Below are 115,343 nucleotides of genomic sequence, written 5' to 3'. Positions count from 1 at the left end.
CCGCACCGACCTGCCCGGCACCGAGGTCCGCGCGGAGGGCTCCGAGCCCGGCCCGGACGCCACCGTCAACCGCGCCTACGCGGGCCTCGGCGCCACCTTCGACCTGTACCTGAAGGCGTACGAGCGGAACTCCATCGACGGCGACGGCCTGCCGCTCAACGCGAGCGTCCACTACGACGTCGACTACGACAACGCCTTCTGGAACGGCGAGCAGATGGTGTTCGGCGACGGCGACGGGCAGATCTTCACCGACTTCACCAGCTCGGTCGACGTCATCGGCCACGAGCTCACGCACGGCGTCACCCAGTACACCGCCAACCTGGAGTACTACGGCCAGTCCGGCGCGCTCAACGAGTCGGTCTCCGACGTCTTCGGCTCGCTCATCAAGCAGTACTCCCTCGGCCAGACCGCCGACCAGGCGGACTGGCTGATCGGCGAGGGCCTGCTCGCGCCCGGCGTGCACGGGGTGGCGCTGCGCTCGATGAAGGCCCCGGGCACCGCGTACGACGACCCGCGCCTCGGCAAGGACCCGCAGCCGGCGACCATGCAGCACTACGTGCGCACCAGCCGGGACAACGGCGGCGTGCACATCAACTCGGGCATCCCCAACCACGCCTTCTACCTGCTCGCCACCGCCCTCGGCAGCAACGCCTGGGAGAAGGCCGGGCAGATCTGGTACGACGTCCTCACCGGCGGCGCACTCGCCACGGACGCCGACTTCGCGGACTTCGCGAAACTCACCGTGGCCGCCGCCAAGGCCCGCTACCAGGAGGGCGCGGAGACCAAGGCGGTGCTCGGCGCCTGGGCACAGGTGGGGGTGCCGACCGCCTGAATCCGTACTACACAGGGACCCATGCGTATTCAGGTGAGGCGTACGGGCGGGTTCGCGGGTATCGAGCGCCGGGCCGAGGTGGAGACCTCCGACAGGCCCGACGCCCAGGAGTGGCAGGCCCTGGCCGAGCAGGCGCTCGCGGCCGGCCGGGGCACGCCGCCGCCGGGAGTGCCGGACGGGTTCGCGTACGAGATCACGGTGGACGGCCGGACCGTGTACGCGGCCGATCCGACCCTGACGGACGGGCAACGCGAACTGATCTCACGGGTGTTGAAGGAGGGGGCGTGAGCAGGTCCGCCGACGGGTAGGTCCGGTCCGGGAGCCGCCGTTCGGTGCGGCCGGTTCACGCCAGGGCGTTGACTTATGTTACCGGGGGTAAGGATGATCCCCGCCATGGCGAACGAAGCGGCCGGTCCGCACCTCCCTCTCCCCCGTTTCCCTGACGGCTTCCTCTGGGGCGTGTCGACCTCGGCCCACCAGATCGAGGGCGCGGCCGACGAACGCGAGCAGTCCGTGTGGGACGTCTTCGAGGCGGAACCGGGCCGCGTCAAGGACGGCTCGACGGCGGCGGTGGCCTGCGACCACCTGCACCGGTACCCCGAGGACGTGGCACTGCTGGCCGGCCTCGGCGTGGACGCGTACCGCTTCTCGGTCTCCTGGCCGAGGGTGCGCGCGACGGGCGGACTCGACTTCTACGACCGGCTCGTCGACGCACTGTGCGCGGCGGGCGTACGGCCGGTCCCCACCCTCTTCCACTGGGACCTGCCGACCGCTCTCCAGGAGAAGGGCGGCTGGCTGGAACGGGACACCGCCGCCCGCTTCGCCGACCACGTCGCGACGGTCGCGGACCGGCTGGGCGACCGGGTGCACAAGTGGATCACCCTCAACGAACCCGCCGAACACACCCTGTTCGGCCACGCGCTCGGCGCCCACGCCCCCGGCGAGCAGCTCATGTTCGACGCCCTCCCGGCCGCCCACCACCAGCTCCTCGCCCACGGCCTGGCCGTGCGGGCGCTGCGCGCGGCCGGTGCGACCGACATCGGCATCGCCAACTCGCACGGCCCGACCTGGCCGGCCTCGCAGGAACAGCCGGACCTGGAGGCGGCCGCTTTCTACGACCTGCTCCTCAACCGCCTGTTCGCCGAGCCGGTCCTGCTCGGCGAGTACCCCGACGGCATGGGCGATCTGATGCCCGGCGACGTCGCGGCCGACCTGTTGGTGATCGCCGAACCGCTGGACTGGTACGGCGTCAACTACTACGCCCCCACGAAGGTGGGCGCCCCGCAGGGCACCGAGATCGAGTTCGGCGGTCTCACCCTGCCCGCCGAACTCCCCTTCTCCGTGCAGGACATCGAGGGCGTACCCGTGACGGACTTCGGCTGGCCGGTGGTCCCGGAGGGCCTCACCGAACTCCTCACCGGCTTCCGCGACCGCTACGGCGACCGGCTCCCGCCGGTCGTCATCACCGAGAACGGCTGCTCGTACGAGGGCCTCGACGACCAGGACCGCATCGCCTACCTGGACGGGCACATCCGCGCGCTGCACCGGGCCGTCGAGGCCGGGGTGGACGTGCGCGGCTACTTCGTCTGGTCGCTGCTCGACAACTTCGAGTGGGCGGAGGGGTACGAGCGCCGCTTCGGCCTGGTCCACGTCGACTACGCGACCCTGACGCGGACGCCGAAGGCGTCGTACGGCTGGTTCCGGGACGCGCTGCGGGCGCAGAGATGACGACGACCCGCGACCCGGCCGGGGAGCCCGCCGCCCTGGCGGAGCCGTCCGACCGGGTCGGCCGGGGCTGGACCTGGGCGCTGTGCCTCGCCAACGGGGCGATCTGGGTGGGCTGGTACGGCCCCCTGCAGATCCTGCTGGCCTCCCAGGCGAAGGACTTCGCGCCCGGCTCCGGGATGTCCAAGGAGACGATGCTGGCGTGGGTGACGGGCGCCGGCGCCGTGGTCTCCCTGCTGGCGAACCCCTTGTTCGGGGCGCTGTCGGACCGGACGACGTCCCGGTGGGGCCGTCGCACGCCGTGGATCGTCGCCGGTACGGCGGGCGGGGCGCTGTCCCTGCTGCTCCTCGCGGGCGCCGGCGGCATGGGGACGATGACGCTGGGCTGGTGCCTGGTCCAGCTGACGCTGAACGCGTCGTTCGCGGCGGTGACGGCCGCGGTGCCGGACCGGGTGCCGCGGCTCCAGCGGGGCTCGGTGGGCGGCTGGCTGGGGGCCGCGCAGATCCTCGGGGTGGTCGGCGGCACCGGTCTGGCGACGGCCGCCGGGGGCGTCGGGGCGGGCTATGCGGCGTGCGCGGTGTTCACGGCGGTGGGCGTCCTGCCGTACGTGCTGCGCCACCCGGATCTGCGGCTGCGGCCGGCGGACCGGCCGCCCTGGTCCTGGCGGGGCTTCCTCGCGGGGTTCTGGCTCAGTCCGCGCCGCCATCCGGACCTGGGGTGGGCGTGGCTGACCCGTTTCCTGATCAACCTGAGCAACGCGCTGGTGCTGCTGTACCTCCTGTACTACCTGCGGGACCGGCTCCATCACCACGACCCCGAACAGGGGGTGCTGGTCCTGACGGCGGTGAACGGGCTGACGCTGATGGCGACGGTGGTGGTCGGCGGGGTCTGGTCGGACCGGGTGGGGCGGCGCAAGCCGTTCGTGGTCTGGTCCGGGATGCTGATGGCGGCGGCGACCGCGCTGCTGGCGGTCTGGGAGACCTGGCCGGGCGCGATCGTCGCGGCGGCCCTGCTCGGCATCGGCTTCGGGGTGTTCACCTCGGTGGACTTCGCGCTGATGACGGACGTCCTGCCGAAGGCCCTGGACCGGGGCAAGGACCTCGGCGTCATCAACGTCGCCAACGCCCTGCCCCAGGTGGCGGCCCCCGTCCTCGCCGCACCGATCGTGACGTACCTGGGCGGCTACCGGATGCTGTACCTGGTGTCGGCGGCGATCGGCCTGGCGGGAGCGGGGCTGGTGGGGCGGATACGCGGGGTCGACTAGAGGGCGTGTTGCGAGTCCTAGAGGGCTCCGGCGTCCCGGGCGGTCCAGACGCTGGGATAGATCGGCCGGAAGCCGAGGTCCCGGCGGATCCGCTGGTTCGACATGATCCCGAACCAGGGGTCCGGGTCGGTGCGGCCGTACAGGCCGTCGGGCACCTCGACGCCGTTGAGCCGGTGCAGTTCCACGGTCGTGACCGGGGCGTCGTCGGCGATGTTGTACACCGGGCCGTTCACCGCGGGCGCGTACAGCAGCCGCAGCAGCCCCTGCGCGACATCCGCGTGGTGGGCCATCTGGAGCCGCTGCGCGGGGGCCCAGCGCGCGGCCCAGTGCATGACGTTCGCGAGGTGGGGATCGCCTTCGCCGTAGACGAAGGGCAGCCGTCCGACGCGTACCTCCATCTCCCCGCCGAGCGCCAGCAGTTCCCGCTCGGCGCTGATCTTGGACTCGGCGTAGGCGCCCCACATCTCACCGCCGGGCCGGCTCTCGTCGTCCTCGGTCAGCGGGCGGCCGCGCCCGGTCCCGTACACGTTCCCGGTGCTGACCTGCACGAACCGCCGTACCCCGGCGGCCAGGGCGGCCCGTCCGAGCGCCACGGCCGCGTCCCGGTTGACCGCCCAGGCCTCCTCGTCGGGAACGCCCCGGAAGGCGGCCGCCACGTTCACGACGGCATCGGCCCCGGCCACCGCCTTCCCCAGCGCCTCCGCGTCCCGCAGATCCCCGGCGACGACCTCGGCGCCCCGTCGCGCGAACGGCTCCCCGCGGGCCGCGTCCCGGACGAGCACCCGCACCTGCTCGCCCGGCTGCCGCTGTCCGAGCAACCGGGGCACGAGCCGCCGCCCGACCTGTCCGGTGGCGCCGGTGACGAGAGTGATCATGGCCTTCTCCTTCGTTCTGGGGTGCCACCACCCTGCGCCGCGCCGGCGACGACCGGGAGAGACCTCCCGATCAGGGGATCGACGGTCCCTGGATAAGCCGGACGCCCGGGGCCACCCTGGAGGGGTGAACCGCCCCGAACTCGCCGATTTCCTGCGCCGCGCCCGTACTCGCCTGGACCCCTCCGACGTGGGCCTCGCACCCGGTGCCCGGCGGCGCACTCCCGGGCTGCGCCGCGAGGAGGTGGCCTCGCTGGCCGGTATGTCGGCCGACTACTACGCCCGCCTCGAACAGTCCCGGGGCCCGCGGCCGTCCCGCCAGATGCTGACGGCACTGGCCCGCGCGCTGCGCCTGACCGAGGACGAACGGGACCACCTGTTCCACCTGGCCGGCGAGGAGCCCCCGCGCCGGACGGCGGCGAGCACCCACGTCGGCCCCGGCCTCCTCCTGGTCCTGGACCGGCTGCACGACACCCCGGCGCTGGTGGCGACGGACTGCGGCGAGGTCCTGGCCCAGAACGCGCTGTCGCGGGCGCTGAGCGGCGACGTCCTGGCCCGGCCGCCGCGCGAACGCAACCTGCTCCGCCGCTACTTCCTGGACCCGGCCGCCCGTGACCTCTTCCCGCCGGAGGACCGCCCGGCCCGAGCCCGCGAACACGTCGCGAACCTCCGCGCGGTGGCCGCGGCCCGCCCCACCGACCCGGCCCCCGCCGCCCTGGTCGCCGAACTCCGCTCCGGCAGCGAGGAGTTCGCCGGGCTCTGGGCCGCACACGAGGTGGCGGTACGCCGCTCGGCCACGAAACGCTTCCTGCACCCCACCGTCGGCCTCCTGGAACTGGACTGCGAGGTCCTCCTCAACGCCGACACCCACCAGCAACTCGTCATCCACACGGCCCGCCCGGGCACCGAGTCGCACGAACGCCTGCAACTGCTCCGGGTGCTGGGCCTCCAGGACATGACCCCGAGCGGCACCTGACCCGCCGGGTACCTTCGCCGGAGCACACAAGCGGCGACCACGTCACTGGACGCGCTGGGCGTTGAAGACCTGAATCGATATCCGAGGGTGCGGCACAAGTGAGCGGCGAGGAAATGTGGGAAGCAGCGAAGAGGCGATACCCGGTGGGGGCGCCGCGCGCGGGAAGGTGAAGGACCGTTTTCCGTTCGGGGTCTTCCTCGACCTGGACGACGCCCCGGGCGTCAACGGCTTCGTCGACCTGCTGTCGTACAACCCCGACGGCACCATCGACGACCCGGAGGCCCCGCCCGTGCCGCTCCCCGAGGTCGGGGAGACCGTGACGGGGACCGTCGCCATGCATGTGGACCGGGACCGGCAGATCCGCATCCGGGTCGGCGCCCCGTTCTGGGAGTCGTGAACGCCCGGACTCCGGACCTCCCGGTCGCGGCCGCCCTCAGAATCCCAGGCGGCGCAGCTGCTTGGGGTCGCGCTGCCAGTCCTTGGCGACCTTCACGTGGAGGTCGAGGAAGACCGGTGTGCCGAGCAGGGCCTCGATCTGCTTGCGGCTCTTGATGCCGACCTCCTTCAGGCGCTTGCCCTTGGGGCCGATGATGATGCCCTTCTGGCTGGGGCGCTCGATGAACAGGTTGGCGTGGATGTCCAGGAGGGGCTTGTCGGCGGGGCGGTCCTCGCGCGGCAGCATCTCCTCGACGACGACGGCGATGGAGTGCGGGAGTTCGTCGCGGACGCCTTCGAGGGCGGCCTCGCGGATCAGCTCCGCGATCATGACCTGTTCCGGTTCGTCGGTGAGGTCGCCCTCGGGGTAGAGGGCGGGACCCTCGGGCAGCAGCGGCACGAGCAGGTCGGCCAGCAGGCCCACCTGCTTGTCGCCGACCGCCGACACGGGGACGATCTCCGCCCACTCGAAGCCCAGTTCCTTGCCGAGCTGGTCGATCGCGATCAGCTGCTCGGCGAGGGTCTTGGAGTCGACGAGGTCGGTCTTGGTGACGACTGCGACCTTGGGGGTCTTCCGGATCCCCGCGAGTTCCTTCGCGATGAACCGGTCACCGGGACCGATCTTCTCGTTCGCCGGCAGGCAGAAGCCGATCACGTCGACCTCGGCCCAGGTGGTGCGGACCACGTCGTTCAGCCGCTCGCCGAGCAGGGTGCGCGGTTTGTGCAGGCCGGGGGTGTCGACCAGGATCAGCTGGGCGTCCTCCCGGTGCACGATCCCCCGTACCGTGTGCCGCGTGGTCTGCGGCTGGTTCGCGGTGATCGCCACCTTCTGCCCGACCAGAGCGTTCGTGAGGGTGGACTTGCCCGCGTTGGGGCGCCCGACGAAACAGGCGAAGCCCGCCCGGTGGACGGTCTCCGACGATTCCGACGGCTCGGTTGACTGGCTGCGAACGCTCATGCCCCCCATTCTCCCTGATCCACGACACCCCACCGCACCGGTGAGTTTTCGGTAACCCGGGCGCAACGAAACGTCACGGAAACACAGCCGTACGCGACCGGAAACGGAAACCGGTGACCCTCTGACGAGCCCCCACGACGTTGGAGACGCCCGTGTACCTCGCCGCCGCGCATGCCGACACCGGTGACACCGCCTGGCTGCTCGCCGCCACCGCCCTGGTGCTGCTGATGACCCCGGGCCTGGCCCTGTTCTACGGCGGCATGGTCCGCACCAAGAGCGTCCTCAACATGCTGATGATGAGCTTCGTGTCGATCGCGCTGGTCACGGTGGTGTGGCTGGCGGGCGGCTACGCGCTGGCCTTCGGGGACGACGCCTGGGCGGGTCTGGTCGGCGGCCTGGAGCACGCGGGCATGAGCGGTATCGGGCCGGCCAGCGTCCAGGGCAGCGTCCCCACCCTCCTCTTCGCCACCTTCCAGCTCACCTTCGCGATCGTCACGGCCGCGCTGGTCAGCGGCGCGGTCGCGGACCGGGCGAAGTTCGGGGCGTGGCTGGTGTTCGTGCCGGTGTGGACGGTGCTCGTATACGTTCCGGTCGCGCACTGGGTGTGGGGTCCGGGTGGCTGGATCCTGCACGACCTGGGCGCCCTGGACTTCGCCGGCGGGCTGCCCGTCGAGATCACCTCGGGCGCCTCCGGTCTCGCGCTCTGCCTGGTCCTCGGTCCGCGGCTCGGGTTCAAGAAGGACGCGATGCGCCCGCACAACCTGCCGATGGTGGTCCTGGGCGCCGGTCTGCTCTGGTTCGGCTGGTTCGGCTTCAACGCGGGCAGCGCGCTCGGCGCGAACGGTCTCGCCGCCGCCGTCTTCCTCAACACCATGGCGGCCGGCTGCACCGGCCTGCTGGGCTGGCTCTTCGTCGAGCAGAAGCGCGACGGCCACCCCACCACCCTGGGCGCCGCCTCCGGCGCGGTCGCGGGACTGGTCGCGATCACCCCGTCCTGCGGTTCGGTCTCCCTGCTCGGCGCGCTCGTCGTCGGCCTCGCCGCGGGCGTGGTCTGCTCGTACGCCGTCTCCTGGAAGTTCAAGCTGGACTACGACGACTCGCTCGACGTGGTCGGCGTGCACCTGGTCGGCGGGGTCATCGGCACCCTGCTCATCGGCCTGTTCGCCGAGAAGGCGATGACCGGCGGCACCGAGGGCCTCCTGTACGGCGGCGGGCTCGCCCAGCTCGGCAGGCAGGCGGTGGCGGTCGCGGCCGTCGCGGCGTACGCCTTCACCCTGACGTACGGCATCGGCAAGCTGCTCGACAGGGTGATGGGCTTCCGGGCCAGCGAGGAGCAGGAGCACACCGGCCTCGACCTTACGGTGCACGCCGAGACGGCTTACGATCACGGGGTCCTGGGCCATGGCGCCCCGGTCGCGCACTCCGTCCTCCCCGCCGCCCAGAAGGTCAAGACCCAGTCATGAAGCTCATCACCGCGATCGTCAAGCCCTACCGCCTCGACGCGGTGAAGACCGCGCTCCAGGAGCTCGGGGTGCACGGGCTGACCGTGACCGAGGCCAGCGGGTACGGCCGGCAGCGCGGCCACACCGAGGTGTACCGCGGCGCCGAGTACCGGGTTGACCTGGTGCCCAAGGTCCGTATCGAGGTGGTCGTGGAGGACGCCGACGCCGAGCCGGTCATCGAGGCGGTCGTCAGGGCCGCGCAGACGGGGAAGATCGGGGACGGGAAGGTGTGGGCGCTGCCGGTGGAGACCGTCGTACGGGTGCGGACGGGCGAACGCGGCCCCGACGCGCTCTGAGGTACCGGGCGGGCGACGGCAGGCCGCGGCCCCGGCGCAGCCGGGCGAACAGCGCGCCGCCCGCCACCCCGGCGACGAAGACCAGCGCCAGCACCAGCCACGGCAGGGCGAGGAACGAGGCGCTCGCCGACTCCCTGGTGCCGGTCGCGCTGGCCGTCAGCGTCACGTCGCCCCGGTCGAGCTGGGGTGCGTTCCGCCAGTGGGCGGTGAGCCGGACCTGTTCCCCCGGCAGCAGTTCGGAGGGGATGCCGGTGAGGGTGCGGCTGAGCAGCGTACGGCCGAACAGCCCCTGCGCACGCAGCCGGACCTTCGGGTTCAGGGTGACGTTGCCGGTGTTGTGCAGGGTGTAGGTGATGGTGGCGGTGCTGTCGCCGAGGCCGGGGACGAGCGGCTGGTGATGGCTGACGTGCACGTTCTCGACGGCGACGGCGGGCAGCGTCGGGCCGCTCACCCGCAGGTAGACCCGGGCGCCGACGGCCCGCCGCACGCCGAGCGCCAGGGTGCCCGCGCCGGGGTCGACGTGCTCGTCCAGGGCCACGATCGCTCCCGGATGGTCACCGGGTTCGGCACCCTGCGGCACCCGCAGCGTGAAGGGCACCGTCACCGTCCGGTGCGGGGGCACGGTGACCCGGGCCTTGGAGAGCTTCGCCCAGGCCCCCACCCCCCGCATCCGCTCGGTCGCCGTCCGGACGGCGAAGCCACCGTCGCGGGCGGTGTTGTAGGCGTCGGCCGCGTACAGCCGGAAGGTCAGCGGCCTGCCGGTCTTGTTGGCGACGGCGACCTTGTCGGTGAGGGTCTGCCCCGGATCGAGGGAGAGGTAGAAGTAGGGCCGCGCGGCGATCTTCGAGGCGACCGGGTAGACGGACCAGCTGCCGTTGTCGGCGGCGCGCGCGTCAGGCGCCGTGATCAGGGCGCCGAGGAGCAGGCTCAGGAGGAGGACATACGGCTGGGCGCGACGACGCATGGGTGCGGACCCCCGGTCGGAAGCGGTCGAGGACGGCTGTGCGCGGTCGGGTGGCGGCCGGCCGGGTGCGCGTCCGGCCACCACGGGGTGGAGTCGGCTCAGGTGAGCGTCAGGGTGAGGATCCCGGAGTACGACCCCGGGGGCGTGAACGCCGGTACGTCCAGGGAGAGTCCGGCGTCGACCGTGAACTGTCCGCCGGTGAGGGTGCCGTCCGGGGCCGACGCGAGGGTCGCTCCGGAACTGCCGACGGTGCCCGCCGAACCGGCCGCGCAGGTGCTGGGGCTGCCCGCCTTGGTCGCGCAGGCGGGCGTCCAGCTGAGCCTGCCCGCGTCGATCTTGGCGCCGGGACCGGTGAAGTCGGTGACCTTTCCGGTGAGCGACCAGCCGGCCGGCCCGCCGCGGAAGTCCTTGACGGTGACGGTCTGCAGCGCGCCCGTGGACGCTCCGCCCTGACCGAAGTCGACCGCCGACAGCGCGACGGAGTCCCCGGCCTGGGACATGGACAGCGTGCCCGCCTTGACGGTGGTGGTCAGTTTCTGGCTGCCGGGCGGCACGGGGGTGGTGTCCTTCACGACGTAGGCGGCCGGTCCGGCCCCCAGGGCGTCGCTCCACGCACTGCCCTCGTACGCCACGATCCCGGTCGTCGTCTTGTCGTTGACGACGAGGGGAGCGCTGAAGCCGCCGTCGCTGCCCGCGGTGGCGGTCGCCGTGTCCGCGGTCTGGCCGGCGCCGGACCGCCCGGCGAGCGTCACGGTGGCGCCCGGGGTGAAGTTCCGCCCGCTGACGGTCACGCTGTCACCGGGGTTCCCGGAGGCCGAACCAAGGGTGATGGCACGGTTGTTGACCGGGGTGGAGGAGGTCGCCGTGACCGTCTGGGACACCGGGGCGGGCGGGTTGGTGACCGTGCACGGGGTGTCCAGCTCCAGGATGTAGCTGGTGTGGATGTTGTAGTCGCCGGGCGAGAGCGTGATGGCACCCGGCGAGGTCACGGTGAACGTGCCGGTCATCGAGAACGACGGGAAGGTCCCGTAGCCGGGCACCGGGTCGTTCTTCTTCGGCCCGGTCACCGTCACGTCACCCGTCTGCGCGCCGCCCAGGGTCACCTTCCCGGTCGGGGTCATGATGTCGGCCGGCAGGGCGAGGGCGGTGGGGTTGTTGGCGGCGGGCGTGACCACGGTGTAGGTCACGGTGACCGTGTCGCCGACCTTCGGCGTGGTGTTGTCCACCGAGACGTTGGCGGTGGTGGTGCCGTCGATCGGCGGGAGGCCCGCGACGGCGGGCGGGATGCAGTGCGTGGCGAAGTCGACGTTCGTCCCGGCGGCACCGGCCGGGCAGGCCAGCGCGCCACCCGCCGTGACCGCGAGCGCGGTCGCCCCGAACAGTGAGATCCAGCGCCACCGTCGGGATCTTCGTGATCCTGGGGGTGAACCCATCTTTGCCCCCTCCTGAGGGTTGCGGGCGCAGCGGCTCCTCTGCGCCGACAGGGGGCCATTGATGTGGAGGGCGCGTGAGAAGTCAATGGAGATGCCGCAGAAAACTGACGGTTCATCAGCATCTGCGGCATCCGGAACGGACCCGTCACACGGTTCAGAAGACGAACGGGCCCGGGGACTGGGCGGCGCTGGACGTACAGGTGACGGTGATGCCGAAGATGACCATCTTCAGCGAGCCGCCGTGGAAGTCCAGGCTGTCACCGGGGGCCACGGTGCCCGGCAGCGGGCCGACGGTGACCGGGGAGCCGGCGGCCATGGCCGGGTTCACGGTGCCGCTGAAGACCCGGTTGGCGCCGGTGGAGTTGGACATCGTGAGCGTGGAGGCGATGGAGTTCGCCGACAGGGCGAGCGGGGTGGTGATCGCGCTGGAGGTGAGCGTGAGGGTGGCCGCGGTGCCGGTCTGGGTCGCGGTGAGGGTGGCCGTGCCGCCGCCGAAGAGGCCGCAGCTGGCGGTGACGGTCGCGGTGGTCGGGGTGACGGCGGCGGCCGAGGGCGCGAACGCCAGTGCCGTGGCGGCGAGTGCTCCCGCCGCGAGTGCCGCACCTGTGGTGATTCGCTTCATGGGGCAGTGCTCCCTTCCCGTTGCACGGTGCATGGGAATGCCATGTGGGGATGGTGACGCCCCCCGATTCGGGTGGATGCGGGCACACCGCGGGAGGTCCTGTCCGACGCCCCGTCCGGATCTGACGGTCCGTCGGAACGTACGGTCCCCATTGATGCCCCGGAGCCCGGGACCGACAAGGTTGAATTCCGGCCTACCTTTCCGCAGGGGTAGCTGAAGGGCGCCGTTGCGGAGGGGTGGTCGCGGTGATGGCGCGGCTGCGGGTGGGTGGGGGCTGGTCGCGCAGTTCCCCGCGCCCCTTACGGGGGCTGACTGGTCCCACCTCAAGGGGCGCTGGGGTCCCCCCGGCCGAAGGCTGGGGGAGGAACTGCGCGGGCGACCACGACGGCGCCGCACCCACCCCACACACCCTCACCCACCGGAGTCAACGAAGTCCCGCCCTTCCCCCGACGGAGTCAGCCGAGAGCTCGCTGCTCGGCGGACCGAGTCGGGTGGGCGGGTGGGCGGGTGGGCGGGTGGGACAAGGACTAGGCGGGGACAGTGAGCCGAACCTCCCCGTCGGCCCCCGCCAGCAGCACCGGCGTCCCCGGCCCCCCGAGATCCCGCACCGCGGCCAGGTCCTCCGCGTCGACCTCCTCGCCCCCGGAGACGACCGCCGCCGCCTCCAGCGACTCCGCCCCCGACGCCACCGCCATCGCCACCGCCGTCCGCAGCGCGCTCAGCTTCAGCGAGGGCAGCTCCACGGTCCCCGCCACATACGTACGGCCCGTGGTGTCCCGTACCGCCGCCCCCTCCGGCACCCCGTTGCGGGCGCGGGCCGAGCGGGCCAGGGTGACGATCTTGCGGTCCTCGGGGTCAAGCGCGTTGCTGTCGGTCATGCCCCGAGCATACGAACCCCACGCTTGACCCGGTCAACCCGGACCGCCCCGGACCGACCCGGTCTCACGGCCGGTCGAGACGCAGCCGTTCGGCCCTCGGCAGCCCGGCCACGACGAGGTCGTACGAGTCCTCGATCAGCTCTCTCACCAGCCGGTCGGGGAGCCCGCCGTCCACGGTCACGGTGTTCCAGTGCCGTTTGTTCATGTGGTAGCCCGGGGTGATCAGTCCCGCGTGGTCGGCGCGCAGCCGTACCGCGTCCTCGGGGTCGCACTTGAGGTTGACCTTGAGGGGTTTCGCGTCGATCCAGCTCAGCGCGAACATCTTGCCGAGCACCTTGAACACGGAGACGTCCGGGCTGAAGGGGAAGTCCTCCTCGGCCGCGTTGAAGGACAGGCAGTGGGCGCGCAGCTGGTCCGGGGTCACTCGGCCGCGTCCCCCTCCGGGTCGTCGGCGGCCGGCACCGGCTCCACCAGCACCGTCACGATCTTGTTCCGGCGGCCGGCGGCCGACTCGGCGGTCAGCGCCAGCTTGCGTCCGTCGGGGAGTTCGACCAGGGCGGAGGCACCGGCGATGGGCACCCGGCCGAGCGCCTTGGCGAGCAGCCCGCCGACGGTCTCCACGTCCTCGTCGTCGTACTCGTCGAGGCCGTACAGCTCACCGAGGTCGGTGATGTCGAGACGGGCGGTGACCCGGTAGCGGTCGTCGCCGAGGTCGGTGACGGGCGGGAGCTCACGGTCGTACTCGTCGGTGATCTCGCCGACGATCTCCTCCAGGATGTCCTCGATGGTGACGATCCCCGCCGTGCCGCCGTACTCGTCGATGACGACGGCGACGTGGTTGCGTTCCTTCTGCATCTCGCGCAGCAGGTCGCCGGCGTTCTTGGTGTCGGGCACGAAGAACGCGGGCCGCATGGCGGTGGAGACCAGGTCGGACTCGGCGTCCCGGCTGATGTGCGTCTTGCGGACCAGGTCCTTCAGGTACACCATCCCGACGATGTCGTCCTCGCTCTCCCCGGTGACCGGAATCCGCGAGAAGCCGGACCTGAGGGCGAGGGTGAGGGCCTGCCGGATGGTCTTGTACCGCTCGATGACGACGAGGTCGGTGCGCGGCACCATGACCTCCCGCACCAGGGTGTCGCCCAGTTCGAAGACCGAGTGCACCATCCGGCGCTCCTCGTCCTCGATCAGCGACTCCTTCTCGGCGAGATCGACCAGCGCCCGCAGTTCGGCCTCGGAGGCGAACGGGCCGCGCCGAAACCCCTTGCCGGGAGTGAGCGCGTTGCCGAGGAGGATGAGGAGATACGGGACCGGGCCCATGATCCTGGCCAGCGGCAGCAGCACGTACGCGGCGGCCGTGGCCGTGTTCAGCGGGTGCTGGCGGCCGATGGTGCGCGGCGAGACGCCGACGGCGACGTACGACACCAGGACCATCACGCCGATCGCGGCGAGCAGCGCCTGCCAGGTGGCGGGGATCTCCTGGAGGCAGGCGTAGGTGACCAGCGCCGCCGCCGCCATCTCGCAGGCCACCCGGACCAGCAGGGCCACGTTGAGGTAGCGGGTGGGGTCGGCGGCGACCTGGGCGAGCCTGGCGCTGCCGCGCCGCCCGGACTTCACCGCCTCCTCGGCGCGGAAGCTGGAGACGCGGGCGATGCCGGCCTCCGCGCAGGCGGCCAGCCACGCGACGACGACCAGCGCGATCGCGCCGAGGACGATCTGCGGACTCATACGGATACGACCCGGCCCCCGGTCAGGAGACGGTCGGCGCCGGGGACGGGCCGGTCAGGCCCTGCTCCGCGCGCCAGCCGTCCACGATGGCCGCCTGAAGACCGAACATCTCGGCCTTCTCGTCGGGCTCCTCGTGGTCGTAGCCCAGCAGGTGCAGCACCCCGTGGACGGTGAGCAGCTGGAGCTCCTCGTCCATGGAGTGCTGCGTGTCGGCCTCGGCCCCCTGCTTGGCGGCGACCTCCGGGCAGAGCACGATGTCGCCGAGCAGCCCCTGCGGCGGCTCGTCGTCGTCCTTCGACGGCGGCCGCAGCTCGTCCATCGGGAACGACATCACGTCGGTCGGACCCGGCAGGTCCATCCACTGGATGTGCAGCTGCTCCATGGCGTCGGCGTCCACGACGATCACCGAGAGCTCGGAGAGCGGGTGGATGCGCATCCGTGCGAGTGCGTAGCGGGCGATGTCGAGGATCGCCTGCTCGTCGACCTCGGTTCCGGACTCGTTGTTGACGTCGATCGACATGGCGCGGTGCTTGTCTACTTCCCCTTGTGCCCGGACTTCGAGCGGCCGCCCTGGTGCGCGCCGTTCTCCGTGCCGTGCTTGCTGTCGTACTTCTCGTACGCGTCGACGATACGGCCCACCAGCTTGTGCCGTACGACATCGTGGGACGTGAGGCGGGAGAAGTGGACGTCCTCCAGCCCCTCCAGGATGTCCTGCACCTGGCGCAGACCGGACTTGGTCCCGTTCGGCAGGTCGACCTGGGTGACGTCACCCGTGATCACGATCTTCGAGTCGAAGCCGAGCCGGGTGAGGAACATCTTCATCTGCTCGGGCGAGGTGTTCTGGGCCTCGTCGAGAATGATGAAGGCGTCGTTGAGGGTGTTGTGCGTCAGCAGGTAGTCCTGCGTGACGTAAAGCGAGTCCTCGGCCGCCACCTGGATGCAGACGGTCTCCTCCCGGCCTGCGGGTTCGATGGCGTCGATGAACCGCATCGGCCGTCCGCCGCCGCCTGCCGCCTGGTACTTGTCGCGCTTGCGGGCAAGACGGAAGGGTTCGATGCCTTCGGGAAGACGGATGTCCACGATGTGGGCGTCACGGCGGTGACAGACTTCGCGCCCGTTCGCCAGACCCGGCTTACGGCCCTCGGCGGACCTCCGGCGCGTGTACGCGATACCGCCCAGCGACTGCACGAGTGCGGTTACATCGTCACGGAGCATGATCGATGTCGTCGTGTACTGGATGCGGCAGGTCCGGTCCTTCTGCGTGACGGGACCGCCGTCCGAGTCCAGGAGTCCTTGAAGGACGGCCAGCCGTACCTCGGCGGAGTTGTACAAGTAGGCGTCCGGAACGAACTTGGTGTGCGAACGAGTACGCAGCAGGTCGAGCCCACGCAGGACCGTCACGACCGGATTCTCCAGCGTGACGACGCCCCCGGGCGACTTGATCCGGTTGAGCACGTAGTCGGGCCCGCCCTTGTGCCGGACCGCCACTCCCGGCAGCGCCGACTCCAGCGCCACGGCCAGCTCGGGGTCTTCGGTCGCGAAGGACGGCGTGGTGGAGCCGGTCAGGCAGCCGTCGCCGAGCAGCAGACCCAGCGCGTACGGGTCCATGGGGACCTCCTGCTCCGGGAAGCAGACCGGCGCCGTGAGCATCGGCAGCTCGTACCGGCGGGCGTGCCCCGCCCGAAGGCTGCCGATCATCTCCCGGGTCTCCAGGACCCGCCACCCCTTGTCGCGGCGCCTGTCCGACGCCGTGCGGACCGTCCACAGGTGCTCACCGCAGCACAGAGTCCAGGAGCCGTCCTGGGCGGTGACGCGGTAGACGTCCTTCTCGCCCTGTGGGTAGACCCCTAGAACCGGAGTCGGCTCACCGTTCGATCCGATGACGAGGTCACCGACCTGAAGGTCTCCGATGGGGCGCCAGCCGTCCGGTGTCAGGACGTTCGTGAAGAGCGGCTGTGCCCGGCCCCGCATGTACGCCAGTGGCGCGACCTCGATTGTCCCGGAAGCCATCAGCTTCGGGATCGAGTCCGGGTCGAGCATGTCGTGCAGCGCGTCGTACAGGGGGCGCAGGTACGGGTCGATCTTCTCGTAGAGCGTGCCCGGCAGGAAGCCGAGCCGCTCGCCCGCCTCGACCGCGGGCCGGGTCAGGATGATGCGGTTGACCTGCTTGGACTGCAGGGCCTGCACCGCCTTCGCCATGGCCAGGTACGTCTTGCCGGTACCGGCGGGGCCGATGCCGAAGACGATCGTGTGCTTGTCGATCGCGTCGACGTACCGCTTCTGGTTGAGGGTCTTGGGGCGGATGGTGCGGCCGCGCGAGGACAGGATGTTCTGGGTCAGAACCTGGGCCGGGGTCTCCTCCGCGCCCTCCCCGTTCTCACTCGCCCGCAGCATGGCGATCGAGCGTTCCACTGCGTCCTCCGTCATCGGCTGCCCGGTGCGGAGCACCAGCATCATCTCGTCGAACAGGCGCTGGACGAGGGCGACTTCGTGCGCCTCGCCGACCGCACTGATCTCATTGCCCCGGACGTGTATGTCGGCCGCCGGGAAGGCCTTCTCGATCACGCGCAGCAGGGAGTCGCCGGATCCCAGCACGGTGACCATCGGGTGCTGGGCGGGAACCTCGAACTGAGCTCGGGCCTGCTGCTGCGCGGAGGTGTGAGCTGTGGGTGTCTGAGTCATGGGCCGGCGCTTAAGGCCTGCGGTTCCTCCTCATCACGGCCGCGTAGCTGAGGGCGGCCTCGCGGTATCAAGCCTACGACGCGGGACGGACAACGCCGTAGGCCTTTTCACCGGGAAGGGCGCCCCCGTTGCCGCGGTGAGCCCTGCATGCGCTCCGGTGGGCCAGGGCAGAATCCGAACGGTCGTCCGTATGTCCTTACAGAGTCCTCCGGCATGCGCCGGTTGTTCTTCCGCGTCCTTCCGCATCCTTCCGCATCCTTCCGCGTCCTTCAGAAAGCAGGGAGCCGTGCAGCTGCGTCTGCCCACGTCGGTGTCCGAGGCCCGGGAGTGCCTGGCGGAGGGGGCGATACCGGTCGGCGGCGCGACCCTCGTGTGGGCCGCGTGGCTGCGGGACGGCTTCCCGGCCCTGGCGGTGTCCCTGCGGAAGGTGCCGGAGGCGACGGCGGTCGGGGACCGGGTGCTGGGCGGCGCGGTGCTGCTGGGCCAGGTGGACGACCGGGTGCCGGAGGTGCTGCGGCTGGCGGCGAAGGGCGTCGGCACGGGGGCGGTGCGCCGGGCGGCGACGGTGGGCGGGAACATCGCCGGGTCCAGTCTGCGGGACCTGCTGCCGGCGGCGATGGTGCTGGACGCGCGGGCCGACGTGCTCACCGCGGACGGGGTGGACGAGGTGGAGCTGGCGGAGGTGGTGGCGAAGTCGCCGGTGCTGCTGGCGCTGCGCTGGCGGGAGCCGGTGCGGGGCGCCTACGTCAAGGTCGCCGACCCGGCGGGGGGAGAGGTTCCGACGATTGTCGCCGCGGGGGTGGACACGGAGGGGGTGCTGCGGGTGGCGGTGCGCGAGGGATACGACGTGAGCGGGGGGAGTGCCGGGGCCGACGGAGACGGGGTGGAGGAACTGTTCGCCGGGGAGCTGTCGGGGGTGTCGGAGGGGGTCCGGGAACTGGTGCGGGAGCAGGTTTCCAGGGTGCGGGGGGAGTAGGCGGGGGCGGTGCGGTCGTCACTCGGCTGCGGGCCGGTGGGGGCCGCTCGCGCAGTTCCCCGCGCCCCTAGGGGCGCGCTGCCCAGCCGTGTCTCGATAGCCGCGGGCAGTCGTGCCGCTGGGGCGGCACGGGTGGGCTCTGGGGGTCCCCCCGGCCGAAGGCTGGGGGAGGCACCCTGCTCGCGCCGGTAGGCGAAACCCCGTCCCCAGCCCCCACTCCCCCGCACTTGCCGCCCCGCCCCACTCACCCGCACCCGCACCCCGCCCCGCTCACCCCGTCCCGCCGAACCCGATCGTCGGTACCGCTCTGCGCAGGGGCCAGGGCCTCACCTGGTCCTCGTCCGGCACCAGGCCCTCCAGGAACGCGTAGCGGCGCAGCGCCGCCGGGTCCTGGCCCGCCACCGACTGGACCTCCCGCCACCACGCCCCGATCTCCGACCAGCCCGGCGCCGACAGCGAGCCGCCGAACTCCTGGACGGACAGCGCCGCCGTGAGCCCCGCGAAGGCGAGGCGGTCCGCGAGCGGCCAGTTCGCGAGCGTGCCGGTGACGAACCCGGCGACGAAGACGTCGCCCGCGCCCGTCGGGTCGAGGGCCTCCACGGCGATCGCGGGGACCTCGGCGGACTCGCCGGTCCGCCCGTCGACCGCGTAGGCCCCCTCCCCGCCGAGGGTGACGACCGCGAGCGGCACGTGCTCGGCGAGGGCGTGCGCGGCGGCGCGCGGGCAGTCGGCGCCGGTGTACCGCCTGGCCTCCTCCGCGTTGGGCAGGAACGCCTCGCAGTACTCCAGGTCGGCGAGGTTCGCCAGATCCCAGGCCCCGGTGTCGTCCCAGCCGACGTCACCGAAGATCAGGGTGCCCTCGGCGGCGGCGCGGGCGATCCACGGGTTGCGTTTGCCGGGCGTGAGGGAGGCCACCGCGGCGCGCGCGTGCGCGGGGTGGCCGGGCGCGTTCTGCTGGCGGAACAGGGTGTCGGCGGGCGGTTCGTGCCCGTGCGAGACCATGGTCCGCTCCCCCTCGTACGCCATGGAGACGGTCACCGGCGAGTGCCAGCCGGGCACGGTGCGGGACGGGGAGAGGTCGATGCCCTCGCCCCGCGCGAGCGTGTCCCAGCAGTACTCGCCGTAGTGGTCGTCGCCGAAGGCCGCAGCGAGGGACGTCCTCAGGCCGAGGCGGGCGAGGGCGGTGGCCATGTTGGCGATGCCGCCGGGGCTGGAGCCCATGCCCCGCGCCCAGGACTCGGTGCCCCGGACGGGGGCGGAGTCGAGGCCGGTGAAGATGATGTCGAGGAAGACGGTGCCGGTGAGGTAGACGTCCCAGGGCGGATCGCCCGGCGCGCGCAGCCCGGCCAGCGGGTCGACCTGCGCGGCGCAGTGCGGTGTCGTTGCTCCCCTGTCGTCGTCGAGGTACTCCGGTTCCTCTCCGGCGAACGCGTTGGACGCGGTCACGGTGCGCTCCCTGACGTGGTGCGGATCCGGCCAGTGTGCACCATGGCACGGGAGCGGCGGCCGCTTGCGTCGTACGACCGCCCGGACGGGCACCGCGCGCGCCGCTACCAGCGGGGCACGGCCGGTGTCGTCCACCCGGGTTCGGCCACCCGCATCGCCGCCGCGTCGTCGCGGTCGCGGAGCGTCCCGTCGTCGTCGAGCCAGCGCCGGTGCAGCCGTCGTAGCTTCTCGTGGTCGAGTTCGACGCCCAGACCGGGCGCGTCGGGGACGGTGACCCGGCCGGCGTCGAAGGTGAGCCGTTCGGTGAGGACGTCCTCGGTCTGCCAGGGGTAGTGGGAGTCGCAGGCGTGGTGGAGGTCGGGGACGGTCGCGGCCACGTGGGTCATCGCGGCGAGGCTGATCCCGAGGTGGGTGTTGGAGTGCATGGAGACGCCGACGCCGAAGGTCCGGCAGACGGCGGCGAGGTGCTGGGTGTTGCGCAGCCCGCCCCAGTAGTGGTGGTCGGAGAGGACGACCTGGACGGCGCCCTTGATGAACGCCTCCTGGATCTCCCCGAAGGTGGTCACGCACATGTTGGTGGCGAGCGGGATGTCCGTGCCCGCGGCCACCTCGGCCATCGCCGGGGTGCCGAGCGCCGGGTCCTCCAGGTACTCGAGGACGTCCCCGAGTTCCTTCGCGACCTTCAGCGAGGTCTCCACCGACCAGGCGCCGTTGGGGTCGAGGCGCAGCGGGTGGCCGGGGAACGCCTCGGCGAGCGCCCGTACGGCCGCGATCTCCTCGTCGGGCGGGAAGACCCCGCCCTTGAGCTTGAAGGAGGTGAAGCCGTAGCGCTCGGTGAAGCTGCGGGCCTGTGCCACCACCCCGGCCGGGTCGAGCGCGGCGCCCCAGTCGTCGGTCTCGGCGGGCACCCCCTCGGGATGCGCGGCCCACTTGTAGAACAGGTACGCGCTGTACTCGACCGAATCGCGCACCTTGCCGCCGAGCAGCGCGTGCACGGGCAGTCCGAGCGCCTTGCCGAGGGCGTCCAGGCAGGCCACCTCGAAGCCGGAGACCACGGACAGCCGCAGTTTGTCGGCGGTCTGCACGCCCCGCAGCCCGCCGACGTCGACCTGCGCGGAGACCCGGGCCGTGTCCACGGCGACCTCGTCGGCGACGGTGAACAGCCCGTTCAGGTCGCCGACCTGCCGTCCCCGCAGCCGTTCGGCGAACGGCCGGGCCAGTTCGAGGTACTTGGTGTCGCCGTAGGTCTCGCCGACGCCGACCACCCCGTCGGCTGTCTCCACCTCCACGATCAGGCGGGGCGTGTACGGCTGGTGGACGCCCTGCGTGTTCAGCAGCGGTGGGTCGGCGACCAGGATCGGCGTCAGGCGGACGTCGGTGATCGTGAGGTTCACAGGGACGCTCCTACGAGGTCGAGTCCGGCGGCGAGCAGGGTCTTCAGGTCGGCGAGGTCCGCGGGCGAGGGGTCGGTGAGCGGGGCGCGCACCGGTCCCACGGGGCGGCCGCGCAGCCGGGCCGCCGCCTTGACGAGGGACACGGCGTACCCGGGGACGCGGTCGCGGAGTTCGACGAGCGGCACGTAGAAGTCGCGCAGCAGCTTGTCGACCGCGCCGTGGTCGGCGCCGCGCAGGGCGGCGAAGAACGCGTCGGCGATCTCCGGGGCGAAGGCGTGCACGGCGGAGGAGTAGGCGGGGACGCCGACGGTGGCGTAGGCGCGGGCCTGGATCTCGGCGGTGGCGGCGCCGTTGAAGAAGAGGAAGCCGTCGGGGGCGGCGAGGGTGAGCCGCTGGAGCCGGTCGAGGTCGCTGTGCCCGTCCTTGAGCCCGACGACGCCGGGGATCCGGGCGATCCGTGTCAACGAGGCGGCCGTGTAGGCGACCTGACCGCGCTGGTAGGCGATGAGCGGCAGCGAGGTGCGGGCCGCGAGCTGTTCCAGCTGCGCGACCAGTCCGTCCTGCGGGGCCGCGACGAGGTAGTGCGGCAGCACGAGCAGGGCGTCGGCGCCCGCCTCCTCGGCGACGCGCGCGAACCGGGCGGCCTGCGCCCAGCCGTACCCCACGCCCGCGACCACCGGCGCCCGCCCGCCGGCCTCCTCCACCGCCACGGCCACGACCTGCCGGTACTCGTCCTCGGCCAGCGAGAAGAACTCCCCGGTGCCGCAGGCCGGGAAGAGGGCCCCGGGCCCGGCGGCCAGCTGACCGGCGACGTACGTCCTGAACCCCTCGACGTCGAGTGACCCGTCGGGGTGGAAGGAGGTGAGCGGGAACGACAGCACCCCGCCCGCCATCCCGTCCCGCAGCCTGCGCACCACGCTCTCCGGCCGTCCGCCCATCGAACCCGTCTCCCCACCTGGATGTTATCTACGTATGAAGACAGAGACTAGATATGCGAACATCTCCTCGTCAACGGCACCCGCGGCCCCGCCCCGTACGATCTGCACATGTCCGAGACAGCAGGCGTCCGCGAGGTGAAGTCCGCGGCGCGCACGGTGGAGTTGCTGGAGCTGCTCGCGGCCCGCGCCGACCGCCCGGCCCGCCTCCAGGAACTCGCGGCCGAACTCGGCGTCCCGCGCAGCTCGATGTACGCCCTGTTGCAGACCCTGATCGCCCGCGGCTGGGTCCGCACCGACGCCACCGGCTCCCTCTACGGCATCGGCATCCGCACCCTGCTGACCGGAACCAGCTACCTGGACTCCGACCCGCGCGTCCGCCTCGTACGCCCCTTCCTCGACGAGGCGTCCGAGGCGCTCGGCGAGACGATCCACCTGGGCCGCCTGGACGGCGCGAACGTGGTCTACCTGGCGACCCGGGAGTCCCACGAATACCTGCGCACGATCAGCAGGGTGGGCCGCCGCCTCCCGGCCCACGCGGGCGCCCTGGGCAAGGCCCTCCTCGCGGAACGCCCCGACGGCGAGCTGCCCGAGGGCCCGTACGAGCCCTTGACCGCGAACACCCGAACGACCCGCGCCGGCCTCGCCGCCGACCTGGCCGGGGTCCGCGCCCGCGGCTGGTCGACCGACCGCGAGGAGGGCGTCCTCGGCATCACCGGCTTCGGCTTCGCCCTCCGCTACGACACCCCGGCCCAGGACGCCATCAGCTGCTCGGTACCGGTGGCCCGCCTGACACCGGAACACGAGGCCCGCATCGTCGAGGTGATGCGGGAGACCCGCACCAGAATCGAATCGGCCACACCGGGCGGCACAGTCGACTGGCGCTAGCACAAAGCGCCCCCGTCAGGGGCGCGAGGAACTGCGCGAGCAACCACCACCGGGCCGCACCCGCCAACGCACCGCTCCCCCACGGCGCGCGGCGCTGCTACCCCCTGCCCCGCCCCCGAAACCGAACATGACCCACATCACACCCCCCGCGCTTCTTCGATCCCCCGGCGCTTGATACAAATTGCCCGCGCGTTCCTGTCCCTCGACGGCCTGCGCCCAACCCCCGTCCTGAACCGCTCCTTTCGCATGCCTGGGAACGCCCGTGTCCGCCCCCCGCACCACCCCCTGGCCCCTCGTCGCCCTGTTCACGGCCGGGTACCTCGCCCCGTACCTCCTGCCGACCACCGTCGGCAGACTCGACTCCGGGCTCCCCCTCACCCCCACCGAGGCCGGCGCCATCGGCAGCGCCCTGCTGCTGAGTTCCGCGGCGGCCGGCTTCCTGCTCGCCTCCCGCGTGGACCGCTTCGGTCCCCGCACGCTCGCCCGCGTCGGCCTGCTCCTCGCCGCCCTCGGCTACGGCGGCGCGGCCCTCACCACCCACCTCCCGGCGGTCGTGGCCGGCGCGGTCGTCGGCGGCTTCGGCTCCGGCACGGTCACCGCGGTCGCCGCCACCGGCATCGCCGCCCAGAAGGACCCGCACCGCGTCACCACCCTCGGCCTGCTCGCCGTGTCCGCCCTCGCCGGTGCCGTCTACCTGACGGTCCCGCACCTAGGCCCGGGCCACGCGCAGCCCCTCGCCGCGATCGCGCTCACCGCGCTCGCGGTCTGGCCGCTCACCGCGCGACTGACCCCCCGTACGGCCGGGACCGTCGCCGTCACCGCCGGCCCGCGCCTGCCCCACCTGCGCTCCGGACTGCTGCTGGCCGCCGCGATGCCCTGCTGGTCCGCCGCGCAGAACTCGCTGTGGGGAGTGAGCGGCCGGATCGGCCTGGCCCAGGCGCACCTGAGCGAGGCGACCGTCGGCGCGGTGTTCGCCGTGGCGCTCGGCTTCGGCCTGCTGGGCGTGGTCGGCGCGGGCGTGCTCGGCCCGCGGCTCGGCCAGGCCCTGCCGATCGGGCTCGGCACGGTGCTGATCGCGGGCTGCATCGCGCTCAGCGCGTCCGCCACCGACCTGACGACGTTCGCGTCCGGCGAGATCGCCTGGAATTCGCTCTACCCGGTCGTCCTGTCGTACGTCATCGGCCTGGCCGCCGCCCTGGACCCGCGGGGCCGCTGGGCGGTGCTCGTCGGGTCGGCGTCGTCGCTGGGCACGGCCGTCGGCCCGATGACCGGCAGCCTGCTGGCGGCCCGGGCGGGCTTCCCGGCGATGGGGACGGTCCTGGCGGTGGGCCTGCTCGCGGTCGCGGTACCGCTGACGGCGGTGGCGCTGCGCCGCAGGACCACCACCGTCGCGACGCACCCCGCGCTCACCGACGGGACGGTACGGCTGGACGTGGCCGCCTAACCGAACTCGTAGGCCTCCACCTCGGCGAGGTAGCGGGCCCGCAGTTCCTCGTCGTCCTCCAGGAAGGACGCGAGGAAGGAGTTGCGGGCCAGCTCCCGCATCTGCTCCCGGGACAGGCCCAGGGTGTCGCGCACGGCGTGGTAGTTGTCGGCGACGTACCCGCCGAAGTACGCGGGGTCGTCGGAGTTGACCGTGCACAGCAGCCCGGCCTCGATCATGGCCGGAAGCGGATGGTCGGCGAGCGCGTCGACCGCGCGCAGCCGGACGTTCGAGAACGGGCACAGCGTCAGCGGGATCCGCTCCCGCACCAGCCGCTCCACCAGCTCCGGGTCCTCCATGCAGCGCAGCCCGTGGTCGACGCGCTCCACGCCGAGCACGTCCAGCGCCTCGGTGATGTACTCCGGCGGGCCCTCCTCACCGGCGTGCGCCACCCGCCGCAGCCCGAGCGCGGCGGCCGCCTCGTACACCTCGCGGAACTTGACCGGCGGATGCCCGACCTCGGCGGAGTCCAGTCCGACACCGGTGATCCGGTCCAGGTACGGCTTCGCGGCCTCCAGCGTCGCCATCGCCGACTCGGCGGAATCGTCGCGCAGGAAGCACATGATGAGGCGGGTGGAGATCCCGTGGCTGTGGACGCTCCGGTCGAGCGCCCGCCACAGGCCCTCCACGACCGTGTCCATGGACACCCCGCGGGCGAGGTGCGCCTGCGGGTCGAAGAAGATCTCCGCGTGCCGCACGCCCTGCGCGGCGGCCCGCGAGAGGTACGCGTCGGCGAGGTCGTCGAAGTCCTGCTGGGTGCGCAGGACGGCCATCAGGTCGTAGTACAGGTTCAGGAAGGACTGGAGGTCCTCGAACTGGTACGCCTTGCGGAGCGCTTCGGTGTCCGGGTACGGCAGTTCGATGCCGTTGCGCGCGGCCAGCATGAACGCCAGCTCGGGCTCCAGGGTGCCTTCGATGTGGAGGTGCAGTTCTGCTTTCGGGAGGGGCATCAGAGCATCGTACGGCCGTTTCACCTGCGCTTCGGGACCGGCACTCGGAGCAGGTCGTGGGCGACGGTCAACTGGCCGTCGTAGCCGGCGGCCCGTGCCTGCCGTCCGAACTCCTCGGGGTCGGCGTAGCGCTGGCTGAAGTGGGTCAGGACCAGGTGACGTACGCCGGCGTCGCGGGCGACGGCCGCCGCCTGTCCGGCCGTCAGGTGGCCGTGTTCCGCGGCGAGTGAGGCGTCCTCGTCGAGGAAGGTCGACTCGATGACGAGCAGGTCGCAGCCCTCGGCGAGGACGTGCACCCCCTCGCAGAGCCGGGTGTCCATGACGAACGCGAACCGCTGGCCGCGCCGCACCTCGCTGACCTGGTCGATCGTGACGTCACCGAGGACGCCCTCGCGCTGGAGCCGGCCCACGTCGGGGCCGGTGACGCCGTGCGCGGCGAGCCGTTCGGGCAGCATGCGCAGGCCGTCGGGTTCGGTGAGCCGGTAGCCGTAGGACTCGACGGGGTGGGAGAGCCGGCGGGCCTCGAGCCGGTACGACCGGGTGACCGCGAGGTCGCCGTCCGCGTCGACGGGGACCTCGGTGACGCCGACGGTCTCCCGGTAGGCGGTGGCGTACCGGAGGCGGTCGAAGAAGCGCTGCCCGGAGCGCGGGTAGTGGGCGGTGACCGGGTGCGGGACCCTGTCGAGGTTGATGCGCTGGACGACCCCGGCGAGGCCGAGGCAGTGGTCGCCGTGGAAGTGGGTGACGCAGATCCGGTTCAGGTCGTGGGCGGCGACCCCGGCGCGCAGCATCTGCCGCTGGGTGCCCTCGCCGGGGTCGAAGAGGATGCCCTCGCCGTCCCAGCGCAGCAGGTAGCCGTTGTGGTTGCGGTGCCGGGTGGGCACCTGGCTGGCCGTGCCGAGGATCACCAGTTCACGTACGGACACGGCCGGCTATCCGGGCGGCCAGTGCAGGCCGCGGCCGCCGAGGACGTGGGCATGGGTGTGCCAGACGGTCTGGCCGGCGCCGGTGCCGGTGTTGAAGACGACGCGGTAGCTGTCCAGCTTCTCGTCGTCGGCGACGGCCTGGGCCTCGCGCAGTATGTCGGCGGCGATCGCGGGTTCGCCCTCGGCGAGTTCGGCCGCGTTCTTGTAGTGGACCTTGGGGATCACCAGGACGTGGGTGGGGGCCTGGGGGTTGATGTCCCGGAAGGCGACGGTGGTGTCCGTCTCCCGGACGATCGTCGCGGGGACGTGGCCTGCGACGATCTTGCAGAAGAGGCAGTCGTCCTGGGGTTCCCCTGGCATGCCGTTTCCTTCCTGGGCACCGTGAGCGATCTTCCGGGGCATCGTATCGTCGTCGGGTGCGGTTCGGTGAGGGCTGGTCGCGCAGTTCCCCGCGCCCCTTGGTTGGTGCGGTTGCCGCATGTCGACACAGCCCCGCGCCCCTTTACGTCGGCAGCACCGGCGGTGTTTTCGCGGGGCTGTTCTCCAATGCCTCCAGTGCGAGGCGGACGGCCTCGTCCAGTTGCGGGTCCCGCCCCGCGCCCCAGTCCTGGGGGGTCTGGACGACCTCCACGTCCGGGTCGACGCCGTGGTTCTCCACCCCCCAGCCGTAGCCCTCCAGCCAGAACGCGTACTTCGGCTGGGTGACCAGGGTGCCGTCGACCAGGCGGTAGCGGCTGTCGATGCCGATGACGCCGCCCCAGGTGCGGGTGCCGACCACCGGGCCGATCCCCAGGGCCTTGATCGCCGCGTTGACGATGTCGCCGTCCGAGCCGGAGAACTCGTTGGCGACGACCACGACCGGGCCGCGCGGCGCGTCCCGCGGGTAGCTCTGCGGGCGCATGCCGCGCGGCAGGTCCCAGCCGACGATGCGGCGGGCCAGTTTCTCCACCACGAGCTGGGAGGTGTGGCCGCCGCGGTTCTCGCGGACGTCCACGACGATGCCCTCGCGGGCCATCTCCACGCTCAGGTCACGGTGGATCTGGGCCCAGCCGGGCGCCTGCATGTCGGGGACGTGGAGGTAGCCGAGACGGCCACCGGACGAGGCGTGGACGTGGGCGCGGCGGTCGGCGACCCAGGCGTGGTAGCGCAGGGGCTCCTCGTCGAAGACGGGTACGACCACGGGGTGGCGCAGGTCGCCGCCGCCGGCCGGGGACACGGTCAGTTCGATCGCCTTGCCCGCGGTGCCGACCAGGAGCGGGCCGGGGCCGGTCACCGGGTCGACGGGACGGCCGGCGACGGCCACGATCGCGTCGCCGGGACGCACCGCGACGCCGGGCGCCGCCAGCGGGGAACGGGCGCCGGGGTCGGAGGTCTCGGTGGGCAGGATCCGGTCGATGCGCCAGCTGCCGTCCTCGTGCCGGGAGATGTCGGCGCCGAGCAGGCCCTGCCGGGCGCCGCCGCCGTGGCCGCTGCGCGGGGTGACGTAGGCGTGCGAGGTGCCGAGTTCGCCCTGCACCTCCCAGAGCAGGTCCACCAGGTCGTCGTGGGTGGCGCACCGGTCGACGAGCGGACGGTAGCGGTCGAGCACACCGGTCCAGTCGACACCGCCGAGGTCCGGCCGCCAGAACTGGTCGCGCATGATGCGGCCGGTCTCGTCGAACATCTGCCGCCACTCGGCGGCCGGGTCGACACTCGCCCGGATCCGGGTCAGGTCGACGGTGATGTTGGTGTCGCTGTCGTCGTCGCCCGAGGCGCGGCGGTCGCTGGGTACGACCCTGAGCTTGCCGTCGGCCCGGAGCAGGACGCGTTTGCCGTCACCGCTGACCTCGAAGCGGTCGGCGTCGGAGGCGAGGTACTCGATGCGCTGCTGGGCGAGGTCGTAGCGCTCCAGCTCGGTCTTGGGCGACGGGTCCTCGGGGTGGGCACGGGAGGCGCCGAGGACACCGCGCACCGGGTGGCGCAGCCACAGGACACCGTCCTTGGCGGCCCGCAGCCCGGAGTAGCGGCCGGCCTCCACCGGGAACGGCACGATCCGGTCGGCGAGGCCCTCCAGGTCGATGCGGGTGGCGGGGGTGCCCTCGGCGTCCGGGGTCTCGTCCTTGTCGGGGGTCTCGAAGGGGCGGCCGTGGCGCTGCGGGCCGAACGGCGAGGGGGTGGTGGCCGCGAGGGTGATCAGGTGCGGGCGGTCGCCGACCACGAAGGCCAGGTCGAAGACGTGCTCGTCGTAGACCGGGTCGAAGGAGCGGGTGGAGAGGAAGGCGAGGTGCTTGCCGTCGCGGGTGAAGACGGGGTCGTAGTCCCGGAACCGCAGCGGGGTGGCCTCGGTGACGGTGAGGTCGGTGGTGTGGGCGATGCGGAGCTGGCAGAGCCCGCCCGCGCCGGGGTGGGACCAGGCGAGCCAGCCGGAGTCGGGGGAGAACGCCAGCCCGGACACGTCGCCGTCCTCGCTGCGGTCGACCTCGCGGACCTCGCCCGTCTCGCGTTCGACGAGGAGCAGCCGGCCGTCGTGCGCGGCGACCGCGACCCGGCTGCCGTCGGGGGCGACGGCGAGGTCCAGGACCCGGCCGAGCTGTCCGACGGCGAGCCGGCGCGGGGTGGAGCCGGGGGCGAGGCCGGTGGCGGGCGCGAACTCCAGGGCGTCCTCGCCCTCGGCGTCCGTCACCCACACCACCCATTCCTCCGTGTCCGCGCGGAAGGTGACGGGCAGCCGGGCCCGCACCCCGGGCCGGGCGGCGAGGGCGCGCGCCGGACCGGACCGGTGGGTCACCCAGTGCACGCCGCCGCGCACCAGGACGGCGCTGCCGCGCCCGGTGTGGTCGGGCGAGGCGGAACCGAACCAGCGGGCCGCGTCGACCGGGTACGGCTGCCGGTCCACCCGCTGCCCGCCGAGCCGGACGTCCAGCGGGCGCGGCTCGGCGCCCTCCAGGTCGTCCAGGAGCCAGAGTTCACCGGCCGAGGCGTAGACGACCCGGGTGCCGTCGCTCGCCGCGTGCCGGGCGTAGAAGCCTCCCCCACTCTCGGCTTCGCTCGAGCGGGAGGTGCCCCCAAGGGGAGTGTGCCTGCGCAGGTCGGAGCCGTCGGCCAGGGAGGAGTACAACGCCCCGGTGCCCTCGTGGTCGGAGAGGAACGCGAGCCGGTCGCCGACCCATTCGGGGTACTCCAGGTTCCCGTCGAGTTCGGCGTGCAGCCGTACGAACTCGCCGTCGCCGTCCCGGTCGATCCACAGCTTCCCGGCCGTACCGCCCCGGTACCGCTTCCACCAGGCCGCCTCGCGGCCCATCGGCGCGGACAGCAGCACGGTGGCGGGCCCGTGGGCCACATGCCCGACCGGGCCGTACGGAAGGACGGTGGACGGTCCGCCGTCGAGCGGGACCGCGTGGGCCCAGCTGCGCCGGAGGCTGGACTGACCGTAGGTGGTGATCGCGAGGACCCGTCCGTCGTCGGTCCAGCCGCGCACCTGGGTACGGGAACTCCCCCAGTGCGTCAGGCGGGTCGAGGGACCGCCGTCGACGGGAGCGACGTGGATCTCGGGGGCGCCGTCGCGGGTGGAGGTCCAGGCGACCGTGGTGCCGTCGGGCGAGATGCGCGGCAGGGTCACCGGCACGTTGTCGGCGCTGACCCGCCAGGCCCGGCCGCCGTCGAGGGGCGCGAGCCACACGTCGTCCTCAGCGGTGAAGGCGATCAGATCGCCGTGGACGTGGGGAAATCGGAGGTAGGACCGCGGTCCTGTCGCTGCACCCTGAGTCACCCGCTCAGCCTATGCAGCGGGGTCCGTCCGCCGGGGCCGATTTCGATCACTTTCCCTGCACGGGCCAGCAGGTGGGGTCACCCTGGCACCAGATCGTCCTCGTCACGGTCACGGTGGGGCCGGGCCGCTGCCCGTAGGTGGGGGGCCGGTAGGTGCTGTACGCGGGGCCGGGCGTGGCGTCGCAGTTCCCGAGGCCGTTCACCCGGAACCACTCCTTGCCGCCGACCTTCGCGACGAGGTCGCCGCGCACACAGGCACCGCTGACCGCCTTGGTGACCCGGCCGGTGACGGTGATCGGCCGCCCGTCCTTGGTCCTGCCCTTGCAGTCGACGGAGACGACGGTGGTCTCGGACGCCGAGGGCGTCCTCGTCGCCGAGCCGGACGCGCCCGCCGTGCCGTAGCTGCCGGTGCAGGTGAGCCAACTGACGTCGACGTGCTGCCGTTTCAGCTCGGCGGTGGCCGTCTGGTCGGTGGTGTAGGCGACGGTCGCGGTGTTCAGGTCGCTCGGCCGACAGCCCACCAGGACGCCCGCGGCGACCACCGTGAGCCCCGCCACGGCCGCCGCCCTGCTGCCGCGCGGCCGGCGCCGAATCCGCCTCAAAGCCCCCATGGAGGGCAGCCTGCCACCGTCCCGGCCGTGGCGGTAGGGGGCTTACGGCCACTCAGTTGTTCGCAGCCGTCACCCTCAGGTGCGCAGCAGCAGCCACTCCTGGAGCTCCACCAGGTTCCCCTCCGGGTCCTTCAGGTGGGCGACCCGCATCCGCTGCGTCATCGGCGCCGGCCCGTGCACCAGGACCGCACCGCGTGAGGTGATCTGCTCGCAGTAGGCGTCCAGGTCGTCGACGCGCAGCACCACCAGCGAGCGGTGCCCGGTCGCCGCGTCCCCCAGTTCGTCCAGTGTCTCGGCCATCATCGCCCGGTCCTGCAGGGCGATCCCCGCGGACCCGGCGTGCGGACTGAACTTCTCGTACGGCCCCTCGCTCGCCGCCGACTGCGGCTTCAGCCCGAGCACGTCGGAGTAGAAGCGGTAGCAGGCGGCGAAGTCGGTGACCAGGAGCCGGACTTGGGCGAGTTCCACGGCGCGTTCCCCCAGGAGGTCGTGCGGGTGCGGTGCGGCTGTCGTGCGGGTCAGGACCACCGGCCGGTGCGGCCCAGCAGCAGGGCCGCGGCCGCGGTGCCGGCGGTCGACGTACGCATCACCGTAGGCCCCAGGGTGTACGCCCGCGCACCCGCCTCCTCGAACAGCGCCAACTCGTCCCGGGCCACGCCCCCTTCGGGCCCGACGACCAGCACGATCTCGCCCTCGGCGGGCAGTTCGGCGGTGGCGAGCGGCGCACTGTCGTGCTCGAAGTCGGAGTGGAGCACGGCGGCGAAGGCGGCGCCGGCGAGCAGCGCCGCGACCTGCTTGGTGGACGCCGTGTCCGCGACCTCGGGGAAGCGCACCCGGCGGGACTGCTTGCCGGCCTCGCGGGCGGTCGCCCGCCACTTGGCGAGCGACCTGAGCCCCCGGTCGCCCTTCCACTGGGTGATGCACCGGGCGGCCTGCCAGGGCACGATCGCGTCGACGCCGACCTCGGTCATGGTCTCCACGGCGACCTCCCCGCGGTCGCCCTTGGGCAGCGCCTGCACCACGGTGATCCGGGGCGCGGGCGCGGGCTCCTCGGTCACCGTGCCCAGGCGCACCACGAGCCGGTCCTTGCCCTCGGCGGCGACCACCTCGCACACGGCGTGGCGTCCGGCGCCGTCGGTGAGCACGACCTCCTCGCCGGCCTCCAGCCGCTTCACGGAGACCGCGTGCCGCCCCTCGGGGCCGTCCAGGACGTACTGGCCGCCGCCCTCCGCGAGGTCCGCGGGGAACCGCTCGACGACGAACACGGGCGCTGTCATCGCCCCTCCTCCTTGGTCGACAACGCTGTCGACGCGGCCGCGAGTTCCTCCGCGAGGGTCTCCACGAGCCGGCCGGCGGGCAGCTCCCGGGCCAGCCGGTGGCCCTGCCCGGCCCACAGCGCCATGCCCTGCGCGTCCCCGGCCCGGGCGGCGGCCTTGCGCAGCGGGGCGGTGAGGTGGTGGACCTCCGGGTAGGCGGCGGGCGCGTACGGGCCGTGCTCGCGCAGGAAACGGTTGACCAGGCCGCGGGCGGGCCGCCCGGAGAACGCCCGGGTCAGCTCGGTCCGCGTGAACAGCGGATCGGTCAGCGCCTGCTTGTGCAGGTCGGGGGCGCCGGACTCGGGGGTGGCCAGGAAGGCCGTGCCCAGCTGGGCGGCGCTCGCGCCCGCCGCGAGCACGGCCGCGATCTGGCTGCCGCGCATGATCCCGCCCGCGGCGACCACGGGCAGGCTCACGGTCTCCCGGATCTGGGCGACCAGGGCGAGCAGCCCGATCCCGGAGCCGTCGTTCTCGGGGACGTCCCGGTGGGTGCCCTGGTGACCGCCGGCCTCGACGCCCTGCGCGATCACCGCGTCCGCACCGGCCCGCTCGACGGCGAGGGCCTCCTCGGCCGTGGTCGCGGTGACGAGGGTGAAGGTGCCGGCCCGGCGCAGGGAGTCCAGGGCCTCGCGGCTCGGCACACCGAAGTGGAAGGAGGCCACCGCCACCGGGTTGTCGAGGAGGACGGCGAGTTTCGCGTCGTACCCGTCGTCCCGGCCGCTGTCCGGGTCACCGAGCTCGGTCCGGTACCAGGCGGCCTCACCGGCCAGCTGGTGCGCGTAGAGGTCCACGGCCCCAGAAGGGGGCGCGGCGTTGGCCGCTCCGGTGGAGCCGGTGCTTGCACCGGGGTACTCGGGCTGCGGCATGAAGAGGTTCACGCCGAAGGGACGGCCGGTCAGTCCCCGCAGTTGTTTGATCTCCTGGTACATCCCGTCGGCGGTCTTGTACCCGGCGGCCAGGAACCCCAGGCCGCCCGCCTCGGACACGGCGGCGGCGAGCTGCGGACCCGAGGCGCCGCCCGCCATGGGGGCCTGCACGATCGGAAAGCGGCAGAGATCGGTCAGTGCGGAGGACATGACGGCATGTTGTCACGTCCTCCGAACAAGACCGAATCGGCCGCCGCATTGGCACATGCCAGGAATGTCGCGGCCCGTCAGCGCCCGTTGAACGCGTCCTTCAGCCGGCTGAACAATCCCTGCTGCCCCGGCTGGAACTGCCCCGTCGGCCGCTCCTCTCCGCGCAGCTTCGCCAGCTCCCGCAGCAGCCGCTCCTGCTCCGGGTCGAGCTTGGTGGGAGTCGTCACCTCCACGTGGACGATCAGGTCGCCCCGGCCGCCGCCCCGCAGGTGCGTGACCCCGCGGCCGTGCAGCGGGATCGACTGCCCGGACTGCGTGCCCGGCCGGATGTCGACCTCCTCCAGCCCGTCCAGCGTCTCCAGCGGCACCTTCGTACCGAGGGACGCCGCCGTCATCGGGATGGTCACCGTGCAGTGCAGGTCGTCCCCGCGCCGCTGGAACGTGGAGTGCGGCAGCTCGTGGATCTCGACGTACAGGTCACCGGCGGGTCCGCCGCCCGGGCCGACCTCGCCCTCTCCGGCGAGCTGGATCCGGGTGCCGTTGTCGACACCCGCCGGGATCTTCACGGTCAGCGTCCGCCGCGACCGTACCCGTCCGTCACCGGCGCACTCGGGGCACGGCGTCGGCACGACCGTCCCGAAGCCCTGGCACTGCGGGCACGGCCGCGAGGTCATGACCTGGCCCAGGAACGACCGCGTCACCTGCGAGACCTCACCGCGGCCCCGGCACATGTCACACGTCTGGGCGGTGGTGCCCGGCGCCGCGCCCTCACCGTTGCAGGTGTTGCAGACGACCGCCGTGTCGACCTGGATGTCCTTGGTCGTGCCGAAGGCCGCCTCGTCGAGCTCGACCTCGATCCGGATCATCGCGTCCTGGCCGCGCCGCGTCCGCGACCTCGGACCGCGCTGCGACGCCGTGCCGAAGAACGCGTCCATGATGTCCGAGAAGTTCCCGAACCCGCCGGCGCCGAAGCCGCCCGCGCCCCCGCCGCCGCTCTGCGACAGCGGGTCCCCGCCGAGGTCGTAGACCTGCTTCTTCTGCGGGTCGGAGAGCACCTCGTAGGCGGCGTTGATCTCCTTGAACCGCTCCTGGGTCTTCGGATCCGGGTTGACGTCCGGGTGCAGCTCGCGCGCGAGCCGGCGGAAGGCCTTCTTGATCTCTTCCTGCGACGCGTCGCGGCGCACGCCGAGAACGGCGTAGTAGTCCGTGGCCACTTACGACTCCGCCAGGATCTGTCCGACGTACCGTGCCACCGCTCTTACCGCTCCCATCGTTCCCGGGTAATCCATGCGGGTCGGTCCGACCACGCCGAGCTTGGCGAGTGCCTCGCCGCCCGAACCGTAACCGACCGACACCACGGACGTGGAGTTGAGTCCCTCGTGGGCGTTCTCGTGACCGATGCGCACGGTCATGCCCGAATCCCCCGCCTCGCCCATGAGCTTGAGGAGCACCACGTGCTCCTCAAGAGCCTCCAGGACGGGCCGGATCATGAGGGGAAAGTCATGTCCGAAGCGGGTGAGATTGGCGGTACCGCCGATCACCAGCCGCTCCTCGTTCTCCTCGACGAGCGTCTCCAGCAGGGTGGAGAGCACCGCCGCGACCGTACCGCGGTCCTCGGCCTCGAAGGCGTCCGGCAGGTCCTCCACCAGCCGGGGCACGTCCGAGAACCGGCGGCCCGCGACCCGGCTGTTCAGCCGCGCCCGCAGATCCGCCAGGGACGCCTCCCCGAACGGCGCCGGACAGTCGACCAGCCGCTGCTCGACCCGCCCGGTGTCCGTGATCAGCACCAGCATCAGCCGCGCGGGGGCGAGCGCGAGCAGTTCCACGTGCCGCACGGTCGACCGCGTCAGCGACGGGTACTGCACCACGGCCACCTGCCGCGTCAGCTGGGCCAGCAGCCGGACCGTCCGCGCCACGACGTCGTCGAGGTCGACGGCGCCGTCGAGGAAGTTCTGGATGGCCCGCCGCTCGGGCGCGGTCATCGGCTTGACACCGGCCAGCTTGTCGACGAACAGCCGGTAGCCCTTGTCGGTGGGGATCCGCCCCGCACTGGTGTGCGGCTGGGCGATGTACCCCTCGTCCTCCAGGGCGGCCATGTCGTTGCGGACGGTCGCCGGCGAGACACCGAGGTTGTGCCGTTCGGTCAGCGCCTTCGAACCCACCGGCTCCTCGGTGCCGACGTAGTCCTGGACGATGGCGCGCAACACCTGGAGCCTGCGTTCACTCAGCATCCCGCGCCACACCTCCAGAAAGTCGTCCCCGCGGCCTTTCGGGTCTTTCGTCTGGCACTCTGCGAGCCCGAGTGCCAGCGTCCCCGGCCCAGTGTACGGCCGTCGGGTACCGACTGGGCAAGGTCGGTACGGGGACGGTACGGACCCGCCGCGTTCTGCGGCTAGCGTCGCGGTATGACGGTGACTTGGGAAGAGCTGGGCTGGGAGCGGCTGGCCGAAGGGGTCGGCCGGTGCCGGCTGCCCGGCTGGGACTGCACGGCGGGGCTGGTCCTCGGGGCGGGTACGGCCCTCATGGTGGACGCCGGGTCGAGCCTCGCGGAGGGCGCGCGGTTGCGCACCCAGGCGCAGGCGCTCGCCGACCGCCGTGTGACCCATCTCGCGCTCACCCATCCCCATTTCGATCACGTCCTCGGGGCGGCGGCGTTCGCGGGCGCGGACCTGTACGCGGCGGTGGGCGCGGAGGCCGTCCTCGCCCACGACCGTGAGGGGCTGCGCCTGGACGCGGTACGGGGCGGCCTGCCCGCCTCGGAGGCCGAGGACGCGGCGGACGCCCTGCCCGCGCCCCGCCACCCGGTCTCCGGCGAGTGGACCCTCGACCTGGGCGGCGGCCGCCAGGCCCTGCTCGCCAACGTGGGCCCCGGCCACACCGCCCACGACCTCGTGGTCCTCGTCCCCGGCGACCCCGAGGTGGTGTTCTGCGGCGACCTCGTGGAGGAGTCCGGCGACCCGCAGGCCGGCCCCGACGCCGTACCCGCGCGCTGGCCCGCGGCCCTGGACCGCCTGCTGGCCCTCGGAGGTGACCGCGCCCTGTACGTCCCCGGTCACGGAGCGGTGGTCGACGCGGCGTTCGTACGGGCCCAACGCGACGCCCTGGCGGCGCGTTTCGGCGTGTCGTAGGCACACCCGACCCGCTTCTCCTATCGTCATCCGAATGCGCCAGTACTCCGCCGACCTGACCCCGCCGTGGAAGAAGCCGAAGCCGGTGCCCGAGGTGGCCGCCGAACCCGGCCTGGTGGTGGAGGAACCCGGCACGGGCTTCTGCGGCGCGGTGATCCGCTGCGAGGCGGGCACGGTCACCCTGGAGGACCGCTTCGGCAAGCACCGCGTCTTCCCGCTGGAGCCGCGCGGCTTCCTCCTGGAGGGCCGGGTGGTCACCCTCGTACGGCCCTCCGCCGGGGGCCCGGCACGCCCCTCCCGTACCGCCTCCGGCTCGGTCGCGGTCCCCGGCGCCCGCGCGCGTGTCGCCCGCGCGGGCCGCATCTACGTGGAGGGCCGCCACGACGCGGAACTGGTCGAGAAGGTGTGGGGCGACGACCTGCGCATCGAGGGCGTGGTCGTGGAGTACCTGGGGGGCGTCGACGACCTGCCGTCGATCGTGACCGAATTCGCACCGGGCCCGGACGCCCGGCTGGGGGTGCTCGTGGACCACCTGGTGCCGGGCACGAAGGAGTGGCGCATCGCCCAGTCGGTGACCGGGGAGCACGCCCTGGTGGTCGGCCACCCGTACATCGACATCTGGGAGGCGGTGAAACCGGCGTCCCTGGGGATCGACGCCTGGCCCCGCGTCCCGCACGGCCAGGACTGGAAGACGGGCGTGTGCCGGGCGCTGGGCTGGCCCTCGGACAACACGGGCGCGGTGTGGCAGGCGATCCTCGCGCGCGTGGGCTCCTACAAGGACCTGGAGCCGGAACTGCTGGGACGCGTGGAGGAACTGATCGACTTCGTCACGGGCGGCGGTGGGGCCTGACGTCGGCAGCGGTGGGGCCTGACCTCCGCAGCGGTGGGGCCCGACGTCGGCAGCGGTGGGGCCTGACCTCGGCAGCGGTGAGGCCCGACGTCGGCAGCGGTGGGGCCCGACCTCGGCAGCGGTGGGGCCTGACGTCCTCCCGCTCAGTCCACCAGGTCCCGCACCACCGCGTCCGCCAGCAACCGGCCCCGCAGCGTCAGCACCGCCCGCCCCGCGTCGTACGCACCGCTCTCCAGCAGCCCCTCCCCCAGCGCCCGCCGCGCCGCCGCCAGCCCCTCCTCCTTCAGCAGCGCCAGCGGCACCCCGTCCCGCAGCCGCAGCTCCAGCAGGATCCGCTCCACCCGCCGGTCCTCGTCCGACAGGACCTCGCGTCCGGCCCCCGGCGACCGCCCCGCCGCCAGCGCCGCCGCGTACGCCCCCGGATGCTTGACGTTCCACCAGCGCACCCCGCCCACGTGCGAGTGCGCACCCGGCCCGGCGCCCCACCAGTCGGCGCCCCGCCAGTACAGCTCGTTGTGCAGGCAGCGGCCCGCTTCCGAGGTCGCCCAGTTGGACACCTCGTACCAGTCGAAACCCGCCCCTGACAGCACCGACTCGGCGATCAGGTACCGGTCGGCGTGCACGTCGTCGTCGGTCATCGGCACCTCGCCCCGGCGGATCCGCCGCGCCAGCTGCGTGCCCTCCTCGACGATCAGCGCGTACGCCGACACATGGTCGGGGCCGGCTCCGATCGCCGCGTCCAGGGAGGCCCGCCAGTCGTCGTCGGACTCGCCGGGCGTGCCGTAGATCAGGTCCAGGTTGACGTGCTCGAACCCGGCCGCGCGGGCCTCGGCCACGCACGCCTCGGGACGGCCGGGCGTGTGCGTACGGTCCAGTACCCGCAGGACGTGCCGCCGCGCGCTCTGCATGCCGAAGGAGATCCGGTTGAAGCCGCCCTCCCGCAGGGCCGCCAGATACGCCGGGTCGACGGACTCCGGGTTCGCCTCCGTGGTGACCTCCGCGTCCGCCGCGAGCCCGAACTCGTCCCGGATCGCGCCCAGCATCCGCACGAGATCACCGGCGGCCAGCAACGTCGGCGTACCGCCCCCGACGAACACGGTCCGCACCTCGCGTGGGTCGTCCCCGAGGACCTTCCTGGCCAGCCTGACCTCGTCGGCCACCGTGTCCGCGTAGTTGTCGCGGGAGGCGAGCACCCCACCGGTGCCGCGCAGCTCGGTCGCCGTGTAGGTGTTGAAGTCGCAGTAGCCGCAGCGGGTCGCGCAGTACGGGACGTGCAGGTAGAACCCGAGGGGGCGGCCGGCGGCGCCGGCCAGCGCGGACGCCGGGAGCGCGCCGTCGTCCGGGACCGGCTCGCCGTCGGGAAGTGCGGAAGGCATGTCCCCCATTGTCCCGTACTCGCCGCGTACGGATGTCCGTGCACGCGCGCGTGCCCGGACGGCGCCGGTCACCGCGCCGTCACTGCGCCTGGAGCACCAGCAGCGCCAGGTCGTCCTCGGGCTGGCCACCGCCGAACTCGTGGACGAGCCGCCTGATCCGCTCGGCGATCAGCTCGGCGCTCAGCCCCGCGCAGCCGGCCAGCGCCCGGGCGAGCCCGTCCCCGTCGTCGAACTGCCGGGAACCGGAGCGACGCTCCGTGACCCCGTCCGTCACGCACAGCAGGCTGTCGCCCGGCGCGAGCTCGATCGTCTCGCTGGTGTACGTCTCGTCCTCGACGACCCCGAGCAGCGTCTGCGGCCGGGCCGCGGTGCGCACCCGGCCGTCGGGGCCGAGCAGCAACGGCAGCGGATGCCCGGCGGAGGCGAGGGTGCAGCGCACACCGCCGCCTTCGAGGGGGATCAGTTCGCCGTACAGCAGGGACAGGAACCGGGTCTGCGGGCCATCGCCGGGCGGCAGGTGGCCACCGGCGGCGACCAGGGCCCGGGCGGCGGCGTCGGCTGCCTCGGTGGCGTCGTCGAGGAGCAGCTGGTTGAGCCGGTCCAGGACGTCGGCGACCCGGTAGCCCTCACGGGCGAGCAGACGCAGCCAGGGCCGCGCCAGGCCGATGACGACGGCCGCCTCGGGCCCCTTGCCCTGGACGTCGCCCACGGCGAAGCACCAGCGGCCGTCGCTCGCCGGGAAGAGGTCGTAGAAGTCGCCGCTGGGGCCGCCCTTGTCGCAGGGCTCGTAGACGAGCGCGCTGGCGACGCCCGGGATCTCGGCGACCGCCCCGGGCAGCAGCCCCCGCTGCAGGACGGCGCTGATGGTGGCCTGCCGGGCGTACTGGCGTGCCGCGCCGATGGCCAGGGCGACCCGGCGGCCGAAGTCCTCGACCAGGCCGGTGATCTCGTCGGGGAAGCCGTCCGGTCCTGAGCGTCCGATGACGAGCGTGCCGAGCGGCCGGCCGCCCGCGATCAGCCGGTAGGCGAGCGCCGCGCCGTGGGCGTCCTGCGGGCCGAGCGCCGTGCCGGGCCAGGAGTAGGGCTCGGGCCCCGACCGCAGGCCCTCCTTGGTGCCAGGCGGGTCCTTCTCCAGGGCCCGGCGCAGTTCCTCGATGCGGTTCTCGCTGCCGTGCCAGACCCGTGCCAGCCGCGGCCCGCCGGCGCCCGTGGGGTCGTTCCAGCCGCCGCGTACGGTCGCCTCGTCCTCCAGCCACACCGCGCACCAGTCGGCGAGCCTGGGCACGATCAGCTGGCCGGTGAGGGCGGCCACCAGGTTCTCGTCGAGCTGCCCGGCGAGCAGGTCGGAGGCCTCCGCGAGGAAGGTCAGGGCGCCCCGGTTCAGCCAGTTGCGGTCCCTCTCGGGGCGGTGCGGGCATCCCTGGTCGGGCGCGGCCGACGGCGCGGGGGGCTGGGGGGGCTGGGGGGGCTCGGCGGGCTCGGCGGGCTCGGCGGGCTCGGGGGCGAGGATCTCGGCGACCCTCAGCTCCTGCTCGTCGGGCAGGGTGCCGCCGCGGCCGGTCAGCCGCGCCCACACGGACTTCGCACCGGTGCGGTACGTCACCCCCCAGGACTCGGCGAGCGTGGCGACCAGCCGCAGCCCGCGCCCGTACTCCGGCGTCTCGTACGGTGTCTCGCCCGCGTGGTCGCGGGGCGCCCGGGAGGGATGGTGATCGGTCACCTCGACGACGAACGCGAACTCTTCGTCGCGTTCGCGCAGGTCGCGCCCGTCGGGGACGGACTGCTCCAGCCACCAGCCGATCTCGACGTCGGTGCCCGCGTGCACCACGGCGTTGGTGACGAGTTCGCTGACGACGACCATGACGTCCTCGGCGAGACGCAGCTGGTCCCGGCCGAGCAGTCCGCAGGCGCTCCACTCGTCCAGGGAGGCGCGCACCAGCGCGCGGGCGGAACCGGGAGCCAGGGGGCTGCCGGACAGGGTCGCGCATCCTTGCGCGCGCGGGACGGCGCTGTCGTGCGCTGCGTCGGCGGCGGGCGCCTCGTCGCGGGCGGGCGCCTCGTCGCGGGCGGGCGCCTCGTCGCGCGCAGGCGCCTCGCGGACCCGGGAGACGGTCTCCCGTTGCGTGGGTATGGCCCCCATGTCCAGCTCCCCGAGCAGTTCGGACGAATACATCCCGACGGATGCGGACAGAGTGACAGACTGACTGCGCCCATAAGCACCGAGTTACCGAAGTGGGCCGTCATGAGTGAGAACAGTGCTACGCGTGTGCTCGAAGACGGACAGAAACCGGAACAACTCCGAGCATCCGACGTGCGCCCTCCGCTCGCCGCGACGACCGCCGCGCGGGACACTCACGGCCCGGCGTTCGCTTCGGCACCGGAACGCGGCGCGTGAGACGGGAGCCGGCAGGCCCTGACCGCCCGGACGAACGCCCCGACGGCAGGAGCGGCGGCGCGGCCGACGACCGAACGGACGGAGCAATGATCGCTGACGAGCGGGCCGGCATCCTCCTGGTCGACGACTTGGAGGACAACCTGACCGCACTGGAAGCCGTCCTCGGCTCGTTGAACGAGCCGATGGTCCGGGCGCGGTCCGGCGAGGAGGCGATGAACGCTCTCCTGCTCCGTCGTTTCGCCGTGATCCTCCTCGACATCCGCATGCCGGGCATGGACGGCTTCGAGACAGCCGCGAACATCAAACGCCTCGACCGGACGAAGGACGTCCCGATCATCTTCCTGACGGGAGCGGACGAGGAGGCGGGGTACGCGTTCCGCGGCTATGCGACGGGCGCGGCGGACTACCTGGCGAAGCCGTTCGACCCGTGGGTGCTGCGGGCGAAGGTGAACGTCTTCCTGGAACTTCACCGCAAGAACCAGCAACTGGAGGCACTGCTGGCACGGGAACAGGCCGATTTCGGCGAGTTGAGCAGACGGCTGGCGGTCATGGAGGCCCGGTTGTCCGAGGAACCCGTCGATGTAGCAGTGCTGAAAGAAGAAGCCGGAAAACTTCGGCGACTGTTGAGCAGGACCAGATCGCACTGACGCGGACGCGAAGGGACGCAGGGAAGCCGCACGACCGGTTGCCGCGCGCCCCTTCCGACCAGGATCCGACCCGTGACCCCAGGTCCTAGGCCTCCCGGGTACCGGCGTACATCTCGTCGATGAGGTGCTTGTACTCCCGCTCCACGACCGGCCTCTTCAGCTTCAGACTGGGCGTGATCTCCCCGTGTTCGACATCGAGATCCCGCGGGAGCAGCCGGAACTTCTTGATGGTCTGCCACTTCTGGAGACCTTCGTTGAGCTGCCTGACGTATCCGTCGACCATCTCGACGGTGACCGGCGCGGCCACGACCTCGGCGTAGGACGTGCCGTCCAGGCCGTTCTCCTTCGCCCATTCCAGGATCGCGGCCTCGTCGAGGGCGATCAGCGCGGTGCAGAAGTTCCGGTCGGCGCCGTGCACCAGGATGTTGGAGACGTAGGGGCAGACCGCCTTGAACTGTCCTTCGACCTCGGCCGGCGCGATGTACTTGCCGCCGGACGTCTTGATGAGGTCCTTCTTGCGGTCGGTGATCCGCAGATAGCCGTCGGGCGACAGCTCACCGATGTCACCGGTGTGGAACCAGCCGTCGCTCTCCAGGACCTCGGCCGTCTTCTCGGGCAGCCCGTGGTAGCCCTGCATGATGCCGGGGCCGCGCAGCAGGATCTCGCCGTCGTCGGCGATCCGCACCTCGCAGCCGGGCAGCGGCTTGCCGACCGTGCCGGTCCGGTAGGCCTCGCCGGGGTTGACGAAGGACGCCGCCGAGGACTCCGTGAGGCCATAGCCCTCCAGGATGTGCACGCCGGCGCCGGCGAAGAAGTAGCCGATCTCGGGCGCGAGCGCGGCGGAACCGGAGACACAGGCCCGCAGCCGTCCGCCGAACGCCTCGCGCAGCTTGGAGTAGACCAGGCCGTCGGCGACCTTGTGCTTGGCGGCGAGGCCGAAGGGGGCGGTCGCGGCACCGGTGCGGCGGAAGTTGTCCTGGGTGACCTTGGCGTACTCGCGGGCGACCTCGGCCGCCCACTGGAAGATCTTGTACTTGGCGGCACCGCCCGCGCGGGCCTTCGCCGCGACGCCGTTGTAGACCTTCTCGAAGATGCGGGGCACGGCGGCCATGTAGGTCGGCTGCACGACCGGGAGATTTTCGATGATCTTGTCGACGCGGCCGTCGACCGCGGTGACGTGACCGACCTCGATCTGCCCGGAGGTGAGCACCTTGCCGAAGACGTGGGCGAGCGGCAGCCACAGGTACTGCACGTCCTCGCTGCTGATCAGTCCGGTCGCGGCGATCGCCTTCGCCATGTACGACCAGTTGTCCTGCGGCAGCCGCACACCCTTGGGGCGGCCGGTGGTGCCGGAGGTGTAGATGAGCGTGGCCAGCTGGTCCTTGGTGATCGCGCCGACCCGCTCCTTGATCAGCTCGGGGTGCGTGCGCAGGTACTCGGCGCCGCGCGCCTCCAGGTCGGGCAGGGTGATCACCCAGTCGCCGGTCTCGACGCCGGCCGGGTCGATGACGACGACCTGGGTGAGCTCGGGCAGTTCGGCGCGCTTCTCGACGGCCTTGGCGAGCTGCGCCGCGTCCTCCGCGATCAGCACCCGGCTCCCGGAGTCGGAGAGGATGAACGCCGACTCCTCGGCGTTGGTCTGCGGGTAGACGGTCGTGGTGGCCGCGCCGGCGCACAGGATGCCGAGGTCGGCGAGGATCCACTCGACGCGGGTGGCGGAGGCGAGCGCGACCCGCTGCTCGGGCTGGATGCCCAGTTCGATGAGACCGGCCGCGATGGCGTAGACACGTTCGGCGGCCTGCGCCCAGCTGAGCGACTTCCAGTCGTCGGGGCCCTGACCGGAGGCGGGTACCGGGTAGCGGTAGGCCTCGGCGTCCGGTGTGGCCGCCACCCGATCAAGGAAGAGGGCCGCCACGGACGGCGGTCGGTTCTCGATCAGTGTCTGTGTGTCGCTCACGACATCCTCCGGGACCCGCGACGGTGCGGCTGGCTCAGTGCGGCTGGGTTTACTCACGGTGGGGCTGACGCTGGTTGTTTAACTCGCGAGTAACTATCGAGCAGGGATCAGAGTAAGCCGCGGCCGGGCTGTGCGTAAGAGGCATCGGCCTGTCTGTTTCCCCGCATCTTCCACGCAGAGCGACCCTACGGGCGCGTAGGGGCCCGCCGCGTTTTCGTACGGCGGACCCCTGTTGCACCTGTTTTGCGGACGCGACCGATCGTTACCCGCGGTTACTTCTTGCTCTTGGCCGAACCCGCGCTGTCATCGCTGCTGAGGACGGCGATGAAGGCCTCCTGCGGAACCTCCACGGAACCCACCATCTTCATCCGCTTCTTGCCTTCCTTCTGCTTCTCCAGCAGCTTGCGCTTACGCGAGATGTCACCGCCGTAGCACTTGGCGAGGACGTCCTTGCGGATGGCGCGGATGGTCTCACGGGCGATGACCCGGGAGCCGATGGCCGCCTGGATGGGCACCTCGAAGGCCTGCCGCGGAATGAGTTCGCGCAGCTTGGCGACGAGCCGCACACCGTACGCGTAGGCCGCGTCCTTGTGGGTGATCGCCGAGAACGCGTCGACCTTGTCGCCGTGCAGCAGGATGTCGACCTTGACCAGGCTGGAGGTCTGCTCACCGGTGGGCTCGTAGTCCAGCGACGCGTAACCACGCGTCTTCGACTTCAACTGGTCGAAGAAGTCGAAGACGATCTCCGCGAGGGGCAGGGTGTACCGGATCTCGACCCGGTCCTCGGACAGGTAGTCCATGCCGAGCAGGGTGCCGCGCCGGGTCTGGCACAGTTCCATGATCGAGCCGATGAACTCGGTCGGCGCGAGGATCGTGGCCCGTACGACGGGCTCGTACACCTCGTTGATCTTCCCCTCGGGGAACTCGCTCGGGTTGGTGACCGTGTACTCGGTCCGGTCCTCCATGACCACGCGGTAGACCACGTTGGGCGCGGTGGCGATGAGGTCGAGACCGAACTCGCGCTCCAGCCGCTCCCGGATCACGTCCAGGTGCAGCAGGCCGAGGAAGCCGACGCGGAAGCCGAAGCCGAGGGCGGCGGAGGTCTCCGGTTCGTAGACGAGAGCGGCGTCGTTGAGCTGCAGCTTGTCCAGCGCCTCGCGCAGCTCCGGGTAGTCGGAGCCGTCGAGCGGGTACAGCCCGGAGAAGACCATGGGCTTCGGGTCCTTGTAGCCGCCCAGGGCCTCCGTGGCGCCCTTGTTCTGGCTGGTGACGGTGTCACCGACCTTGGACTGCCGGACATCCTTCACACCGGTGATCAGGTAACCGACCTCACCGACGCCCAGGCCGTCCGCGGCCAGCATCTCCGGCGAGTTCGTCCCGATCTCCAGCAGCTCGTGCGTGGCGCCGGTCGACATCATCTTGATGCGCTCGCGCTTGTTGAGCTGGCCGTCGATGACGCGGACATACGTCACGACACCGCGGTAGGAGTCGTAGACCGAGTCGAAGATCATGGCGCGGGCGGGCGCGTCGGCGACACCGACCGGCGCCGGGATCTCCTTGACGACCTTGTTGAGCAGCGCGTCGACACCGACACCGGTCTTCGCGGAGACCCGCAGCACGTCGTCCGGCTCGCAGCCGACCAGGTTCGCCAGTTCCTCGGCGAACTTCTCCGGTTGCGCGGCCGGCAGGTCGATCTTGTTGAGCACGGGGATGATCGTGAGGTCGTTCTCCATCGCCAGGTAGAGGTTGGCGAGGGTCTGCGCCTCGATGCCCTGGGCGGCGTCGACGAGGAGGATGGTCCCCTCGCAGGCCGCCAGCGACCGCGACACCTCGTAGGTGAAGTCGACGTGCCCCGGAGTGTCGATCATGTTGAGGATGTGCGTGCTGCCCTGGTCCGGGCCCTCGGTGGGGGCCCAGGGCAGACGCACCGCCTGGGACTTGATCGTGATGCCGCGCTCGCGCTCGATGTCCATCCGGTCGAGGTACTGAGCACGCATCTGCCGCTGCTCGACCACACCGGTCAGCTGGAGCATCCGGTCGGCGAGCGTGGACTTGCCGTGGTCGATGTGCGCGATGATGCAGAAATTGCGGATCAGAGCCGGGGCGGTACGGCTCGGCTCGGGCACATTGTTAGGGGTCGCGGGCACGCAGGGTCCTGTCTCTTGAGGCGCCTTATGCCTCGGGTCGGATCTATACGTAGCCTCCATGGTCCCATGGAGAGCGACCGGGGCACGGTTTGGGCTGGCCGCCGCCCCACTGCTACTCTGGGCAGCTGTGTCTCATGCCCTCTCAGCACGAGGCACGTCAATCAGAAGACACCCGGTAGGGGATCCGGACTCCTCCATGCCTTCGTTGCGTGGAGAACTCCTGGCCCGTACCAGAACCTGAAAAGGCTCATTCGTGGCGAACATCAAGTCCCAGATCAAGCGGATCAAGACCAACGAGAAGGCCCGGCTGCGCAACAAGGCCGTCAAGTCGTCTCTGAAGACCGCGATCCGCAAGGCCCGTGAGGCCGCCGCCGCGGGCGACGTCCAGAAGGCCACCGAGCTCCAGCGCGCTGCCGCGCGTCAGCTCGACAAGGCCGTCTCCAAGGGCGTCATCCACAAGAACCAGGCCGCCAACAAGAAGTCGGCGCTTGCTTCCAAGGTCGCTTCCCTCCAGGGCTGAACCTCTTCCCTGATCTGACCGCCGGAAGGACCCAGAGCGGGCCCTCTCTCATCCGCTCCCGACCGGCACCCAGAGTCTGTTCGCGGCCTGCGTTCGCCACGCGGGAACGGACTCGACAGCTGTACGGCAAGGCCCCGCCCCCGCCCTTCCCCAGGGCGACGGACGGGGCCTTCGTCATGCGCGCTCCCGGCGGGACCTTCGCGGCGGCCCTCAGCCGCGCCCTCGGGACCGAGCCGCCCGCGCGACGGTCACCACGGCCTTCTCCAGGGCGTACTCGGCATCGTCCCCGCCGCCCTTCACTCCCGCGTCCGCCTCGGCGACGGCCCGCAGCGCGACCGCGACCCCGTCCGGCGTCCAGCCCCGCATCTGCTGCCGCACCCGGTCGATCTTCCACGGCGGCATCCCGAGTTCCCGCGCGAGATCGGCGGGCCGACCGCCTCTGGCCCCGGACAGCTTCCCGATCGCCCGCACGCCCTGCGCGAGCGCGCTCGTGATCATCACCGGTGCGACCCCGGTCGCCAGCGACCAGCGCAACGCCTCCAGCGCCTCCGCCGTACGCCCTTCCACGGCCCGGTCGGCGACGGTGAAGCTGGACGCCTCGGCCCGCCCGGTGTAGTACCGCCCGACCACCGCCTCGTCGACGGTGCCCTCGACGTCCGCGGTGAGCTGGGACGCGGCGGACGCCAGCTCCCGCAGATCACTGCCGATGGCGTCGACGAGCGCCTGGCACGCCTCGGGCGTGGCGGACCGCCCGAGCGCCCTGAACTCACTCCTGACGAACGCGAGCCGATCGGCCGGCTTGGTCATCTTCGGGCACGCGACCTCCCGTGCCCCCGCCTTGCGCGCCGCGTCCAGCAGCCCCTTGCCCTTCGCGCCGCCCGCGTGCAGCAGCACGAGCGTGATCTCCTCGGCGGGCGCCCCCAGATACGCCTTCACGTCCTTGACCGTGTCGGCGGACAGGTCCTGCGCGTTGCGCACGACCACGACCTTGCGCTCCGCGAACAGCGACGGGCTGGTCAGCTCCGCGAGGGTGCCGGGCTGCAACTGGTCCGGGGTCAGGTCCCGTACGTCGGTGTCGGCGTCGGCGGCCCGGGCGGCGGCCACCACCTGCTGCACGGCACGGTCGAGCAGCAGGTCCTCCTGCCCCACGGCGAGGGTCACCGGGGCGAGCGGATCGTCATCAGCAGTCTTCTTGGCCATCGCGCCAAGCATCCCACGGCGCACTGACAACGCGGCCGCGCGGCCGGACGCCCGTCAGCGGCGCTCTCCGGGGCAGCGGCAGCTCACGGCTCCTCCCGCCACCCCTCCCACTCCCCCGCGAACTCGTCCAGCGCCGCCGGATCGAGCCGCCCGTCCTCGTCCCGCAGCAGCACCAGCCACTGCGCGTCCTCCGCGTCGTCCTCCCCCGCCAGCGCGTCCCGCACCAGCCGAGGCTCCTCGGCGACCCCGAACCGCTCCCCGAGCGCCTCGGCCGCCTCCTCCGCCGCGTCCCGGTCCGGCAGCACCAGCACATGTCTCACATCGCTCACGGCCCCATTGTCGGGCACCGCCGCACCACGACGATCCGGCCGGCCGGCTCAACCCCTGGGCACGATCTGCACGTCCAGATCGACCCGGATGCTCGGCCCGACGACGGCGATCCCGCGCGCCAGCATCGTCTGCCAGCTCACGGTGAAGTCGTCCCGGTGCAGTTCGGTCGTGGCCCGGCAGGCCGCCCGCACCTCGCCCTCCATGCCGTTGCCCACGCCGAGGTATTCGGTGTCGAGGGTGACCGTCCGCGTCACACCGTGCAGGGACAGCGCCCCGGTGACACCCCACCTCGTGCCGCCCCTGTGCACGAACCGCTCACTGTAGAACTCCAGCGTCGGGAAGCGCTGCACGTCCAGGAAGTCGGCCGACCTCAGGTGGTCGTCCCGCATCCGGACGCCCGTGTCGATGGCGGCGGCGTCGATCACCACGTGCATCGCGGACCGCTCCATCTGCTCGGCGATCCGCACCGCACCCGCGAACGAGTTGAACCGCCCGTGGATCCGGGCCAGTCCGATGTGCCGGGCGGTGAAACCGATCGAGGAATGCGCAGGCTCGATCTCCCAGTCCCCCGGCGTCGGCAGCTCCGGCGGCGCAGCGACCTGGAGGGTCACGTCACCGAGCGAGGCGAGGCAGTTCTCGCCGACCCGCGCGGTGGCCCGGTAGGGCGTGAACCCCTCGGCGGACACCGCCAGCCGGTACTCCCCCGCGGGCACGGTCGTCACGAAGGACCCGTAGGGGTCGGCGCCACCGCTGACCACCGTGCGCCCGGTGGTGTCGCTGACCGCGAACTCCGCGTTCGTCACCGGATCGTTGACCGGATCCAGCACCCGGCAGCTCAACACCCCGGCGTCCGGCGGAGTCTGGAGCGCCGCGAGGGGGCTCGTCCGCTGCACCCGGTTCGTGCGGTTTCCCATCAAGCGGCCGAACATCCACGCCACCCCTGTACGCCTCGCCACCATCCGTTACCGAAGGAACATTCGATCACTGATGCGGCTTTCGAGGCAACACGGGATCACATCACGGGAATGCAGCACATCCGCCACAAGCGCCCCCGAGCAGCACGCTAAGCGGCAGTAGAGACGTGTCATCCCCGGAAGGGCGAATTAGCCGTTCCGGTCCTCCCCCAGCGGGTTTCGCACGGTCGGCACACGGTCCAACGCGATCCCGAACTGCTCCCGGTACACCCCGAGCACCTCCTCGTCCCGCCCCAACTCCCGCACCTCACGCGTCCCGTCACCTGCGGTCACCGTCAACTTCCGGCCGCTCAGCGTGACCCGTCCACCGTCCTCGGTGACCCGGGAACAGACCAGCGACTGCGTGAAGTGCGACGCCGGGGAGGTGCTGTGCCACCACGCCCCGGCGGTGAAATCCCCGAGCACCCGCGGCCTGACCTCCAGCCGGTACTCCGGCCGCCCGTCCCGCAGCACGTCCAGATCTCCGGTTGTCCCGTCCCAGGCACCCGGATCTGCGGACGTCCCGTCCCGCACGCCCGGATCTGCGGACGTCCCGTACCGCACGCCCGGATCTGCGGACGTCCCGTACCGCACGCCCGGATCTGCGGACGCCCCGTCCCGCAGGACGTGCGGATCTCCGGTCGTCGCGCCCGGAACCGGATCTCCGGTCGTCCCGTCCCGCGACACGCCCGCGCCGCCATCCGCCGTGCCGGCCGCCCCGCTCACCCCGGCCGCGTCCGGCCCGGCCGCCGTGATCCGGAACATCCCGCCGGGATCGGCCTGTTCGCCCCGCTCCGCGAACGCCAGCGGGTAGTGGCTGTGCGCCCCGAACCCGACATCCGCCAGCCATTCGCCGGCGTCCACCGTCCGCACCCGCAGCGCGAGATGGTCGTACGGGATACCCAGCCGCCCCTCCTCCCCGTACACCCGCCCCGCCAACGGCGTCACCCCGAACCCCAGTCCGCTGAGCAAGACGGCGAAGGCACCGTTGAGCTCGTAGCAGAACCCGCCCCGGCCGGCACCCACCACCTTGTCCAGCAGCCTGTCCTCCTCCAGCACGATCTCCTCGCCGAGATGCATCGACAGGTTCTCGAAGGGCACAGCCAGCAGGTGCCGCAGATGCAGCTCGCACAGCGCCTCTGCGGTGGGCCGGACCGGGCGGGCGGCCCCGAGGCGGCGGAGGTAGGCGTCGATCCGCGCGGAGTCAACCGAGTTCATGCCCTCAGTCTCGCGCCACTCTCAGCTCCCCCGCCTGCCGTCCGTCACCACCGCCGCCACCGGTCACCGCGAGCGCCCCGTCCCGGTCGGTCCGCAGCACCACCGCCCCCAGGTGCTCCAGCTCGGCCACCGTCCCCGGTGCCGGGTGCCCGTACGGGTTGTCCACCCCGCAGGAGATGAGCGCGACCCTCGGCGCCACCAGCCGTATCAACTGCGGATCCTGGTACGCCGACCCGTGGTGGGCCACCTTCAGCACGTCCACCCGGCCCAGCTCGGCGGCCACCGGCGATCTCAGCAGTTCCTGCTGGGCCGCCGGTTCGAGATCACCGAGCAGCAGCATCCGCAGCCCGGCCGAGCGGACCAGCAGGGCGACACTGGCATCGTTCGGGCCGTCCGGCTCCGGTGCCGGATCCGGGGGCGGCCACAGCACCTGCCAGTCCAGCGGCCCGGTCCTGCGCCGCTCCCCGGCGACCGCCCGTGTGACCGGAACATGGTGCGCGGCCGCCTCCCGGACGACGAACTCCACCTGGTCCGCGGGTTCCGCGAACCCGGTCGTCTCGATCTGCGCGACCTCACGCCCCCGCAGCACCCCCGGCAGCCCCGCCACGTGATCGGCGTGGAAGTGGGTGAGGACGACCAGCGGGACCCGGGTGATGCCCAGTTCCCGCAGACAGTGGTCGACCAGTTTCGGATCGGGCCCGGCATCGACGACGACGCCGGTGCCCGCTCCGGCCGCGAGCACGGTCGCGTCGCCCTGTCCGACGTCGCACATCGCCAGCCGCCAGCCGGGCGGCGGCCAGCCCGTGACCACCCGGGCCAGCGGCGCCGGCCGGACCACCAGCAGCACCAGCAGCACCCCCAGCGCCCCGCACCACCACGGATGCCGCAGCAAGCGCCGCCCCAGCAACACGACGGCCACCGTGACCCCGGCCAGCAGGAACGCCCCCGCCCAGCTCCCGGGCCAGTCCACTGCCGCTCCCGGCAACGCCGCCCCCGCGCGGGCGATCCCCGCGATCCAGCCGGCGGGCCAGCCCGCGCACCAGGCCAGCACCCTGGCCACCGGCATCGCCACCGGCGCGGCCGCGAGCGCCGCGAACCCCAGCACCGTGGCCGGCGCGACAGCGATCTCGGCCAGCAGGTTGCAGGGCACCGCCACCAGGCTCACCCGCGCCGACAGCACCGCGACCACCGGCCCGCACACCGCCTGCGCGGCGGCTGCCGCGGCCAAGCCCTCGGCCAGCCGTTCCGGCACCCCGCGCCGCCGCAACGCCTCGCCCCATCCCGGCGCCAGCACCAGAAGCGATCCGGTGGCCAACACGGACAGCAGGAAGCCGTAGCCACGGGCCAGCCACGGGTCGTACAGCACCAGCAGCAGGACCGCCGTCGCCAGGGCCGGCATCAGGGACCTGCGACGGCCGGTCGCCAGGGCCAGCAGGGCGACGGCTCCGCAGGCCGCCGCCCGCAGCACACTGGGATCGGGTCGGCACACGACGACGAAGCCGAGGGTGAGCGCCGAGGAGAACAGAGCGGTCGCCCGCAGCGACAGCCCGAGTCGCGGGGCGAGCCCACGCCGCTCTACCTGCTGGGCCAGCCCCGGCGGTCCGATGAGCAGGGCGAGCAGGATGGTGAGGTTGCTGCCCGACACGGCCAGGGTGTGTGCGAGATCGGTCTCCTCGAAAGCGTCGTCCAGTTCGGGGGTGATCCGGGAGGTGTCTCCGACGACCAGTCCCGGCAGCAGCGCCCGCGCGTCCTCGGGCAGCCCGTCGGTCGCCTCCCGCAGCCCGGCCCGCAGCCGTCCGGCCAGCCGCTGCGGTCCGCTCGGCTGACCCACCACCACCGGGGCAGGACGCTCCCGCACCCGTAGCATCGCCGCGACCCGGTCCCCGCCGGCCGTGGGCGCCGCCAGTCGCGCGGTCAGCCGCAACCGCGTGGAGGGCAGCAGCCCGAGCCACCGCGCCCGTCCGCCACCGCCCGGCGCCGGCACGCCCGGATCGACGACCACCAGCACCGGCGAACGCGTCGTCTCCCCCGTCCCGTCGCCCCGCTCCGCACGGCGGCCGACGTGGCGTGATCTCCCCGCACCCGCGGCCTGCTGACCCAGGGATCACCGGTGAGTTCCACCTCCGCGGTCACGGTCGCGTACCCGCGGGCCAGTTGCGGCACCGGCCCCCGGCGCACGTCCGCCCCGTGCAGCCCCGCGGAGGCGGCCGCCCCGGCGATGCAGAGCAGCAGGGCGCCGAGGGAGGCCCGCCGGCAAGTCGGCCGCGACGGCGCGGGGTTGGCGCGGCGGGTGGTGGAGGGGGTGGCCGAAGGGTTGCCGGAGGAGGGGGTTGAGGGGATGGCCGAAGGGTTGCCGGAGGAGGGGGTTGAGGGGATGGCCGAAGGGTTGCCGGAGGAGGGGGTTGAGGGGTTCCCCACCGGGTTTCCGGGTCGTGCCCCCCGGCTGCGCCACACCAGGGTCAGCCCGGCCGCCACGCAGCCGACGACGATCCCGGTCGTCCACGCCGACGACACGTCCAGCGTCAGCGCCGCCGTCGCCCATACGGCCAAGGCGGGCGGCACCAGCCGCAGGTCGGCGGTTCCCTCCTGCCGTGGGTGCGCGATCCCCGGTCGCCGGTTCGAGCCGTCGTGCCCGGCCCGGCGACCGGTCACGGATACCGGCGGGGTGGAGTCAGTCGTCCGGCTCATGGCCGTACCAGGTCCCGCAGGTCCGAGAAGCGACGGTCACCGATGCCCTTGACCTGGCGGAGTTCGTCGACCGACCGGAATCCGACGTGCTGGGTGCGGTACTCGACGATGTGCTGGGCCAGCACCGGGCCGACTCCCGGCAGGGCGTCGAGCTGCTCCACGGTCGCCGTGTTCAGGGAGATCGGCGCCGAGGGACCGGCTCCTGCCACAGCGCCTCCTGCCACCTGCCCGGCCTGGGCCGCCTGCCCTGCCCCGGCCGGTGGGGCCGGGCCCCCGACGACGATCTGTTCGCCGTCCATGAGGAAACGCGCGCGATTGAGCCCGTCGGTGTCCGCACCGGGCCGCACCCCGCCTGCTGCCCGCAGCGCATCGGTCACCCGGGACCCGGCCGGCAGCCGGTGGACCCCCGGCTCCCGGACCTTCCCGGTGACGTCCACGACGATCTCGCCACCACCGGATCCGCCGGCCCTCCCAGCCCCACCGGTCCCGCCAGACCCACCGGCCACCGAGGCCAAACCGGCACCGGCAGCCGGGACGTTCTCCCGGTTGTTCCTCTCGGCCTTCCCGGCCTGCTCGTCCTTCTCGTACGGCGCCTGGGCGCGCACCACCTCAGGAGCGCTCACGGACTCGGTCCGGCCGGTCCAGAAGTGCTGCACCGCCAGGGCCCCGGCGACGACGAGGACCACACCGAGGGCCACGGCCCCCCGGCGTTCCATGGCGACGCGTGTCTGAAGCCACACCGGCACCCGTTCCCGGACGGCTGCCCCCAGCCGGGTTCGCAACCCGGGAAGAGCCGGCCGGCGCCGGGCCCTGGTCTCGCCGGCGAGGGTGCGGGCGGACGACATCACTGCCGCCGCCGTCGACAGCGCCGCCGCCGCTGTGCGCATCCCGGTGGTGGCCGAGCGCAGTGCGGTCGTCGCCGCGGTCAGTCCGGCCGCGGAACCGGTACCGGCCACCGTCCCCGCCGCCGGAGGTGCTTGCCCCGGTTTCGGCCCGGTGACTCCTCCTTCGCCGAAGAGGAGTTCCGCCCGGCGGCGCAGTTCGTCCGCCGGGGCCGGACGGTGGCGGGCACCGGCCCGGACCGGGGACCGGCGATGCCGGGTGCGGCCGTCGGAGGTGGGGCCCCGACCCGGGCCACTGGTCGCGTGTGTCTCGTGTGAGCGTGATCGAAGTGCCATGCGCCGAGGATCGGGCTTTCCGCCGATCCGCGATGATCTTGCTCGGTTTCCGTGGACCGAGCGCCGGTTGTGGACAACTTCGCCACCCGGACGAGTGATCGTGACGGGGCCGCTGCCCCACGTCCACAGGTCAGCGCGCGGACACGACCGCCCCAAGCAGCCCGGGTCCGGTGTGCGCCCCGATGACCGCGCCGACCTCGCTCACGTGCAGGTCGGCCAGCCCGGGCACCCGTGCCCGCAGCCGGTCGGCCAGCGCGGCGGCGCGGTCGGGGGCCGCGAGATGGTGGACGGCGATGTCCACCTCGGCGCCGCCGGCCCGCTCGGCCGCGAGTTCCTCAAGGCGGGCGATGGCACGGGACGCCGTCCGTACCTTCTCCAGGAGTTCGATCCGGCCGCCGTCCAGCTGGAGCAGGGGTTTCACGGCGAGCGCGGAGCCCAGCAGGGCCTGGGCGGCGCCGATACGGCCGCCGCGACGCAGATAGTCGAGGGTGTCGACGTAGAAGTACGCCGAGGTGCCCGCCGCCCGCTTCTCCGCCGCCGTGACGGCCTCGTCCACGGTGCCGCCCGTCTCGGCGGCCTCGGCCGCCGAGACCGCGCAGAAACCGAGCGCCATCGCGACCACCCCGGTGTCCACCACCCGTACCGGAACGGGTGCTTCGCGGGCCGCGACGACCGCCGCGTCGAAGGTGCCCGACAGTTCGGCGGACAGGTGCAGCGAGACGATGGCGGTGGCTCCGGACTCCGCGACCTTCCGGTAGGTCTCGGCGAACACCTCGGGGCTGGGCCGGGACGTGGTGACGGAGCGCCGTTTCTGCAGCGCCTGGGCCAGGGACCGGGTCGAGATCTCGGTGCCCTCTTCGAGCGCCCGGTCCCCGAGGACCACGGTCAGGGGAACCGCGGTGATGCCGTGGCGCTCCATCGTCCGCGGCGGCAGGTAGGCCGTTGAATCGGTGACGATCGCGACATGGCGGGACATGAGCTGGAGGTTACCTGGCGTAGCCCGGGTGCGGCAGCCCGCCCCCGGTCACCCGCAACGGGACCGGCCGCGTCAAGTGGTGCTCTCCGGCCGGGGCTTCTTCTGCCACGGGTACACCCGCGGCGGGCCAGGCGGAGTGATCGCGGACGGTGCCTGCCCCTCGGCCGCGCCGGACCGGGATGCCTCCGGCCAGGTCTGACGGTCCTGCTGCCCCGGGGCCGCCTCGGGCCACGGCGAGGTCTCGGGGCCGGAGGCGGGCCTGGTCCAGTGCCGAAGGGCGTCCGCCTCGACACCGATCTGCGTGCTCAGGGTGTCCAGGTCGTCGTCGGCGAACCGGCGAGCCCGGTCGCGGGCCGCCCAGCGCAACGCGTCCGCAGACTCGGTGACACGCTTGGCACGCCGGCGCAGTTCGGGCAGTCTCGTGGCGAGTGTGGCCCGGTCCGGCTCGGTCTCCAGGCGCCTGAGTTCGCCGTCCAGTTCGTACCCGTGTGCGCTGAGCCGCTGGAAGAGGCCGAGGGACTCCTTCAGTGACTCGTCCTCGGTGACGCCCGCGTGCAACGCGTCCTGGGTGGCCCGCATCGAGGTGCGCAGGGTGAGCCGGAGCTGGGCGATCTCGGCCGCCGGGCCGATCTGGATCATGGATTTGGCGCGCAGTGTGTGGTCCTCGACGGTGCGCCGGGCCTGCGTGATCGTGCGGTCCACACCGCGTCTGGCGGCGCCGACCGCCTTGAAGGTGATGTACGCCCCGCCGGCGACGAAGAGCAGGAACAGCACGGCGAATACGGCGATCACTGCTTCCACGATGCTCCTCCTCGCTCCCGGCCGCCCGACCGCCCCAAGCCCGGCTGGGACGGCCGCGCTCCTCAACGGTAAACGCAAAGGGCAGGCCCGGAGTTCCAGAAGGACCCCGAACCTGCCCTTAGGGAACCACCCGGAGGCGGCCCGGTACGTCAGCCCGTGACGATGTTGACCAGCTTCGGCGCGCGCACGATCACCTTGCGGATCCCGGCACCGCCCAGTGCCTTCACGACCGTCTCGTCGGCCAGCGCCACCTTCTCCAGTTCCTCTTCCGAGATGGCCGGCGACACCTCCAGGCGGGCCTTGACCTTGCCCTTGATCTGCACGACGCAGGTCACGGTCTCGTCGACGACGTAGTTCGGGTCGGCGACCGGGAAGTCCTGGTGCACGACCGAGTCGGTGTGGCCCAGCTTGTGCCACAGCTCCTCGGCGATGTGCGGGGCCAGGGAAGCGATCAGCAGGACCAGCGGCTCGGCGACCGTACGCGGCACCGCGCCGCCCGCCTTGGTCAGGTGGTTGTTCAGTTCGGTGACCTTGGCGATGGCGGTGTTGAAACGCAGCCCTTCCAGGTCCTGGCGGACGCCGTCGATCGCCTTGTGCAGGGCGCGCAGCGTCTCCTCGTCGGGCTCGACGTCGGTGACGGTGACCTCACCGGTGGCCTCGTCGACGATGTTGCGCCACAGCCGCTGCAGCAGCCGGAACTGGCCGACCACCGCACGCGTGTCCCACGGCCGGGAGACGTCCAGCGGACCCATCGCCATCTCGTACAGGCGCAGGGTGTCGGCGCCGTACTCGGCGCAGATCTCGTCCGGGGTCACCGCGTTCTTCAGGGACTTGCCCATCTTGCCCAGCAGCCGGCTGACCTTCTCGCCCTGGTGGTAGTAGGCGCCGTCCTGCTCCTCGACCTCGGCGGCGGGCACGGGGAAGCCACGGCTGTCACGGTAGACGTAGGCCTGGATCATGCCCTGGTTGAACAGCTTGTGGAACGGCTCGGCCGACGAGACGTGCCCCAGGTCGTACAGGACCTTCGACCAGAAACGGGCGTACAGCAGGTGCAGGACGGCGTGCTCGGCACCGCCGACGTACAGGTCGACACCGCCGTGCGGCATGCCTTCGCGCGGGCCCATCCAGTACTGCTCGATCTGCGGGTCGACCAGCTGTTCGCTGTTGTGCGGATCCAGGTAGCGCAGCTCGTACCAGCAGGAACCGGCCCAGTTGGGCATGGTGTTGGTCTCGCGGCGGTACTTCTTCGGTCCGTCGCCCAGGTCCAGGGTGACGTTGACCCACTCCGCGTTGCGTGACAGCGGCGTCTCGGGCTGGGTGTCGGCGTCCTCGGGGTCGAAGGTGCGCGGCGAGTAGTCCTCGACCTCCGGCAGTTCCAGCGGCAGCATCGACTCGGGCAGCGCGTGGGCGACGCCGTCCTCGTCGTAGACGATCGGGAACGGCTCTCCCCAGTACCGCTGGCGGCTGAACAGCCAATCGCGCAACCGGAAGTTGACGGTGCCTTCACCGATGCCCTTGTGGGCCAGCCACTCGGTGATGCGGGCCTTGGCCTCGGGGACCGGCAGACCGTCCAGCTGGATCTCGTCGTTCGACGAGTTGATGATCTTCGCGTCGTAGGAGGCGAAGGCGTCCTCCCACGTCGAGGTGTCGGTGCCACGGCCGTCCGTCGGTTCGACGATGCAGACGATCGGCAGCTCGAAGGCGCGGGCGAACTCGAAGTCGCGCTGGTCGCCGGCCGGGACCGCCATGATCGCGCCGGTGCCGTAGCCCATCAGGACGTAGTCGGCGATGAAGACGGGGACCCGCTCGCCGTTGACCGGGTTGGTGGCGTACTCGCCGGTGAAGACGCCGGTCTTGTCCTTGGCCTCCGCCTGGCGCTCGACGTCGGACTTCGACGCGGCCTGCGCGCGGTACGCGGCGACGGCCTCGGCCGGTGTGGCGTGCCCGCCGGTCCACGCCTCGTGGGTGCCTTCGGGCCAGGCGGCCGGAGTGAACCTGTCGACCAGCGGGTGCTCGGGGGCCAGCACCATGTAAGTGGCGCCGAACAGGGTGTCCGGGCGCGTGGTGAAGACGGTGATCTTCTCGCCGTCGATCGGGAAGTCGACTCGGGCGCCTTCGCTGCGGCCGATCCAGTTGCGCTGCTGCAGCTTGATCGCCTCGGGCCAGTCCAGCTCGTCCAGATCGTCCAGCAGCCGGTCGGCGTAGGCGGTGATGCGCATGTTCCACTGGCGCAGCTTGGCCTTGAAGACGGGGAAGTTGCCGCGCTCGGAGCGACCGTCGGCGGTGACCTCCTCGTTGGCCAGCACGGTGCCCAGGCCGGGGCACCAGTTGACCGGCGCGTCGGAGGCGTAGGCCAGGCGGAACTCGCCCAGGACGTCATCGCGCTCGACGGCGGTCAGCTCGTGCCACGCGCGCGTGTGGCCCGGTACGGCACGCTCACCGGACTCGAACTGGGCGATCAGTTCGGAGATCGGGCGCGCCTTTGCGGCTTCGTCGTCGTACCAGGAGTTGAAGATCTGCAGGAAGATCCACTGGGTCCACTTGTAGTAGTCCGGATCGATCGTGGCGAAGGACCGGCGCTTGTCGTGGCCCAGGCCCAGCCGGCGCAGCTGGGCCTTCATGTTCTCGATGTTGGCCTCGGTGGACACCCGCGGGTGGGTGCCGGTCTGCACCGCGTACTGCTCGGCGGGCAGGCCGAAGGCGTCGAAGCCCAGCGTGTGCAGGACGTTGTGGCCGTTCATCCGCTGGAAGCGGGCGAAGACGTCCGTGGCGATGTAGCCGAGGGGGTGGCCGACGTGCAGGCCCGCGCCGGACGGATACGGGAACATGTCCATGATGAACTTCTTGGGCCTGGCTACCAGCTCGGGGTCGCCGGCCAGGTCGCCCTTGGGGTTGGGGGCCGCGTAGGTGCCGTCGGCGTCCCAGAAGTCCTGCCAGCGTGCCTCGATCTCGGCCGCCAGAGCGGCCGTGTAGCGGTGCGGCGCGACCTCCGCGGACGTGGCGGTGGCAGCGGGGTTCGTCTCGCTCATGATCCTCAAAGCTCCATCGGTCGTCTCTGCCTGCGGCTGCGAACTTTCTAGAAACGAAAAATCCCCTCGCACAGGAGGGGACGCCGCGCCGATGCCGGCCAGCCGCTTCGTGCGGCGGTCGGGACTGATCAGCGCGGCCCGCTAAGCAGAAGGCGTACGGCACGCATGGCGTCAGGGTACCGCAGCCCTTGAGCAAGCCGCGACGCGCTTGCGTATCAGTGGTTGACACGTACGTCTAAGGCGACCACCGGGACGATAGTTGAACCAGGTTCAAAAGTTACTTCGCGTACCGTCCACCAAGGGACACCCCAAGGACGGCATCGCTCTTCGGTAACAACGCAATAACTCAAACCTCGTACTGATCGGTATGGCGCCACTTAGGCTGCGGCACCGGGACCGCTTTCCCGAACTGCTCGGAGTTGCCCCCATGAACCCTCGTCGTAGTAACAGCTCGCTCCCCAAGCCAGGCCGCTCGGCCTACGGGGTGGCGTCCGCTGTCGTCCTGCTGCTGATACCCATCGTCGTCCTACTGGGAGGCGACTGGCTGCAGCAGTTCCTGAACTTCGGTGCGGGCGTCCTGGCGCTCGTCTGCCTCACCTGCTCGTGCATCTGGGGCCTGGTGGCCCAGGACCGCATCCTGCTCAACATCCGCCAGCGGATCGTGGCCCAGGCCATTCACCGGGTCACAGCGGTGGGCTCGATCGCGTTCCTCCTCGTGCACATCGGGGTGAAGATCGCGCTGGACCACGCCGACTGGATCGCGGCCCTGATCCCCTTCGGCTGGCTGATCACCGGAGGCGGCGGCGCGAACCCGGGCAGCGCCACTCTCGTCGGCATGGGCTCCCTGGCCGCCTACCTGATGATTTTCGTGGGCATCACCGGCGCGCTGCGCAACCAGTTCGCCGCCCCCGCCGTGGTGGCCGCCCGCTGGCGCGCGATGCACATGCTGGCCTACCCGGCCCTGTGCTTCGCCCTGCTCCACGGCCTCTTCGCGGGGCGTCCGGCGAAGACGTTCTTCATGGTGTCCTACGAGCTGTGCCTGGCCGGAATCATGGCGGCCCTCGTCCTGCGCGCCGCCCCCCGCCCGTTCAAGCGCCGCTTCGCCGACCGGCTCGTCACACTCCTCGGGGACTCGGATCGGTCCCGCATGAACGATCTCGACGCGAGCCGAGCCCGGATGAGCGAGTCTTCCGGGCTGCCCGGTTACGAGAACACGCGCGAGCGCGAACCCAGGGCCGGGCGCGCCGACACCATGTCCACGCAGTCGAACCCGCTGTTCCCCTCCGCCGCCCCCATTCCCGAGCCGGCCTCCGGCTTCGCGGCCGCCTACCGGGCCACGAACGCGCCCGGGCAGCAGCAGTCGCCGTTCGCGGCCGGCCAGACCGCACGCATGGAGCGGCTGGACATCCAGTCCACCCAGCCGGTCCCCCGCATGGACGGCCCCTCGAGCACCTCGGGCAGCTGGCCAATCCCGTCCCCGCCGCCGGTCGGCGAGGCGCCGCCGTCGGCGTACGACCCGCTTCAGGACACCGGATACAACATCCCGGTCTATGGCAATTCAGGCACCGGCGGACCCGCTGGACGTGATGTGTACGACACGGGTGAGACGAACGCCCGCTATGGGACGTACAACTCGAATGACACATACAACAGCGGTCCCGCCAACGAACCAGCGCCCGGCTCGTCCTTCGACGCACCGGGTTCGGGCGAACCTTGGAATACGCCTTCCGGAGGCTATAGGTGAACGAGGCCCTGCCCGACGTCCCAGAAGTCCGCGTGGTCGGTCTTCCACAGCTCACGTCGGGTTTCGACCTTGTCGAAAGACTCGATCTGCCCATGCACCTCAAGGTGCACGGGCCGCTTGAGCCGTTGGGCGGGGAGCAGCTCGCGCAGCTCTCCGAACGCATCAACCTGAAGGGCCGCGGCGGCGCGGGCTTCCCCTTCCACAAGAAGCTGCGTTCGGTCGCCGAAGCGGCGATCAAGCGCGGTGTGCGGCCGGTCGTCGTCGTCAACGGCAGCGAGGACGAGCCGGCCTGCCGCAAGGACACGGTGCTGATCAACCGTGCTCCGCACCTCATCCTGGACGGCGCGCTGCTGTGTGCCGAGGCCCTGGGTGCACGCACGCTCGTCATCGGCGTCACCCGGGAGTCCACCCAGCGCTCCATGGAGCAGGCACTCGCCGAGCGCGGCCTGAGCAACGGCCGCCGTTCGGCCCTGAAGGCGTTCGTCCAGCGCAATCCGGTCCGCATGGTCACCGGCGCGGCCGCATCACTGATCCGCTCGATCGACGGCGGCCCGGCGATCCCTCCCGGCCGTAAGACCAGTGCCTCGCAGAACGGCGTCGGCGGCGCGCCGACGCTGCTGTCGAACGCGGAGACGTTCGCGCAGCTGGCGATCGCCGCCCGCATCGGCCCGGAGCGGTACGGCAACACCGGCCTGTACGACGAGCCGGGCACCGTCATGCTGACGGTTTCCGGTGCCGTCGCCCGCCCCATGGTGATCGAGGTGCCCACGGGCGTGCCGCTGCGCTACGTGCTGCAGCTGGCCGGTGCCCCACCGGTGCCGCAGGGTGTGCTCACCGGTGGTTACCACGGCAAGTGGATCGACGCGGCCACAGTCAACGAGGCGATCGTCTCCCGTAACTCGCTCGACGCGGTGGGGGGCGCGCTGGGCGCCGGCGCGATTCTGCCGATCACCCAGGAGACGTGCCCGCTGGGCGAGTCGCTGCGGGTCGCCCAGTGGCTGGCGGAGGAGAGCGCGGGCCAGTGCGGTCCCTGCTACCTGGGCCTGCCGGCAGCCGCGCGGGGCATGGAGGACATCCTCAACGGCGGCGGACCGGCTGCCCTGGAGGCACTGAAGCAGGTCGCGAAGAACGTGAAGCGGCGTGGGGCGTGCTCGCACCCGGACGGTTCCGCGATGTTCCTCGAGTCGACGATCAAGGCGTTCACCGACGACCTGGCCGCGCACGTGCTCGGCAACGGCTGCGGGCGGCCCGTGGAGGGCGTTCTGCCGCTCTTCGAGGACGGCAAGATGCCCACCGGCATCCCCGGCGGCGGAGAGCCCGACGACAACGGTGGCGGCAGCCGTCAGAAGATCTACGTCGACTGGACGCTGTGCCGGGGCCACGGTCTGTGCGCGGACATCCTCCCGGAGGTCTTCGAACTCGGCGCGGACGGTTTCCCGACGGTCGCCCAGGCGAAGGTGCCGCGGTTCGCGGAGGCCAAGGCGATCCGTGCGGTGCGCCGCTGCCCGGCGCTCGCGCTGCGCCTCGAGGAGGACACGCGCTCCCAGGCGCCGGCGAAGAACCTGCCGGTGCTGTCGCAGGGCCGCGGCCGCCGGGCGCTGGGGCGCTGACCGCGGACTCACCGGCGCGCGAAGCGAAGAGGGGCCCACCCCAGTCGGGTGGGCCCCTACCCCTTTGTCGGGAAGGGTTTCCCGACCACCATGACAACGCCGAAGGCGGACCGTCCGTCCGGACGGTCCGCCTTCGATTTCTGTGGAGCTAAGGAGAATTGAACTCCTGACCTCCTGCATGCCATGCAGGCGCTCTACCAACTGAGCTATAGCCCCTTGTTTCGGTCCGCCCGGTTTCCCTGGCGGCGACGCCAACATTACACGGTCGAGGGGGTGCATCACCAAATCGTTTCCGTTCTGTACGGATACGGGCGATAGTGTCGTGCTTCGTGACCGTGATCGCGTTCTCCGAGGCCCGGCGCCGGGTGTCGGTGCCGCTGGCGGCGTGCCTGTTGTCGTTCACGGTGTTCTGGGCGGCGCAGCGGGCCGCGCACGTCTCGATGATCGACCTGATGGTCTACCGGGCGGAGGGGGTGACCGTCCGCGCGGGCGGCGACCTCTACGCGCTGCGTGCGACGGCGGCTCATCTCCCCTCCACCTATCCGCCCTTCGCGGCGTTGCTGTTCACACCGCTGACGCTGCTGGACGTGCCGAGCATGCGCGCGCTGGCGACGGCCGGGAATCTCGTCCTCCTGCTGGCCTTCGTCGGGCTGTCACTGCGGCTCGTCGGGCACGCGCGCGTGGGGTGCGTCCTGTGGGTCGCGGCGGGGGCGGTGTGGTGCGAGCCGGTGTGGACGACCGTGCGCTACGGGCAGATCAACCTGCTGCTGGCGGTGCTGGTCCTGTGGGATCTGTCACGCCGTCCCGCCGAACGGCCGGACCGCTGGGCGGGGGTGGGTGTCGGGCTCGCGGCCGCGGTCAAGCTGACGCCGGCCCTGTTCGCGGTGTTCCTGCTCGCCACGGGGCTGGTTGCGCGTTGCGCAGGCCGGGACGGGGGGCCCTGGCTGCGGCCCGCGCGGAGGGCGGCCGGCGCCTTCGCGGGGGCGACCCTGGTGGCGGCGGCCGTCCTGCCGTACGACTCGTGGCGGTTCTGGACCGGGATGGTTTTCCGGACGGGGCGGGTGGGGCGGGCCGAGGAGACCGCGAACCAGGCCCTGCGCGGCGTTCTGGCGCGCTTGCTGCACAGCACCGAGCCGGGAGCCCTCTGGGCGGCCGCGGCGGCTCTGACGGCCGTTCTGGGGCTTGCGGTGGCGGTCGGGGCGGAGTTGCGCGGCGGGCGGCCCTGGGCGGTGGCCGTGTGCGCGGTGACCGCGCTGCTGATCAGTCCCGTGTCGTGGTCGCACCACTGGGTGTGGTGCGTGCCCGTGGTGCTGCTGTTGTGGACGCGCGGGCACCGGGCGGTGGCCGCGGGGACGACGCTGGTCTTCTGCTCGTACGCCCTGTGGTGGGTGCCGCACGGGCACGGGCGGCCCGAACTGCACCAGGGCGCCTTCGACTTGGCGCTGTCGGCGCTCTACCCGGTCACCGGGGCGCTGTTCCTCGCACTCGCGTGGCATCGGCGCCGCGGCCGGGTCCGGCTCAGGCCGTGACGAAGGAGTAGAACCTCTTGAGCGTGCAGTGCTCCTCGAGGAGACGGCCGTAGATCGGCTCGCCCTCCAGCTCACGGTAGGTCTCGATCGGGTCGCCTTTTATGATCAGCGCCCGCGCGCATTCCTCGCACCAGTACTGGTAGTCGGGGTTGATCGGCTCCATGTCGCGGACGATCGGGGTCCCGCTCCCGCACCAGTCGCACTTCCGCCTGTGTGCACCCATCGATCAGCTCCAGCTGTGGCCGCAGGCCGTGCACACGTAGGAGATCCCGCCGTTGTCGCCGAGTACTTGGGCCACATGGGTGGAACCGCAGGAAGGGCAGAGCAGCCGGGTGATCGTGTCCCGTATCAACGCCGCACCGAGGAGGTGGCCGCCCTCCTCAAGGATGCTCGCAGGCATCGCTACTCCTCCCGTCGGGCCGCGCCCCCTTCCGGCCGTTTGATTCTGCCACGGCCGGACCAATACGGTCAGCGACGCCTCAGTACCAGTCCGGACACGGCGCCCGCGACCGCCGTCGCGGCGAGCGTCCATGCGCAGGCTGACAGCGCCTCCGCAGAGGTATACGCCCGCGGGGCCCCAAGTGACTCAAGCCGGTTCAAGAACAGTGTGCCGAACGCGGCGACCCCGATGAGCTGACCGAGCTGGGTGACGGTCGCCAGAAGGCCGCTGGCGTCCGCAGCGTCCTCGGGGCGCACGGTTGCGAGCGCACCCGTGAGCGTGGGGCTGAAGGCGAGCGCGAGCCCCGCTCCCACTCCGGCGTACGCCAGAAAGAGCCACGCGCCCCCGTCGCCGCCCCCGCGGAAAGCCATTCCGACGCCGGCCGTGCCCAGTGCGGTGAGCGCGAATCCCGCCGGGGTCAGCGCCCGCTGCCAGGAGACGGGCCACCTGCGCCAGGTGAGGGCGACCGCGCCGAAGACGACGGCGGTCGGCGCGAAGGTGAGACCGGCGCGCTGCGCGCTGTAGCCGAGGCCGTTCTGGACGTGCAGGGTGAGCGTGAACAGGAATCCCGCGTTGACGGCCATCACGGCGAGGATGCGCAGTACGGCAAGACGCATGCCGGGGTGGCGCAGCACCCGGGGTGCGATCAGCGGGGCGCCGCCACGCCGGGCCAGTCTCGACTCGTAGCCGCAGAACAGCGTGAACAGGACGACTGCGGCGGCCAGGGACAGCCAGGACCACAGTGGCCAGCCCTCCTCCTGTCCGAGCACCAACGGCACCGTCAGCAGCGAGACGGCCGACCCGAGCAGGACCAGGCCGGGCAGGTCGAGGCCGCCGGTCCGCCGCGCCGTCGATCCGGCACCGGACGGCAGGACACGCCTGCCGAGGACGAGGAGTACGGCGCCGACGGGCACGTTGACCAGGAACACCGGCCGCCAGCCCGTGCCGAACAGATCGGCCCCCACCAGGACACCGCCGACGATCTGGCCGGCGGCGGCACCGACCGCGAGGACCGCCGAGTAGGCACCGAGCGCCCGGATGCGGGCCTCGCCGGTGAAGGCGCGCTGGATGATGCTGAGGACCTGCGGGATCATGACCGCCGAACCGGCGCCCTGCACCAGCCGGAACGCGATCAGTTCGACGGCGCCCTGGGACAGGCCGCAGGCCAGCGACGCCACCGTGAACAGGGCGAGGCCGACGAGGTGGACCCGGCCGTGGCCGAGCCGGTCGCCGAGCCGGGCTCCGGTGATCAGCAGCACCGCGTACGTGATCGCGTAGCCGGCCACGACCAGTTGCAAGTCGGAGCCCGAGGCGTGGAGTTCGGAACCCATGGTGGGGGCCGCGACGTTCACGATGAAGACGTCCAGCACGGCCATGAACTGAGCCGTCAGGACGACCGCGAGGAGCAGCCGGGGCCGGTTGTCGGTGCCGGGTGATTCACTTTTCTCGGGGGCCGAAGCGGGTGCGGGACCTGGCCCGGTCCGGGATGTCGTCGTCATGCGTACGAGCGTGGCGAGGGACCGGTACGGGTGCCGAGAGCTTGCCGATGCTGGTACTGGCAGCACCTGGCACGGGACGGGGGCCGCGTCCACGATGGAGGACATGACGACGGGGGACGCGACGATGGGGACGGCAGGACACCGCCGCAGGCCGGAGCTGGCCGCGTTCCTGCGCACCAGGCGGGCGCGGGTGACACCGGCGGACGTCGGTATGCCGCCGGGGCTGCGGCGGCGCACTCCGGGGCTGCGCCGGGAGGAGGTCGCCCAGCTCTCCGGTGTGGGGGTGACCTGGTACACGTGGCTGGAGCAGGGGCGGCCGATCAACGCCTCGCCGCAGGTGCTGGACGCGGTGGCGCGCACACTGCGGCTGGACGCGCCGGAGCGGGAGCATCTGTACCGGCTGGCGGAGGTGGCCTACGCTCCGGCACCGGAGGGGCTGTCCCGGTCGGTCGGCGCAGAGGTGCAGGGCATCGTCGACGCTTTGGATCCGCTGATGGCGGTGGTGTACACCTCGCGCTACGACGTGCTGGCCACGAACGCGGCGTACCGGGACATGTTCCTGGTGCCGCAGACGGTGCGGATCGGTGTGCCGAACGTGTTGTGGACGTTGTTCACACTGCCGGAGGACGTCTGCCCGGTGGTGCACCGGGAGCGTGAACTGCCGAGGATGGTGGCGACGCTGCGTTCCAGTTATGGCAGGCATGTGGGCGAGCCCGCCTGGGAGGACTTCATACGGGCGCTGTCCCGGGCCAGTGCGGACTTCGCCCGGATGTGGGCGAGCGGCGTGGTGGCCCGGCCGGGACCACGGGTGAAGACGTTCCGTCACGAGGCGGTGGGTGAGGTGCGGATGACGTCGCAGTCGCTGTCGATCGACGGGATGCCGGAGTCCCGGATCGTCGTCTACACGCCCGAGGACGAACAGACGCGGGAGAAGGTCGCGTTGTTGCGGGAACGCAGGCAGCGGCTGTGGGCGGTGACGGACGAGGCGGCCACCGAGATCGTCCGGAAGTGGAACAAAGAAAATCCCACCCTCTGAAGAGGGTGGGATTCTCATCACCGATCTGTGGAGCTAAGGAGAATTGAACTCCTGACCTCCTGCATGCCATGCAGGCGCTCTACCAACTGAGCTATAGCCCCTCGCGTTCTTCCCGTCTTTCCGCTTGGCGGGGCGAACAAGAAGAACTTTAGCCTGCGACCTGCCGGAAAGTGAAATCCGGGGTCCGGGACGGGCCGGGCGGCCGGAGGATCCTCGGCCGGCGGCTCCGGGGCTGTCAGTCGTCGTCGCCGAGGACGGGCTCGGGAAGGGTGCCCGCGTTGTGCTCCAGCAGCCGCCAGCCGCGGGCGCCTTCGCCCAGCACGGACCAGCAGCAGTTGGTGAGGCCGCCGAGGCTCTCCCAGTGCGGGGAGTCCAGGCCGAGGAGACGGCCGATGGTGGTGCGGATGGTGCCGCCGTGGCTGACGACCACGAGCGTGCCGTCCTCGGGCAGCTTCTCGGCGTGCCTGAGCACGACGGGGGCGGCCCGGTCGGCGACCTCGGTCTCCAGTTCGCCGCCGCCGCGGCGGACCGGCTCGCCGCGCTTCCACGCGGCGTACTCGTCACCGTGGCGGGCGATGATCTCCTCGTGGGTGAGGCCCTGCCACACGCCCGCGTAGGTCTCGCGCAGCGCCTCGTCGCGGACCACGTCGAGGCCGGTGAGGTCGGCGAGCTGGGCGGCCGTGTCGAAGGCGCGCTTCAGGTCGGAGGAGACGATCGCGTCGGGGCCCAGGGAGGCGAGCAGGCGGGCCGCGCGCCGGGCCTGGCCGATGCCGGTCTCGGTGAGCTCGACGTCGGTGGAGCCCTGGAAGCGCCGTTCGACGTTCCAGGCGGTCTGGCCGTGCCGCCACAGGATGATGCGGCGGCCGCGGCCCTTGCGGTCGGTGACCTCGCCGGTGGCGCTCATCACCACTCCCCGGCCGACTCGCCGGCGTCGTCGGCGGCCTGCAGCCTGGCGTGCTCGGCGGCCTTGCCGCGGGTCGCCTTGGCGTCGGCGGGCAGCTCGATCTCGGGGCAGTCCTTCCACAGCCGTTCCAGGGCGTAGAAGACACGCTCCTCGCTGTGCTGGACGTGGACGACGATGTCGACGTAGTCGAGCAGGATCCAGCGGGCCTCACGGTCGCCCTCGCGGCGCACCGGCTTGGCGCCGAGTTCCTTCTGGAGGCGCTCCTCGATCTCGTCGACGATCGACTTGACCTGGCGGTCGTTGGGTGCGGAGGCCAGCAGGAAGGCGTCCGTGATCGACAGGACGTCGCTGACGTCGTAGGCGATGACGTCGTGGGCGAGCTTGTCGGCGGCCGCCTGGGCGGCGGTGGTGATGAGCTCGAGGGAACGGTCGGTGGCGGTCACTGCGTGGCTTTCCGTCGGCGGTCGTTTGACCACAAGGGTCTCACGGACCGCCGGGCGCACCCCACGTGATTACCGTGTCACGTGGGGTGCGGCGGGTGGCTGCCTCAGGAGGAGGACGGTTTGTAGTCCTGGCCGAGGACGACCGAGACGTCTGCGCCCGACCCGACGGCGCCCTTGGCCACGTCCTTCGCGTCGAGACCGAGGGTCTTGGCGACCTCGGTGGCGTTCTCCTTGTCGGCGGCGCCGGAGTACAGCACCTGGGAGGTCGCCCGGGTGCCGGAGGCCGTACCGCCTTCCAGGAAGGTGTAGCCGCCGTTGACGAGGACCACGCGGGCCTTCTCGGTGTTGTCCTTGACGCCGGTCGCGTTCTGGACGGAGACGCGGACGGCGGAGCCCGCGCTGGGGCTCTTGGCGGTGCCGCCGAGGATGTCCTTGACGACGCTGGAGCTGGTCTGGGCACTGAGAGTGCCGTCGTTCTGGACGGGGAGCAGGGCGGTCTTGTAGTCGCCGCCCTTGGCGAGGTCGGCGAGCTTGGCGAGGAAGGTGCCGAGGTCCTTGTCGGTCAGCGAGGGGTCCAGGATCTGCGCAAGGGTCTGCACGGTGACCGTGGCGGCCGCCGGGTCGGAGGACAGCTTGCGCAGGACGCCCTGCATGACCTGCCCGAACCGTTCCAGCTGGGCGTTCTGGGCTTCGCCGGAGGCGCGGTAGGTGGCGTAGGCGACGGCGGCCTTGCCGCCGAGGGTCTGGTCCTTGCCCTTGCGGACGAGGGGTTCCTCGCCCTTCTTCTTGGCGTCCGGGTCGGGGACGTCGGTGTTGGTGTCGATGTCGATGTTGCCGACGAGTTCGACGAGGTTCTGCAGGTAGGGCGTGTCCAGGCGCCAGGTGCCCTCGATGTTCGTGCCGAGGACGGTGTCGAGCTGGTCGCGGGTGCCGGAGGAGCCGTCGTCGTCGACGGACTTGGCGAGGGTCGTGGTGGTGCCGTCGTCGGCGGTCAGCGCGAGGGAGTTGGGCAGCAGGACGGTGCTGCCCTGCTTGGTGGTGGTGTTGTCGACGAGCAGCGCGGTCGAGGTGCCGCCGCCACCGGTGTTGTGCAGGTGGACGACGACCACGTCACGTTTCTGTGCGGCCGCGGAGGTCGCCGTACCGCCCTTGGCGGCGGAGGAGGACAGGCCGGGGAGTTTTCCGGCGTACCAGAGGTAGCCGACGCCGCCGACGGCGACCAGGGCGAGGACGACGACCAGGGCGATCGTCCGGCTGCGGGCGCGCCGCTTGGCCTCCTCACGGCGCTCGGTGCGGTTCTCCGTGAAGTTCAGCCAGTCGATGACGTCCTCGGAGTCGCCGTCGGGCTCCTCGACGAACGCGAACTGCTCGGTGCGGTAGTCCGGCGCGCCCTGCCGGGGCTCGGCGGGTTCCTCGGCCGGTCCGGCCTGCTGCGGGATGTGCGCGGTCTGCTCGGCGACGCGGGGCCGCCGGCCGCCGGTGGCCGTCTGCCCGTAGGGGTCGTGGCCGGTCGGGCCGGCGGCGTCGTACGGGGCGTACCCGGGCGTCGGCGGCTGCTGCGCGGTGTCGTGGACGGGAGCCTGCTGCCCGGTGTCGTACGGCGGCGTGTGCTGCCCCGTGTCGTACGGGGAGGCGGGGTGCCGGCCGGCGTCGGGGTACGGGTCGTAGCCGTAGCCCTGCCCGGCGTACGGGTCGTAGGTCTGCTGTTGCTGTTGTTGCGCCGGGATCGGGCGGTACACCGGCTGCCCGTACTCGTCGTAGCCGACGAGTTCGTACTGGTCGCTTCCGTAGCCCGCGTCGTATCGGTCGTTCACCGGTGCCCCTCTCGGCTCACTCGCCGCGGTACAGCTCGCGCTTGTCGATGTAGCGCACGACTCCGTCCGGCACCATGTACCAGATGGGGTCGCCCTTGGCGACTCTCGCACGGCAGTCTGTGGAGGAGATGGCGAGCGCGGGAACCTCCACCAGCGACACACCTCCCTCGGGAAGGCCGTGGTCGGTCAGGGGGTGGCCCGGCCGGGTGCAGCCGATGAAGTGCGCGAGGGAGAAGAGTTCCTCCGAGTCCCGCCAGGTGAGGATCTGGCCGAGGGCGTCGGCGCCGGTGATGAAGAAGAGGTCTGTGTCGGGGTTGAGGGCGCGCAGGTCGCGCAGGGTGTCGACGGTGTAAGTGGGGCCGCCGCGGTCGATGTCGATACGACTGACGGAGAACTGGGGGTTCTCGGCGGTGGCGATGACCGTCATCAGGTAGCGGTCCTCGGCGGGCGAGACCGCGCGGTGGGTCTTCTGCCACGGCTGCCCGGTGGGCACGAACACCACCTCGTCCAGGTGGAACTGGGCGGCGACCTCGCTGGCCGCCACGAGGTGCCCGTGGTGGATCGGGTCGAACGTTCCGCCCATGACGCCGAGGCGGCGCTTGCCGGTGTCCGCCAGGCCCGCCGGTGTGTACCGGAGGGGGGTCACCGTGTCGTCGGCGTGCTCGGTCACGTCGTTCGCCGGACCGGTAGGCATGTCCTGCTCTCCCATGCGTGCAGACCCTACCGGCCCGGCCCGTGGGCCCCGTCCCGAGGACGGGTGCGGGGTGCGGTGGGCCCGCTCAGCGGTCGCGGTTGAAGCGGGTGGTGATCCACAGCAGGAGCAGCAGGATGATGAAGGCGCTGCCACCGGTGACGAGCGGGTTGAGGCTCTCGTGGTTGCCGCCTCCCTCGCCCTCGGCGGCAACGGTGACCAACTGGGCAGCGGCGCTGTGGAGATTCATCATCTGCGGCAGGACCTATCGCGTGTGGGCGGGATAAAGACGTCGGTCCATCGTATGCGGGCGGTGTCGCGGCGATCACGCCGACTCCTCCGTTGGGCCGACCTGTGCGTCCCCGCGCGCGGGGAACGATTCCGGCGGCTCAGTCGTCCTTCTGTTTGTACCCGCGCAACAGGAACCAGGCGGTCAGCGCGCAGCCGACGAACATGACGACGAGGACGACCCGGAGCAGATCGCCCGAGCCCTGATGCTGGGCGGCGCTCGCGGCCTGGGTGAGCCAGGCGGCCGGGGGGTGGTGCTCCATGGGGACTCCTTCGGCTGTACTGCCCGTCCACGGTATCGCCGCCTAGGCTGGTCCCTGCTTCGGGGGCACACAGGACACACTCACGCGCATGGGGGATGACATGTCCGACGACGGCCACGAGCGGAACGGGCAGGGGCACGAGCAGGTGCCGAGCAGGCAGCGCAGACGGTTCGCCGGGATCTCCTCGCGCGCGTACGAGCATCCGGCCGACCGTTCGGCGCTGGTGGCGCTGCGCAAGCTGAGCGGTTTCGACACGGTCTTCAAGGCGCTCAGCGGGCTGCTTCCGGAGCGGAGCCTGCGGCTGCTGTTCCTGTCCGACTCGGTGCGGGTCTCCGACCAGCAGTTCGCCCACCTGAACGACTCGCTGCGGGACGCGTGTCACATCCTGGACCTGGAGAAGGTCCCGCCGATGTACGTCACGCAGGATCCGCAGCCGAACGCGATGTGCATCGGCCTGGACGAACCGATCATCGTGGTGACCACGGGGCTCGTCGAACTCCTCGACGAGGAGGAGATGCGGGCGGTCGTCGGCCACGAGGTGGGGCACGCGCTGTCCGGGCACTCCGTGTACCGGACGGTCCTGCTGTTCCTGACCAGCCTCGCGGTGAAGGTCGCCTGGATCCCGCTGGGCAATCTCGCGGTCCTGGCGATCGTGACGGCACTGCGGGAGTGGTTCCGCAAGTCGGAGTTGTCCGCGGACCGCGCGGGCCTGCTGGTGGGCCAGGATCTGCGGGCTTCTATGCGGGGCCTGATGAAGATCGCGGGCGGCAACCACCTGCACGAGATGAACGTGGACGCGTTCCTGCAGCAGGCCGAGGAGTACGAGGCGGGCGGTGACCTGCGCGACTCGGTGCTGAAGATCCTCAATGTGCTGCCGCGCTCGCACCCCTTCACCACGGTCCGCGCGGCCGAGCTGAAGAAGTGGTCCGAGTCCCGGGACTACCAGCGGATCATGGACGGTCACTATCCGCGGCGCGCCAAGGACAAGGACACCTCGGTGGGCGACTCGTTCAAGGAGTCCGCGGCGAGCTACGCGAGCGACGTGAAGGCGTCCAAGGACCCGCTGATGAAGCTGGTCTCGGACATCGCGGGCGGGGCGGGCGGCCTCGGCGGCCGGGTCAGGCGGGGCTTCGACGGTTTCACGAGCGCGCCCCCGCCGAAGGGCGCACCGCCACAGGACGAGGAGTAACGGGTCGCGGGTCCGGCTCGGTCGGGCTCGGGGTCCTAGACCTTCGGTTCCGCCGCGGCGGACAGCGTCCCGCACAGGGCTGTCGCGCTGTCCGTGGCGTACGGGTTCGTGCCCGCCGGGCCGCCCGCCCTGGCCGTTTCGCCGGCCAGGAGGGGATGCAGGTGGTCGGTGGCGTCCTCGGCGCAGGACAGGGGGCCCGCCTGGACGTAGGAGACGACCAGCTGCGTCTGGTGCAGGCGCAGATCGTCGCGGTCGAAGCGGAAGGTCAGCTGGCGGCGGACGGTGAACAGGGAGACCGGGGAGCCCGCCGGGGCGCCGGTGGGGCGCAGCGCGTAGACGAAGGTGTGGTCCGCGGTGACCTCGAGGGTGGCCGAGTCGGTCTCGGTGGCCGACAGGTCGCCCTGGACTCGGATCCTCGGGTCGGCGAGTTCGGCGCGGGTGGGGTCGAAGCGGATCAGCCATCCGGTGGGGGCGTGCCGCCCGTCCGCGGCGGGGTGGTCGAAGCTCTGGTCGAACTGGTCGAGCTGGCCGGGGTCGAGCAGTGCCCGTGCGGGCCGTACCTGGCTGCTGTCGAGGACCTCGGGGTAGAGCGAGGAGCGGACGAGGTAGTCCTTGACCGTGGTCAGGGCGGTGACGACCTGGCTGTCGGAGAAGTGCGGGGTGCTGCGGGCGGCCGGCAGGGGTATCCCTTCGGCGCCGATCTCGTACTGTGCGGCGGGGCTGTGTGCGAACAGGGTCTCGGCGTCGGCGGCGCCGGGCACCTTGCCCTGCGGGGAGAGCGGGATGAAGGTCATCCGCAGCGGTTCGGCGGGCTGCTGGGCCACCTGGGTGCCGTAGGGGTGGCGGACGCCCATGTAGATCGCGGTGCCGAAGGCGACGAGGATCAGCACGAAGAGGATCACGGCCTGGCGGGTGAGGCCCCGGCGCAGCGGGGGGCGGCGGCGTACGGCGGGCGCGTGGTCGGCCATGCGTTCGCGTGCGGAGGACTCCTGGAGTCGGGCAGCACGGACGAACGACTCGTCGAAGACGACGGATCGGTACTCGTCCTCTCCACCCACGGGGCCGCCCTCGGGTGTCCCCTCCGGTGGGTCTCCTGGCCCGCCCATACTTTCAGAGTAGGTCCCGGGAGCCTCAGGTAAACGCGCCGCCGCACGACAAGTTCTGACAGGTTCTCACCAGGAAGGACAAACCCCGTCAGGGGGTGCGCGGGATCGCGGAGACCGCCTGCTGTGCGGGCGGGGAGTAGTCGGCGGACACCGAGGGTGCCGCCGCGGTGCCCTGTTCCAGGCCGGTCGAGGAGGGCCTGGGCAGCTGGTCGCGGTTGCCGCCCGAGGAGGCGCTGCGGTAGACCGCGGCGAAGGCGAGCGCGACCATGCCTATGCCCATGACGAGGGCGAGCAGCCAGGCGACGGGACGGTGCCAGCGGACGTGTTTGCCGTGTTTGCCGTACGTCCCGGTGGCCCCGTACCGGTCCTCGAGCACGTCGGTGTCGTCAGGGTCGTCGAGATCGCCGCCGACGCCGAAGTCGGGTCCGTAGCCGTCGTCGTAGCGCTCGCCTCTGCCGTGGGCGCGGCGGGCCTCGGCCTCGGAGGCCTCGGCTCTGGCCTGGGCGGCGGCAAGGAGGCGTTCCACCGCGGTCGGCTCGTGGATCACGGCCGCCTTCACGAAGGCCTCGTCGAAGACCACGGTGTCGAATTCCTCGTCCGACATTCCGTGGTCATGGTCGTCGTCGGGATCCCAGCCGTCAGAGAACGGCGTGCCCCCCACGTCCTCCGGCACGGATCCAGAGTAGACCTGGGGGGTCAATTTGGGCAGACGGTATGGAAATTCATAGGCCCTGTGAGACGCCTCTCACCCCGGCGTCCCACGCCCCTCCGGAGCGCCGCACGCCCTGCCGCGCGCCGGTGCGCCGTACGACGCCCGGTTGGGCCGTACGGGTGCCGGCGGCGGCTGCGGTACCGCGGTCAGCGGCGGATGTGGCCGTCGCCGGTGACGATGTACTTGGTGCTGGTCAGCTCGGGCAGCCCCATGGGGCCGCGGGCGTGCAGCTTCTGGGTGGAGATGCCGATCTCGGCGCCGAAACCGAACTGGCCGCCGTCGGTGAACCGGGTGGAGGCGTTCACGGCGACGGTGGTGGAGTCGACCAGCTGGGTGAAGCGGCGGGCGGCCTGCTGCGAGGTGGTGACGATGGCCTCGGTGTGCCCGGAGGTCCACAGCCGGATGTGCTCGACGGCCCTGTCGAGGGAGTCGACGACGGCGGCGGCGATGTCGTACGACAGGTACTCGGTCTCCCAGTCCTCCGGTACGGCCTCGACGACGGTCGCCTTGGAGTCCTTGGCGTAGGCCAGGACGCGTTCGTCGGCGTGGACGGTGACACCGGCCTCGGCGAGGGCGTCCAGGGCGCGTGGCAGGAACTCGGGGGCGATGTCCTGGTGGACGAGGAGGGTCTCGGCGGCGTTGCAGACGCTGACCCGCTGCGCCTTGGAGTTGATCAGGATGTCGATGGCCATGTCGATGTCGGCGTGGGCGTCGACGTAGACGTGGCAGTTGCCGGTGCCGGTCTCGATGACGGGGACCTTGGACTCCATGACGACGGTCTGGATGAGGGAGGCCCCGCCGCGCGGGATGAGGACGTCGACGAGGCCGCGGGCCCGCATCAGCTCGTGGACGGACTCGCGGCTCTCGCCGGGCACCAGCTGGACGGCGTCGGCGGGCAGCCCGGCGCCGCCGACGGCGTCCCGCAGGACCCTCACCAGTGCCGTGTTGGACTCGAAGGCGGAGGCGGAGCCGCGCAGCAGGACGGCGTTGCCGGACTTCAGGCAGAGGGCGGCGGCGTCGACCGTGACGTTCGGGCGGGCCTCGTAGATGATGCCGACGACACCGAGGGGGACGCGGACCTGGCGCAGGTCGATGCCGTTGGGGAGAGTGGAGCCGCGGACGACCTCGCCGACCGGGTCGGGCAGCTTCGCCACGTCGCGGACGTCGGAGGCGATGGCACGGACCCGCTCGGGGGTGAGCGTGAGGCGGTCGACGACGGCTTCGCTGGTGCCGTTCTCGCGGGCCTTGGCGACGTCCTTGGCGTTGGCCTCGACGATCTCGCTCGTACGGACCTCCAGGGCGTCCGCGATGGCGAGCAGCGCGTCGTCCTTCACCGCGCGCGGCAGCGGCGCGAGGTCGGCGGCCGCGGCCTTGGCGCGGTAGGCGGCCTGGGTGACCGGGGACATGGCGTCGTACGGCGAGAGCGTGGTCATGAGGGAAGGGTAGTGCGCCCCGGCCGGCCGTTCACGCGTCATCCCACCTCGCGAGACGTGGTCCTTGACGGGTGACACCGGCCGGGGGCAGGGGGCGTCAGAAGGGGTGGATACCGACCGGTGTCGCCGGGGGCGGGCCGTAGCCCTCGGCGATGCGCTGGTGGTAGGTGGCGCGGTCGATGACCTCCAGGCCGACGATCTCCCAGGCGGGCAGTCCGGCGGTCTGCCGGTGTTCGCCCCACAGACGCAGCGCCACGGCGGCGGCGTCGTGGAGGTCCCGGGCCTCTTCCCAGTAGCGGATCTCGGCGTGGTCGCAGGCGTAGCGGCTGGTGAGCAGGAACGGGTGGTCGTGGGCCAGTTGTTCGAGTCCGCGGCGCAGGTCCGGCAGGGGAACCTCGGCACCGCAGACGCTGAGGGTGACGTGCCACAGCCGGGGCAGGTCCTTCGGCTCCTCGTAGGTGTCCCCGGCCGCGACGCTCGTCAGAGCACCGCGGGAGGCCGCAGCCCCAGGGCGCACTCGTCTCACGACGGCCTCCTTCAGCTGTCCTCGTGCGGAACGTGGTCCTGAGTCAAAGTTGAGCAGGCCGCAAGGGTTCATGTGGCGGTTTTACGGAACGTCCCCCACCGGGGGCCGTCGTCATGCCGCTTTTACGGGTGCAGGACCACCAGGTCGTCCCTGTGTACGACCTCCCGCTCGTACGCCGGGCCCAGTTCGCGTGCCAGCTCCCTGGTCGACCGCCCGATCAGCTGGGGGATCTCCTTGGCGTCGAAGCTGACGAGCCCGCGTGCCACCGCCTGGCCCTCGGTGTCGCGCAGTTCGACCGGGTCACCGGCGCTGAAATCGCCTTCCACGGCGGCGATCCCCGCGGGCAGCAGCGACTTGCGGCCCTGGACCACCGCGCGTACGGCGCCGTCGTCGAGGGTGAGCGAGCCCTGCGGGGTGGAGGCGTGCTGAAGCCACAGGAGGCGGTCTGCGGACCGTTTGCCCGCGGGGTGGAAGAAGGTACCGGTGTCACCGCCGAGGAGCGCCTCGGCGGCATGCACGGCGCTGGTGAGGACGACGGGGATGCCGGCGGCTGCGGCGATACGGGCGGCTTCGACCTTGGTGACCATGCCGCCGGTGCCGACACCGGCCTTCCCGGCGCTGCCGATCTCGATGCCGGCGAGGTCCTGCGGCCCCTTCACCTCCGCTATCCGCGAGGTGCCGGGCCTGCTGGGGTCGCCGTCGTAGACGCCGTCGACGTCGGAGAGGAGGACCAGGAGGTCCGCGTGGACGAGGTGGGCGACGAGGGCGGCGAGGCGGTCGTTGTCGCCGAAGCGGATCTCGTCGGTGGCGACGGTGTCGTTCTCGTTGACGATCGGGAAGGCACCCATCGCGAGCAGCTTGTCCAGGGTGCGCGAGGCGTTGCGGTGGTGGGCGCGCCGGCTCATGTCGTCGGAGGTGAGCAGGACTTGGCCGACCCGGACGCCGTAGCGGGCGAAGGAGGCCGTGTAGCGGGCGACGAGCAGTCCCTGGCCGACGCTGGCGGCCGCCTGCTGGCGGGCCAGGTCCCGGGGGCGGCGGCGCAGCCCCAGCGGGGCGAGGCCGGCGGCGATCGCGCCGGAGGAGACGAGGACGATCTCCCTCTCCCCGCCGCTGCGGCTCTTGGCGAGGACGTCGACGAGTGCGTCGACGCGGTCGGCGTCCAGGCCGCCGGAGGCGGTGGTGAGCGAGGAGGACCCCACCTTGACGACGATCCTGCGGGCCTCGCCCACGGCCTGCCTTGCCCTTGCCACGTCCGTCCCCACTTCCTCGCGCCTGGCAGCAATCTACGCGAAGCGGATGTGCGCGGGACGCTTCCGTCCAGCCTCCGGACAGCGCTACGGACAAGCCCGGGTGATCGGTCGGTCACGTTCCGCTCATGGCAAAAAGGTTGCCCTGACTCCTTATAGAAATCGAAGAGAACGCAAAGTTAATTTGAAGTTTGTGTCATCTAAAGTTCGCAGCGTGAAGCGCATCCTGCTCAGGTCGGGCAAGAGCCCCTACGACGTCGTCATCCTCGAGGAGGCCCTGCACCGGGACGTCATCGCCACCAACTCGGGCAACCTGATCTTCAGCGACGCCGCGCACAAGATCCTTACGACGCCGGACACCGAGGTCGTCTCCAACGGCATACCCTCCGACGTCTCCGCCGCCGGACGCATCAACGACGAGTACGACGCGTTCGTCATCCCGCTCGCCAACGCCTTCCGCCCGTCCTTCGAAGGCTCGTTGAAGCGGATGACCCGGCTGATCTCGAAGTTGCGCATACCGGTCGTCGTCCTCGGAGTGGGGGCCCAGACGGGAGTCAGCTACAACCCGGAACGGCTCAAGCGCATGGAGCCGACCGTGCGGGAGTTCTGCTCCGCGGTGCTGGAGCGCAGCGCGTCGATCGGTGTGCGCGGCGAGTTCACCGAGCAGTACCTGAAGAAGATGGGTTTCAAGGACGTCGAGATCATCGGCTGTCCCTCGCTGTTCATGTACGGCGATCGACTGTCCGTGCAGAAGACGGCACCGGAGTTGACGACCCGGTCCCGGATCGCGATCAACGGCTCGCACAGTGCCGTACGCACTCAGGGGCTGGACCGGATCATCACGCGCACCCACGAGCGCTACCCGAATCTGTGCTTCGTCGGCCAGAACCTCAGCGACGCCCGCCAGTTGCACTGGCGGGACCTCTCGGACCCGAACGCCGCGGTGACCGCCATGCCGACCCACCCGGACCATCCGATGTACCGCGAGGACAAGGTCCGGGTCTACGTCGATCCGGTCACCTGGATCAATGATCTGCGTTCCTTCGACTTCTCCTTCGGTTCGCGCATCCACGGCAACATCGCGGCGCTGCTCGCGGGCACGCCGGCCACCGTGCTGTGCGGTGACTCGCGGACGCTGGAGCTGTGCCGGTACTTCGGGATTCCGCACCGGCGACTGGACCAGGCGGTCAAGGACCCGGCCTCGGCGGACCCGGCGAAGCTGTACGCGGAGGCCGACTTCGGCGACCTGGTCGGCGGCCACCGGGAGCGTTTCGAGCGGTTCACCGGGTTCCTGGACAGGAACGGTCTGCAGAACACGTTCACGCACGGAGACGGCGGGGTGGCCTTCGAGGAACGGATGGGCGCGCTGACGTTCCCTGCGGGTGTCCGCCCCTGGAACGACGCGGACCCGGCCTCGCTGACCTCGCGGTTCGGCTGGCTGCACACCCGGATCGACGAACTGTCGCTGGACAACGCCCGCCTGCAGAAGGAACTGGCGCGTTCCGGGGCCAGGATCAAGTCCGTCGGCGCGCAGCCGGCGTCGGTCTACCGGCGGGCCCGGCGGGCCGTGGGCCGGCCGATCCGCCGGGCGCTGGGGACGGGCCTGTAGGGCGGCTGATACGGGCCCGGATCCCGGTCAGGCCGCGGCGGCCTTGACTCCCCGTGCGGGCAGCGATCGCCGGACCTTGCGCATGGCACGCCGCAGGAAGGTGTTGGCGGCGTCCTCGCGGTAGCCCTCGACGGAGCGGGCCTCTCGGGGTTCGGCGAGGTAGATCCAGTCGGGGACACCGGCCGACTTAGAGCGGAAGTACGGGTAGGCCAGGTAGACGGCGGTGCCGCGCTTCTCCAGGACGGCATCGGCCTGCTTCTTGGCGCGGACGAACTCGATGACGTCGGGGAGGAGATCGGGGCGCCGTTCGGCGACCAGGTGAAGTCTCAGCCGTTCGTGCACTCTGAGCCGACGGGCGACCTCCGGGTTCCAGTGGGCGTCCATCAGCGGCCGGGCCAGCTCCATCTTGCTCCGCCGCACCTCGTCGTCGTCCGTGAGGAACTTGGGGCCGAACTGCGGGAGCAGGGTGACCAGGAACGGCCGGACCATGAGTGTGTCGCGACGTGGTCCTGCCGGAACCATGTCGGCGATCAGTTTCATCAGGGCGCGCGCGGAGTCGAAGCGCAGGGTGTAGCTGCCGCTCTTGGTGACGTGTTTTCCGTCGTCGCGGCCGACCAGGTAGTAGCAGGGGTAGTCGGCGACGACGGAGACGCCGTCGGCGCGGAGATAGGCCTCCATGGTGAACAGCGCGTCCTCGCCGGTCCACAGGGACTCGTCGAATCGCATGCCGTGCCGTTCCAGGAGCGCGCGGCGGAAGAGTTTCTGGGCGCTGAGCGTGAACTTGATGTTGGAGGAGAAGACGTCGGTACGGTCGAGGGTCTTGCCCCACATCGACGCGGGAGGTTTGCGGTTGATTCCCTCGACCTTGCCGAGGACGACGTCTGTGCCGTTCTTGTCCGCCATGGCGACCATGCGCTCCAGGGCCTCGTCGCCGAGGCGGTCGTCGGCGTCCAGGAAGAACACGTAGCGGCCGGTGGCCCTGGCGAGTCCGACGTTGCGGGGGCCGCTGGGGCCGCCGGAGTTCTCCTGGCGGATCACGGTCACGGACATGGCGGCGCGGGCCGCGAACTCCTCCAGGCACTCCCCCGTGCCGTCGGCCGATCCGTCGTCGACGGCGATGACCTCCATGCGTGCCGGGTCGAGGGTCTGACGCTCCACTGAGGCCAGGCACTCGACGAGATACGGCATCGCTTCGTACGCGCCGATGATGACGGTCACATCAGGCTGCGCAACGACGGTCACTTTTCTCCCTAGTCAGTGGTGCGTTCCCCCGGTGTCGACTCAGTCGCAACGTTCTAGATGGCTGAGCGAGGCGACTGGTTGCCCAGGGACACCCCTTCAGTGAGCCAGCTCACATGGCAGGAATGCGGCCGGACGGTGTACGGCGGGTTACGCCGGACAGTACGGACGCGCGGTAAGAGCCACTCAACGGATACCGCGAAGCGCTGGTAAGAAGACACACCCGGATTTACTAAGCAAAGGTAAGAAGACGGCTTCGGGGACGCCGAACGGGCTCGGTCCCGGGGAGGAGTCCCCGGGACCGAGCCCGTTCGGTGCCTGGCGCGCCGGTGAGCGTGTCAGCCGGCGGTGGTGGTGCCTTCCGCCTCGCTGGCGGCCTTCAGTGTGTCTCCAGGCAGTGCCTCGGCGATGTCGGCCGCTTCCGCGTCACCGGCCGCGATGCGGGCCTGCTGGCCCAGATTGCGGGTCTCGGCCTTGCGGGCGAGGGCGGCCACCGCGTCGTTGAACTGCTCGATGGAGGTCGGCTCGTCCGGGCCCAGCAGGTAGCGCTTGAGTTCTTCGCGGTCCGCGGCCAGCGGATCGGCGGACGGATCGCGGACGGCGTCCAGCAGGGCGCCGAGTTCCTTGGCGCTGTTGGAGAGGATCACGGCGGCCCGCACGGCGGTGTTGGCCTGCTTGAACTCCTCCACTCCGACTCCGGCGGAGTCGGTGACGGCGTACGGCTTGCCGCTCGCGATGAAGTCGGAGACCACGCTGGAGATGTCGGAGACCATGGCGTCGGAGACGTTGAAGCAGTCGTACAGGCGCGGTTCGGCGCCCGTGATGACCCGGTGCTGGTGCGTGGGGAAGGAACGCCACAGAGCGTCGTTCCATTCGGCGCGCAGCCGGGCGACTTCTTCGTGCTTCTTCAGGTCGACGACGTCGTCCCGGCTGGCCTCGGCCTCGTCGCGCTTCTCGTCGCCGGTGCCGGTCAGCTCGACCAGGCGGGCCTCGATACGGGTGAGCTCGGCCTGGGCCGCCGCCTGGGCGGCCGTGTCGGTGGTGAAGCGGGGGTCGGTGGCGCGCTGGGCGGCGGCCTTCTCGATGAGGGCGGTGACCCGCCGGTGGGCGGCACCCGCCTCGGGGCTGACCGTGCCGGTGAAGGGGTGCGGCTTGTACAGGACACGGACCGGCGGGTCCGCCTTGACCAGCTTCTTCACGATGTTCTCGCCGGCGAGCACGAGGGAGGTGTTGCCGGGGTTGCCGTCCCAGCCTTCCCAGGTGGGCGCGTAGAGAACGGTGGGGATCCGGCCGTCGAGTACGCCCTGCCAGTGCTGGATGGGGGCCAGTTGCGGGCGGCCGACCTCGACGATGTCGTCGTCGCGGACCCCGACGTCGGCGATGGCGTAGCGGTCGCGGCCCGCGCGGCCGGCGGTCCACACCTCGTCGTACACCTTGCTGAACGGGTTGACGCTGGCCAGCTTGTCGCTGTCGCCGTGGCCGATGAAGACGTGCTTCATCGTCGGGACGCGCAGCAGGTGGATGTTCTTGCCGACGTTGGCCGCGTAGAGGGCTACGCGGACCGTGGAGAGGTCCATGTTCATCAGGTGCACACCGCCGGGCACGCAGATGACGGGGACCGTGGTCGGGGCGAGGCTCTGCAGGATGACCCGTTCGCGCAGCAGGATCAGCGGGCGGGAGTCCAGCTGTTCCATGGTCTCCAGCCACATGTTGACCTGGTAGGCGGAGTCCTTCGAGCCGGAGAAGTACAGGACGGTCTCGGGCTTGTACTCGGCGAGCCAGTCGTCGACGGCGGCCAGGACGGTGTCGGCGTCCGGCGGGGTCTTGCGGCCGCGTACGTAGGGCGTCAGCACCAGCACGTACAGGGAGCCGATACCGAGGGTGAGGCCGACGCCGATGAATCCGGCGACGGCGCTGTTGGTGACTCCCGAGATCAGGAGGCCGACGACGGCCGCGAGGTCGAGATGGAGCATCTTCTCGGCGGAGCGGTCCAGCAGGCCCAGCGGCGGGGCGTCCGGGATGCGGATGCGGGATTTGAGGTCGACGTTGCGGGTGGCGACCGGCATCCGGCGGCGGTTGCGGATCAGCTGGACCAGGGCGCCGTGCGGGGCCTGCAGGCCGTAGAAAGCGATGAAGCAGGCGATGGCGCCGTAGAAGATCAGACCGTTCGAGAGGTCCATGCGGGCCAGCAGCAGGATCAGCAGCAGCTGCCGGATCAGGAAGCGGATCGACAGGCCGGCCCGGACCTTGCTCAGACGGCTGATGAGGTAGCTGCCCTTGCGGTGCAGGTAGTGGTCCGCCAGGTACGTGACGGCGGCCGCGGCCGCGAAGGCGTAAACGCTCGGGACGAGCGCGGCGATCATGAGCACCGGGAAGCCCAGCATCATGAGTGCCGCCGCGGCCAGCTCGGCCGCGCTGCCCACCCGGGCGACGCGAATAGCGGTGGATATCACGGAGAACCTTTTGCTGACAAAAAGGCCTGTATTTGACCTTGCGGACGATCTGGTGTGGTAGTCGATCTGAAGTTTTTACGGTTCAGGCCCCTGTGAATGCTCTACGAACACGCAACCACAGAGGCCTGAATTACAGATAGCTATTGGAAGTTGATTATGCCACGCCGTCCTGCCGGTCCAGGACACTGGCCAGCGCCTGTTCGAAGCCGGAGGCCTGGCCGGCGGCGGCCGTCGGGTCCTGCTGGCGGACGTCGATGACGTGGCCGGTGAGTTCGGAGAGCAGCACGTCGAGGGAGGTGCGGGCGACGGCTTCGGAGGAGAGCAGCGAGCCTGCCGGTTCCTGGCCGAAGGCCTTGGTGCGCATGGGGGTGGCGGTGCGCTCGGGGTTGATGCAGTTGACCCGGATGGAGTCACCGGCCCACTCGTCGGACAGGGCCTGGGTGAGGTTCACCATGGCGGCCTTGGTCGAGGAGTAGAGGCTGTACTCGGCGCGGCCGCGGGTGTAGCTGCTGGAGGTGTAGAGGAGCAGCTGACCGTTGGTCTCGGCGAGGTACTTGTAGCTGGAGCGGGCGATCTGCACGGGGGCCAGGTAGTTGACCTTGAGCGCCTCTTCGATGGTGGCGTTGTCGGTCTCGGCGAGCTTGCCGATGCGCAGGACGCCCGCGGTGTTGACGACGTAGTCGATGCGGCCGGTCTCGGCGTAGGCCTTGGACAGGGCGTCGTCGACCTCTTCCGGGTTCTCCACGTGGGTGCCGGTGGTGGAGCGGCCCAGGGCGTAGACGGTGGCACCGTAGGACTCGGCGAGTTCGGCGATGTCCTTGCCGATGCCGTACGAACCACCGAAGATCACGGCGGTCTTGCCGGTGAGCAGTTCGCGGTAGGCGTCTTCGCCGTTCTGCTCGGGAGCGGCGGTGGAGGCGAGCTGGAAGAGCTTGTCGGCGATGAAGACGTCGACGGGCTGGGTGACCTTCATGTTGTACTCGTCGCCGGCGACGACGTGGATCGGCACGTCCGGCAGGTACTTGAGCACGACGGAGCAGTCGTCGGTGGCCTGGAAGTTCGGGTCGCCGGCGGCGACCTCGTAGGCCCGCTTGATCGTGGACAGCTTGAACGCCTGCGGGGTCTGGCCGCGGCGCAGCCGGGAGCGGTCCGGGATCTCGGTGATGAACTCGCCGTCCTCGCCGTGCGTGCGCGTGACGATGATGGTGTCGGCGGAGGGAATGGCGACGTCGACGGCCTGGTAGCGGTCCAGCGCGGCCACGCAGTCGTCGATGACGCGCCGCGACAGCAGGGGGCGTACGGCGTCGTGGAAGAGGACGTTGAGGTCCTCTCCGGCGGCCAGTCCCTCACCGAGGGCCTCGATGGCGCGCTCGGTGGTCTCGTTCCGCGTGCTGCCGCCCTCGATGACCTTCTTGACCTTGGTGAAGCCGGCCTTCGCCACGATCTTCTCGATGTCCGCGACGTAGCCCGGGGCCATCAGCACGATGATGTCGTCGATCGAGTCGGCCTTCTCGAAGGTGGCCAGGGTGTGCTCGATGACTGCCTTGCCGGCGATCTTCAGCAGCTGCTTGGGGATCGACAGACCCACCCGCTGGCCGGTGCCACCGGCCAGGATCACTGCGGTGGTTCGGGGCTTGGCTATGCGCTGGGACACAGGTGACCTACCTCGGGGCATCAGGGAACCTGGAAATGGTCCCACTTCCGGTAACCGCTGTGCAAGGTGAGCGCCGTCCACCGCATATGTACCCGCAACCTTTCATTCATCTTGCACCGCTGGTGGCGGGGCCGCTCGACGACCGTCCGGGGAAGTTCCGTGAATTCGCTGTGAGTAACTGCACAGAACATACCGATTGCTGTGCGTGACGCGACACGCCTCAGTGATACTAAGTCGTGACACCCGGACGGCTTAGCAGGGCTAAGCCGTCCGGCTCACCCGGCCCCGGAGCCGAGCGGGCGGCGGTCTCCCTGCGGCCCAGCCGGGGCTGCGGATCTTCACGTCGCGGGCTGCGGCACTGCACGTGTTCTTCATATGCATGACCGCGCCGTTGCGGATGAGCTTCGAATAGAGCTCGTCGGGCAGGCCAATGCCGCGAAATTCCACGTTGAACTCTCGTAGCATTTCGTTCTCGGCGCGGGTGAGGAGCGGTTCGCCGCGTCCGGAACGTGCTGGAGGAGTTTCCGGGAGGCCGAGCAGGGCTTCGAGCGAGCCGGCGCCCTCGGTCCAGTCCGTCTCCACCGTGACCGAAAGGCCCCTGTCAGACGGGGGTGACGTTCGGTAGGCCGGTTCCTGCCGAAGAAGTGGTAGCCGCGGTTGGCGTCGCTTTCTGGAAAGCCTCCTGGGTCCTGGTCGCCGTTGCCGGAACGGAAAGCCCGTTGCGGCCGGGACGCAGGTCCTGGCCGCAACGGGCTTGATCCGGTGCGACGGTGCAGAGGCCGGCCCCGGAGGTCCGGGAGGGAGCCGGCGGTGCGGCTACTCGAAGGGGTCGAAGTCGCCGTACTCGCGCAGGGACTCGTCCCGTTCGGCCTGCCGGTCGCGGCGGCGCTGGACGGCCGGGCGCTGCTCCTCGAAGCGGTGGTCCTCGCCGCGCCGGCCGAGCATCTCGGCTCCGGACATCATGGTCGGCTCCCAGTCGAAGACGACGGCGTTGTCCTCGGGGCCGATGGCGACGCCGTCGCCGGACCGGGCGCCGGCCTTCATCAACTGCTCCTCGACGCCGAGACGGTTGAGGCGGTCGGCCAGGTAGCCGACGGCTTCGTCGTTGTTGAAGTCGGTCTGGCGGACCCAGCGTTCGGGCTTCTCGCCGCGGACCCGGAAGAGGCCGTCGTCCTCCTGGACGACGGTGAAACCGGCGTCGTCGACGGCCTTGGGCCGGATGACGATGCGGGTCGCCTCCTCCTTGGGCTTGGCGGCGCGCGCCGCGCCGACCAGCTCGCCGAGGGCGAACGTCAGCTCGCGCAGGCCCGTGTGGGCGACCGCCGACACCTCGAAGACGCGGTAGCCGCGGGCCTCCAGGTCGGGCCGGACCATCTCGGCGAGGTCCTTGCCGTCGGGGACGTCGATCTTGTTGAGGACGACGATGCGGGGCCGGTCGCCGAGTCCGCCGTACTGCTTGAGCTCCTCCTCGATGACGTCGAGGTCGGAGACGGGGTCGCGTTCGGACTCCAGGGTGGCGGTGTCCAGGACGTGCACGAGGACGCTGCACCGCTCGACGTGGCGCAGGAACTCCAGGCCGAGGCCCTTGCCCTGGCTGGCGCCGGGGATGAGGCCGGGGACGTCGGCGATGGTGTAGACGGTCGAACCGGCGGTGACCACACCGAGGTTGGGGACCAGGGTGGTGAACGGGTAGTCGGCGATCTTCGGCTTGGCCGCGGACAGCACCGAGATCAGGGAGGACTTGCCGGCGCTCGGGTAGCCGACGAGGGCCACGTCGGCGACGGTCTTCAGTTCCAGGACGACGTCCCCGAAGTCCCCAGGCTCGCCGAGCAGTGCGAAGCCGGGGGCCTTGCGGCGGGCGCTGGCGAGGGCCGCGTTGCCGAGGCCGCCGCGGCCGCCCTGGGCGGCGACGTAGGAGGTGCCGTGGCCGACGAGGTCGGCGAGGACGTTGCCCGCCTTGTCCAGTACCACCGTGCCGTCGGGCACGGGCAGGACCAGGTCCTGGCCGTCCTTGCCCGCTCGGTTGCCGCCTTCGCCGGGCTTGCCGTTGGTGGCCTTGCGGTGCGGGGAGTGGTGGTAGTCGAGGAGGGTCGTCACGGACTGGTCGACAGTCAGGATGACGTCGCCGCCGCGGCCGCCGTTGCCGCCGTCGGGGCCGCCGAGCGGCTTGAACTTCTCCCGGTGCACGGAGGCGCAGCCGTGGCCTCCGTTACCCGCGGCGATGTGCAGCTCGACGCGGTCCACGAAGGTGGTCATGGTGCAGTGCCTCCAGATACTTGCGGGGTAATACCTATGTCAACACGCGAAAGGCGGACCCGCCTTCCCGATGGGGAAGTGAGGTCCGCCTCGCGAAACGTTCGGTCAGAGCCCTGCTTGTCAGCAGACTCAGGCGACCGGGACGATGTTCACGACCTTGCGGCCACGGTGGGTACCGAACTCCACCGCGCCGGCGTTCAGCGCGAACAGCGTGTCGTCGCCGCCACGGCCGACGCCCGCACCCGGGTGGAAGTGGGTGCCACGCTGGCGGACCAGGATCTCGCCCGCGTTGACGACCTGACCGCCGAAGCGCTTCACGCCGAGGCGCTGAGCGTTGGAGTCACGACCGTTACGGGTGGACGATGCGCCCTTCTTGTGTGCCATCTCTCCTCAGTCCCTTACTTCGCAGCCGCGGGGATCTCAGTGACCTTGATCGCCGTGTACTGCTGGCGGTGGCCCTGACGACGGCGGTAGCCGGTCTTGTTCTTGTAGCGCAGAATGTCGATCTTCTGGCCCTTGTGGTGGTCCACGACCTCGGCCTGGACCTTGATGCCGGCCAGCACCCACGGGTCGCTGGTCACAGCGTCGCCGTCGACAACGAGCAGGGTCGAGAGCTCGACCGTGTCGCCAACCTTGGCGGTGGAAATCTTGTCAACCTCAACGATGTCGCCGACAGCAACCTTGTGCTGGCGACCACCGCTGCGCACGATGGCGTACACGCGGATCTCACTCTCTCGCTCGGGAACGGCACCCCCGAAGTCCAGCCGCCCGGCATAGGGGCGGCCTCTTCGGAACACCCTGTGCTCCGAAGGAAGAGGTTTACGGGGATGTGGCGCGTCCTCATATCCATGGACACGCCGACGGTCAAGGTTACGGGGCGGTGGCCGAGGGGGTCAAACCGGGCCCCGCGGGTGTGGGGCCGGTCACTCGGCCCCGGGGGCGGTGCGGTGCGGGGCCGGTCCCGAGGACCGGCCCCGCGTGCCGGGCGTCAGCCCTCGTCGGAGGCGGCGGGGACCGTGGTGGTCTTCTTCGCCGTCGACTTGGCGGCGGCCGTCTTGGCGGTCTTGGCCGCCTTCTTGGCCGTCGTCTTCTTCGCCGCGGTCTTCTTGGTGGCGGTCTTCTTGGCCGCCGTCTTCTTCGCCGCGGTCTTCTTGGCGGCCGTCTTACGGGCCGTCTTCTTGGCCGGAGCGGCCTCCTCGGCGGCCGGTTCCCCGACCACCGGCTCCCCGGCCTCCTCGGCGACCGGCTGCCCGGCCTCCGGCGCCTCGGACTCCGCCGACGGTACGACCACGACGGCCGCCTCCTCGGACGCGGTCGGGGCGGTGGCCTTGCGCACCGCACGGCGGCGCGGACGGGCCGGAGCGGCGCTCTCGGCGGGCGCGGGTGCGGCTTCGGCGGCCGGCTCCGCGGCGGGTTCGGCGGCGGCCTCGGTGACCGTCTCCGCCGCCGACTGCGCCGGGGCGCTCTCGGCGACGACGGTCACAACGGCGGCCTCGGCCCCTGCCGGGGACCCGGCGGGCGCCGACACCTTCCGGGTGGCACGCCGACGCGTACGGCCCTTCGGTGCGGCCTCCTCCACCGCGGCGGGGGTCTCCGGGGCGGCCGGGGCCTGCGCGGGCTCCGACGCCTGGACGACCGGGTCCTCCACGGCGGGCGGTTCGGCGTGCGCCTCGGCGGCCGGCTCCGGCAGCACCTCGCGCTCGGCCGCCACGGCGGCCGGCACGGCCTGCGCGGTCGGCGCCTCGGCCTCGGCGCGCCGGTTGCGGGACGCGCGCTCCCTGGGCGCGCCGGCCGGAGCCGAGGCCCGGCGGCTCGCCCGGCGGCGGGTGCGGCCGCGGCCGGCCGCGGCCTCCGCCTCGGCGACGCTGCTGTAGAGCTCCTCGTCCGGCGCGAAGGCGGGCGCGGTCAGCGCGACGGGTTCGGCGACCTCGGCCGCCACCTCCGCCGCCGTCTCGACCGCGTGGACGGCCTCGGCGTGCTCGACGGCACCGTCGTCGACGATCTCGTGGGTCTCGTGGACGTCGTGCTCGTGCCCGTCGCCGCCGCGGCCGCGCTTCTTGCGCTTGCCGCCGCCACCGCCGCCGGTGCCGGGCTGCTCCATGTGGACGATGACGCCACGGCCGTTGCAGTGCACGCAGGTCTCGGAGAACGACTCCAGCAGGCCCTGTCCGACGCGCTTGCGGGTCATCTGGACGAGACCGAGCGAGGTGACCTCGGCCACCTGGTGCTTGGTCCGGTCCCGCCCGAGGCATTCGAGCAGGCGGCGCAGCACGAGGTCGCGGTTGGACTCCAGCACCATGTCGATGAAGTCGATGACGATGATGCCGCCGAGGTCGCGGAGCCTGAGCTGGCGGACGATCTCCTCGGCCGCCTCCAGGTTGTTGCGGGTGACGGTCTCCTCGAGGTTGCCGCCCTGGCCGGTGAACTTGCCGGTGTTGACGTCGACGACGACCATCGCCTCGGTCCGGTCGATGACCAGCGAACCGCCGCTGGGCAGCCAGACCTTGCGGTCCAGGGCCTTGGCGAGCTGCTCGTCGATGCGGTAGGTGGCGAAGACGTCGACCTCGGAGGTCCACTTCGACAGCCGGCCGGCGAGGTCGGGGGCGACGTGCGAGACGTAGCCGTGGACGGTCTCCCAGGCCTCGTCACCGCTGACGACGACCTTGGAGAAGTCCTCGTTGAAGATGTCGCGGACGACGCGGACGGTCATGTCCGGCTCGCCGTACAGCAGCGTCGGGGCGTTGCCGTTCTTCGACTTCTTCTGGATGTCCTCCCACTGCGCCTGGAGCCGTTCGACGTCGCGGCGCAGTTCGTCCTCGCTGGCGCCCTCGGCGGCGGTGCGCACGATGACGCCCGCGTCCTCGGGGACGATCTTCTTGAGGATGGTCTTCAGCCGGGCGCGCTCGGTGTCGGGCAGCTTGCGGCTGATGCCGGTCATCGAGCCTTCGGGGACGTACACGAGGTAGCGGCCCGGGAGGGAGACCTGGCTGGTCAGACGGGCGCCCTTGTGGCCGATCGGGTCCTTCGTCACCTGGACGAGGACGGACTGGCCGGACTTCAGGGCGGACTCGATGCGGCGCGGGCCGTTGGCCATGCCGAGGGCCTCGAAGTTGACCTCGCCGGCGTACAGGACGGCGTTGCGGCCCTTGCCGATGTCGATGAAGGCGGCCTCCATCGAGGGCAGCACGTTCTGGACCTTGCCCAGGTAGACGTTGCCGACGTACGAGGTCGACTGCTCCTTGTTGACGTAGTGCTCGACGAGCACGCCGTCCTCCAGGACGCCGATCTGCGTGCGGTCGCCGTGCTGGCGGACGACCATCACGCGCTCGACGGCCTCGCGGCGGGCGAGGAACTCGGCCTCGGTGATGATCGGGACGCGCCGGCGGCCCTGTTCGCGGCCTTCGCGGCGGCGCTGCTTCTTGGCCTCCAGGCGTGTGGAGCCCTTGATGGACTGCACCTCGTCGGAGGGCTCGGAGGACTTGCGGGGCTCGCGGACCTTGACGACGGTGCGCTCCGGGTCGCCCTCGCCGGGCTCTGCGTCGGCGGGGCTGTCCCCGGCGCGCCGCCTGCGGCGACGGCGACGGCGGCTGCTGGAGGAGGAGGCGCCGGCGTCGTCGTGGGCGTCCTCGTCGTCCTCTTCCTCCTGCTCGGCCGTGTCCTCGGCGTCCTGCTCGGCCTGTTCGGCGGCGAGCTCGTCGGTGCCGTCCTCGGCGCCCTCGCCGTCGGCGGCGTCACCACGGCGGCGGCGACGGCCGCCCCGGCGGCGGCGCCGGCGGGAGCCGGACTCCTCGGCGTCGTCCTCGCCGTCGGCGGTGTCCTCGACGGAGTCCTCCGCCTCCTCGGTGTCGTCCTCGGCGGCGGCCTCGGCGACCGGGGTCTCCTCGACGGCGCCCCGGCGGCGACGGCGGCGCCGCGAACCGGCATCGGCCTGCTCGGCGGGGTCAGGGGCGCCGGTGGACCCGGTGGGCGCGGTCGGCGCGGTGGTCTCCGCGGCCTCCTCGGGCTCCTCGGTGTCGGCGGACGCGGCGGCCTCGGCGGCGGCGCGCTCCGGGGTCTGGAACCTGGGTTCGGTGAACACGGGTGCCTGGAAGACGGCGACGGCGGGCCGGGCCGGGCGGCGCGGCTCCTCGTCGGCTCCGGCCGCGGGGGCGGGCTCGGAGAAGCCGGTGGCGGCCTGCCGGACGACGCGGCGCCGACGACGCGGGGTCTCGGCCTCGACGGGCTCGGCGGCCGCAGCCGCAGGTGCGGCGGGGGCCGGGGTCTGGGCGGCCGGTGCTTCGGCGGGGGCCGGGGCCTGGGCGGCCGGTGCTTCGGCGGCGCCCGTGTCGGCGGCGGTCTCGGGCGGGCCGGCGGGCGCGGACGCCCGGCGGGTGGCACGGCGACGCGCGCGGGGAGCCGGTGCGGTCTCCTCGGCGGCCGCCACGGTCTCGGTGGCGTCGGCGGCCTCGGGGGCCGGTGTGGTCTCGCTCACCTGGGTCGCCTCGGTGGTCTCGGTCGCCTCGGTGGTCTCCGCGGCGACGGCGGGCGCGGCGGTCTCCGCGGCGCTCTCGGGGGCTCCGGCGGGCGCGGACACCCGGCGGGTGGCACGGCGACGGGCACGCGGGGCGGGAGCGGGCGCGGCCTCCTCGACGGCCTCCGCGGCGGCGGTCCCGGCTGTCTCGGGGGCTGCCGCAGGGGTCGCCTGGGCCGCGGGGGTCTCAGCCGGCCCGGTCGTCGCGGCCTGGGCTGCGGCGGGCGCGGAGGTGCGGCGCGTGGCGCGTCGGCGTGCCCGGGGCGGGGCGGTCTCCTCGTCGCCGGCCGCGGGGGTCTCGGCCGGGCTCGCGGCGGCCTCGGCGGCAGCGGTGGCGGACGCCGTGGCAGTGGCGGGGACGACCGTCTCGGCGGTCTCGGCGGTCTCCGGAGCCCCGGCGGGTGCGGACACCCGGCGGGTCGCACGACGGCGCGTGCGCGGGGCGGGAGCGGCCTCTTCCGTGGCCGCACCGCTCTGCGCGGTGTCGTCGGCCGCTGACGGCTCGGCAGCGGCGGCGGCCTGCGCCGTCTCGGTGGGCTCGGCGGCCGGTATGGCCGGAGCGGTGGTCTCGGCCTGGTCCCCGGTCACGGCCTCGGCCGCGACGGGCGGTCCCGCGGGGCGGGACGCGGCACGGCGACGCCTGCGCGGCGGCAGGGTGTCGCTGGGGGTGTTCGGTTCGGAGCCCGTAGGGGTCTCTGCGGGTTCGGTCGGTTCGAGCATGCGGGCGTTTCTCCCGTCAGGCTCCCGGGCGCCGCGCCTGGTCCGGAGTCGTTCGTCGAGCGACCACCGGTGACGTCCGCGGCTCGCGCGTTGCGCGGTGCCGCCGTGTGGGGCGCGGGCGCCGCACAGGAGCTCTCTGTGTCCTGTCTCGCCGGTTCCGTACGCCTTGTCGCGGACGGCCTGGCGAAAGTCTTCTGGTCGGTGCGCTGCCCGACCCAGGTGGCTCCCGAGTACGAGGGCTGCGCTACGACGTCCGTCCTTCGCGGGACCTTCCTTACGCCGGCGCCGTCGCGGTGGCAGCGGGTTCGGCCTTCGAGAGGGCCTCCACTGCCTCGCGGTCGGGCGCGAGCGGGTCGGTCACCGTGCCGGTCTCTTCATCGAGCAGCCCCTGCGCCAGCCTGGTCACCGCTGCGGGGACCGGCGGCGCCAGGTCGGCCACGGCGCGGAGACCGGACAGGACGTCGTCGGGTCGTACGGCAGGCGTCACGTGCCGAACAACCAGCCGCAGTATCGCACAGGGCTGGTCGGTCGGCCTATCAGCCGTTTCACTCTGTGTTTCAAGTTGCACGACCGCGGGGCGGGCGTCGAAGGTGCGGACGCCGTTCTTGGTCATGCGCTGGACCTCGACGGCCTCGGCGGTGTTGAACGCGGCGACGGCCTGTTCGGCCAGGGCCGGGTCCACGCCGGGCAGCCGGAGCTCCCACACGGATGCGGTGAGCCGGTCGGCCAGTCCTGACGTGCGTGCCTCGACCGCGTCGACGATGTCGAGCCCGGTGGGCAGGGACTCGTCGAGGAGGGCGCGCAACCGCTCCGGGTCGCGGGGTGCGGTGAGCGCGATCTCCAGGTACTCCGCCTCACTGCCCGTGCCGGTGGGTGCGGCATTGGCGTACGACACCTTGGGGTGCGGTGTGAACCCCGCCGAGTAGGCCATCGGCACCTCGGCGCGGCGCAACGCACGCTCGAAGGCGCGCTGGAAGTCACGGTGGCTGGTGAACCGGAGGCGGCCGCGCTTGGTGTAGCGCAGTCGGATGCGCTGCACCGCGGGTGCGGGCGGCGGGCCTTCGGGCTGTCGCTTGCCCAGTGTCGTCAGTCCTTCGTGGTTCTCGTGAGGTTCTCGCGGAAGCGGCCGTACCGCTGTGGGCCGTACCGCTGTGTACTGCTATCCACCAAGAGTACGTGTGTCGCGGCCCGTGGGTTCCCGTCGGTCCGCGGGCGCCGCCGGGACGGGGTCCCCGAGGAGGGCGCGGCGCAGGCCGCGCACGATGTGCCGACCGGGGTGAGGACGGTCCGGTACCCCCGCGCGCGGGCTCCACGAGGATCCACCGGAAGAGGGTGCCGAGCACCCGTCCGGGGCCCCTCCGGGCACCCCGGTGCTCGTGGCTGGTTCTGCCGCGCAGCCCCTTGATCACCGTATGGCGGCGACACGGTAACGGTTGACCCGCTCACGCCAATATGGATGGATCCAGCCATGTCGGCTTGATTTGCTGAGGGCCAATCAAGCCTTGATCCCCGGGGGGACGAGTAATGAACTGGTACGTGGACGTACTCAAGAAGTACGCGGTGTTCAGCGGCCGTGCGCGCCGGCAGGAATACTGGATGTTCTTCCTGTTCAACCTGATCATCAGCATCGTGCTGGCGGTCGTCGGCCGGGCCATCGGGTTCGCCGCCCTCAGCTCGATCTACGCGCTCGCGGTCCTGCTGCCCGGCCTGGGCGTCGCGGTCCGCCGGCTGCACGACACCGGCCGGTCCGGCTGGGCGGTCCTGATCGGCATCATTCCGCTGGTCGGCTGGATCATCCTGATCGTCTGGCTCGCCTCCGAAGGCAAGCCCGAGGAGAACCAGTACGGCCCCAACCCGAAGTACGCGGCCGCCGCCTGATCCCGCATCACCCGAGGGCCCGCCGGATCCGTCCGGCGGGCCCTCGCCTGTCCGGCGCTTGTCCGGCTTTCGCCTGTCCGGCGCCTATCCGGCTGCCGAGGAACTGCTCCGGTTGCGTTCGGCCTGGAGATGCAGGACCAGGAAGAGCACGCGCAGCAGGTCGTCGGGAAGGGCGGTCCAGCCGTCGGGCAGCCCGACGCGGCGGGGACGGCCGCCCAGGAAGTCGTACGACACGGAGAGCGGACCCACCGCGCGCGCCCGCCCGCCGAGCCTGGGGTGGTCCACCGGGTACGGTCCGATGCGTTGCGGGATGCCCGACCAGGCGGCGCAGTCCACGTCCCAGCCGCCGAACGTCCTCGGGACGCTGCCCAGCCGTCCGTAGCCGATCTCCGTGTCGCCGATCCGCCGCAACCGGCTGCCGAGCAGGTCGTACTCCAGCGGATGCGGGCCGAGCGCCAGGGGCCGGCCGCCCCACCGTCCGTAGGTGAGCGGGACGTCCCCGATGGCACGCAGTCGGCCGCCCAGCCAGTCGTAGCCCAGTTCCAGTTCCATGGCCGCCGGCTCCCCCGTCGCTCGCCCGACTTCGGTTTCCCCCATGGTGCGGCCGGGCCGGTCCGGCCCGCGTGGCGGTCGTGTCACGGTTTCGCAGCGTCGTGGAAGGGTGCGGCCGCGGGCCGGGCGGGAGAAACGGTTCCCGGGCTCACCCGGCCCGGGTGAGGCGCACGGGGCCGGACCGGGTGCATCTTCGACACGGCAGGTGTCCGGCGTCGGGGAGCCGTGTCGGAGGGACGACCATGAACCCGCAGACCCGTCTGGCGCCGCGCTCCGCCCGTCTCACGGCCTTCTCCTGGGCCCGGGTCGCGCTGCTCGCCCTGCTCGGCAGTCTCCTCGTCCTGCTCGTCAGCGCCGGGCTGCGGAGCCTCCTGTGGGTCCTGGTCGCCATCGCCGCCGTGGCCCTGGCCGCCGGGGGCCTGTGGTGGACCCTCGCCCATCCCGGACCGCTCCGCGCCGCCGGGGCGCTGCTGGCGGCGGCCGCCCCGGTGACCGCACTGGTCCTGTTCGCCACCCACGGCATGCTGGTGCCCGCCTGCCTGGCCCTCGGCCTGTGGCTGCTGGCGCTGACGGCCGCGCGGATCGCGACGACCCCCGCGGACCGGGGGGCCGCGGGCGCCGGCGAACCCGTCGCGGTACCGCCCGCGCGACAGCCGTGGGTGGTCATGAACCCGCGCTCCGGCGGGGGCAAGGTGGCGCGCTTCGGGCTCGCCGAGAAGGCGAGGGCGGCGGGCGCCCGGGTGGTCCTGCTGGATCCGGCGCACCATCAGGACGTGGCGGAGCTGGCCCGGCGTGCGCTGGCGGAGGGCGCCGACCTGCTGGCGGTGGCCGGCGGGGACGGCACCCAGGCGCTGGTCGCTGAGGTCGCGGCCCGGCACGACGTGCCGTTCGTGGTGATCCCGGCCGGAACCCGCAACCACTTCGCCCTCGACCTCGGTCTCGACCGGGACGACCCCGCGGCCGCGCTGGAGGCGTTCACCGACGCCGAGGAGGTCCGCGTGGACCTCGGGTACGCCGCGGGGCGCGTGTTCGTCAACAACGCGTCCTTCGGCACGTACGCGGCCGTCGTCGGCGACCCCGGCTACCGGGACGCGAAACTGCGCACCGTCCTGCAGATGCTGCCCGCCCTGCTCACCGGCCCCGACGCGCCGCGCCTGAGCATGCGCGCCGGGCGTCGGCGCGCCCGGGGGCTGCAGGCCGTGCTCGTCAGCAACAACCCCTACCGGCCCCTGCCCGACCCCGCCCGACCCGGGTTGCGGGAGGGCCTGGACTCCGGGCGGCTGGGCGTGCTCGGCGTGTGCGTCGACAGCTCCGCACGGGCGGCCCGCCTGCTGACCTTCGGCCGCCGGTCACCTGCCGTGCCCAGACTGACCGCCCGCGAAGTCGTCGTCGACGCGGACACCGGCGCGGGACCGGGACCGGGACCGGGACCGGGACCCGGACCGGCATCGGGACCGGGACCCGGACCGGCATCGGGACCCGGACCGGCATCGAGCCCGGGACCCGTCGCGAACGCTGACGCGGTTCTGGAAGCAGATCCCGTCGACATTCACGCGGGCCCCGGGTCGGGTCCGGGTACCGACGTCGGCGTGGCGGCCGGTACGCAGGTCGGTGCCCGGGGTGGCACCGTTCCGGCGGGGATCGACGGGGAGTCCGTCGTGCTGCCCGCGCCGGTGGTCTGCCGGATCTCCCCCGGGGCGCTGCGGGTCCGGGTGCCCAGGCACCGGCCGGGCACCCCGCCGAACCGGCCCCCGGCCGACTGGCGGCGGGTGCTGCGCCTGGCGCTCACCCCTCGGGGACGGCGCACCGGCAGTTCCCCGGGGTGAGCCGCGGGATCGGCGGGGCGCCTGTCAGGTCCCCGCGACCGGCCGGCCGTTCCAGCGGGCGAGGAACTTGCCGAGCTCCCACAGCGCCAGCAGCGCCACGGCCGGGACGAGCGTCCAGGCGAACTGGGCCAGGTTCAGCTCGGTCGTCCCCAGCAGCCGGCGGAAGGCGTCCGTCTGGGTGACCAGGACCGCGAGGACGAACTCGATCAGCATCGCCCGGTTCATCTGCTTGCTGTCGAAGCTGGCGGTGGTCAGGACGGTGGCCCGTTCGCTGCGGCACTCCAGCGCGGCCACGATCAGGCAGAGCGCGAAGGACGTGAACGCCATCGACTGGCCGACCGCGACACTGCCGTAGCGGGACGTGCCGAGTTCGATCAGGCAGAGCAGCCCGATGGTGATCGTCAGCCCGGACAGGCCGACGGTGAGCATCACGCCCCGGGACAGCACGTGCGCGCCGCGCGGACGCGGCCTGCGGGCCATCAGGCCGGGGCTCTGCCGGTCGAAGCCGAGCGCGAAGCCGAAGGCCGCGTTGACGAAGAAGTGGATCCACAGCACCTGCGCCGGGGTGAACGGCTCCCCCGCGGCGATGTCGAACAGCGTCGCGCCGAGGAACGTCAGCACGAACACCACCAGCAGGACGAGCACGAACCGGATGTACTTGGTGAGGTTGTCGTAGATCTTGCGGCCCTGCTCGACGGCGTAGACGATCGTGGCGAAGTTGTCGTCGGACAGCACCATCCGGCCCGCGTTCTTGGCGACCTCCGTGCCTGAACCCATGGCGATGCCGACGTCGGCGGCCTTGATCGCGGGGGCGTCGTTGACGCCGTCGCCGGTCATGGCCACCACGTCGCCCTTCCTCTTCAGGGTCTCGGCGAGCAGCACCTTGTGCTCGGGTGCCACCCGGCCGACGACACCGATGCCGTCGATCCGCGCTAGCCGTTCACTTTCGGGAAGCGCCGCGAAGTCGGCGCCGAGCACGGCCTCGCCCTCGATGCCGAGCTGCCGGGCGATGGCGGCGCCCGTGACGACGTCGTCGCCGGTGACCATGCGGACCCTGATGTGCGCGGCCTGCGCGTCGGCGACGGCGGCCCTCGACTCGGCGCGCGGCGGGTCGACCATGCCGACCAGGCTGGTCATCTGAAGGTCGGTGACATGGCCGAGGAGATCACCGTCCGGGTCGAAGTCGGCCGGGTCCAGGTCGCGGCGGGCGGCGGCCATCACCCTGAGGCCCTCGCCGCCCATCCGCTCGACGTGCTCCTGCGCCCGTCGCCGCAGGGCCTCGTCCCAGGGGACGGACCTGCCTGCGCGCAGTGCGGTGGCCGCGCGGGCCATCAGGGCGGGCGCCGCGCCCTTCACGAAGCAGCGGACCACGGGACGGCCCGTCTCGTCGGTGGCCCGGTTGAAGGTGGCCATCAGCTTGTAGGCGGGGTCGAAGGGCAGCACGGCCAGCCGTGGCAGCCGCTCTTGGGTGGCGTCGACGTCCAGGCCCGCCTTGTGGCCGAGGATCAGCAGGGCGCCCTCCGTGGGGTCGCCGATCACCTTGCCGTCCACCAGGCGGGCGTCGTTGGCGACCAGGTAGGGCAGGATCGCGTCCGTCATGTCGGGGGCGCCGCCGACCGGGTGCCGGATCCTGCCCTCGAGGCCGTAACCGGTGCCGGAGACGGTGTAGCGGTCGCCGGGGTCGACGACCTCGACGGCGGTCATCTGGTTCATGGTGAGCGTGCCGGTCTTGTCGGAGTTGATCGCCGAGGTGAACCCCAGTGCCTCCACCGACGGCAGGTCCTTGACGATCGCCTGCCGACGGGACAGGTCGATCGCGCCGATGGACAGGATCGTCTGGGACACGGTCGGCAGCGCCTCCGGGATGGCGGCGATCGCCAGGGAGACGGCGCTGACGAACAGCGCGTCCCACGCCGTACCGCGGCCGCGGCCGAGCACGAACATCAGGATCATCGTCACCCCGGCGGTCGCCGTGATCCACAGGGTGAGCCGGTCCATCTCCCTGGTCAGCGGCGAGGCCTCCCGGCGGGTGCTCGACAGCATGCCGGAGATACGGCCGAGTTCGGTGTCCACACCGGTGGCGGTGACCACCACGGTGCCGCTGCCGTGGGTGACGGGGGTGTTCATGAAGGCCATGTTGTGGCGTTCGCCGGGCGGGGGACCGGTTCCGGTGAGCACCCCCGGTTCCTTCGCGGCCGGCACGCTCTCACCGGTCAGTGCCGACTCGTCGATCTGGAGGGCGTTCGCCGTGACGATCCGGCCGTCCGCGGGCACCTCGTCGCCCGCCGCGAGCAGCACCACGTCGCCGGGGACGACCTCCTCGGCGGGCACCTTCGACTCGGTGCCGTCCCTGCGTACCCGCGCGGTCGCCTTCATCATCGACTTCAGCGCGTTCATGGCGCTGTCGGCCTTGCCCTCCTGGCGCATTCCGACGACCGCGTTGACGACGGTCAGGACGAGCAGCAGGACCCCGGTGCTCCACTCCCTGATGACGAGCGAGACGACGGCGGCGCCCAGCAGGACCAGCTGCATGTAGCTGCGGTACTGGGCGAGGTAGCGGCGCCAGCCCGGCAGCGGCTTCTCCTCGGGCAGTGCGTTGGGGCCGTGCGTACGGAGCAGTTCCGCGGCGCGTGCGGTGGTCAGTCCGACGGCCGGATCCACCTCGAACGCCGCGGCCACCTCCGCGGGCGGCCTCGTGTACCACGGCCGGCCGCCGGTCTCCCGGTCCTGCGGAGTGTCTGTCTGCGCGGTCATGAAGGTGCCTCCGTCCCGGGCCCGTCCGTCACTCCCCTTCGTCGTCACCGGTGCTTCTTCTTCTCGGCTTTCAGTTCCCGTTCGGCCTCGGCCAGTTCACGCCGGGCCGCGGCGCCGACGTGCGGGTACCGGGGGTCGATGTCGATGAGCGTGTGCGCCAGAACGGCGGCCGCGCACACCCGGGCGAACCACTTGTGGTCGGCGGGAACGACGTACCAGGGCGCCCACGGCGTGCTGGTTTCGGACAGCATCTGTGAGAAGGCCCGCTGGTAGTCGTCCCATCGGGCCCGTTCGCGTATGTCGGCCGACGAGAACTTCCAGTTCCGCTCGGGAACGTCGATGCGTTTGAGGAAACGGGAACGCTGTTCTTCCTTCGACAGGTTCAGAAACAGTTTGACGATCCTGAAGCCGTTGTCGCTCAGATGACGTTCCCAGTCGTTGATCTCCCGGTAGCGCCGTTCCCACACGTCAGGACCGCGGGCCGCGTCGGGCAGCTTCTGCCGGAGCAGGTTCTCCGGATGGACGCGGACGACGAGCACTTCCTCGTAGTGCGAGCGGTTGAAGATGCCGATCTCTCCGCGCCGGGGCAGTTCGCGGGTGTAGCGCCACAGGAAGTCGTGACCGAGTTCCTCGTCCGAGGGCACCTTGAAGCTGGACACGCGCACGCCCTGCGGGTTCACTCCGCTCATCACGTGACGGATCGTGCCGTCCTTGCCGGCGGCGTCCAGCGCCTGAAGGCACAGCAGCACTCCGTAGGTGTCCTGGGCGGCCAGCCGACGCTGGTAGTCGGCGAGCAGTTCGACGCCGGTGCGCAGCAGTTCGACGCCTTCCTTCTTCTTGCTGATGCCCGCCTTGTAGCCGGGGTCGAAGTCCTTGGCCAGCCGTACCCTGGTCCCGGGCTCGATCCGCAGCGGCTCGATGAACTCGGCTATGCGCTCCGCTCTCCCGTCGCGCTCGACCTTGTCGTCGCCCATCGTCCGTCCCTTCGTCCGCCCGTTCGTCCGCCCGGCCCCGCCGCCGAAGCACCCGGCACGGCGCCGCACCGACCACCCCGGCGGCCGTCGTCCGCTTCCCAGCAGCATCCGGCCGGCTCGCGTGGGGCCGCCTCACCCCGGACGGGTGGTTCCCGCGGCCGAACGCCCGCCCCGGCCGCCGCCCCCCGCGGTGGCAGCCGCCGTAAGGGGTGGTGTCCGGCTCAGGAACCGCCTGTCAGGCGGCGGGCCGACGCCGCCGCCCGGTCGGCCCGGGACAGCAGCCGGGCACGGCTGCGCGGCCACCACAGCAGGTCGGCCAGGCAGAGACCGACGACGAGCCAGGAGGCGGTCAGCTCGCCGACGGCGCCGTTCAGGGTGTCGTACCCGGCGAGGACGACCGCGAGCACGGTGACGGCCACCACGACCCGGCGCCGTGGCCGGTCCTCCTCGGCGGCCCGCCGCAGGCTCGTCGCGTAGGCGACGACACAGGGCGCCAGCCGGGATTCCACGAGGGTCCCGCCCCGCCGTACGGCAGCCACGACGGCCGCCCGGTCCACACCGCTCATGCCGCCGACCGCGGGCCAGAGCCGGGCCGTACGACGCGCCGCCCGGACCCCGTAGAACGGGCCCAGCATCACGAGAACCACGAGCGCGCCGGCCCGTGAACCCGCCTCCAGGAGGACGAAGCCCGCACCGCAGACACCGGCGGCGAGGCCCACGCCCACACCCACGCCGACCGGCCCCCGCCGCCACAACCAGCCCGGAACGAGAAGCACCCGTCCACGGTGGCCGTCACCCGTCGCGGACGCAAACACCGCACCGGCACGTCGGCGGCGGCACCCGCACACGGCGCACCGCGACCCCGCCGGGGTTCAGGGGACCCCGGGAGCCCAGGGGCTCGGGGAGGCTCAGGCGCGCCGGGGCAGCACTCCGGCCTCGACCAGCGAGTCGTACAACCGCTGCTGCTCCGCGTCGAGCCCGGAGTACAGCAGGTCGTACGCCTCCTCCTCGCCCCGCATCACGGCGACGGGGTCCCACTCGGCGCCCAGCGCGTTCATGACGTGGGCCCGCCGGGTCATCTCGTGCCCGGTGAGATCGACGGAGAACTCGACCGGCTCGGCGGGAAAGGAGGAATCTTTGTCGGACATATGACCGAATTTAGGGAGGCTGTCCGGTCCCGACAAGACCTCGTGGGCGACATCACAGCGACCAGGTGTTAGCCCACCTGGTCGGGTGCACCTGTGCCGGTCAGCGATCGACGCCGTCTGCCGTGCTTGCATTCCTGCGAGGGGAGGCCCACCACCGACGTCGCACCCAGCTCTGGAGGAACCGGCTGATGGCCGCGGACAACGAGACAAGCATCTGCCCGTTCGACTTCAGCGAAGCGCTCGACTTCGACCCGGCGCTCGCCGATCTGATGCAGCGCTGCTCCCCCGCGCGCATCCGGCTGCCCTACGGCGCGGCGGACGCCTGGCTGATCACCGGCTTCGACGCCGTCAAGCAGGTGACCACCGACCCTCGGTTCAGCAGGGCGGGCATCATCGGCCACGACTATCCCCGGATGACACCGGAGCCCATCGTCTCCCCGGAATCGGTCAACGTGATGGACCCGCCGCACAGCAGCCGCGTCCGCCACCTGGCCTCGCAGGCGTTCACCCAGCAGCAGGTCGACGGCATGCGGCACCGGATCGTCTGGCTCGCGGACCGGTGCCTGGACGAGATGGAGAAGGAGGGAGCGCCGGCCGACCTGGTCCGGCACCTGTCCAACCCGCTCCCCCAGCACACCGTCCTCGACCTCCTCGGCATCGAGAGGGAGGAGTGGCCCCGCATCCAGGAGTCCGTGCACCGGCTGCTCGTCGTCGGCGCGGGCAGCAAGGAGGCCGCCGCGACGGCCAAGACCGAGCTGACCGACTACTTCGCCGAGCTCGTCGCGCAGCGCCGCACCTCGCCCGGCCCCGACCTCATCAGCGCGATGGCCGCGGCGCGGGAGGGCGAGGAGCAGCTCGACGACAGGGAGCTGGCGGTCATGACCCTGACGCTGGCGCTCAGCGGCCAGGACACGGCCACCTGCCAGATCAGCAACATCGTGTACCTGCTCCTGACCCGTCCCGAACTGATGCGGCACCTCACGCGCAGGCCCGAGACGTTGACGGACGTCGTGCACGAACTGCTGCGCTGCATCCCGTTCCGCAAGGGGGTCGGGATCCCCCGGGTGGCTCTGGAGGACGTGGAGCTGGACGGGGCGCGGATCAGGGCGGGCGACTTCGTGCACGTGTCGTACCTGACGGCCAACCGGGACCCGCAGCGGTATCCGGACGCGCACGAGATCGACCTGGACCGTCCCACCGTCCCGCACATGACGTTCGGCTGGGGCGGGCACCGGTGCATCGCGATGCCGCTGGCGATGGCGGAACTCGAAGTGGCCGTCGGCCGCCTCGTCGAGAGATTCCCCGCCCTGCGCCTCGCGGTGCCGGCGGAGGAGCTGCGCTGGGACACGGAGACGATCAGACGCTTCCCGCTGGAACTCCCGGTGACCTGGTAGCAGGACGGACCCGGCCGGGAGCGGCGCCCCCTGCCGGGTCGGCCGCGCCGACGTCAGTGCGCGTGCCCACTGGCGGTCGGCGCCGGCCCCGCGTTCTTCACCGTGAGCGGCAGCAGCTTCTTGCCGGTGGGGCCGATCTGGATGTGGGTGTCCATCTGCGGGCTGTCGCGCACGGCAACTGCAGAGCCGCGCGTTGTTCAGCCAGTCAGGTCATTCACCAAGGTCCGGATGCGGCGTTCGATCTCGTCCCGGATCGGGCGGACGGCATCCACGCCTTGGCCGGCAGGATCGTCGAGCTGCCAGTCAAGGTATCGCTTCCCCGGGAGAACGGGGCACGTGTCTCCGCACCCCATTGTGATGACGACGTCGGACGCCTGTACGGCTTCCGTCGTCAGGATCTTCGGTGTCTCGGCGGAGATGTCGATGCCGACTTCGTTCATCGCTTCCACCACAGCCGGATTGACCGTGTCGGCGGGGACGGAGCCGGCCGAGCGGACCTCCACCTTCTCCCCGGCGAAGTGGGTGAGGAAGGCGGCAGCCATCTGGGAGCGCCCGGCGTTGTGGACGCAGACGAACAGAACGGACGGGCACGGAGTGGAGTCGCTCATGACAGATGTTCCTTGAAAGGGGTCAGCGAGGGGAAGCGGCAAGTTCGGTGTCACCTTGTGGCATGACGACATCGGTTTCAGCGGGGGCGACGGGCCCGAAGAGCAACGCAACCAAGCCCAGGCCGGCAGCGGCACCCACCAGTTGTGCCGCGATGAAGGGCGCGACCGAGGCCGGGGCGATACCGGCGAAGGTGTCGGTGAACGTACGGCCGATGGTCACCGCCGGGTTCGCGAACGAGGTGGACGAGGTGAACCAGTAAGCGGCCCCGATGAAGGACGCCACAGCCCCCGGAGCGAATCGCCCGCGGCCCGTCCGATTCAGGCCGAAGATCAGCAGAACCAGCCCGGCTGTCGCCACGATTTCCCCCAGCCAAAGGTGTCCCGCGAAGCGGTCCTGCGTGGACCACTTCACCAGGGGTTCGGCGAACATGGCATCGGCCAGGACCGCACCGGCAACGGCTCCCGCGATCTGCGCCGGCACATATGCGAACACGTCCAGCGGACGCAGCCCACTGCCGCTCTTCCGGTCGGCGAACCATGCCGTGAGGGTGACAGCCGGGTTGAAGTGTGCACCTGAGACGGGCCCGAGGAGCGCGATCAACACGCCCAGGCCGAGGACCGTGGAAATCGAGTTGGCGAGCAGTTGGACACCCACGTCACGTGAGAGCTCGGTCGCCTGGATCCCGGAGCCGACGACCACGGCCACCAGCGCAGCTGTACCCACCGCCTCGGCAGCGACGCGACGGCCGAGGGACGCGTTCACACGGATGCCTTTGCCGCCTGCGGCACGGACAGGAACCCTGCCAAGCGATCGAGAGCCGCCGGCAGAATCCAGTAGTAGACCCAGGTACCGCGTCGCTCACAGTCGATGAGCCCCGCCTGCCGGAGCAGCTTCAAATGGTGCGAGATCGTGGGTTGCGACAGCTCGAAGGCAGGAGTCAGCTCACAGACGCAGACCTCCCCGCCCTCGCGCGAAGCGATCATCGACATCAGCCGCAGACGCACCGGGTCGCCCAGGGCTTTGAAGATCTTCGCCAGATCGGCCGCCTGTTCTTCGTCCAGGGGCGCCGTGGCCAACCCCTCGCAGCAGGAGTCATCGCCGTCCTGGCCGAGGATCTTCAGCTCTTGTTTCGACATACCTCTATGTTGACGTCCTTCGATCCAAGGCGCAAGGTTGCATCAACGAACGTCAATGCAAGCCGTTCCGGGGCACCGCCATGCCCCGTCATCCAGGAGTGACTCATGCCTGACCAGCAGTCCACAGACCTGCGTGAGACCGTCCGCCAGCGTTACGCAGCAGCGGCCGCCAAGGTCACCGAGGGCAGCACCGCCTGTTGCGGGCCGGAGCCCGTCGAGATCGACGAGAACTTCGGCTCCGCCCGCTACTCGGCCGACGAGCGCGACACGCTCCCCGCCGAGGCCCTGACCGCCTCCCTCGGCTGCGGCAACCCCACCGCGGTGGCCGAGCTGCACGAAGGGGAACGCGTCCTCGATCTCGGTTCCGGAGGCGGCATCGACGTCCTGCTCTCCGCCCGACGCGTCGGCCCGACGGGCAAGGCGTACGGACTCGACATGACCGAGGAAATGCTCTCCCTGGCACTGGCCAACGCCGCGAAGGCGGGCGCCACGAACGTCGAGTTCCTCAAGGGCACCATCGAGGCCATCCCGCTGCCCGCGAACACCATCGACGTCGTGATCTCCAACTGCGTGATCAACCTGTCCACAGACAAGGCGGCGGTGTTCACGGAGACGCTCCGCGTCCTGAAGCCCGGCGGCCGTCTCGGCGTGTCCGACGTCGTCGCAGACGACTCTCTGACACCCGAGCAGCGAGCCGAGCGCGGCGACTACGTCGGCTGCATCGCCGGCACCCTTTCCTTCAGCGAGTACCGCGAAGGCCTCGCAGCGGCAGGCTTCACCGACGTCGAGATCACTCCGACCCACGGCGTGGCCGACGGGATGCACTCGGCGATCGTGCGCGCCACCAAGCCCACCGCAGTGGCCGTAGCCGAAGGGACCGAAGCGACCACGTCCGCAGACGCCTGCTGCGACGTGAACGACTGCTGCACCCCGGCCGAGAGCTCCACCGACCCGGCCGTCACGGTCACGGACGCCAAGACCGCATCAGTCTGCGGTTGCCAGGACTGAGGCACCACGAGGAGGCCCCAGCAAGCCGTCAGTCACCCTCAAGAGTGGTGCCAGGGTCAGACCCGCTCCACTTCCGAGTGAATGACACAGGAGCCCGCCACGCGCGGCAGGGACAGAGGCGTCCGGGACACCTCCCGCGAGGGAGACTGCCGCTGTCTGGTCGGTACGCGTACCGCTTCCAGCGCAGCGACAACCTCGTCCTCCGTCGCCCCCGCCAGCACATCCGCGATGCGCTTCAGTGGCTCGCTCACCTCAGTGGGCGTGTCCACTCGGCGCGGGCGCAGCGTTCTTGACCGTCAGAGGAAGCAACTTCTTGCCGGTCGGGCCGATTTGTATGGCCGTGTCCATCTGCGGGCACACCCCGCAGTCGAAGCAAGGGGTCCAGCGGCAGTCCTCGACCTCGGTCTCGTCGAGGGCGTCCTGCCAGTCCTCCCAGAGCCAGTCCTTGTCTAGGCCCGAGTCGAGGTGGTCCCAGGGGAGGACTTCCTCGTAGGTGCGTTCGCGGGTGGTGTACCAGTCGACGTCCACGCCGTAGGGGGCGAGGGCCTTGTCGGCGCAGGCCATCCAGCGGTCGTAGGAGAAGTGCTCGCGCCAGCCGTCGAAGCGGCCGCCGTCCTCGTAGACGGCGCGGATGACGGCGCCGATGCGGCGGTCGCCGCGGGACAGCAGGCCCTCGACGATGCCGGGCTTGCCGTCGTGGTAGCGGAAGCCGATGGAGCGGCCGTACTTCTTGTCGCCGCGGATCTTGTCGCGGAGCTTCTCCAGGCGGGCGTCCGTCTCCTCGGCGGAGAGCTGCGGGGCCCACTGGAAGGGAGTGTGCGGCTTGGGGACGAACCCGCCGATGGAGACCGTGCAGCGGATGTCGTTGGAGCGGGAGACCTCGCGGCCCTTGGCGATGACCTTCGTCGCCATGTCGGCGATCTGGAGGACGTCGTCGTCGGTCTCGGTGGGCAGACCGCACATGAAGTAGAGCTTCACCTGGCGCCAGCCGTTGCCGTAGGCCGTGGCGACGGTGCGGATGAGGTCGTCCTCCGAGACCATCTTGTTGATGACCTTGCGCATGCGCTCGGAGCCGCCCTCGGGGGCGAAGGTCAGGCCGGAGCGGCGGCCGTTGCGGGTCAGTTCGTTCGCGAGGTCGACGTTGAAGGCGTCGACGCGGGTGGAGGGCAGGGAGAGGCCGATCTTGTCTTCCTCGTAGCGGTCGGCGAGGCCCTTGGCGATGTCGCCGATCTCCGAGTGGTCGGCGGAGGAGAGGGAGAGCAGGCCGACCTCTTCGAAGCCGGTGGCCTTGAGGCCCTTCTCCACCATCTCGCCGATGCCGGTGATGGAGCGCTCGCGGACCGGGCGGGTGATCATGCCGGCCTGGCAGAAGCGGCAGCCGCGGGTGCAGCCGCGGAAGATCTCGACGGACATGCGCTCGTGGACGGTCTCGGCGAGCGGGACCAGGGGCTGCTTGGGGTACGGCCACTCGTCCAGGTCCATGACGGTGTGCTTGGAGACGCGCCACGGGACGCCGGAGCGGTTGGGGACGACGCGGGCGATCCGGCCGTCGGGGAGGTACTCGACGTCGTAGAAGGCCGGGATGTAGACGGAGCCGGTCTTGGCGAGGCGGAGGAGGACCTCCTCGCGTCCGCCGGGGCGGCCCTGCACCTTCCACTCGCGGATGATCCTCGTCATGTCGAGGACGGCCTGCTCGCCGTCGCCGATGATCGCCGCGTCGATGAAGTCCGCGATGGGCTCCGGGTTGAAGGCCGCGTGGCCGCCCGCGAGGACGATCGGGTCGTCGAGGGTGCGGTCCTTGGACTCCAGGGGGATGCCCGCGAGGTCGAGGGCCGTGAGCATGTTCGTGTAGCCGAGCTCCGTGGAGAAGGACAGGCCGAACACGTCGAAGGCCTTCACGGGGCGGTGGCTGTCCACGGTGAACTGCGGGACGCCGTGCTCCCGCATCAGCGCCTCCAGGTCGGGCCACACGCTGTAGGTGCGCTCGGCGAGGACGCCGTCCTGTTCGTTGAGGACCTCGTAGAGGATCATGACGCCCTGGTTGGGCAGGCCGACCTCGTAGGCGTCCGGGTACATGAGCGCCCAGTGGACGTCGCAGGACTCCCAGGGCTTGACCGTGGAGTTGAGCTCTCCGCCGACATACTGGATCGGCTTCTGCACATGCGGGAGCAGGGCTTCCAGCTGCGGGAACACAGACTCGGCGACCTGGGCGGCGGCTTCGGCAGGCATGTCGCGGACCTTTGTGAGCTGACTGGGGGCACCCCCGGCCGAAGGCTGGGGGGAGGGTGACCATCTAGCCTAACGTGCCCGGCGGAGTCCCCCGTACGTCCGCTCAGCCGTGCGCCGCCTTCCTGGTCTTCTTCCAGGCGTGCGGGAGCCCGGCCTCGACGGCCGCCGCCCGCTGTTCCTCGCGGCCGTACAGCAGTCCGTAGGTGAAGGCGCTCTCGCCGGCGGCGTGCGCGACTGCGGACAGTTCCCGGAGGGTTTCGCGGGCCATCACACTGTCCTGGTGTTCGCCGAGCCGGGACTGGAGCGACTTCATGGTTTTGACCATGGACTTGGCCCGGCCGCCGAGGGCGGGGCGGGCCGCTTCGGCGGCGTAGCGGGTGCGCTTGGACTTCTTGCGGGCCTCGTGCAGCCCGAGGTCGCGGTCGTGGCCGGGGGGCTCGGCCATGGCCGTCTCGATCAGGCCGGTGAGCTTGTCGAAGTCCTTGCGTACGGCCTTGGCGAGCACCTTCTGCGGGTCCTTGGCGGCCGCTTTCAGCAGGGGCGGGTCGGCGGTCAGGGCGTCGAGGGTGTCGAGGAGGTCGAGGTAGCGGCGGGAGTCCAGGACGCCGAGCAGGCGGTGCCGGGAGCCGCGCTCACCGGCGTCGGCCCATGCTCGCAGCCGGTCGTGGACGGGGCCCGAGACGAGGGCCGGGGGTACGTCGGCGAGGGCGCCGGTGAGGCGTTCGGCGAGGACTTCCAGGTCGCGGCCGAGGCCGAGTTCGCCGGCCAGCCATTTCAGTTCGGCGGCGACCGGATCGGTGATCTTCCGGTCGAGGACCTTGCCGAAGGTGCGGAACGTGCTGCGCAGCCTGCGGGTGGCGACCCGCATGTCGTGCACGCCCTCCTCGGTGTCGAGGCGGACGGCGGGGTCGAGGGCGACGATGGCGTCGCGCTGGGCGCGGACGTAGGCGAGGACGTGGTCCCCGGCGGTGGTGGGTTTGCCGGGGGCCGGGGCGGGGTGCGGTTGGCCGCCCTTGGTCTCGGCGAGGGCGCGGGCCAGCTTGGACGGCGAGTCGGAGGGCCGTACGCCGGCCTTGCGCAGGCGTTTCTCCACCTTGTCGAGGAAGGCGGGGTCGCCGCCGTCGGCGAGTTCGACCTCGATCTCGGTCCACTGGGCGGTGCCCTCGCCGCCGAAGAGGCGTTCGGCGTGGACGCGGTCCACGCTCACCTCGGCGAGCAGCCGGCCCCGGGCGTCGACGAGGTTGCGCACGTCGCGTGTGGTGCGCAGCCGGACGACGGGGACGAGCTGGCCTTCGCGGACCCGGGAGCGGGTGAGGGCGGCGAGTTCGTCGGGGACGGTGTCGGCGAGCGGGGCGTGGATCTCGTCGCGGACGCCGGGGGCGACCGGGAGTTTGAGGTGCCAGCCGGCGTCGCTGCCGCCCTTGCGGCGGCGCAGGGTGATCCTGGCCGCGGCCAGTCGCAGGTCCGAGGTGTCGTGGTAGGTCGCGTCGAGTTCCGTGGTGCCTTTGTCGAGGACGTGCGCGACGCCGGCGACTCCGGTCAGGTCGGGCAGGCCGCTGTCGTCGGACTCGTACTTGCGCTCGATTTCACGCTTCGTATCCGCCATGAGCTGAATCTAGTGGTTTGGCCGCCTCGGGGGCAGACGTCGATGGAGGTGGATCGCGGGTGGACGGGACATTGCCGGGGGGTGAAGACGCCGTAGCCGGTGTCTTCACCACGCCGGGTTCCCCGGTCGGCCGCGGCCATGCCGACCTCGGTCGGGCCCGTATCGGCCGTGCCGGCATCGGTCGGGCCCGTATCGGCCGTGCCGGCATCGGTCGGGCCCGCATCGGCCTACGCCGACATCGGCCGCTGCGCCCTGATCGACTGGAGCAGCCCCACCGCCACCCAGACCGCGAACATCGAGGAGCCGCCGTAGGACACGAACGGCAGGGGAAGTCCGGTGACCGGCATGATCCCCAGGGTCATCCCGATGTTCTCGAACGCCTGGAACGCGAACCACGCGACGATGCCGGCGGCGACGATCGTGCCGTACAGCTCGGGCGCCTCGCGGGCGATGCGGCAGGCGCGCCACAGGATGACGCCGATGAGCAGGATGATCAGGCCCGCGCCGACGAAGCCGAGCTCCTCCCCCGCGACCGTGAACACGAAGTCGGTCTGCTGCTCGGGGACGAACTGGCCGGTGGTCTGCGAGCCGTGGAACAGGCCCGCGCCGGTCAGGCCGCCGGAGCCGATGGCGATCCGGGCCTGGTTGGTGTTGTAGCCGACGCCGGCCGGGTCGAGGCTCGGGTTGGCGAAGGCGGCGAAGCGGGCGATCTGGTACTGGTCCAGGACGTGCAGCTGCCAGATCGTGATGCAGCCGATCACGCCGGCGGTGAGCAGGCCGAAGACCCAGCGGTTGGAGGCGCCGGAGGCGAGCAGCACGCCGAGGATGATCGTCACCATGACCAGGACCGTGCCGAGGTCGGGCATGAGGAGCACGATCATGATCGGCACCGCGGCCAGGCCGAGGGACTGCAGGACGGTGCGGTGGTCGGGGTACTTCTTGTCCCCGGCGTCGACCCGGGCCGCCAGTATCATCGCCATGCCCAGGATGATCGTGATCTTCACGAACTCGGCGGGCTGCAGTGAGAAGCCGCCGCCGAAGACGATCCAGTTGCGGCTGCCGTTGATGGTGGCGCCGAGCGGGGTGAGCACCGCGAGGATGCCGAGCAGCGACAGTCCGTAGAGGATCGGTACGGCGTTGCGCAGCTGGCGGTGGCCGACCCAGATGGTGCCGATCATCAGGGCGAGCCCGATGCCGGTGTTCATCAGGTGGCGGACCAGGAAGTAGTACTGGTCGCCCTGGTTGATCTCGGTGCGGTTGCGGGTCGCGGAGTAGACCAGCAGGGAGCCGAGCAGGGACAGGGCGACGGCCGCCAGCAGCATCGGCCAGTCCAGCCGGCGGGCCAGCGAGTCGCGGGCGAAGACCCGGGTCCAGCCGGGGCGTGCCGGGCCGTACCCGGAGACGGAGAAGCTGTTGACGCCGGTCATGTGAGCATCCTCCGGCTTCCGCGCCTGCGGGGTTTCCTGCGGGTGGTGCGGTTGCCCGCCGACGGCGAGGCGGTGGTGGCGGCCGGGGTCTGGCCGCCGTTCTGCTGGCCGCCCTGCTGCGAGGCCTGGAAGTCCTTCGCCGGGTCCCTGGAGACCTTCGGGGAGGCGATGGTGCCGTCGGTGCGGACCTTCGGCAGACCCTGCTGCGGGGTGGGCAGCAGCGCCTTGTTCTTGTCGATGGAGCCGTCGGCCGACACGCCGTAGAGCGCGCTGTAGATGTTGCGGACCGCCTCACCGGAGGCACCGGAACCGGTACCGGCCTGGGCGATGGTCATGATGACCGTGTAGTCCTTGCTGTAGGTGGCCAGCCACGAGGTGGTCTGCTTGCCGTAGACCTCGGCGGTGCCGGTCTTGCCGTGCAGGGCGATCTTGTCCTGGGGCCAGCCGTTGAACTTCCAGGCGGCGGTACCGCGGGTGATGACGCCGGCGAAGGCGTCGTCCATGCCCTTGAGGGTGGCCTGGCTGACGGGCAGCTTGCGGACGGCCTTGGGCTTGATCTCCTGGACGGACTTGCCGTCGGCGCTGATGACGGCCTTGCCGATGGTCGGCTGGTACTCGGTGCCGCCGTTGGCGACGGCGCCGTAGATCATGGCCTCCTGGATCGGCGTGACGAGGGTGTCGCCCTGGCCGATGGAGTAGTTGATCTCGTCGCCCTCGCGCATCTTGTTGCCTTCGAGGCAGTTCTCGTACTCGATCCGCTCGACGTAGGAGCCGTCCTTCTTGCCGGACTTGCACCAGGCGTCCTTGTTGGCCTTCCAGTAGTCGAGCTTCCACTGGCGGTCGGGGACCCGGCCGGTGACCTCGTTGGGCAGGTCGACGCCGGTCTCCTTGCCGAGGCCGAACTCGTGGGCGGTCTTGAAGAACCAGTCCTTGGGCTCGCCCTTCTTCGGGTTGATACCGCCGTCCCGCTTCCACTCGCGGTCGGCGAGGCCGTAGAAGACGGTGTCGCAGGAGACCTCCAGGGCGCGGCCCAGGGAGATGTCGCCGAAGTTCTCGCCCTCGAAGTTCTTGAAGACCTGGCCGCCCACCGAGTAGGAGCTGGTGCAGGGGTAGCCGCCGTCCCAGGCGTACCCGGCCTGGACGGCGGCGGCGGTGGAGACCACCTTGAACGTCGAACCGGGCGCGGCCTGACCCTGTATGGCCCGGTTGAGCAGCGGGTAGTCGGAGTCCTTGCCGGTGAGGGCCTTGTAGTCCTTGGCGGAGATGCCGCCGACCCAGACGTTCGGGTCGTAGTCGGGGGCGGAGGCCATGGCGACGATGCGGCCGGTCTTGGCCTCCATCACGACGACGGCGCCGGAGTCCGCCTTGTAGTTCTCGTGGGTGATGTCGTCGTACTGCTGACGGGCCGTCTTCATGGCCTTGTCCAGCTCGTACTCGGCGACGCGCTGGACGCGGGAGTCGATGCTGGTGACCAGGTTGGCGCCGGGTTCGGCGGCGTCGGACTTGGCCTTGCCGATGACGCGGCCGAGGTTGTCGACCTCGTAGCGGGTGACGCCGGCCTTGCCGCGCAGTTCCTTGTCGTACTCGCGCTCCAGGCCCGAGCGGCCGACCATGTCCGAGCGCAGGTACGGGGAGGAGGTGTCCTTGGCCTGCTGGATCTCGGCGTCGGTGACCGGGGAGAGGTAGCCGAGGACCTGGGCGGTGTGGGCCTTGCCGGGGGCCGGGTAGCGGCGTACGGCCTCGGGCTCGGCGGTGATGCCCGGGAAGTCCTCGGAGCGTTCGCGGATCTGCAGGGCCTGCTTGGCGGTGGCCTCGTCGGTGATGGGGATCGGCTGGTACGGGGAGCCGTTCCAGCAGGGCTGGGGGGTCTTGGCGTCGCAGAGGCGGACCTTCTGCAGGACCTCCTCGGGTTTCATGCCGAGGACGCCCGCGAGCTTGGTGAGGACCGCCCTGCCGTCGTCCTTCTGCTTGAGCAGGTCGGTGCGGGAGGCGGAGACGACGAGGCGGGTCTCGTTGTCGGCCAGGGGCACTCCGCGCGCGTCCAGGATCGAGCCGCGCACCGCGGGGTCGACGACCTGCTGGACGTGGTTGCCGGAGGCCTCCTTCTGGTAGGCGGCGCCCTCACGGATCTGCAGGTACCACAGGCGGCCGCCGAGGGTGCCGAGCAGGGACAGGACGAGGATCTGGATGACGACGAGACGGATCTGGACCCGTGGGGTCCGACCGGTCTCGGGAATGTTGGTCACTTGGGCTGCCTCCCCCTCTCAGCGGTGTGTGTGCGTGTCATATACGACGGAGCTGTGAACGGCTCCGTCGCCCAACTCCGCCGGGCTCACAGGCGCTTGACCCCCTTGATGCGGCCGACCCGGACGTTGCGGGTGCGGGCCCTGGCCTTCAGGGAGCCGAGAGCGCCGCGCCGGCCGCCGACGCGCAGTCCGGTGCCGGAGGAGATCCAGCCCGAGGAGACGTTCCCGGCCTTGGTGGCGGAGTTGGCCTCCGTGAGGGGGTCGTTGTCGGCGCGGCGGGCCAGCGCCATGACGCCGGGGACCACGAACGGGGCGAGCAGCAGGTCGTACAGGGCGGCGGTGACGAGCAGGCTGGTCATGCCGACGTGCCGGGCGGCGGTGTCGCCGACGAGGGCGCCGACGCCCGCGTACAGCAGGGTGGAGCCGACGGCGGCGGCGACCACGACGAGCATCGGGCCGGTCGCGGACTTCAGCCGGCCGTTCTCCGGTTTGATCAGGCCCGCGAAGTAGCCGACGACGCACAGCACCAGGGCGTAGCGGCCGGCCGCGTGGTCGGCGGGCGGGGCGACGTCGGCGAGGAGGCCGGCGCCGAAGCCGACGAGGGCGCCGCCCACATGGCCGTAGACCATGGCGAGGCCGAGGACGGTGAGCAGCATCAGGTCGGGGACGGCGCCGGGCAGGTGCAGGCGGGCGAGGACGCTCACCTGGATCACCAGGGCGACGACGATGAAGGCCGAGGAGAGCAGGATCCGGTTGACACGCATGGGGATTCAGCTCCTACTGCTGCTGGCCGGTGGTGTCGGACGTGTTGGCGCTCGCGTCCGCGGACGGGGTGACCGTGACGGTCACCGTGGGGGTCGGGGTCGGCCTGGGCTTGGCCGGGAGCACCTCGTCGCGCGGGTCCTTCTTCGGTGCCTCGACGACCACGCCGACGACGTCGAGCTTGGTGAAGGACACGAACGGCGTGACGTACAGGGTGCGGGTGAGGCCGCCGTTGGAGGGGTCGACGCCGGTGACGGTGCCGACCGGGACGCCGGGCACGAAGGGCTTGTCGGCCTGGGAGCCGAAGGTGACGAGCCGGTCGCCCTTCTTCACCTCGGCCTTGCCGTTGAGGAGTTCGACGCGCAGCGGGCGGTCGCCCTGTCCGGAGGCGAAGCCGAGTTCGTCGCTGCCCTCCATGCGGGTGCCGACGGTGAAGTCCGGGTCGTTGGCGAGCAGCACGGTGGAGGCGTCGGGGCCGACGGTGGTGACACGGCCGACGAGGCCGTCGCCGTTGAGGACGGTCATGTCCCGTTTGATGCCGTCGTTGTAGCCGACGTCGATGGTGATGGTCCAGGAGAAGCCCTGGGCCGACCCTATGGCGATGACCTGGGCGCCCTTGATGCCGTACTGGCCCTCGGCGGCGATGTTGAGCATCTTGTCGAGCTGGCGCAGGCGGCTGCGGTTGCGGTCGTCGCTGCCGAGCTTGGCCTTGAGGGCGGCGTTCTGGTTCTCCAGGCGGGCGAGGCGGTCGTGGCGTTCGCCGGAGTCGCGGATGGCGGAGACGGCGTTGCCCACCGGGTCCACCACCGTCGACATGCCGTTCTCGATCGGGCCGAAGACCGCGGCCGCGGCCTGCCGGGCGCCGTCGACCGGGGAGTTCCGGCCCCCTCGGATGTCGACCGTGATCAGCGCGAACGCGATGGCGATCAGCAGCACCAGGAGCAGCCGGCTCTCTTTCGTGTCCCTCACGTGCGGCGGCCGTGCCTTCCTCAATAGGAACTTGGGGAGCTTGTTGTACGGGAGTTGGGTGAACAGCGCTCGTTTTGTGTGAGCTTATGCCTCTATATCAACGATCCGCCGCACGAGAGGAGATCATCTCGTACGGCGGAATCGAAGAGTTACCTCATCTGCGCGGCTGGGCGTCCAGGACCTGCTGGAGCGCCTCGAATTCCTCGACGCACTTGCCGGAGCCGAGCGCCACGCTGTCCAGCGGGTCCTCGGCGATGTGGATCGGCATGCCGGTCTCCCGGCGCAGCCGCTCGTCCAGACCGCGCAGCAGGGCTCCGCCGCCGGTCAGAACGATTCCCCTGTCCATGATGTCGCCGGACAGCTCCGGCGGGCACTTGTCGAGGGTGGTCTTGACGGCGTCGACGATCGCGTTGACCGGTTCCTCGATCGCCTTGCGGACCTCGGCGGCGGAGATGACGACGGTCTTCGGCAGGCCGGACACCAGGTCGCGGCCGCGGATCTCGGTGTGTTCGTCGGAGTCGAGTTCGTACGCGGAACCGATCGTGATCTTGATTTGTTCGGCCGTCCGCTCACCCAGGAGGAGGCTGTACTCCTTCTTGATGTGCTGGATGATCGCGTTGTCGAGTTCGTCGCCTGCGACGCGGATGGACTGGGCGGTGACGATGCCGCCGAGCGAGATGACCGCGACCTCCGTGGTGCCGCCGCCGATGTCCACCACCATGTTGCCGGTGGCCTCGTGGACCGGCAGGCCGGAGCCGATGGCGGCGGCCATGGGCTCCTCGATGATGTGCACCTGGCGGGCGCCGGCCTGCGACGACGCCTCGATGACGGCACGGCGCTCGACACCGGTGATGCCGGAGGGCACGCACACGACCACGCGCGGGCGCGCGAGATAGCGCCGCTTGTGGATCTTCAGGATGAAGTAGCGGAGCATCCGCTCGGTGATCTCGAAGTCGGCGATCACGCCGTCCTTCAGCGGCCGGACGGCGACGATGTTGCCGGGCGTGCGCCCGATCATCTTCTTCGCCTCCGCGCCGACCGCGAGAATTCCACCGGTGTTCGTGTTGATCGCGACGACGGACGGCTCGTTGAGTACGATCCCGCGACCCCTGACGTACACCAGCGTGTTGGCGGTCCCGAGGTCGACAGCCATGTCACGGCCGATGAACGACATTGAGTTCCCCATCAGGATTCGTCTGGCCTTCCTGGGAGCTTTTGAGGGCATTTCAGGTCGGCGAAGTGGGTGCTGTGACGTGAAGGCTTCCATCGTAGACGCGCCTGCACGAACACTGCGCGAGGGTCTTCGCCATTGTCAGCATGTACGGGGCCGCCCCGCTTGTGGAGACGGCCCAACGGGGCCATGCGTTCCCCCGATCGGCACGCATATGCGGAGGGACGGCCGAAATCGTTCGGCCGCCCCAGGTCATGCGGATCGACGGACTGACACCACATCAGAAAGATCCACGAAAAATCCGTACGGGCGCGCCGGACCTCGTGACTAGGGCCCTTCTTATGGATCTCCGTGGGAGAAGGAGCGGCGTTCGGTGCGTGCGATCGGCGTGCGGGGTGGCGGGTCATGTGGCGGAGCCACCTGGCCCGCCACCC

The 115,343-nt window shown here is 71.4% G+C and carries 98 protein-coding genes, 2 tRNA genes and 1 pseudogene (1 of these 101 running past the window's edge); 25 read left to right on the top strand and 76 right to left on the bottom strand.

The features are described from left to right. From AB0958_RS05365 to AB0958_RS05350, 4 genes are all read left to right on the top strand, one after another. Positions 1-832, top strand: the 3' portion of a protein-coding gene (locus AB0958_RS05365; protein ID WP_366888959.1) for a M4 family metallopeptidase. It extends 236 nt beyond the left edge of the window; only the last 832 of its 1,068 coding nucleotides appear in the window; the start codon falls outside the window, past its left edge; the stop codon is at positions 830-832. A gap of 21 nt (positions 833-853) precedes the next feature. Continuing rightward, complete coding sequence (locus AB0958_RS05360) at positions 854-1,120, top strand: protealysin inhibitor emfourin (protein WP_366888958.1); 267 nt, start codon at positions 854-856, stop codon at positions 1,118-1,120. 105 nt (positions 1,121-1,225) lie between these two features. Beyond that, positions 1,226-2,560 carry a GH1 family beta-glucosidase gene (locus AB0958_RS05355; RefSeq protein ID WP_366888957.1) on the top strand — a complete coding sequence of 445 codons (1,335 nt, stop codon included), beginning with the start codon at positions 1,226-1,228 and terminating at the stop codon, positions 2,558-2,560. Beyond that, positions 2,557-3,822 carry an MFS transporter gene (locus tag AB0958_RS05350; protein ID WP_366888955.1) on the top strand — a complete coding sequence of 422 codons (1,266 nt, stop codon included), beginning with the start codon at positions 2,557-2,559 and terminating at the stop codon, positions 3,820-3,822. Before AB0958_RS05355 ends, AB0958_RS05350 begins: the two co-directional genes overlap by 4 nt. Before the next feature lie 17 nt (positions 3,823-3,839). On the opposite strand, the gene AB0958_RS05345 is transcribed toward AB0958_RS05350, so the two are convergent. Next, positions 3,840-4,697, bottom strand: coding sequence for an NAD(P)-dependent oxidoreductase (locus tag AB0958_RS05345; protein WP_366888954.1), 858 nt, complete (start codon positions 4,695-4,697; stop codon positions 3,840-3,842). Between the two features lie 124 nt (positions 4,698-4,821). Here AB0958_RS05345 and AB0958_RS05340 point away from each other — a divergent pair, with 124 nt between their 5' ends. Together AB0958_RS05340 and AB0958_RS05335 are read left to right on the top strand one after the other, a co-directional pair. After that, positions 4,822-5,670, top strand: a complete 849-nt coding sequence (locus AB0958_RS05340; protein WP_366888953.1) for a helix-turn-helix transcriptional regulator — start codon at positions 4,822-4,824, stop codon at positions 5,668-5,670. A 115-nt stretch (positions 5,671-5,785) separates the two neighbouring features. Beyond that, complete coding sequence (locus AB0958_RS05335) at positions 5,786-6,067, top strand: hypothetical protein (RefSeq protein WP_366888952.1); 282 nt, start codon at positions 5,786-5,788, stop codon at positions 6,065-6,067. Positions 6,068-6,103: 36 nt separating this feature from the next. Here AB0958_RS05335 and era read toward each other — a convergent pair whose 3' ends face one another. Further along, the gene (era, locus tag AB0958_RS05330; protein ID WP_366888951.1) at positions 6,104-7,063 is read right to left on the bottom strand and encodes a GTPase Era; all 960 of its coding nucleotides are present in this window, start codon (positions 7,061-7,063) and stop codon (positions 6,104-6,106) included. 152 nt (positions 7,064-7,215) lie between these two features. Between era and AB0958_RS05325 the strand changes: the two genes are divergently transcribed. Both AB0958_RS05325 and AB0958_RS05320 read left to right on the top strand, forming a co-directional pair. Further along, the gene (locus AB0958_RS05325; RefSeq protein ID WP_366889017.1) at positions 7,216-8,526 is read left to right on the top strand and encodes an ammonium transporter; all 1,311 of its coding nucleotides are present in this window, start codon (positions 7,216-7,218) and stop codon (positions 8,524-8,526) included. Further along, entirely contained in the window at positions 8,523-8,861 is a 339-nt protein-coding gene (locus tag AB0958_RS05320; protein WP_046729838.1) for a P-II family nitrogen regulator, read from the top strand. Before AB0958_RS05325 ends, AB0958_RS05320 begins: the two co-directional genes overlap by 4 nt. Here AB0958_RS05320 and AB0958_RS05315 read toward each other — a convergent pair. From AB0958_RS05315 to AB0958_RS05280, 8 genes are all read right to left on the bottom strand, one after another. Further along, on the bottom strand, positions 8,755-9,825 hold the full coding sequence (locus tag AB0958_RS05315; protein ID WP_366888950.1) for a DUF916 domain-containing protein: 1,071 nt from the start codon (positions 9,823-9,825) through the stop codon (positions 8,755-8,757). The genes AB0958_RS05320 and AB0958_RS05315 overlap by 107 nt on opposite strands. A gap of 98 nt (positions 9,826-9,923) precedes the next feature. Continuing rightward, on the bottom strand, positions 9,924-11,258 hold the full coding sequence (locus AB0958_RS05310; RefSeq protein WP_366888949.1) for a beta-xylosidase: 1,335 nt from the start codon (positions 11,256-11,258) through the stop codon (positions 9,924-9,926). Positions 11,259-11,412: 154 nt separating this feature from the next. After that, positions 11,413-11,880: a hypothetical protein gene (locus tag AB0958_RS05305; RefSeq protein ID WP_366888948.1), complete on the bottom strand. Its 468-nt coding sequence runs from the start codon at positions 11,878-11,880 to the stop codon at positions 11,413-11,415. A 527-nt stretch (positions 11,881-12,407) separates the two neighbouring features. Further along, positions 12,408-12,758 carry a cytidine deaminase gene (locus AB0958_RS05300; protein ID WP_366888947.1) on the bottom strand — a complete coding sequence of 117 codons (351 nt, stop codon included), beginning with the start codon at positions 12,756-12,758 and terminating at the stop codon, positions 12,408-12,410. 64 nt (positions 12,759-12,822) lie between these two features. Continuing rightward, entirely contained in the window at positions 12,823-13,182 is a 360-nt protein-coding gene (locus AB0958_RS05295) for an MmcQ/YjbR family DNA-binding protein (RefSeq protein ID WP_366888946.1), read from the bottom strand. Next, the gene (locus AB0958_RS05290; RefSeq protein ID WP_366888945.1) at positions 13,179-14,483 is read right to left on the bottom strand and encodes a hemolysin family protein; all 1,305 of its coding nucleotides are present in this window, start codon (positions 14,481-14,483) and stop codon (positions 13,179-13,181) included. Before AB0958_RS05290 ends, AB0958_RS05295 begins: the two co-directional genes overlap by 4 nt. A 22-nt stretch (positions 14,484-14,505) precedes the next feature. Beyond that, positions 14,506-15,003 carry an rRNA maturation RNase YbeY gene (gene ybeY / locus AB0958_RS05285; protein ID WP_046732884.1) on the bottom strand — a complete coding sequence of 166 codons (498 nt, stop codon included), beginning with the start codon at positions 15,001-15,003 and terminating at the stop codon, positions 14,506-14,508. A gap of 14 nt (positions 15,004-15,017) precedes the next feature. Continuing rightward, a complete protein-coding gene (locus tag AB0958_RS05280) occupies positions 15,018-17,165 on the bottom strand; it encodes a PhoH family protein (RefSeq protein ID WP_366888944.1) in 2,148 nt (715 codons plus the stop codon). A 286-nt stretch (positions 17,166-17,451) separates the two neighbouring features. On the opposite strand from AB0958_RS05280, the gene AB0958_RS05275 reads away from it, so the two are divergent. Beyond that, on the top strand, positions 17,452-18,141 hold the full coding sequence (locus tag AB0958_RS05275) for an FAD binding domain-containing protein (RefSeq protein WP_366888943.1): 690 nt from the start codon (positions 17,452-17,454) through the stop codon (positions 18,139-18,141). Positions 18,142-18,411: 270 nt separating this feature from the next. Here the strand turns inward: AB0958_RS05275 and AB0958_RS05270 are convergent, their stop codons facing one another. The 3 genes from AB0958_RS05270 to AB0958_RS05260 all read right to left on the bottom strand — a co-directional run bounded on the left by AB0958_RS05270 (position 18,412) and on the right by AB0958_RS05260 (position 21,919). Next, the gene (locus AB0958_RS05270; RefSeq protein ID WP_366888942.1) at positions 18,412-19,587 is read right to left on the bottom strand and encodes a PfkB family carbohydrate kinase; all 1,176 of its coding nucleotides are present in this window, start codon (positions 19,585-19,587) and stop codon (positions 18,412-18,414) included. Between the two features lie 104 nt (positions 19,588-19,691). After that, positions 19,692-20,981, bottom strand: coding sequence for a glucarate dehydratase family protein (locus AB0958_RS05265; protein ID WP_366888941.1), 1,290 nt, complete (start codon positions 20,979-20,981; stop codon positions 19,692-19,694). Continuing rightward, a complete protein-coding gene (locus tag AB0958_RS05260) occupies positions 20,978-21,919 on the bottom strand; it encodes a 5-dehydro-4-deoxyglucarate dehydratase (RefSeq protein WP_366888940.1) in 942 nt (313 codons plus the stop codon). Before AB0958_RS05260 ends, AB0958_RS05265 begins: the two co-directional genes overlap by 4 nt. A gap of 108 nt (positions 21,920-22,027) precedes the next feature. Between AB0958_RS05260 and AB0958_RS05255 the strand changes: the two genes are divergently transcribed. Together AB0958_RS05255 and AB0958_RS05250 are read left to right on the top strand one after the other, a co-directional pair. Next, entirely contained in the window at positions 22,028-22,804 is a 777-nt protein-coding gene (locus tag AB0958_RS05255) for an IclR family transcriptional regulator (RefSeq protein ID WP_366888939.1), read from the top strand. A 262-nt stretch (positions 22,805-23,066) separates the two neighbouring features. Further along, positions 23,067-24,248, top strand: coding sequence for an MFS transporter (locus tag AB0958_RS05250; RefSeq protein WP_366888938.1), 1,182 nt, complete (start codon positions 23,067-23,069; stop codon positions 24,246-24,248). Here AB0958_RS05250 and AB0958_RS05245 read toward each other — a convergent pair. From AB0958_RS05245 to hrcA, 10 genes are all read right to left on the bottom strand, one after another. Then, entirely contained in the window at positions 24,245-25,237 is a 993-nt protein-coding gene (locus tag AB0958_RS05245; protein WP_366888937.1) for an adenosine deaminase, read from the bottom strand. The two genes, AB0958_RS05250 and AB0958_RS05245, sit on opposite strands and share 4 nt — an antisense overlap. Before the next feature lie 20 nt (positions 25,238-25,257). Next, positions 25,258-26,163: a ribonuclease Z gene (locus tag AB0958_RS05240; protein WP_366888936.1), complete on the bottom strand. Its 906-nt coding sequence runs from the start codon at positions 26,161-26,163 to the stop codon at positions 25,258-25,260. A 6-nt stretch (positions 26,164-26,169) separates the two neighbouring features. Beyond that, positions 26,170-26,523, bottom strand: coding sequence for a histidine triad nucleotide-binding protein (locus tag AB0958_RS05235; RefSeq protein ID WP_366888935.1), 354 nt, complete (start codon positions 26,521-26,523; stop codon positions 26,170-26,172). A gap of 142 nt (positions 26,524-26,665) precedes the next feature. Continuing rightward, positions 26,666-29,911 (bottom strand): S41 family peptidase, encoded by a 3,246-nt coding sequence (locus AB0958_RS05230; protein ID WP_366888934.1) that lies wholly within the window; start codon positions 29,909-29,911, stop codon positions 26,666-26,668. Positions 29,912-29,957: 46 nt separating this feature from the next. After that, the gene (locus AB0958_RS05225) at positions 29,958-30,521 is read right to left on the bottom strand and encodes a hypothetical protein (protein WP_366888933.1); all 564 of its coding nucleotides are present in this window, start codon (positions 30,519-30,521) and stop codon (positions 29,958-29,960) included. A gap of 75 nt (positions 30,522-30,596) precedes the next feature. Further along, a complete protein-coding gene (locus AB0958_RS05220; RefSeq protein ID WP_366888932.1) occupies positions 30,597-30,989 on the bottom strand; it encodes a VOC family protein in 393 nt (130 codons plus the stop codon). A 50-nt stretch (positions 30,990-31,039) separates the two neighbouring features. After that, positions 31,040-31,798 (bottom strand): 16S rRNA (uracil(1498)-N(3))-methyltransferase, encoded by a 759-nt coding sequence (locus tag AB0958_RS05215; RefSeq protein ID WP_366888931.1) that lies wholly within the window; start codon positions 31,796-31,798, stop codon positions 31,040-31,042. Next, positions 31,795-32,913, bottom strand: coding sequence for a nitronate monooxygenase (locus tag AB0958_RS05210; protein WP_366888930.1), 1,119 nt, complete (start codon positions 32,911-32,913; stop codon positions 31,795-31,797). The genes AB0958_RS05215 and AB0958_RS05210 overlap by 4 nt, the downstream gene beginning before the upstream one ends. A gap of 77 nt (positions 32,914-32,990) precedes the next feature. Further along, complete coding sequence (gene dnaJ / locus AB0958_RS05205; RefSeq protein WP_046733194.1) at positions 32,991-34,127, bottom strand: molecular chaperone DnaJ; 1,137 nt, start codon at positions 34,125-34,127, stop codon at positions 32,991-32,993. Next, entirely contained in the window at positions 34,128-35,144 is a 1,017-nt protein-coding gene (gene hrcA, locus AB0958_RS05200) for a heat-inducible transcriptional repressor HrcA (RefSeq protein ID WP_366888929.1), read from the bottom strand. A gap of 174 nt (positions 35,145-35,318) precedes the next feature. On the opposite strand from hrcA, the gene AB0958_RS05195 reads away from it, so the two are divergent. Together AB0958_RS05195 and AB0958_RS05190 are read left to right on the top strand one after the other, a co-directional pair. Further along, positions 35,319-36,041, top strand: a complete 723-nt coding sequence (locus tag AB0958_RS05195) for an MBL fold metallo-hydrolase (RefSeq protein ID WP_366888928.1) — start codon at positions 35,319-35,321, stop codon at positions 36,039-36,041. A 34-nt stretch (positions 36,042-36,075) separates the two neighbouring features. Beyond that, positions 36,076-36,891, top strand: a complete 816-nt coding sequence (locus AB0958_RS05190) for a DUF3097 domain-containing protein (protein WP_366888927.1) — start codon at positions 36,076-36,078, stop codon at positions 36,889-36,891. A 143-nt stretch (positions 36,892-37,034) separates the two neighbouring features. Here the strand turns inward: AB0958_RS05190 and hemW are convergent, their stop codons facing one another. Both hemW and AB0958_RS05180 read right to left on the bottom strand, forming a co-directional pair. Then, entirely contained in the window at positions 37,035-38,267 is a 1,233-nt protein-coding gene (gene hemW / locus AB0958_RS05185; RefSeq protein WP_366888926.1) for a radical SAM family heme chaperone HemW, read from the bottom strand. Positions 38,268-38,346: 79 nt separating this feature from the next. Beyond that, a complete protein-coding gene (locus AB0958_RS05180) occupies positions 38,347-40,407 on the bottom strand; it encodes a SpoIIE family protein phosphatase (RefSeq protein WP_366888925.1) in 2,061 nt (686 codons plus the stop codon). 341 nt (positions 40,408-40,748) lie between these two features. Between AB0958_RS05180 and AB0958_RS05175 the strand changes: the two genes are divergently transcribed. Continuing rightward, positions 40,749-41,309 (top strand): response regulator, encoded by a 561-nt coding sequence (locus tag AB0958_RS05175; protein WP_366888924.1) that lies wholly within the window; start codon positions 40,749-40,751, stop codon positions 41,307-41,309. An 85-nt stretch (positions 41,310-41,394) separates the two neighbouring features. Here the strand turns inward: AB0958_RS05175 and AB0958_RS05170 are convergent, their stop codons facing one another. Together AB0958_RS05170 and lepA are read right to left on the bottom strand one after the other, a co-directional pair. Beyond that, complete coding sequence (locus AB0958_RS05170; protein WP_366888923.1) at positions 41,395-43,266, bottom strand: AMP-dependent synthetase/ligase; 1,872 nt, start codon at positions 43,264-43,266, stop codon at positions 41,395-41,397. Positions 43,267-43,538: 272 nt separating this feature from the next. Beyond that, entirely contained in the window at positions 43,539-45,413 is a 1,875-nt protein-coding gene (gene lepA / locus AB0958_RS05165) for a translation elongation factor 4 (RefSeq protein ID WP_366888922.1), read from the bottom strand. 253 nt (positions 45,414-45,666) lie between these two features. Between lepA and rpsT the strand changes: the two genes are divergently transcribed. Then, a complete protein-coding gene (gene rpsT, locus AB0958_RS05160) occupies positions 45,667-45,933 on the top strand; it encodes a 30S ribosomal protein S20 (protein ID WP_046733201.1) in 267 nt (88 codons plus the stop codon). 210 nt (positions 45,934-46,143) lie between these two features. On the opposite strand, the gene holA is transcribed toward rpsT, so the two are convergent. The 9 genes and pseudogenes from holA to leuS all read right to left on the bottom strand — a co-directional run bounded on the left by holA (position 46,144) and on the right by leuS (position 58,306). Then, positions 46,144-47,133 (bottom strand): DNA polymerase III subunit delta, encoded by a 990-nt coding sequence (holA, locus tag AB0958_RS05155; protein WP_366888921.1) that lies wholly within the window; start codon positions 47,131-47,133, stop codon positions 46,144-46,146. An 83-nt stretch (positions 47,134-47,216) separates the two neighbouring features. Further along, positions 47,217-47,462, bottom strand: a complete 246-nt coding sequence (locus tag AB0958_RS05150) for a hypothetical protein (protein WP_366888920.1) — start codon at positions 47,460-47,462, stop codon at positions 47,217-47,219. Between the two features lie 48 nt (positions 47,463-47,510). Continuing rightward, complete coding sequence (locus AB0958_RS05145; RefSeq protein WP_366888919.1) at positions 47,511-48,392, bottom strand: YceI family protein; 882 nt, start codon at positions 48,390-48,392, stop codon at positions 47,511-47,513. Positions 48,393-48,566: 174 nt separating this feature from the next. Then, entirely contained in the window at positions 48,567-49,634 is a 1,068-nt protein-coding gene (locus AB0958_RS05140) for an arylamine N-acetyltransferase (protein ID WP_366888918.1), read from the bottom strand. Between the two features lie 4 nt (positions 49,635-49,638). Continuing rightward, positions 49,639-52,322, bottom strand: a pseudogene (locus tag AB0958_RS05135) (ComEC/Rec2 family competence protein). Then, positions 52,319-53,500, bottom strand: a complete 1,182-nt coding sequence (locus tag AB0958_RS05130) for a ComEA family DNA-binding protein (RefSeq protein ID WP_366888917.1) — start codon at positions 53,498-53,500, stop codon at positions 52,319-52,321. The pseudogene AB0958_RS05135 and the gene AB0958_RS05130 overlap by 4 nt, the downstream one beginning before the upstream one ends. A gap of 130 nt (positions 53,501-53,630) precedes the next feature. Next, entirely contained in the window at positions 53,631-54,476 is an 846-nt protein-coding gene (locus AB0958_RS05125; protein WP_366888916.1) for a DegV family protein, read from the bottom strand. 72 nt (positions 54,477-54,548) lie between these two features. After that, positions 54,549-55,277 carry a hypothetical protein gene (locus tag AB0958_RS05120; protein WP_366888915.1) on the bottom strand — a complete coding sequence of 243 codons (729 nt, stop codon included), beginning with the start codon at positions 55,275-55,277 and terminating at the stop codon, positions 54,549-54,551. Between the two features lie 149 nt (positions 55,278-55,426). Continuing rightward, positions 55,427-58,306 carry a leucine--tRNA ligase gene (gene leuS, locus AB0958_RS05115; protein WP_366888914.1) on the bottom strand — a complete coding sequence of 960 codons (2,880 nt, stop codon included), beginning with the start codon at positions 58,304-58,306 and terminating at the stop codon, positions 55,427-55,429. Between the two features lie 427 nt (positions 58,307-58,733). On the opposite strand from leuS, the gene AB0958_RS05110 reads away from it, so the two are divergent. Continuing rightward, positions 58,734-60,050 carry a cytochrome b/b6 domain-containing protein gene (locus tag AB0958_RS05110; protein ID WP_366888913.1) on the top strand — a complete coding sequence of 439 codons (1,317 nt, stop codon included), beginning with the start codon at positions 58,734-58,736 and terminating at the stop codon, positions 60,048-60,050. Next, positions 60,047-61,660, top strand: coding sequence for an NADH-quinone oxidoreductase subunit NuoF family protein (locus tag AB0958_RS05105; protein ID WP_132886795.1), 1,614 nt, complete (start codon positions 60,047-60,049; stop codon positions 61,658-61,660). The genes AB0958_RS05110 and AB0958_RS05105 overlap by 4 nt, the downstream gene beginning before the upstream one ends. A 143-nt stretch (positions 61,661-61,803) precedes the next feature. Here AB0958_RS05105 and AB0958_RS05100 read toward each other — a convergent pair. Continuing rightward, positions 61,804-61,876, bottom strand: a tRNA-Ala gene (locus tag AB0958_RS05100). A gap of 113 nt (positions 61,877-61,989) precedes the next feature. Between AB0958_RS05100 and AB0958_RS05095 the strand changes: the two genes are divergently transcribed. Continuing rightward, the gene (locus tag AB0958_RS05095; RefSeq protein WP_366888912.1) at positions 61,990-63,189 is read left to right on the top strand and encodes a glycosyltransferase 87 family protein; all 1,200 of its coding nucleotides are present in this window, start codon (positions 61,990-61,992) and stop codon (positions 63,187-63,189) included. Here AB0958_RS05095 and AB0958_RS05090 read toward each other — a convergent pair. The 3 genes from AB0958_RS05090 to AB0958_RS05080 form a co-directional block, all read right to left on the bottom strand. Next, the gene (locus AB0958_RS05090) at positions 63,179-63,412 is read right to left on the bottom strand and encodes a hypothetical protein (RefSeq protein WP_006136074.1); all 234 of its coding nucleotides are present in this window, start codon (positions 63,410-63,412) and stop codon (positions 63,179-63,181) included. The genes AB0958_RS05095 and AB0958_RS05090 overlap by 11 nt on opposite strands. Positions 63,413-63,415: 3 nt before the next feature. Further along, on the bottom strand, positions 63,416-63,589 hold the full coding sequence (locus AB0958_RS05085; RefSeq protein ID WP_366888911.1) for a hypothetical protein: 174 nt from the start codon (positions 63,587-63,589) through the stop codon (positions 63,416-63,418). Positions 63,590-63,657: 68 nt separating this feature from the next. Continuing rightward, positions 63,658-65,127, bottom strand: coding sequence for an MFS transporter (locus AB0958_RS05080; RefSeq protein ID WP_366888910.1), 1,470 nt, complete (start codon positions 65,125-65,127; stop codon positions 63,658-63,660). 103 nt (positions 65,128-65,230) lie between these two features. On the opposite strand from AB0958_RS05080, the gene AB0958_RS05075 reads away from it, so the two are divergent. Next, the gene (locus tag AB0958_RS05075; protein ID WP_366888909.1) at positions 65,231-66,163 is read left to right on the top strand and encodes a helix-turn-helix transcriptional regulator; all 933 of its coding nucleotides are present in this window, start codon (positions 65,231-65,233) and stop codon (positions 66,161-66,163) included. Positions 66,164-66,191: 28 nt separating this feature from the next. On the opposite strand, the gene AB0958_RS05070 is transcribed toward AB0958_RS05075, so the two are convergent. From AB0958_RS05070 to AB0958_RS05040, 7 genes are all read right to left on the bottom strand, one after another. After that, a tRNA-Ala gene (locus tag AB0958_RS05070) sits at positions 66,192-66,264 on the bottom strand. Positions 66,265-66,398: 134 nt separating this feature from the next. Further along, positions 66,399-67,067 carry a histidine phosphatase family protein gene (locus AB0958_RS05065; protein ID WP_366888908.1) on the bottom strand — a complete coding sequence of 223 codons (669 nt, stop codon included), beginning with the start codon at positions 67,065-67,067 and terminating at the stop codon, positions 66,399-66,401. Further along, positions 67,067-67,510 carry a ribosome silencing factor gene (rsfS, locus tag AB0958_RS05060; RefSeq protein WP_366888907.1) on the bottom strand — a complete coding sequence of 148 codons (444 nt, stop codon included), beginning with the start codon at positions 67,508-67,510 and terminating at the stop codon, positions 67,067-67,069. The genes AB0958_RS05065 and rsfS overlap by 1 nt, the downstream gene beginning before the upstream one ends. 104 nt (positions 67,511-67,614) lie before the next feature. Next, complete coding sequence (locus AB0958_RS05055; protein WP_366888906.1) at positions 67,615-69,324, bottom strand: LytR C-terminal domain-containing protein; 1,710 nt, start codon at positions 69,322-69,324, stop codon at positions 67,615-67,617. Positions 69,325-69,340: 16 nt separating this feature from the next. After that, on the bottom strand, positions 69,341-70,033 hold the full coding sequence (gene nadD / locus AB0958_RS05050) for a nicotinate-nucleotide adenylyltransferase (RefSeq protein ID WP_366888905.1): 693 nt from the start codon (positions 70,031-70,033) through the stop codon (positions 69,341-69,343). 70 nt (positions 70,034-70,103) lie between these two features. After that, positions 70,104-70,268, bottom strand: a complete 165-nt coding sequence (locus tag AB0958_RS05045; RefSeq protein WP_165939217.1) for a hypothetical protein — start codon at positions 70,266-70,268, stop codon at positions 70,104-70,106. Positions 70,269-70,404: 136 nt separating this feature from the next. After that, positions 70,405-70,566, bottom strand: a complete 162-nt coding sequence (locus tag AB0958_RS05040) for a hypothetical protein (RefSeq protein ID WP_046733215.1) — start codon at positions 70,564-70,566, stop codon at positions 70,405-70,407. 100 nt (positions 70,567-70,666) lie between these two features. Between AB0958_RS05040 and AB0958_RS05035 the strand changes: the two genes are divergently transcribed. Then, positions 70,667-71,755: a M48 family metallopeptidase gene (locus AB0958_RS05035; RefSeq protein WP_366889016.1), complete on the top strand. Its 1,089-nt coding sequence runs from the start codon at positions 70,667-70,669 to the stop codon at positions 71,753-71,755. Positions 71,756-71,790: 35 nt separating this feature from the next. On the opposite strand, the gene AB0958_RS05030 is transcribed toward AB0958_RS05035, so the two are convergent. From AB0958_RS05030 to proB, 5 genes are all read right to left on the bottom strand, one after another. Next, positions 71,791-72,861 carry a hypothetical protein gene (locus tag AB0958_RS05030; RefSeq protein WP_366888904.1) on the bottom strand — a complete coding sequence of 357 codons (1,071 nt, stop codon included), beginning with the start codon at positions 72,859-72,861 and terminating at the stop codon, positions 71,791-71,793. 88 nt (positions 72,862-72,949) lie between these two features. Beyond that, on the bottom strand, positions 72,950-73,561 hold the full coding sequence (locus tag AB0958_RS05025; protein ID WP_366888903.1) for a hypothetical protein: 612 nt from the start codon (positions 73,559-73,561) through the stop codon (positions 72,950-72,952). Positions 73,562-73,719: 158 nt separating this feature from the next. Next, on the bottom strand, positions 73,720-75,006 hold the full coding sequence (locus AB0958_RS05020; RefSeq protein ID WP_366888902.1) for a glutamate-5-semialdehyde dehydrogenase: 1,287 nt from the start codon (positions 75,004-75,006) through the stop codon (positions 73,720-73,722). Positions 75,007-75,103: 97 nt separating this feature from the next. Then, a complete protein-coding gene (locus AB0958_RS05015) occupies positions 75,104-75,532 on the bottom strand; it encodes a hypothetical protein (protein WP_366888901.1) in 429 nt (142 codons plus the stop codon). A 122-nt stretch (positions 75,533-75,654) separates the two neighbouring features. Next, positions 75,655-76,761, bottom strand: coding sequence for a glutamate 5-kinase (gene proB / locus AB0958_RS05010; RefSeq protein ID WP_366889015.1), 1,107 nt, complete (start codon positions 76,759-76,761; stop codon positions 75,655-75,657). A gap of 232 nt (positions 76,762-76,993) precedes the next feature. Between proB and AB0958_RS05005 the strand changes: the two genes are divergently transcribed. Continuing rightward, positions 76,994-78,388, top strand: a complete 1,395-nt coding sequence (locus AB0958_RS05005) for a polysaccharide pyruvyl transferase family protein (RefSeq protein ID WP_366888900.1) — start codon at positions 76,994-76,996, stop codon at positions 78,386-78,388. Between the two features lie 27 nt (positions 78,389-78,415). Here AB0958_RS05005 and AB0958_RS05000 read toward each other — a convergent pair whose 3' ends face one another. The 9 genes from AB0958_RS05000 to AB0958_RS04960 form a co-directional block, all read right to left on the bottom strand. After that, a complete protein-coding gene (locus AB0958_RS05000; RefSeq protein ID WP_366888899.1) occupies positions 78,416-79,630 on the bottom strand; it encodes a glycosyltransferase family 2 protein in 1,215 nt (404 codons plus the stop codon). Between the two features lie 335 nt (positions 79,631-79,965). Continuing rightward, positions 79,966-82,080, bottom strand: a complete 2,115-nt coding sequence (locus tag AB0958_RS04995) for a hypothetical protein (protein WP_366888898.1) — start codon at positions 82,078-82,080, stop codon at positions 79,966-79,968. A 154-nt stretch (positions 82,081-82,234) separates the two neighbouring features. Beyond that, on the bottom strand, positions 82,235-83,734 hold the full coding sequence (locus tag AB0958_RS04990) for a bifunctional cytidylyltransferase/SDR family oxidoreductase (protein WP_358972841.1): 1,500 nt from the start codon (positions 83,732-83,734) through the stop codon (positions 82,235-82,237). Between the two features lie 261 nt (positions 83,735-83,995). After that, on the bottom strand, positions 83,996-84,316 hold the full coding sequence (locus AB0958_RS04985; RefSeq protein WP_366888897.1) for a hypothetical protein: 321 nt from the start codon (positions 84,314-84,316) through the stop codon (positions 83,996-83,998). Positions 84,317-84,550: 234 nt separating this feature from the next. Next, complete coding sequence (gene obgE, locus AB0958_RS04980) at positions 84,551-85,990, bottom strand: GTPase ObgE (RefSeq protein ID WP_366888896.1); 1,440 nt, start codon at positions 85,988-85,990, stop codon at positions 84,551-84,553. Between the two features lie 129 nt (positions 85,991-86,119). Continuing rightward, the gene (gene rpmA, locus AB0958_RS04975; protein ID WP_007381992.1) at positions 86,120-86,374 is read right to left on the bottom strand and encodes a 50S ribosomal protein L27; all 255 of its coding nucleotides are present in this window, start codon (positions 86,372-86,374) and stop codon (positions 86,120-86,122) included. A gap of 14 nt (positions 86,375-86,388) precedes the next feature. Then, entirely contained in the window at positions 86,389-86,709 is a 321-nt protein-coding gene (gene rplU / locus AB0958_RS04970) for a 50S ribosomal protein L21 (RefSeq protein WP_004931419.1), read from the bottom strand. Positions 86,710-86,978: 269 nt separating this feature from the next. Then, a complete protein-coding gene (locus AB0958_RS04965) occupies positions 86,979-91,220 on the bottom strand; it encodes an Rne/Rng family ribonuclease (RefSeq protein WP_366888895.1) in 4,242 nt (1,413 codons plus the stop codon). 274 nt (positions 91,221-91,494) lie between these two features. Then, positions 91,495-92,259: a TIGR03936 family radical SAM-associated protein gene (locus tag AB0958_RS04960; protein WP_366888894.1), complete on the bottom strand. Its 765-nt coding sequence runs from the start codon at positions 92,257-92,259 to the stop codon at positions 91,495-91,497. Between the two features lie 485 nt (positions 92,260-92,744). Here AB0958_RS04960 and AB0958_RS04955 point away from each other — a divergent pair, with 485 nt between their 5' ends. Next, positions 92,745-93,098, top strand: coding sequence for a DUF805 domain-containing protein (locus tag AB0958_RS04955; protein ID WP_366888893.1), 354 nt, complete (start codon positions 92,745-92,747; stop codon positions 93,096-93,098). A gap of 84 nt (positions 93,099-93,182) precedes the next feature. Here the strand turns inward: AB0958_RS04955 and AB0958_RS04950 are convergent, their stop codons facing one another. After that, positions 93,183-93,650, bottom strand: coding sequence for a hypothetical protein (locus AB0958_RS04950; RefSeq protein ID WP_366888892.1), 468 nt, complete (start codon positions 93,648-93,650; stop codon positions 93,183-93,185). A gap of 242 nt (positions 93,651-93,892) precedes the next feature. On the opposite strand from AB0958_RS04950, the gene AB0958_RS04945 reads away from it, so the two are divergent. Further along, positions 93,893-95,476, top strand: coding sequence for a diacylglycerol kinase family protein (locus AB0958_RS04945; RefSeq protein ID WP_366888891.1), 1,584 nt, complete (start codon positions 93,893-93,895; stop codon positions 95,474-95,476). 24 nt (positions 95,477-95,500) lie between these two features. Here AB0958_RS04945 and AB0958_RS04940 read toward each other — a convergent pair whose 3' ends face one another. The 4 genes from AB0958_RS04940 to AB0958_RS04925 form a co-directional block, all read right to left on the bottom strand. Then, positions 95,501-98,230, bottom strand: coding sequence for an HAD-IC family P-type ATPase (locus tag AB0958_RS04940; RefSeq protein ID WP_366888890.1), 2,730 nt, complete (start codon positions 98,228-98,230; stop codon positions 95,501-95,503). Between the two features lie 44 nt (positions 98,231-98,274). Continuing rightward, entirely contained in the window at positions 98,275-99,204 is a 930-nt protein-coding gene (locus AB0958_RS04935) for a polyphosphate kinase 2 family protein (RefSeq protein ID WP_366888889.1), read from the bottom strand. 221 nt (positions 99,205-99,425) lie between these two features. After that, complete coding sequence (locus AB0958_RS04930; RefSeq protein WP_366888888.1) at positions 99,426-99,980, bottom strand: hypothetical protein; 555 nt, start codon at positions 99,978-99,980, stop codon at positions 99,426-99,428. A 132-nt stretch (positions 99,981-100,112) separates the two neighbouring features. Then, complete coding sequence (locus AB0958_RS04925) at positions 100,113-100,352, bottom strand: DUF6400 family protein (RefSeq protein ID WP_366888887.1); 240 nt, start codon at positions 100,350-100,352, stop codon at positions 100,113-100,115. Positions 100,353-100,540: 188 nt separating this feature from the next. Here AB0958_RS04925 and AB0958_RS04920 point away from each other — a divergent pair, with 188 nt between their 5' ends. Beyond that, positions 100,541-101,746, top strand: a complete 1,206-nt coding sequence (locus AB0958_RS04920; RefSeq protein ID WP_366888886.1) for a cytochrome P450 — start codon at positions 100,541-100,543, stop codon at positions 101,744-101,746. Positions 101,747-101,943: 197 nt separating this feature from the next. Here the strand turns inward: AB0958_RS04920 and AB0958_RS04915 are convergent, their stop codons facing one another. Genes AB0958_RS04915 through AB0958_RS04905 form a run of 3 tightly spaced genes read right to left on the bottom strand, consistent with a single transcriptional unit; the run spans position 101,944 to position 103,491 of the window. Continuing rightward, on the bottom strand, positions 101,944-102,354 hold the full coding sequence (locus AB0958_RS04915) for an arsenate reductase ArsC (protein ID WP_366888885.1): 411 nt from the start codon (positions 102,352-102,354) through the stop codon (positions 101,944-101,946). 22 nt (positions 102,355-102,376) lie between these two features. After that, positions 102,377-103,117 (bottom strand): aquaporin, encoded by a 741-nt coding sequence (locus AB0958_RS04910; protein WP_366888884.1) that lies wholly within the window; start codon positions 103,115-103,117, stop codon positions 102,377-102,379. Then, positions 103,114-103,491 (bottom strand): metalloregulator ArsR/SmtB family transcription factor, encoded by a 378-nt coding sequence (locus AB0958_RS04905; RefSeq protein WP_366888883.1) that lies wholly within the window; start codon positions 103,489-103,491, stop codon positions 103,114-103,116. Before AB0958_RS04905 ends, AB0958_RS04910 begins: the two co-directional genes overlap by 4 nt. Positions 103,492-103,596: 105 nt before the next feature. Here AB0958_RS04905 and arsM point away from each other — a divergent pair, with 105 nt between their 5' ends. Beyond that, the gene (gene arsM, locus AB0958_RS04900; RefSeq protein ID WP_366888882.1) at positions 103,597-104,499 is read left to right on the top strand and encodes an arsenite methyltransferase; all 903 of its coding nucleotides are present in this window, start codon (positions 103,597-103,599) and stop codon (positions 104,497-104,499) included. 252 nt (positions 104,500-104,751) lie between these two features. On the opposite strand, the gene AB0958_RS04895 is transcribed toward arsM, so the two are convergent. From AB0958_RS04895 to AB0958_RS04865, 7 genes are all read right to left on the bottom strand, one after another. Then, positions 104,752-106,728 (bottom strand): TIGR03960 family B12-binding radical SAM protein, encoded by a 1,977-nt coding sequence (locus tag AB0958_RS04895; protein WP_366888881.1) that lies wholly within the window; start codon positions 106,726-106,728, stop codon positions 104,752-104,754. Between the two features lie 103 nt (positions 106,729-106,831). Further along, on the bottom strand, positions 106,832-108,334 hold the full coding sequence (locus AB0958_RS04890) for a CYTH and CHAD domain-containing protein (protein WP_366888880.1): 1,503 nt from the start codon (positions 108,332-108,334) through the stop codon (positions 106,832-106,834). Positions 108,335-108,561: 227 nt separating this feature from the next. After that, positions 108,562-109,761 carry a rod shape-determining protein RodA gene (gene rodA / locus AB0958_RS04885; protein ID WP_366888879.1) on the bottom strand — a complete coding sequence of 400 codons (1,200 nt, stop codon included), beginning with the start codon at positions 109,759-109,761 and terminating at the stop codon, positions 108,562-108,564. Then, the gene (mrdA, locus tag AB0958_RS04880; RefSeq protein WP_366888878.1) at positions 109,758-112,007 is read right to left on the bottom strand and encodes a penicillin-binding protein 2; all 2,250 of its coding nucleotides are present in this window, start codon (positions 112,005-112,007) and stop codon (positions 109,758-109,760) included. Before mrdA ends, rodA begins: the two co-directional genes overlap by 4 nt. Before the next feature lie 86 nt (positions 112,008-112,093). After that, on the bottom strand, positions 112,094-112,771 hold the full coding sequence (gene mreD / locus AB0958_RS04875; protein WP_366888877.1) for a rod shape-determining protein MreD: 678 nt from the start codon (positions 112,769-112,771) through the stop codon (positions 112,094-112,096). A 13-nt stretch (positions 112,772-112,784) separates the two neighbouring features. Further along, positions 112,785-113,738 (bottom strand): rod shape-determining protein MreC, encoded by a 954-nt coding sequence (mreC, locus tag AB0958_RS04870; RefSeq protein WP_366888876.1) that lies wholly within the window; start codon positions 113,736-113,738, stop codon positions 112,785-112,787. 154 nt (positions 113,739-113,892) lie between these two features. Further along, the gene (locus tag AB0958_RS04865) at positions 113,893-114,912 is read right to left on the bottom strand and encodes a rod shape-determining protein (RefSeq protein WP_046734341.1); all 1,020 of its coding nucleotides are present in this window, start codon (positions 114,910-114,912) and stop codon (positions 113,893-113,895) included. Positions 114,913-115,343: the final 431 nt, after the last annotated feature.

This window comes from Streptomyces sp. NPDC006655 (assembly GCF_040703965.1).
GTDB lineage: Bacteria > Actinomycetota > Actinomycetes > Streptomycetales > Streptomycetaceae > Streptomyces.
Note: the sequence above shows the minus strand (reverse complement) of the source record. Positions and strands in the feature narration are given on the sequence as shown.

Bases quoted from the DNA above. Each gene is read 5' to 3' on its own strand.
- AB0958_RS05360 (WP_366888958.1), top strand. From the start codon at position 854: ATGCGTATTCAGGTGAGGCGTACGGGCGGGTTCGCGGGTATCGAGCGC.
- AB0958_RS05355 (WP_366888957.1), top strand. From the start codon at position 1,226: ATGGCGAACGAAGCGGCCGGTCCGCACCTCCCTCTCCCCCGTTTCCCT.
- AB0958_RS05350 (WP_366888955.1), top strand. From the start codon at position 2,557: ATGACGACGACCCGCGACCCGGCCGGGGAGCCCGCCGCCCTGGCGGAG.
- AB0958_RS05345 (WP_366888954.1), bottom strand. From the start codon at position 4,697: ATGATCACTCTCGTCACCGGCGCCACCGGACAGGTCGGGCGGCGGCTC.
- era (WP_366888951.1), bottom strand. From the start codon at position 7,063: ATGAGCGTTCGCAGCCAGTCAACCGAGCCGTCGGAATCGTCGGAGACC.
- AB0958_RS05320 (WP_046729838.1), top strand. From the start codon at position 8,523: ATGAAGCTCATCACCGCGATCGTCAAGCCCTACCGCCTCGACGCGGTG.
- AB0958_RS05315 (WP_366888950.1), bottom strand. From the start codon at position 9,825: ATGCGTCGTCGCGCCCAGCCGTATGTCCTCCTCCTGAGCCTGCTCCTC.
- AB0958_RS05310 (WP_366888949.1), bottom strand. From the start codon at position 11,258: ATGGGTTCACCCCCAGGATCACGAAGATCCCGACGGTGGCGCTGGATC.
- AB0958_RS05305 (WP_366888948.1), bottom strand. From the start codon at position 11,880: ATGAAGCGAATCACCACAGGTGCGGCACTCGCGGCGGGAGCACTCGCC.
- AB0958_RS05300 (WP_366888947.1), bottom strand. From the start codon at position 12,758: ATGACCGACAGCAACGCGCTTGACCCCGAGGACCGCAAGATCGTCACC.
- AB0958_RS05290 (WP_366888945.1), bottom strand. From the start codon at position 14,483: ATGAGTCCGCAGATCGTCCTCGGCGCGATCGCGCTGGTCGTCGTCGCG.
- ybeY (WP_046732884.1), bottom strand. From the start codon at position 15,003: ATGTCGATCGACGTCAACAACGAGTCCGGAACCGAGGTCGACGAGCAG.
- AB0958_RS05280 (WP_366888944.1), bottom strand. From the start codon at position 17,165: ATGACTCAGACACCCACAGCTCACACCTCCGCGCAGCAGCAGGCCCGA.
- AB0958_RS05260 (WP_366888940.1), bottom strand. From the start codon at position 21,919: ATGGGCGGACGGCCGGAGAGCGTGGTGCGCAGGCTGCGGGACGGGATG.
- AB0958_RS05255 (WP_366888939.1), top strand. From the start codon at position 22,028: ATGTCCGAGACAGCAGGCGTCCGCGAGGTGAAGTCCGCGGCGCGCACG.
- AB0958_RS05245 (WP_366888937.1), bottom strand. From the start codon at position 25,237: ATGCCCCTCCCGAAAGCAGAACTGCACCTCCACATCGAAGGCACCCTG.
- AB0958_RS05235 (WP_366888935.1), bottom strand. From the start codon at position 26,523: ATGCCAGGGGAACCCCAGGACGACTGCCTCTTCTGCAAGATCGTCGCA.
- AB0958_RS05225 (WP_366888933.1), bottom strand. From the start codon at position 30,521: ATGGGGGCTTTGAGGCGGATTCGGCGCCGGCCGCGCGGCAGCAGGGCG.
- AB0958_RS05215 (WP_366888931.1), bottom strand. From the start codon at position 31,798: ATGACAGCGCCCGTGTTCGTCGTCGAGCGGTTCCCCGCGGACCTCGCG.
- AB0958_RS05210 (WP_366888930.1), bottom strand. From the start codon at position 32,913: ATGTCCTCCGCACTGACCGATCTCTGCCGCTTTCCGATCGTGCAGGCC.
- hrcA (WP_366888929.1), bottom strand. From the start codon at position 35,144: ATGCTGAGTGAACGCAGGCTCCAGGTGTTGCGCGCCATCGTCCAGGAC.
- AB0958_RS05195 (WP_366888928.1), top strand. From the start codon at position 35,319: ATGACGGTGACTTGGGAAGAGCTGGGCTGGGAGCGGCTGGCCGAAGGG.
- AB0958_RS05190 (WP_366888927.1), top strand. From the start codon at position 36,076: ATGCGCCAGTACTCCGCCGACCTGACCCCGCCGTGGAAGAAGCCGAAG.
- hemW (WP_366888926.1), bottom strand. From the start codon at position 38,267: ATGCCTTCCGCACTTCCCGACGGCGAGCCGGTCCCGGACGACGGCGCG.
- AB0958_RS05180 (WP_366888925.1), bottom strand. From the start codon at position 40,407: ATGGGGGCCATACCCACGCAACGGGAGACCGTCTCCCGGGTCCGCGAG.
- AB0958_RS05175 (WP_366888924.1), top strand. From the start codon at position 40,749: ATGATCGCTGACGAGCGGGCCGGCATCCTCCTGGTCGACGACTTGGAG.
- holA (WP_366888921.1), bottom strand. From the start codon at position 47,133: ATGGCCAAGAAGACTGCTGATGACGATCCGCTCGCCCCGGTGACCCTC.
- AB0958_RS05145 (WP_366888919.1), bottom strand. From the start codon at position 48,392: ATGTTCGGCCGCTTGATGGGAAACCGCACGAACCGGGTGCAGCGGACG.
- AB0958_RS05140 (WP_366888918.1), bottom strand. From the start codon at position 49,634: ATGAACTCGGTTGACTCCGCGCGGATCGACGCCTACCTCCGCCGCCTC.
- AB0958_RS05130 (WP_366888917.1), bottom strand. From the start codon at position 53,500: ATGGCACTTCGATCACGCTCACACGAGACACACGCGACCAGTGGCCCG.
- AB0958_RS05125 (WP_366888916.1), bottom strand. From the start codon at position 54,476: ATGTCCCGCCATGTCGCGATCGTCACCGATTCAACGGCCTACCTGCCG.
- leuS (WP_366888914.1), bottom strand. From the start codon at position 58,306: ATGAGCGAGACGAACCCCGCTGCCACCGCCACGTCCGCGGAGGTCGCG.
- AB0958_RS05110 (WP_366888913.1), top strand. From the start codon at position 58,734: ATGAACCCTCGTCGTAGTAACAGCTCGCTCCCCAAGCCAGGCCGCTCG.
- AB0958_RS05090 (WP_006136074.1), bottom strand. From the start codon at position 63,412: ATGGGTGCACACAGGCGGAAGTGCGACTGGTGCGGGAGCGGGACCCCG.
- AB0958_RS05085 (WP_366888911.1), bottom strand. From the start codon at position 63,589: ATGCCTGCGAGCATCCTTGAGGAGGGCGGCCACCTCCTCGGTGCGGCG.
- AB0958_RS05080 (WP_366888910.1), bottom strand. From the start codon at position 65,127: ATGACGACGACATCCCGGACCGGGCCAGGTCCCGCACCCGCTTCGGCC.
- AB0958_RS05075 (WP_366888909.1), top strand. From the start codon at position 65,231: ATGACGACGGGGGACGCGACGATGGGGACGGCAGGACACCGCCGCAGG.
- AB0958_RS05065 (WP_366888908.1), bottom strand. From the start codon at position 67,067: ATGAGCGCCACCGGCGAGGTCACCGACCGCAAGGGCCGCGGCCGCCGC.
- nadD (WP_366888905.1), bottom strand. From the start codon at position 70,033: ATGGGAGAGCAGGACATGCCTACCGGTCCGGCGAACGACGTGACCGAG.
- AB0958_RS05045 (WP_165939217.1), bottom strand. From the start codon at position 70,268: ATGATGAATCTCCACAGCGCCGCTGCCCAGTTGGTCACCGTTGCCGCC.
- AB0958_RS05040 (WP_046733215.1), bottom strand. From the start codon at position 70,566: ATGGAGCACCACCCCCCGGCCGCCTGGCTCACCCAGGCCGCGAGCGCC.
- AB0958_RS05035 (WP_366889016.1), top strand. From the start codon at position 70,667: ATGTCCGACGACGGCCACGAGCGGAACGGGCAGGGGCACGAGCAGGTG.
- AB0958_RS05030 (WP_366888904.1), bottom strand. From the start codon at position 72,861: ATGGGCGGGCCAGGAGACCCACCGGAGGGGACACCCGAGGGCGGCCCC.
- AB0958_RS05020 (WP_366888902.1), bottom strand. From the start codon at position 75,006: ATGACCACGCTCTCGCCGTACGACGCCATGTCCCCGGTCACCCAGGCC.
- obgE (WP_366888896.1), bottom strand. From the start codon at position 85,990: ATGACCACCTTCGTGGACCGCGTCGAGCTGCACATCGCCGCGGGTAAC.
- rpmA (WP_007381992.1), bottom strand. From the start codon at position 86,374: ATGGCACACAAGAAGGGCGCATCGTCCACCCGTAACGGTCGTGACTCC.
- AB0958_RS04965 (WP_366888895.1), bottom strand. From the start codon at position 91,220: ATGCTCGAACCGACCGAACCCGCAGAGACCCCTACGGGCTCCGAACCG.
- AB0958_RS04955 (WP_366888893.1), top strand. From the start codon at position 92,745: ATGAACTGGTACGTGGACGTACTCAAGAAGTACGCGGTGTTCAGCGGC.
- AB0958_RS04950 (WP_366888892.1), bottom strand. From the start codon at position 93,650: ATGGAACTGGAACTGGGCTACGACTGGCTGGGCGGCCGACTGCGTGCC.
- AB0958_RS04945 (WP_366888891.1), top strand. From the start codon at position 93,893: ATGAACCCGCAGACCCGTCTGGCGCCGCGCTCCGCCCGTCTCACGGCC.
- AB0958_RS04940 (WP_366888890.1), bottom strand. From the start codon at position 98,230: ATGACCGCGCAGACAGACACTCCGCAGGACCGGGAGACCGGCGGCCGG.
- AB0958_RS04935 (WP_366888889.1), bottom strand. From the start codon at position 99,204: ATGGGCGACGACAAGGTCGAGCGCGACGGGAGAGCGGAGCGCATAGCC.
- AB0958_RS04925 (WP_366888887.1), bottom strand. From the start codon at position 100,352: ATGTCCGACAAAGATTCCTCCTTTCCCGCCGAGCCGGTCGAGTTCTCC.
- AB0958_RS04920 (WP_366888886.1), top strand. From the start codon at position 100,541: ATGGCCGCGGACAACGAGACAAGCATCTGCCCGTTCGACTTCAGCGAA.
- AB0958_RS04915 (WP_366888885.1), bottom strand. From the start codon at position 102,354: ATGAGCGACTCCACTCCGTGCCCGTCCGTTCTGTTCGTCTGCGTCCAC.
- AB0958_RS04905 (WP_366888883.1), bottom strand. From the start codon at position 103,491: ATGTCGAAACAAGAGCTGAAGATCCTCGGCCAGGACGGCGATGACTCC.
- arsM (WP_366888882.1), top strand. From the start codon at position 103,597: ATGCCTGACCAGCAGTCCACAGACCTGCGTGAGACCGTCCGCCAGCGT.
- AB0958_RS04895 (WP_366888881.1), bottom strand. From the start codon at position 106,728: ATGCCTGCCGAAGCCGCCGCCCAGGTCGCCGAGTCTGTGTTCCCGCAG.
- AB0958_RS04890 (WP_366888880.1), bottom strand. From the start codon at position 108,334: ATGGCGGATACGAAGCGTGAAATCGAGCGCAAGTACGAGTCCGACGAC.
- rodA (WP_366888879.1), bottom strand. From the start codon at position 109,761: ATGACCGGCGTCAACAGCTTCTCCGTCTCCGGGTACGGCCCGGCACGC.
- mreD (WP_366888877.1), bottom strand. From the start codon at position 112,771: ATGCGTGTCAACCGGATCCTGCTCTCCTCGGCCTTCATCGTCGTCGCC.
- AB0958_RS04865 (WP_046734341.1), bottom strand. From the start codon at position 114,912: ATGTCGTTCATCGGCCGTGACATGGCTGTCGACCTCGGGACCGCCAAC.